The following is a 113724-nucleotide window of genomic DNA, read 5'->3' on the forward strand; positions in this document are numbered from 1 at the left end:
AAGCCGACATCGATACGGTCTTCCACCCAGTTGCCAATGCGGTCATCCAGTTGCACATCCAGCTGCACTTCCGGGTAGAGCCGGCAGTATTCGTCCATCACCGGCCCGATCACCGCCTGCAACATGGTACGCGGGCCGACGATGCGCAAAGGCCCGGCCAGCTCGTCCTTGGTCTGGCGCACCGCCGACAGCGCCTGCTGAAAACCGATCAGCGAGGGATGCACCGCCTCCAGAAAGCGCTGGCCCTCCTCGGTGAGTGACATGCTGCGGGTGGTGCGATGAAACAGCCTCACCCCCAGGTGTTGCTCCAGCTGCCCCAGCGCCTTGCTGGCCGCTTGCGGCGAGATCTGCTGGGCCGCGGCAGCCTTGCTCAGGCTGCCAAACTCGGCGGTACGCACAAAGGTGGTGATGGAGCGCAGCTCGTTCATGGACATGGTTCAATCCTGCCGCTGAATTAACATGGAAAAGTTGTAAATTATTCAAATAATAATGCGCTAGTTTAATGTATCGCAGGAAATTAAAGTGAGGCCCATCAATAGCAGCGGCCCCAGGGGCAGCGGAGCATACCCATGGACAACTTTACTTTCTTCAATCCCACCAGGATCGACTTCGGCACCGGCAAGGAACAGCTGATCGGCCAGCATCTGGCAGAGCACGGCATTAAAAAGGTGCTGCTCTGTTTTGGTAGCGAGCGCATCAAGCGCGACGGCCTGTTCCAGACCGTGAGCCAAAGCCTGGCCGGGCAAGGCATCGAATTCATCGAATTTGGCGGCATTGTCAGCAATCCGCTGCTGTCAAAAGTGCGCGAAGGCATTGCCCTGGCACGCCGGCATCAGGTGGATGCGCTACTGAGCGTAGGCGGCGGCTCGGTGCTGGACAGCAGCAAGGCCATTGCCGCCGGCCAGCCTTATGCCGGTGATGTATGGGATCTGTTTATCGGCAAGGCCACCATCGACTCGGCATTGCCGGTGTTTTCCATCCTCACCCTGGCCGCCACCGGCAGCGAGATGAATGACGGTGCGGTGGTGACCAACGAGGACAGCAAGGAAAAGTTTGCCATCCAGTCGCTACATCTGTTTCCGCGGCTATCCATCGTCAATCCGGCCCTGATGCAGACCGTGTCACGCGACTATCTGGTCTACTCGGCCGCCGACATCATTGCCCATTGCATCGAAGGCTATTTCACCGCCACGCTGCAGCCCACCCTGCACTCGCGCCTGGTGGAAGCCCTCGTCAACACCGTGATCGACACCACGGAAACCCTGCTGGACAATCCGGCCGACTACGCCGCGCGCGCCGAGTTTGCCTGGGCCGCCTCCCAGGCGCTGAATGGCGTGCTCTATGCCGGCAGCGCCGGATTCAGCTACCCGAACCACATGATCGAACACGCCTTGTCGGCACTGTTCAATGTGCCGCATGGCGCGGGCCTGTCGGTGATCATGCCGGCCTGGATGAAGTGGTACCACGGCCGCAATCCGGCACAGTTCCAGCGCTTCGCCCAGCAGGTATTCGCGGTTGATACTCCGCTGCAGGGCATTGCCGCACTGGAAGCCTGGTTCGACAAGATCGGCACCCCGACGCGCCTGTCGCAACTGGGCATTAGCGAGGCCGATTTGCCCGCCATTACCGATGTGGTGCTGGGCAATGCCCAGTGGTTCGGCATTGCCGGGCTCTACACCCGCGATGCGGTGGCCGAAATCCTGCAACTGGCACGATAAGAAAATCATGCCTGCTGCGGATCGAGCGCAACCCTACCCACATCGGGCCAAGCCCGGGAACAAGCCGCAAATGACCACTTCTCGCCCGCTCAATCGCGGCATGGTGCTCACCATCATCATGGCGAGCTACCTGATGCTGGTGATCGACATCTCCATCGTGCTCACCGGCCTGCCACGCATCCAGGCTGCGCTTGGCTTCACGCCGGCCGGCCTGTCCTGGATACAGAATGCCTACACGCTGACCTTTGGCGGCTTTCTGCTGCTGGGAGCACGCGCTGGCGACATCCTCGGCCGGCGGCGCATGTTCATTGCCGGCCTGGCCATTTTCACCCTTGCTTCGCTGGCCATTGGCGCAGCCAGCACACCAGCCTGGATGATCAGCTTCCGGGCGCTGCAGGGCCTTGGCGCTGCCGTGCTGGCCCCTTCCACCCTGGCGCTGATTTCCACCCATTTCGAGGAAGGCCAGGCACGTACCCGGGCGCTGTCGCTATATGCAGCGGCGGCTGGCATCGGTGCCACGCTGGGGCTGGTACTGGGCGGCTTGCTGGCCGATCTCATCTCCTGGCGTGCCGGTTTCTTCATCAATCTGCCGATTGGTGCGGTACTGATCGCCGGCAGCTTGCGTCATATCCATGAAACGCCGCGGCAGAGCGGACGCTTCGACCTTGCTGGCGCGCTGAGCTCCACCCTGGGCATGTGTGCGCTGGTATTCGGCATCGTCGAAGCCGCGGAATCGGGCTGGGCCGCGCCGCTGAGCGTGGCCGGCATCGCCATCGGCGTGCTGCTGCTGGGGATATTCCTGTGGATTGAGTCACATGCCGAACAAGCGCTGCTGCCGCTGGCATTGCTGAACAATCCGCAACGCAATGCGGCCTATGTTGCACGCCTGCTTTTCCTGTGCGGCATGGTGGGTTTCTGGTTCTTTACCGCGCAATACCTGCAAGCTGTGCTGGGCTTCCCTCCCATGCTGGCCGGACTGGCCTTCGTGCCGGTCACCCTGCCGCAACTGGCCAGTTCGCTGTCGGTGCCTGCGGTGGTGCGCCATCTTGGCCATCGTCGCGTATTGCTGACCGGAGTCACGCTGTGTGTGGCCGGTGTGCTGTGGCAGGGGCTGGCGGCCACCCTGGCGTCTTACCCGCGCGGAGTGCTGGTGCCGATGTTGCTCATCGGTTTCGGACAGGGCTGGGTACTGGCACCGCTGACCGTGGCGGGAGTGGCCGGAGTGGAACAGCACAATGCGGGGGCGGCGTCCGGCCTGCTCAACGTAGCCCACCAGATAGGCGCGACCCTCGGCCTGGCCATCCTGGTCGTGGTGTATGCCGCAGGCCAGACCACCGGCACGGGCGCTGCCGGCATGGCATGGCATACCGGCCAAGTCCTGTATGCGGCGGCACTGTTCCTGGGCGCGGCCTGGCTGGTATCACTGCGCTACATCCGTTTTGATGCAGGACAGCCGGCAGCGGGCAAGGAGATGCCGGGCAGCGCCGCGGCGCCCAGCGCCTGAACAGCGCACTGCTGCGTATATGACATCAACAAAAGAGTCGCCAGATGCAGACCACAACACTGAACAAGGGCATCCGGAACGCATGGCGGAAAACTTCGCCATCACCGACCTTGCACTGGGCGCGGGCGACATGGCTGGCATCGCGGCGCTGGACACCGGCTGCCCTGCATTTTCCGACCACAGCGACCCGGCCAGGGTGAAGTGGCTGTAGCCAGCCCATCGCCCCAGCTGATACACACATCCTGAAAGGACATCACATGACTGAGCAAACACCATCCGGCAACGAGGCCATCACGCTAAGCCGCGCCGGCTCGCAAGACTCCTACCGCGGCCCGGCAGAGTGGTTCAGCGGCAGCGTGCGCGTCGACCCGCTGTTTGCCGCACGGCCTCCGGCGGCCGGCTCCGGCGCCCTGGTCACCTTTGAACCTGGGGCACGCACCGACTGGCACACCCATCCGCTGGGGCAGACACTGATCGTCACCGCCGGCTGTGGCCGCGTGCAACAGTGGGGTGGCCCCATACAGGAAATCCGCCCCGGCGATGTGGTGAGCATCCCGGCGCACACCAAGCACTGGCACGGCGCCGCCCCCACCACGGCCATGAGCCATATCGCCATCCAGGAACAGCAGCAAGGCAGTGTGGCGAACTGGCTGGAGAAGGTCAGCGACGAGCAGTACGCCGGCTAGCGCCTGCCCAGCCAGGTGCGCCGGCTGAGCGGCCGCACCCGCTGGCGGGGTGCGGCTGTTTTCATGGCGCGCGGGCCAGATCGCCGGATTGTGCGGCAGCCTGGTCGCTTTCCTCCGCCAGTTCTGCCAGCTTGCGCGCTGCGATGCTTGCCACACGCCGCACATGCGCCACCGAGGCATCGTGTGCGGCTTGTGCATCGCGTTTTTGCAGTGCATCCACCAGCAAGCGCATTTCCTCGGCCGCTTCGGCAGCCCGCCCGCTCGAGCTGATGGTCATGGCCCGCAGGCGGTTGATTCTGGCATTGAGCGACTGCACGATTTCCCAGGCCATGCTCTGGCCACTGCCGTGGAACATCAATTCGTAAAACGCCGAGGTCTGCTGCAGTACGCCGTGGAAATCTCCCGCCCGGAATGCCGCCTGGATCTGGCTATTGATCAGCGCCAGTTGCTCAAGCAATGCCGTATCCGCCCGTTCGGCGCACAGCCGCGCCGCATGCCCTTCCAGCAAGGCGCGGATTTCATAGATTTGCGCCGCCTTGTCGGCATCCAGCGTGGCCACCACCGGGCCCTGATGCGGAATGGACTCCACCAGGCCCTCGGTTTCCAGGTGGCGCAGCACCTCGCGCACAATGGAGCGGCTCACCCCCAGTTCGTCGCACAAGGTGCGCTCCACCAGCCGTTCTCCTGGCTTGAAATAGGCACTGAGGATGGCGTCACGCATTTTTTCCAGCGTCAGCTCACGCAGGGTCTTGACGCTACGATCTATCTTCAGCGAGCTACCTTCTTTGGATGACATCGGTCATCTCCTTTATTCAATTCCACCCATACACAGGTATTTTATTTCAAGGTAGTCGTCGATCCCATGGCGGGAACCTTCCCGACCACTGCCCGATTGCTTGATGCCGCCGAAGGGGGCCGCCTCGCTTGCAATCAGCCCGGTATTGATCCCGACCATGCCGACTTCAAGCGCCTCCGCCACCCGCCAGATACGCGCATGGTCGCGACTGAAAAAGTAGGCGGCCAGGCCAAATTCGCTGGCATTGGCCTGGGCCACGACATCCTGTTCATCGCGAAAACGGAACACCGGCGCCAAGGGGCCAAAGGTTTCTTCCCGCGCCACGCGCATGGCAGATGTCACATCGCGCAAGATGGTCGGCTCGAAAAAGCTGCCGCCCAGCGGATGGCGCTGCCCGCCCAGCACGACCCTGGCCCCCTGCGCCAGGGCATCGGCAATGTGCGCCTCCACCTTGGCCAGGGCTTTATGGTCTATCAGCGGACCCATTGTCACCCCGGCCGCCATGCCATTGCCCACTTGCAAGGTCGCCACCCGCTCCCGCAAGCGGGACACAAAGGCTTCGTAAATGCCATCCTGCACATACAGCCGGTTGGCACAGACGCAGGTCTGCCCGGCATTGCGGTATTTGGACAGCATGGCGCCTTCGACCGCGGCATCCAGATCGGCATCGTCAAACACGATGAACGGCGCATTGCCGCCCAGCTCCATGCTGACTTTCTTGACCGTATCCGCACACTGGCGCAGCAGCAGCCGCCCGACTTCCGTTGAACCGGTAAAGGTCAGCTTGCGTACCAGCGGATTGCCGGTCAGCTCAGCGCCAATGGCCAGCGGATCACCAGTCAGCACATTGATCACGCCCGCCGGCATACCGGCCAGCTCGGCCAGCCGGGCCAGTGCCAGCGCCGACAAGGGCGTCAGCTCCGCCGGCTTGGCCACCACCGTGCAACCGGCAGCCAGCGCCGGGGCGATCTTACGTGCCAGCATGGCATTTGGGAAGTTCCAGGGGGTAATTGCCGCCACCACCCCCACCGGCTGCTTGAGGGTAAGCAAGCGGCGGTCGGGACCCGGCGCAGGAATCACCTCGCCATGCATCCGCTTGGCTTCTTCGGCAAACCACTCGATATAACTGGCGCCGTAAGCAATCTCGCCCCGTGCCTCGGCCAGTGGCTTGCCCATTTCGGCAGTCAATATCCGGGCCAGGGCGTCCTCATGCTGCAGCACCAGATCAAACCAGCGCCGCAGATACTGCGCCCGCTGCTTGCCGCTCAAGGCCCGCCAGCCGGGGCCAGCATTCGCGGCAGCCGCAATCGCCTGCCGGGTTTCCGCCGCGCCCATGCGCGGAACGCTGGCGATCTGCTCGCCCGTGGCCGGATTGCACACCGGCAGGCGTTCTGCCGCGTCCACCCACAGGCCATTGATATAGCAGCGCTGCACTAACAGCCCGGTTTCCTGCAATTGATCCATGCTTCACCCTTCAGCGACGGAGCACGTCCGTCGCCCTGATTGCTACGGTCTGCATTCAGGCAAACACATGCCCGTGCTGCGCGTCCCACTCCAGCACAGCCGATGAGCCGATGCACAGCCCCTGGCCATCCCCCACCGCCATGCGTACCGCCAGCTCCTGTTCCCAGGGGGTTTGCACGGCAAAATGCATGCTGTCGCCCAGATAGGTCATGTCGCGCACGGTGACGGCCAGGCCGCGGGCCGAGGCGGCATGCGGACGAATCCGCATTTTCTCCGGCCGCACCATCAGCGTGCCCTCGCTACCGGCGGCAAAGGCCCGGGCATCCCCCTCCACTGCCTGACCATTGGGGAAGATGGCACGGGCGCGGCCACCGCCCATTTGCTCCACCTTGACCGGCAGGAAGTTGGAATTACCAATGAAACCCGCCACAAAGCGCGACGAGGGATGCTCGTACAGCTCCTCACCCGTGCCCACCTGTTCGATACGCCCCTGGCTGAACACCGCAATGCGGTCGGACAGGCGCAGCGCTTCTTCCTGATCGTGCGTCACATACAGAATGGTCACCCCGGTTTCCTGATGGATGCGGCGCAGCTCGAACTGGATTTCCTCGCGCAGCTTTTTGTCCAGCGCCGACAGCGGCTCATCCATCAGCAATAGCGGCGGGTCATAGGCCAGGGCGCGGGCAATGGCCACCCGCTGTTGCTGGCCACCGGACAACTGGCCGGGCAGGCGGTCGCGATACTCCGCCAGATGCACCAGTTCCAGCATCTTGGCCACCTTGGCCTTGACCTCCGACTCCGGACGGCGGCGCACGCGCAAGGGAAAGGCCACGTTTTCGCCCACGGTCAGGTGCGGAAACAGGGTATAGCGCTGAAACACCATGCCGATGTTGCGCTTGTTGGGTGCCACATCCAGCAAGGACTTGCCGTTCAACAGCACCTGCCCTTCGGTCGGCTCCTGAAAGCCGGCCACGATATACAGCGTGGTGCTCTTGCCCGAACCGGACGGTCCGAGAAAGGTCATGAACTCACCCTGTTTGATGTCCAGGGAGACCTGATCGATGGCCACCACCTGATCGTAGGTTTTGCGCAGGCCACGAATCTGCAGGAATGGAGTCGTCATTGGCGTGAGCCTTTCTTCAAAAAGGAAGCCAGCAGCATCAGCAGCACCGTAAAGGCGACCAGCAAGGTGGATGCGGAGGCAATGACCGGGGTCAGATCCTGGCGCAGCGTGCTCCAGATCAGGACCGGCAGGGTTTGCAAGGTGGGACTGGCCATGAAGATGGACAGCACCACTTCATCCCAGGAAATCAGGAAGGAAAAGATGGCCGCGGCAAACAGTCCCAGCCGGATGGCGGGCAAGGTCACCCGCCATTTCACTTCCAGTGGCCCGGCACCACAGATCATGGCGGCGTCTTCCAGTGCGGAGTCGAAGCTCTGCAGCGAATTGCCGATGGTGATGATGGAAAACGGCAAGGCGATGATCAGGTGACCAATCACAAAGCCGGTCAGCGTTCCGGTCAGGCCCAGCTTGAGGAAAAAGGCATACAGGGCCACCGCCAGCACCACCACCGGCAATACCATGGGGGTCAGGAAAAACGCCTGCAATGCACTCTTGCCAAAGAAACGGCTACGCGCCAGGCCCAAGGCCGCCAGCAGTCCCAGCACCACCGACAGCAGCGTGACCATGACAGCCACCTTGGCACTGGTCAGCAGCGCATTGACCCAGACCGGGTCGGTCAGCAGCTGCTGATACCACTGCGTGGTCCAGCCCGGCGGTGGAAAGACCAGCCATTGCGAATCGCCGAAGGACAATGCCGCAATGAATACGATGGGCAGCAACAGAAACAGCATGACGGCGCTGCCAATCGCCACCAGGCCCCAACGCCAGCCGCCCAGACGGTCATAATCCAGCAACATGTCAGCGCCCTCCCATTTCACTGCGGCCCGCACCCAGATAGCGCAGCTGCACGGCATACAAGCCCAGGGTCACCACCAGCAGGACAAAGGCAGCCGCACCGGCCAGACCCCAGTTGAGCAAGGACTGCACCAGTTGGGCGATCAGCTCGGCCAGCATCATGTAGCTGGTACCGCCCAGCAAAGCGGGCGTCACGTAATAGCCCAGCGACATCACAAACACCATCAAGGCCCCGGAGGCAATACCGGGCAAGGCCAGTGGCAACAGCACCAGACGCAAGGACTGCCAGCGGCTGGCACCACATACCGCGGCGGCGCGCAGCGTGGAAGGGTCGATGGCGCGCAGGGTGGCATGCAGGGGCAACACAAGGAAGGGCAGCATGATATAGGTCATGCCGATGGTGACGCCGACCAGGTTATTCACCAGCGCCAAGGGCTGATCAATCACGCCCAGCGCCATCAGCACCCGGTTGATCAAGCCCGTCTGCTGCAACAGCACCATCCAGGCATAGGTGCGCGCCAGCAGATTGGTCCACATCGACAGCAGCAGCACGGCAAACATCAGCCGCGACCAGCGCTGCGGCAGGATGGCCAGCAACCAGGCGGTGGGAAAACCCACCAGCAAGGTAATCAGCGTAACCACGCCGGCTACCATGAAGGTATTGAAAAACACCCGCACATAGGTTTGCGAACCAAGCAATTCAGCATAGTTTTGCCAGCCAGGCGTCGGTTCCATGACGCTGCGCAGCAGCAAGGTGATCACCGGCACCAGAAAACACAACACCAACAACAGCAATACCGGCAGCATCAATTTGATGCCGCGCGTCTCGGCGCTCAGCCGGAATCGACGGCGCGCCGGCACAGCAACCGAACTCAAAGCAGTGGGCATGACAGCTCCTCGGGACAATCGCGACACAGGCCGTGGCCCTGCGCTGCGGCAAGGCCACGGCATTCCTGCCTTACTGGGTCTGCCAGGCATACCAGCGCTTGGCAATCTCGTCGCGGTGCTCGGCCCAGTAGCGCATGTCCAGATTGATCTGGCTGGCGCTGAACTGGTCGGGCAGCGTCTTGACCGCAGCGGGGGTCATCTTGGTTTTAGATTGCAGGTTGACCGGGGCATAACCGGTTTCCGTGGCAAATTTCGCTTGCGCCTCGGCACTGGTGGCATAGGCGAGGAACTGCATGGCCGCGGCCTTGTTCTTGCTGCCCTTTGGAATCACCAGCATGTCGGCGGCAGTCAGGTTCTGCTTCCACGACATGCCTACCGGTGCTCCGCTGTGCTGCAAGGCATTGATGCGGCCATTCCAGAACATGCCGATGCTGGCTTCACCAGAGGCCAGCAATTGCTGTGACTGGGCGCCACCGGTCCACCAGACAATCTGGCTCTTGATGGTGTCCAGCTTCTTGAAGGCGCGGTCGATATCCAGCGGATACAGCTTGCTGGCCGGCACGCCATCGGCCAGCAAGGCCAGTTCCAGCACGCCCGGCGCCGACCACTTGTACAGCGTGCGTTTGCCCGGATAGCGTTTCAGGTCGAACAGATCACTCCACGCTGCCGGGGCCGTTCCCTTTACCGCTTGCTTGTTGTAGCCCAGCACAAAGGAGTAATAAAAACTGCCCACTGCGTTGGCAGAGATAAAGCGCGGGTCTATGCCCTTCAGTTTGGACTGGTCCAGCGGCTCCAGCAGGCCATCCTTGGCGGCGCGATAGGCAAAGTCGCCCTCCACGTCCACCACATCCCAGGTGACATTGCCGCTTTCCACCATGGCCTTGAACTTGCCGTAATCGGTGGGGCCATCCATGGCAACGGCGATGCCGCTGGCGGCGCTGAAAGGCTGGGCCCAGTTTTTCTGTTGCGCTTGCTGGGTCGTACCGCCCCAGCTGGTGAACACCAGGCTTTCCGCCATGGCGGGAGCGGCGGCCAACAGGCTGATGCCGGCCAGCAAGGCCAGACGGGTGCGGATCGGTTTTGCTGCATTCATGATGTCATCTCCTGTGTAGAAGTCTGTGCTTCTGTTTCTCTTGCGTGGTATTGCTGTTTGGACGATCTACTGCAACGGGGAAAAGGCGGCCGCTTTCATGATCTTGCTTTCCATTTCTTCCAGCAGCGCCTGGATTTTCGGGGCAAAGGCGACCCACGCCGGGTCTGCGGCCAGTGCGGCACGTCGCGTTTCGCGCTCATCCAGACCGGGGTAAGCCCAAATGTGCACAATCTGGTTCAAGGGGCCGATTTCCGAGTAGAAATAGCCCACCAGCTCTCCCAGATACTGCTTTTGCAAGGCAATGCCCTCTTCCTCCACCAGCTTGAGATAGGCCGGCAGTGCCCCGGTCTTGATGCGGTAGGTGCGGATTTCGTAATACATGGCATGCTCCTCAGCGCATCACGAAGGGGTCGGCAATCGGCTCATCCGAGGTACGAATCCACACCGACTTGGTCCGGGTGTAATCCAGCACCGACTCCATGCCGCCCTCCCGGCCCAGGCCACTCTGGCCATAGCCGCCAAACGGCACGATGGGTGACACCGCCCGGTAGGTATTCACCCAGACAATGCCGGCACGCAGGGCGCGGGTCAGCCGGTGGCCGCGGCTCAGGTCGCGGGTGAATACTCCGGCAGCCAGGCCATACACACTGTCATTGGCCAGGGCCACGGCTTCGGCCTCGCTATCGAAGGTCAGCACGCTGAGCACCGGACCAAACAGCTCCGTAGTGACACTGGGAATCTGCGCGTCCGGGCAACTCAGAATGGTGGGCAGGTAGTAATAGCCATCCTGCCGCCCGGCCGGAACCCCACCGCCGGTCAGCAGCTCGGCGCCGGCCTGCACGCTGGCGGCAACCACTTTTTCGATATGCTCGCGCTGGCGGCGGGTGGCCAGCGGGCCCATTTCGGTGGCGCTGTCCTGCGGATCGCCAATATGGATGGCCTCGGCCTTGGCCTGCAGCCTGGCCAGCAGACGGTCTTTGACCCCGCGCTGCACCAGCAGGCGCGAGCCGGCCACACAGCTTTGGCCGCTGGCGGCAAAAATACCGGCCACAATGGCATTGCTGACGCTGTCCACATCGACATCATCAAACACCAGCACCGGGGATTTGCCGCCCAGCTCCAGCGTGGTATAGGCAAGGTTCTCTGCCGAATTACGCACGATGTGGCGGGCGGTTTCCGGTCCGCCGGTAAAGGCAATGCGCGCCACCAGCGGGTGGCTGGTCAGCACCTGGCCACAGTCCTGGCCATAGCCGGTCAGCACATTCACCACACCGGGCGGGAAGCCTGCCTGATGAACCAGCCGGGCGAACTCCAGCAAGGGGGCCGGGCCCTCTTCCGAGGCTTTCAGCACCACGGTGCAGCCCGCGGCCAGTGCCGGGCCCAGCTTGACGGCAGACAGAAACAGCTGGGAATTCCACGGCACGATGGCGGCAACCACGCCAATGGGTTCGCGGCGCAAGAAGGCTTCCATATCCGGCTTATCCACCGGCAGGCAGGCACCCTGGATCTTGTCGGCCAGACCGGCGTAATAGCGGTAATACTCGGCCACATAGCCAATCTGGCTGCGTGTTTCGCGGATGATCTTGCCGGTATCCGCCGTTTCCAGCGCGGCCAGCTGGTCGGCATGCTGGGCCACCAGTTCGGCCAGCTTGTACAGCAGCTTGCCGCGCTGGCTGGCGGTGAGGCCGGCCCAGGCCGGGTCGAGAAAAGCCCGATGTGCGGCCTTGACTGCACGGTCTACATCGTCGGCACTGGCGGCCGGCATGCTGGCCCACGCCCTGCCATTGGCAGGATTGATGCTGTCAAAACGGGTGTCGCCATCTTCAAACACCCCGTCGATATACTGCTGAAAGCTGCGCAACATGGTGACGGCTCCTTGCAATCGTCCAATCAGGCAAATGCCGGCATGACCTGCTTGATGAACAGCTCCAGCGACTTGAGCTTGCGCTCGAAATCCATATGACTGTCTATCCAGAAGCTGTACTGGTCGTAGCCCAGCGCCTCGTAGCCCTTCAGGCGGGCGATCACCTCGTCTGGCGTACCGATCACCAGATTGTTGCGAATCAACTCCGGCGCATAGTTGGGGAACATCGCCAGGTCTTCCTCGTTCAGCGGCTCGATAAAGCCCTGCCTGATCGGCTTTTCGTTCTTGAACCACTTGCTGAAATAGCAGTAGAAACGGCGCATGTCATCAACACCTGCGTCCACCTCGGCAGCGTTTTCGCCAACAAAGGTATGCATCAGCATCATGATTTGCGGCCGCGGCACATCCGGGTGATTGGCGCAGGCGGCATTGAAGCGCGCCATCAGGCTGGCCACTTCCCCGTCGCCGGCCGCCAGCGAGGTCACCTGCACATTGCAGCCTTGCGACACGGCAAAGTCATGGGAATTGGGGTCACGCGCAGCCACCCACAGCGGCGGATGCGGCTGTTGCAAGGGACGGGGAACCGGCGTGGTCTGGGGGAAGCTCCAGTATTCGCCCTGGTGGGCATAATCACCGGCGAATAATTGTTGCAGGCAGGGAATCATCTCGCGCAAACGGCCACCGGCCCCCCAGGCATCCAGCCCCGGGAACATGCGTTCGTATTCAAAAGAATAAGCCCCCCGTGCAATGCCCACATCCAGCCGACCATTGCTGGCCAGGTCCGTCATGCCGATTTCGCCAGCCAGCTTGATGGGATGCCAGAACGGTGCCACCACCGTGCCGGTGCCCAGGCGGATCTTGCTGGTTTTGGCGGCCAGGTAAGCCAGATTGACAAAGGGATTGGGGGCGATGGTGAATTCCATGCCGTGGTGCTCGCCAATCCAGGCGGTCTCGAAACCACCCTTTTCGGCCACCTGCACCAGTGCGGTCATCTCATCAAACAACTCTTTGTGCGGCTTGGCAGCGTCGTAGCGCTCCATGTGCAGAAACAGCGAAAACTTCATGATGTCACTCTCCTCATTGCTTTCGAATTGAAGCTGTTTTTCTATTGCGACGTTTCATGCCCGTGCCAGCGACTGCACCGAACCACGCTGGGCATCACCCATGTAAATCCCGAAGGCGTCTTCGGTACGCTCGCGCACAAAGCGCTGCAGCATGGCGCGCTCTGCCTCATCAGCGACCTGCTCCCATGGAATGCTGTCCAGCGCCAGCCACTGCAAACTGCTGGTGGCCGGCCATGCCCCGGACACCCGGCCCCGGTAGAACACATTGACGCCAGTGGCGTCGGCAGCACCGTCCTCGTATACCGCAAACAGGAAGTCCAGCTGCGCATCCAGCCCCAGCCCGGCCAGCACGCCACGCAGGCTGTGGGCATCGGATGCCGGTTCCAGCCGTGTGCCAGTGGGCAACGTGTAACCCCTGTCCGTTTTCAGCAGCACCACCCCACCCTGATACTCCAGAATGGCCCCCACCCTGGCACGCGGCCCGGCAGCGGCCAGCGCGTCTTGCGACAGGCTGAAGGTAAGGTAGGCCCCACGCCCGTAACCGAGCGGGCTGACACTGGTATTGGCAAAATCCACCACGCGGCCGATCAGGATGATATGGTCGCCCGCCTCCACCACTTGATGGGTTTCACAATCAAACCAGGCGGCGGCGCCAGCAATGATCGGACTACCGGTCTGGCCTTGCTGCCATGCCACTTGCTCGAATTTGTCCGCCGCCTTGGAAGCGAACAGACTGGACACCTGCTTCTGATCCTCGGCCAGAATGCTGATGGAAAAATGCCCCGCGGCAGAAAATACCGGGTAACTGGCGGCAGACTTGCCAATGCAGATCAGCACCAGCGCCGGGTCCAGCGATACCGAGGTAAACGAATTGGCGGTAAAACCGCGTGGCGTGCCATCTTCCTGCCGGGTGCTGACCACTGTCACCCCGGTGACAAAAGCACCCAGGGTCTTGCGAAACTCCATTGCATCAATCGTTTTCGACATGATTCCTCACTCCTGCGAATGACAGCCAGTCACCCCGCCACGGGTGGTTTCCAGGAAAATGCGCAGCCGCCGGTTCACCCTGTCCGGGGCAGTGACATTCATCATGTGGCGTTCTGCCGCCACGATATCCAGCTGCCCCTGCGGTGCCAGTGCCGCCATGGCGCGCGACATGTCCGGGCTGGAGTTGGGATCACACTCGCCGGTCATGAACAGTGCCGGCATGGCCAGCGATGGCAGCCCCTCCGCATGCACCGCATCCGAGCAGGCAAACAGCTGGTAGGTCCGGGCATAACCTAGCGGATTCACACTGTGCAAAAAGTGGCGCACCATGCTGGCCGACTGCTCCAGCGCTAAGGGCACCGGCTTGCCAAACCAGCGATCCAGTGTCGAATCCACGGTCGCCGTCACACCGCCGTGCGCCAGGGCTGCCGCACGCTCCAGCACCGCCGCACGCTGTGCGGCCGTGCGCATGAACACCGCATTCAAGGCCGCCACGCGCAGTACCCGTTGCGGATAAGCCAGGGCAAACTCCAGCGCCACCAGCGCCCCCATCGAGTGCCCCACCACATTGGCGGCGGCAATGCCCAGGTGGTCTAGCAAACCCGCCAGCTGCTCTGCGTAATCACGCAATGTGGCATCCGCCGCGGGCAATGCACTGCCACCATGGCCCAGCATGTCGTAGACAATCACCTGGTAGTCCCGGCTGAAGGCGGCAATCTGCGGCGTCCAGATTTCCTTGCCCATGCCCACGCCATGCACCAGGACCAGCGGCTCTCCGCTGCCATGGACAGTGAACGCCGTACCGTCTGCCGTGCCTGCCATCGGTACTGGCAGAGGAGCATGTTCAGGCTTCATTGCTGCCAAGCTCCTGCAGGTCCTGATAGCGGTTGCCGATGCGATGGTGCGGCCGGCCACCGATGGATGCACCCAGCGCCACCACGATTTCATCGGCGGCCGGCGCATCATTGATGGAAAACTGGAGGGTCAGATAATGCGAACGCATGCCCTCATCATCCTTGTGCATCATCGGGATGGAGATGGCGCAATTGGGCCCGCCCCGCACATTGGTAAAGCTCAGGTAGCTCTTGGCACCCACCGCCTTGCGATAGAAATTGCCAAAACGCAGGGTGTGGATCAGCGCCGAGGCATGCTCGATCTCCCCCGCCACCCCCACCACCGCAGCCTTGCCATAGCCCTCGATCACGGCACCGGAACCGGCCATGCGCAGGATTTCCGCAGTCAGCAGCTCCCCCAGCACCGGTGCGATGGCATGAATCTCCGGCTTCAGGTCCTCGACAAAGCCGCGCCCATGCCACGGATTTTTCAGCACCACCGCCGCCGCAAACATCTTCAGCGGCACGGGCGCGGCCTTCCCTCCCTCGATCAGCGTTTCCTCAACATAGCTCACCACCTTGCGAATACCGGCATCCATCTTTCTGTCTCCTGTTGTCTGGCTGCGATGGCCATCACTAAATATGATGGTATTACGGTATACCAAGAAAAAATCGATTACAAGGTATTTGTATGATGGTATACCATCGGACAAACAAAAATGACACACCCACAACAACGCAGCGCTTTCACTTTCATCGACCACAACAAGGAGCAAGTAATGAGCACGGAAACATTTCAGCAGGGCCTGGACATCCGCAAGGCGGTACTGGGAGAGGACTATGTCAATCAGGCACTGAACAATGCCGACGCCCTGAGCATGCCGCTGCAGCAGCTGGTGACTGAATACTGCTGGGGCACGGTGTGGGCACGCGAAGGACTACCACGCAAGACGCGCAGCCTGATCAACCTGGGCATGATTGCCGCTCTGAATCGCCCACACGAGCTGAAACTGCACATGCGTGGCGCATTGAACAATGGGTGCAGCAAGGAGGAAATCGTGGAAGCAATCCTGCAGATCGCCATCTACTGCGGCGTCCCCGCAGCAGTAGACGCCATGCGGATTGCCCGGGAAGTCTTTGCCGAGCCTGCTAGCGCTTAGCCCCAGCCAGCACGCATCGCCATGCCGTGGACTGAGCGGCCCGCAGTCCCGGCATGGCACTGGCTCGCAAGCAACAGCACACCCGGCCGGATACTGCGTGCCGCCGTACCGCCAGCAAAGAGCCAGGGTCGGCAGCACCACCCGCAGCGGCAATGGCCAACAGCCCAGCCGTCCTGGAGCCGATCAGCTCATTGACTACAGGCAACTTGACTACACGCATCATGAGTTCGAAAACGTGCTGCATGACTATAAGCCGGTGTCGGGACCAGCAAGGGGGTGCATTGGCAAAATCCGTAGGCATTCTCAAGCCGGGCGGCAAGATCGTGTCACTCTTGGCCCACGGGAAGGCGCACTTGCCGCAGCAGAGGAACACCCTGCCATCAGGCGGAGGACTTTCCGGTTCCAGCCTCTGCCAGCTTGCAGAAAATCGCACGGCAGCCAAACCCTGCCCGGCAAAAACCAAACCGCCAGTCAGCCCTTGCGAGCACGCACGACAATCCATGCGACCAATTTGCGACAGCGGGTATCGGGTAATACGGCGTTTTACAGTGGAATACAGAGCTGCTGACACCGTAGAAAAAGGCTAAAACCTCTTTATCCACGGTCTTTTCGGAGAAATACGGACTATCAGGAGAAAAATCTGTGGTGCGAGCGGAGAGACTCGAACTCTCACGCCTTGCGGCGCTGGAACCTAAATCCAGTGCGTCTACCAATTCCGCCACGCTCGCCCATCAGCAGCGCCGGAAAGCACTGCGAAAGAGGCGGCAAATATACCTCAGGATTCCACGCTGTTCAAGCACCATGTCGAATGAACCATTGGCATGTTTTCATGTCACAATGCAGGCACACTGTTTTGTGACAGCGCAACAAACCCAACAATAGAGAGGGCAGCATGCAACCGGACCTGCACAATACCTACCAGACCAGCACGACCAGCGGCCTACGCAACAAGGTGCTGCGCAATACCTATGCGCTGCTGGGCCTGTCGATGATCCCCACGGTAATGGGTGCCCTGATTGGCACACATCTCAATTTCGCCTTCATGGCAGCCAGCCCCATCATGGGCATGCTGGCCATCATGGCGGTATTTTATGGCCTGGTCTTTGCCATCGAGAAAAACCGCAATAATTCGCTGGGCGTGTTCCTGATGCTGGGCTTTACCTTCATGATGGGCCTGCTGCTGGGACCCTTGCTGCAGTTTGCACTGCGTTTGAGCAATGGCGGCCAGCTGATCATGACCGCCGGCGCAGCCACCTCGCTGGTCTTTGTGGTCATGGCCGGCATTGCCAGCACAACCAAGCGTGATCTGTCTGCACTGGGCAGCTTCCTCACCATCGGCGCCATTGTACTGATGGTGGCTGTGGTGGCGAATATCTTCCTGCAAATGCCGGGCATGCAACTGGCGATTGCCGCCGCCTTTGCCCTGTTCAGCTCGCTGATGATTCTGTGGCAGGTCAAGGTTGTGGTAGACGGGGGTGAAACCAGCTATGTATCGGCAGCACTGTCGATTTACATCAGCATTTACAATCTGTTCACCAGCCTGCTGCAATTGCTGATGGCTTTCAGCGGCGAACGTGACTGATCCTGCGTCGTGCTTCTGTAAAAAAAGCGCCCCTTTGCCGGGGCGCTTTTTTATTTTCCCTGTTTAATGGTCCAAGCCCGGCAGCCATTCCGGCCAATATCCCTCCGCGCTGAAACAATCACTGGCTACCGCCACACCGGGCAGGGCCAGCAAGCGACCATCGGCGGCATACAGCAAGGGCCATTGCCGGCGCAATAATGGCGGAATACCCGCTTCCTGCAACAGCTTCTTCACCGGCTTGCGCCCTACGGGCTGCTGCAACACCTCACCACCCTGCCGCGGGCGCAATTGCAGATCGCCAGCAAGTGAGGGCAAGGACAAACCACCGCCGCGCACCCAGCGCAAACGCCCGCCCCAGCCGGGCTGGCGGCTGACTGGCTGCGACGCATCAAACCGCAACACAGTCGCTGATTGGGTTGGGCGTACCGGCACGGCATGCAGCTGCTGGCGATAGCGCACCACAACCAGCTCGGGCAATTGCAAACAGGGCTGGCTGGCGGCCGCCGCCACATGCAATTGGCGCAAAAATTCCTGCAATTGCTCCGGCGCGACTTGTGATTGCCCCAGATGCCGCAGCCAGGCCATCAGCAAAAAGCCCTGCCGCACTGGCGACAAGGACAGTAATCGTTCGACATCCAGCGCAGCGCCAGTGGTGCAACTGGCCAAATCAGCGGCGGCCACCTCATCCACCAACTGCGATGCCTGCGCCATATGCCAGGCGCTGCGTTCAAGCTGTTGCCGATAGGACGGAACATGCTGCTGCAGCAGCGGCATGATGCGGTGTCGCAGTAAATTGCGGCGGTAGGCAATGTCCGCATTACTGTCATCTTCGACCCAAACCAGCCCCTGCACTGCAGCGTACTGTTCGAGTTGCTGGCGGGTAAAGCCAAGCAATGGCCGCCACAATTGCAGCGCCCCTAGTCTGCGCACAACGGGCATGCCCGACAGCGCACGTACGCCGCCACCGCGTAACAGCTGCAACAGCACGGTTTCGGATTGATCATCCAGGTGATGTGCCAGTACCAGCACCTCGGCCGTGGACTGGGCATACACCGCGTAGCGCTGCTGCCTGGCCTGGGCCTCCAGGCTCTCTCCGGCTGAACGACTGACAGCAACCCGGACCACCCGCAAGGGGACTTCCAGCTGTTGACACACCTGCTGACAATGCAGCACCCAGTCATCCGCTGCGGCATTCAGGCCGTGATGCACATGCACGGCCGACAGCCGCAGCTGTGGCCGCTGCTGGCGCGCCCGAGCCAGCAGCGACAACAGCACCATGGAATCGAGCCCACCACTCAGTCCAAGCTCAAAAGCACAAAGGCCGGACAAATTGTCCGGCCAGTGGGCTAACAGGGCTTCCAGCAGATCAGGCTGCATCTTCCTTGTAACGTCCATAACTCATCAAGCGCTCGAAGCGCTCTTTCAGCAGCACTTCAATGGGACGATTGGCAAAGTCCTTCAATTGCTCCTGCAGCACACGCTTCATGGCATTCATCATTTGCGCATGATCACGATGTGCACCACCAACCGGCTCGGTCACCACGCGATCAATCAGGCCGAGGGTCTTCAGACGATTGGCGGTAATGCCCAGCGCCTCGGCCGCTTCGGATGCACGCTCGGCAGTTTTCCACAGAATGGAAGCACAGCCTTCGGGCGAAATCACCGAATAGGTGGAGTACTGCAGCATATTGACCTGGTCGCCCACGGCAATGGCCAGCGCACCACCGGAACCACCCTCACCGATGATGGTGCAGATGATGGGCACACGCAGTCTTGCCATTTCGTAGAGATTGCGCCCAATCGCTTCGGATTGGCCGCGCTCTTCCGCACCAATGCCGGGATAGGCACCCGGGGTGTCCACGAAGGTGATGATCGGGATGCCAAACTTTTCGGCCAGCTTCATCAGGCGCAATGCCTTGCGATAGCCTTCCGGGCGCGGCATGCCGAAATTGCGGTAGATCTTTTCCTTGGTATCACGGCCTTTCTGATGGCCAATCACCATCACAGACTGGCCATTGAAACGGGCCAAGCCACCCACGATTGCCGGGTCGTCGGCAAAGGATCGATCACCATGCAGCTCTTCGAAATCCGTGAAGATGCTGCGCAGGTAGTCCAGTGTATAGGGACGCTGCGGGTGGCGGGCCACCTGGGAGATCTGCGAGGGGGACAGTTTGGCATATAGAGTCTTGGTCAGTTCCAGACTCTTCTTTTGCAGGCGTGCGATTTCTTCGGAGATATCCAGTACGGAATCATCCTGCACGAAACGCAGCTCTTCTATCTTGTTCTCGAGCTCGGCAATCGGCTGCTCAAAATCGAGAAAGGTCGGCTTCATTATTCACATCATCCGATTAAGCGAATCGGGCAATCATACATGAGTGCAAAAGAATCCGTCACGCCCCTGTCTGACAAAATTCAATCAGCATGGCGCGTCGATTTGGGATTTGCCCGTTTTATGCAAAAAAATGAAACCACCCCCTTGCGCTGAAAATATGGCTGTGCTTTAATTCGCCTCCTCGCTGAGACGCAAACGCAGACAGCGAAAAGGTTTCAGGGCGTTTAGCTCAGTTGGTAGAGCGTCTGCCTTACAAGCAGAATGTCGGCGGTTCGACTCCGTCAACGCCCACCAAGGTTTGGAGTGGTAGTTCAGTTGGTTAGAATACCGGCCTGTCACGCCGGGGGTCGCGGGTTCGAGTCCCGTCCACTCCGCCAACAGATTAGTAGCAGTAACCCTTTCGGGCGTTTAGCTCAGTTGGTAGAGCGTCTGCCTTACAAGCAGAATGTCGGCGGTTCGACTCCGTCAACGCCCACCAAGGTTGGAGTGGTAGTTCAGTTGGTTAGAATACCGGCCTGTCACGCCGGGGGTCGCGGGTTCGAGTCCCGTCCACTCCGCCAACAGATTATGCAGCAGTAACCCTTTCGGGCGTTTAGCTCAGTTGGTAGAGCGTCTGCCTTACAAGCAGAATGTCGGCGGTTCGACTCCGTCAACGCCCACCAAGGTTGGAGTGGTAGTTCAGTTGGTTAGAATACCGGCCTGTCACGCCGGGGGTCGCGGGTTCGAGTCCCGTCCACTCCGCCAATATCAGNNGTCAACGCCCACCAAGGTTGGAGTGGTAGTTCAGTTGGTTAGAATACCGGCCTGTCACGCCGGGGGTCGCGGGTTCGAGTCCCGTCCACTCCGCCAATATCAGAAAAAGCAGCCTATGGCTGCTTTTTTGCATTTCTAGCCACCCTCAACCACACCAGTCTTCCTGCCACACTCCGTACCAGCCATCAATGCAAAAAACCCGGCATTGCCGGGTTTCGCCAGGCGATTGTGCGCTACACCACCAGCCACCACAGGCATCGGGCGGCTGGTAATGGCGCAGCTCAATCCTTACGCATGGCCAGCCAAAGCTGCATGGCAATCACGCCGACAAAAAATACCGCCACCCAAAATGGCATGGCCTGCCCGAGGAAAGTCCAATCCACCTTGGCACACTCGCCACTGCCTTTGAACACCTTGGACAGCACATCCCACAAGGGAGAGGTTTCCATCAGGTAGTCCAGCCCAGGGCCGCAGGCGGGCACCTGATCTTCCGGCAGACTCTGCAACCACAGCTGTCGCACGGAAACCGCCCCGCCCGCCAGCGCAGCCAGCACGCCCAGCCCGGCCCACAGGCGATAGCCGCCACGACCGGGGTTATGCAAGGCCGCCAAGAGGGCAATCAGGCCGACGGCAATAACGCCAACGCGCTGAAAAATGCACAGCGGGCAAGGCTCCAGCTGCAAGACATACTGCGAATACAGGGCAAAGCCCATGGCGGCGGCACAGCCAGCCGCCACCAGAAAGAACCCTTGGCGGCGCGATAAACGAATACTCACAACATCCCCTTGTTTATGTTTTGGGCTGAAATAGGAAAGCTCTGAGATTTTGCTACAGACTCAAAGTTCCAGAAATTGTTTGATGGCCTCACGCTGATTCAGCGCATCCTTGTAACCAAGCGCAATCAGGGCACGGCAATATCCCGGCTCAAACAGCAAATAGGTCGCCAGCGTCATGCCACGCTGGCGCGTGCCACCCGTCCCCTTCATCAGAAAGCGCAATACCGGCGGAAACTCATGGGCATACTGGTAAGCAATGCTTTCCAGCGATTTGCTGGGATTCAACATGAAAATGTCCACCTGCTTGAGGCTGGTTTGCGTGCACAGTTCCTGATGCCCCTCCAGCAAAGACACCGTGTGATTCACCCGCAACAAGCGCTCCATATCCATCGACATGCTGTCGATGAACACACTATTTAGCAGATGGCCGAATATCTGTGCCGGGCTGGGCGCCACCCCGGTGGTGCGGCGCTCGGCCCCTGCTGGCCGCTGACTGCTCAAGCCGACGATAAACAGCTTTTCCGCCCCCAGATGCAGGGCCGGCGACAAGGGGGCCATCTGCCGAATGGCGCCATCGCAATAATGCAGCTTGCCGATCTGGGTCGAGGGAAAGATCAGCGGAATGGCCGATGTGGCCATCAAATGATCCAGCGAGATTTTCTCGCGCACGCCAATACGCTGATGACGGGACCATTCGTTGATACCGGACTGCCCCTCAAAAAAGGTCACCGACATACCGGTACTGAAACAGGAGGCGGTCAGGGCCAATGCCTGCAGGGCATGCTGCTGCAATGAATCCTGAATGCCATCCAGCGGCATGGTGCGTGCCAGAAAATCGCGCAATGGCGCATTATCCAGAAAGCTGCGCGGATTACGCCAGCCGCGGCCGCCAGTGGCGATGGAAATGCCAAAATGGAAAAAGGTCTTGAGAAAATAGGCCAGGCTGGCATCGTAAACATTATTGATGTGCAATTGCTTCCACATCTGGGCCAGATAGCGCACCGCCTGACGATAATTGCCCGCCCCGGCAGCCACTGCCACGGCATTGATGGCGCCAGCCGAAGTACCGCAGATGATGGGAAAGGGATTGCGTTCCGGCTCCGGCAGCAATCGCGAAATGGCCAGCAATACGCCCGCCTGATAGGCGGCACGGGCGCCGCCTCCCGACAGCACCAGACCGATCTTGCTCTTCCCCGCCATCTTGCACCTCGCTGTGGATGCATTAGTTGTTGTTATAGGCATAGCCGGAAAACGGCTGCTCTGACAAGCAGCCGCATCACATCAGCCTCAGTCTTCACCCGCCACGGTCATCGATTCGATCAACACCGAACCCATGACTTTGCCACCTCGTGCCAAGGTATCGGTGCCAACTGCCACCATGCGCTGGAACATTTCACGCAGATTGCCCGCGATGGTGATTTCCTCCACCGGATAGGCGATCACACCCTTTTCCACCCAGAAGCCGGCCGCGCCGCGCGAATAATCGCCGGTCACGGTATTGATGCCATGGCCCAGCAGCTCGGTGACCAGCAGCCCAGTTCCCACCTGCTGCAACAACTCGTCAAAGCTCTCCCCCGTGCTGTGCACCAGCAGATTATGCGGGCCGCCGGCATTGCCGGTTGTCTGCAAACCGAGCTTGCGTGCCGAGTAGCTGGCCAGCATATAGCCCTGTAATACCCCCTGATCCACCAGCCGCCGCGCCGAGGTTTCCACCCCCTCGCTATCAAAGGCACCGCTCGACATGCCACGCAATACAAAGGGATCTTCATCCACCGTGATATTGGGATGGAAAATCTGCTGCCCCTGGCAATCCAGCAAGAAAGAAGACTTGCGGTACAAATTGCCCCCGCTGATGGCCGACACCAGGTGACCCAGCAAGGATGCCGCCACCGGCGCCTCGAACAGCACCGGGTACTGGCCGGTCTTTACCCGGCGTGCCGACAGGCGACGCACCGCCCGTTCACCGGCGATACGGCCGATCTTGCGCGGGTCCTCCAGATCATCCGGATGCCGCGCGGCCGAATACCAGTAATCGCGCTGCATCGAGCCGCCCTCTTCCGCCACCACCGCAGCAGAAATGCTGTGACGGCTGCCGGGATAACCCGCCAGGAATCCATTACTGTTGGCATAGATGAAATGACTGGCCTGCGCCGATACCGAAGCTCCTTCGGAATTGCGGATGCGCGCATCCACCGCCCTGGCAGCATCTTCACACTGCCGCGCCAGCTCGATGGCCTGCTCCACCGGCAGATTCCACGGGTGGAACAGATCCAGATCGGGAAAATCGGTGGCCAGCAACTGCCGGTCGGCCAGGCCGGAACACTCGTCCTCGGCAGTAAAGCGCGCAATATCCAGCGCGGCCTTCACCGTATCGCGCAGGGCTGTTTCGGAAAAGTCAGAGGTACTGGCATGGCCTTTTTTCTGCCCCAGGTACACGGTGACCGACACCCCCTTGTCCTGGTTGTACTCGATGGTTTCCACCTCGCCCAGCCGTACGCTGACCGTCTGGCCCAGACCTTCGGAAACATCGGTTTCGGCGGCAGAAGCCCCATGCTGTTGCGCCAGCTCCAGTACACGACTGGCGATGCCTGCTAATACGTCTTTGCTGAAACTGAATGTGTTGTCTGCCAATGTCTTATCTACCATGATGTATTTTGCCTTGCCGATGCGGCGGCGCAGCCCGCCACCACCGCCGCCGACGTGTTTGCACGGGAAGCGACACGTCTTTTCCGGTATCATACCAGCCTTGAAAACCGTAGAGACTTTTGAACGATGACTGATTACCAGGACGACAGCCTGCCTGACGGCATGATCAGCAAGTCCCAGCGCAAGCGCAACATGGACGCGCTGCAGGATCTGGGCAAGGAGCTGGTCGAACTCTCCAAGGATACGCTGAAGAAAATGCAGCTGCCGGAGGATTTGCTGACTGCCATTCTGGACTACAAACGCTTTACCGCCCATGGTGCACTGCGCCGCCAGCTGCAATACATCGGCAAGCTGATGCGCGACATCGACGCAGAGCCGATCCGCCAGTATCTGCTGGTGATCAAGGGCGAATCGTCCGAGCACATTGCCTGGCAACATTTGCTGGAACGCTGGCGCGAACGCCTGATGAGCGACGATAAAATGTCCGCCACCTTCATTAACGAATTTCCCGGCGTGGACCCACAACAACTGCGCACGCTGATTCGCAATGCCCGCAAGGAACAGGCCGAGAACAAGCCGCCCAAATCCTTCCGCCTGCTGTTCCAGCTGATCAAGCAAGCCATCCCCGAGCCGGGCAAGCCCCGGGTACAGCAGGATGAACAAGCACACGAATACGGAGAAGACGAGTAATGCTGAAGATAGGCCTGGTTTCAGTTTCGGATCGCGCCAGTAGCGGCGTTTACCAGGACCAGGGCATTCCGGCCCTGCAAGACTGGCTGACCCAGGCGCTGGCTAGCCCGTTCACCACTGTCACCCGGCTGATTCCGGACGAGCAGGCCGAGATCGAATCCACGCTGCGACAGCTGGTGGACGAGGAAGGCTGTCACCTGGTGCTGACAACCGGCGGCACCGGTCCGGCACCGCGCGATGTCACACCGGATGCCACCCTGGCAGTGGCCGACCGCGAAATGCCGGGCTTCGGCGAGCAAATGCGCCAGATCAGCCTGCGTTTTGTGCCGACGGCCATTCTGTCGCGCCAGGTCGGCGTCATTCGCAAAAGTACGCTGATCCTCAATCTGCCCGGCCAGCCCAAGGCGATCAAGGAAACTCTGGAAGGGCTGAAAGACCAACAGGGAGAAACACAGGTGCCCGGCATTTTTGCTGCCGTCCCCTACTGCCTCGACCTGATCGGCGGCCCCTATGTCGAAACCGTGCCGCAGATCGTCAAGGCATTCCGCCCCAAGTCGGCACAAAAACCCGCTTCGGCCTGATGTCCTACCGTGCCCCGGCCTGGCTGCCAGACGGCCATAGCCAAACCATCTGGCCAGCCCTGTTGCTGCGCACGCCACGACCACCCTATCGTCGTGAACGATGGCCCACCCCGGACGGGGCCAGCATTGCACTGGACTTTGTCGATGGCCAGCCCGACAGCCCGCTGGTCGTGCTGTTTCACGGTCTGGAAGGCAGCAGCGACAGTCACTACGCCCGTGCCTTGATGCAGGCAGTCGCCGCACGCGGCTGGCATGGCGTAGTGCCGCACTTTCGTGGCTGCGGCGGCATGGACAATCCCTTGCCACGCGCCTACCACGCAGGGGATGCGGCGGAAATTCGCTGGATACTGCAGCGCCTGGCGCGGCGCCATCCGCTGATGGCGGTCGCGGCGGTATCACTGGGCGGCAGCATGCTGCTGAACTATCTGGCCGAAGAAGGCCCGTCTGCCCTGCCTCGCGCCGCAGCCGCCATCTCGGCCCCGCTGGATCTGGTCGCGGCCAGCACCCGGCTCGACCGGGGCCTGGGCAGGTTGCTGTATACCCGCATGTTCATGAACACCCTCAAGCCCAAGGCACTGGCCACCCTGCGCCAGCATCCGGGCCTGTTCGACGCCGGCCGGGTACGCCGCGCCCGCACCTTTGTCGAATTCGATGATGCCGTCACCGCCCCGCTGCATGGCTATGGTACGGCGCTCAATTACTGGCAACGTGCCAGCAGCAAGCCACGTCTGCGCCAGATCAGCTGCCCCACCTTGATCCTGAATGCCCGCAACGACCCTTTCCTGCCGGCATCAGCCCTGCCAGCGGCGAGCGAAGTCAGCCCGGCGGTGGTACTGGACTTTCCGCAGCATGGCGGGCATGTCGGCTTTGTCAGCGGCCGCTTTCCCGGTCATATTCACTGGCTGCCACAGCGCCTGCTCGACTTCTTCCTGCCCCATCTGCAAAACAACCCCGGCCAGGCAGACGCGGCCCCCCGCCCTTAGCAGCCACCCGGCCCATCAGCCCTGCTCCGGCAGCCAGGGCCGCTGCGGCATGATTGCCAAAGCCGGCACAGTTCTGCATGATGTCCGCTTTGGCTGAACGCATTACCACAGGCTTACAGAATGTCCGACATCCTCAATACCATCGTCGCCACCAAGCATCAGGAAGTGTCCGCTGCCCGGCAAACCTGCCCGCTGGCTGAAGTCCGCCATGCCGCCGAACTACGCGCCACCGACAAGCGCGACTTTGTCGCCGCCATCCGCGCCAAGCATGCCTTGGGTCAGCCGGCAGTGATTGCTGAAATCAAGAAAGCCAGCCCGAGCAAGGGCGTGATTCGTGCCGACTTCGACCCGGCAGCCATTGCCGCCAGCTATGCCGCTGCCGGCGCAGCCTGCCTGTCGGTACTGACCGACAAGCAATATTTCCAGGGCGATGCCGCCTATCTGCAAGCCGCCCGTGCCGCCTGCCATTTGCCGGTGCTGCGCAAGGATTTCATGGTTGACGAATATCAGCTGTATGAGGCCCGCGCCATGGGTGCCGACTGCATCCTGCTGATTGCCGCCGCCCTGCCGCTGGCCCAGATGCGCGACTTCGAAGCCCTGTCACGCGAACTGGGCATGGCCGTGCTGGTGGAAGTCCACAATGAACAAGAACTGGAACAGGCGCTACAGCTGGATACCGAACTGATCGGCGTCAACAATCGCAATCTGCGCACCTTTGAAGTCAGCCTGACCACCACGCTGAAACTGCTGCCCGGCATCAGCAATGGCCGCATTGCGGTGACGGAAAGTGGCATTCTCACTGCCGATGACGTGCGCCTGATGCGCAGCCATCAGGTACACAGCTTTCTGGTGGGCGAAGCCTTCATGCGTCAGGACGACCCCGGCGCCGCCCTTGCCGGACTATTCTTTCCGCAGGACTGAAGCTTGCCATCCGTGCCGATGGCAATAGCAAAACGGCCACCCAAGCGGTGGCCGTTTTGTATTCCAGGGCAGCGTTTCAATAATCAGCACCCAGGTAGATATAGCCGCTGAGCTTGCCATTCTTGGCATTGCCCACCCCCAGAAAGAAGGGGCCAAAAATGGTATCCGCCGCCAGAAACACCGAACCGGCAGGAATCCATTGCGTCGTGCTGCCATCGAAGGGGTTGCCCCACACCCGGCCCACCTCGCCCGACATCCCGGCATACAGACCGCTGCCCAGGGCGGATGGCAGCGAGGCCGCACGCCAGTACACCATCAGCCGTGACAGGGCCACCTTCTCACCCAGCAACTCACCCGCCTGATAGCCGGTCAGGTTGAGGAAGCCGCCCAGCGACTCCAGCCGGTAGTCATCCGGCTTGCGATTGACAATGCCACGCGCCTTGCCGGTCAGCCGGAAGGTCAGATCGCCAAAGGTTTTCACCCCTTCCACCACCGCGTCATAGTCGCGGCTGGCGGTATAGCTGCCCATGGCCGGCAGGGACGAGGTCAGCACGACATTCATGAAATAGCCTGAGCGCGGCCAGCGCGGATTGTCAAACTGATCGAATACCAGTTTGCCACGCACCCCGGCGTAGCTGTGGTTGATCGTGCCGCTCAACAGGGCGGAGTCGCCCAGTGACAGATAGCTTTCCACCCGAGAATCAAACAGCCCCAGTCGCAATTCACCATAACGGCCCAGCACCGTACCGACATCCGCATTGAACATGGTGATATCGTTGCTCACTTCGGCATATTTGATGTGATTGTCATCATAGAACGACAGCGGCTGCTGGTGATAACTGAGCGATGCCGCCGCAAACAAGGGGCTGTCATACGACCATGGCTGGTACAACTCGGTCTTGAACAGCTTGTCCTTGCCGATGACCATCTCGTTCCGCCATGAGCCACCGGCCGGATTCAGCCAGTTACGCTGGTGGGAAGCCAGGAAGCTGAAGTTGGAATCGCCCGGCGTCGAGCTATTGAGGCTCAGGCCGAAATGAACCGTATTGGGGCCAATATTCTTTTCCAGTGGCATCACGGTCATGATGTTGCGACCATTGCGCGCATCGATGGCGTAGCTGAGCTGGTCGTAATCACCCGCAGCAAACAGCGCACGCAGCTTTTCGCGCACAGCATCAACCGTCTCCCCTCCCTTCATGTTCGCCACGCTGCTGGCCAGACCATCCGCATTGACAAAGCGACTATCTGATTTGACCTGGATATCATCCACCACAGGATAGGCCGGCAGCTTCAAGCGCTCGCGCCATGCGGCATAGCGCTCGGCGCTCACCGAAAAGCGGCGCAGTGCCTGCTCCTGAGCCATCGCCGCCGCATTGCCACGCTGGATGATGGCCTGATTTTCCACGAAATCGGCCGCACCATAGCCATTCAGGTCCGGCCGGATCAGCACATCCTCCGGTTGCAGCAAGGCCATCTGCTCCCTGACATTACGGCTGACCATCAGGTTGGTGGTCTGCGCCACCACATCAAACAGGCTGTTGATCTGGTCCTTGCTTAAAGGCGGCGTGCCGACATCCACCACAATCAGGTGCTGTGCACATTGCCGGGCATCCTGAATCGGCAGATTACGTGCCAGACCACCATCCACCAGCAACCGGCCATCGGTTTCCACCAGATCGAACAAACCGGGCACGGCCATGCTGGCCCGCAAGGCCTGGGCCAGCGGCCCCTTGTCGAACACCACCGCCTCACCATTGGCCAGATCTGTGGCCACGGCACGGAAAGGAATCGGCAGTTTCTCGAAGCTATCCAGCTGGCGGTCACGGGTCAGCTTGCGGATGAACATCTCGATTTCCTGCGAGTTGATGGCACTGCGCGGCACACGCAGCTGCCCGTTCTGCAGGCCGAAGGTCACATCGAGATAGTTTTTGTAATCATCACGCTTCTTGTCATAGGGAATGTCAGTCCGCGGCAGGCGCCCGGACAGCATCTGATCCCAGTTGGCATCACGAAAATCCGCTGCCATCTGATCCAGATCCAGGCCATTGGCATACATGCCACCTACCAGGGCCCCTGCGCTGGTGCCGGCAATGCAGCGGATGGGGATGTGCAGGCGCTGCAACTCCCGCAGCACCCCCAGGTGGGCAAATCCACGCGCCCCGCCACCGCCCAGCACCACGCCCACGCCTTCATCCGCAGCCAGTTCGAATGCACCGGCCTGCGGCGCAGCAAACAAGATGGGCAGCGCCAGAATCAGCAGTTTCAGCGAAATTTTCAAAATTCTTTTTGTAGCAGGATGCATATTCAGTAAAAAACGGAAATTTACTATTTCACCTAAGCTGCACGGTGACGTAAGATATAGTGTCATACATTCGACAAAACATAGAGCCCAATAAAGCTTAAGGCACAATGTTCGATTTTAAATCTCTGGTCAGTTCCCTGCTCACTAAAAACTCCCTGGCAACCGGTATCGCCCAATCGGCGACCATGCTGGTGAGGGATTTGCCGCAGGCGGAATACTTTACTGCCCTGGTTGAAATCATCAAGGCCGTCTCCAAGATAAACGCGGATACCGATATCCCGTTGAAGGAGCGCATCAAGACCCTGGTCTATGTCGATGACAAGGCCCACAACATTCATCACCAGCTGTGCCAGGACTTTCTGGCCGCCGTGCCCGGCAGTAAAAACTATCTCCCGACCATTCTGGCCTTCTGGCACGAACTGGCCAATGCCTACCAGATTTGCCTGCGCCTGTATCAGGCCGCACCCAACAATGCCATGGAAGCCGATATCCGGCTGATCACCGCTCGCGGCCTGCATCACCAGATGCGGCTGATCGCCTGGAATTCGCTGCGCTATCTCAAACCGGAAGGCTCGGTCTGGCAACAAGGCTTCCGCTTCTACATGCAGGCGGAAGATGCCGGCGTTGCCCGCACCCCGCTGATGCTGTACCCCGATTCCACGGTGGAAGTCAGCTGTGAACAGCTGTTGTTACAGGGCTGCATGCTGTACCTGGCGCAGACCGACAATATGTTGCACCGCGAAATCATTGCCGTCGACCAGATGATGATGCCGCTCAGCCAGGGCATCCGCCTGGAAAAACAGCCGCCAGCGCAAGAACCGGTCTTCGTCATCAACCTGAGCATGCCGGAGCACCCGCAGCCACTGCTGCGCGGCATGGCCGGCAAATGGATGCGCTATTGGTCCACCAGCGACCTTACCAGCCGTCTGGCCGACCTGATGTTCGACCTGGAGCGCGCCATTCCCGCCTCGCTCAGGGCACTGGAGGCCAAACTGGAGCGCGAAGAATGGCTGGCCTTGTGCGAAAAGCTTGCCATCCGCTGGTCGGATGATGGCGGCAAGTCACTGCGCAAATCCGAGCGCTCGCTGCACAGCTCCAACGCCCAGGTGACCATCGGCTTCGAACGGGTGGCCTTTACCGTCAAGATTCAGGACATCGAAAACAACCAGGACACGCCTTCCCAGGAATGGAAAGTCAACGACATCAGCAGCAGCGGCATGGGGCTGACTTTCGTTGGCAAGAGTCTGGAACAGCTGGCCATCGGCCGTCTGATACTGGTAAAAACCGAGAGCCATCCCTTGTTGCTGGGTGCCATTCGGCGCATCCTGCGCCAGCAGAATGGTACCAAGGTCGGCATCGAAATCCTGGGACAGAGTCCGGTCGGGGTATCCTTGAGCGACCCCGCCGGCAATCGTGACCAGCCGGTCACCGCCATTTACATTACCCAACCGAACTCGCGCAAGAGCCAGCGCTGGTTCCTGATGCCCAAGCATCTGGCCGAGCCTGGGCGTGAGCAGGTCCTCACGGCACAGGGCAAGTCCTATCTGATTCGCCTGAAAAATCCGCAGCAGGAATTCGAGGATTGCAGCAATAGCGATTTCGACACCCTGTCCAAGGTAGACTGACAGCCAAGCCATGCAGCCCGCCCCGGCTGCCAGCGCCGCGCTTCTCGGCACACCACAGACAAAAACGCCCGCAATCGCGGGCGTTTTGGCGTGCAGCAGGCAGAGCCTTACAGTACTTCGATAATACCCGCCGCACCCATGCCGGTACCGATACACATGGTGACCATGCCATAGCCTTGCTGACCGGCATTGCGCATGCCATGCACCAGCGTGGCAGTACGGATGGCACCCGTCGCCCCCAGCGGGTGACCCAGCGCAATGGCCCCGCCATGCGGGTTGATCTTGCTGGTATCCAGCTCCAGATCACGGGTCACTGCCAGCGCCTGTGCGGCAAAGGCTTCGTTGAGCTCAATCCACTTCAGCTCATCCTGGGTGATGCCGGCTTGCTGGCAAGCGGCCGGAATGGCTTCCTTGGGGCCAATACCCATGATTTCCGGCGGCACACCCTTCACGGCAAAGGTCACGTAGCGCGCCAGCGGCACCAGGTTGAACTCCTTGAGCACGCGCTGGGATACCAGAATCACGGCACCGGCACCGTCGGACATTTGCGAAGAGTTACCGGCAGTCACCGAACCCTTGGCATCGAACACGGTTTTCAGCTTGGCCAGGCCTTCCAGCGTGGTCTCGCGACGCGGACCTTCGTCGGTATCCAGCAGCTTGGTCTTGCTGATGACTTCACCGGTTTCCAGGTTCGGCGTGCGATAGGTGACCTCCAGCGGGGTGATTTCGCTCTTGAAGGCACCGGAATCGATGGCGGCAATGGCACGGCGATGCGACTCGACGGCAAAAGCGTCCTGGTCTTCACGCGATACGCCCCACTGCTGGGCCACTTTTTCCGCCGTCAGACCCATGCCATAGGCGATGGCAAAGTTTTCATCCTTGGCGAAGATTTCCGGGTTCAGCGACACCTTGTTACCCATCATCGGCACCAGCGACATCGACTCGGCACCGGCCGCAATCACCACGTCAGCCTCACCCAGACGGATGCGGTCAGCCGCCATCTGCACGGCGTTGATACCGGACGAGCAGTAACGGTTGATGGTGATGCCACCCACGGTATTGGGCAGACCTGCCAGCAATACGCCGATACGCGCCATGTTCAGGCCCTGCTCCGCTTCCGGGAAAGCGCAACCCACCACGCAGTCGGAAATCAGCTTGGGATCCAGTGTCGGCACCTGGGCCAGCGCGCCGGTAATCACATGCGCCAGCATGTCATCCGGGCGCACATGGCGCATCATGCCACGCGGTGCTTTGCCCACCGGGGTACGGGTGGCAGCGACGATATAGGCTTCCTGTACTTGCTTAACCATTTTTTCAATCTCCTGGCAGCCGACGGCTCCGCCCCTCGCGGCCGTCGGACTGATGCATTGTTTCGTATTAGTTGCGCAGCGGTTTGCCGGTGGTGAGCATATTGGCAATGCGGTCCTGGGTTTTGGAATTTTGCAGCAGGGTCATGAAGGCCTTGCGTTCCAGATCCAGAATCCACTGCTCGTTCACCAGCGTACCGGCCTCAACATCACCACCGGTCATGACGTCGGCGATTTGCGAAGCAATGAAGAAGTCATGCTGGGAGATGAAGTGCCCTTCCAGCATATTGATCAGCGAGCCCTTGATCGAGGCGGCACCAGAACGGCCAGCCACCGGGAAGCCCTTCACTTTCAGCGGCGGACGATAGCCGGATTCGGCCATGGCCAGCGCTTGTTGCTTGGCGACATACAGCAGCTCGTAGGCATTGAATACCACCGGGTCACCCTTGCGGAAGAAACCGATTTCCTGCGCTTCCTGACCGCTGGTGGCGACCTTGGCGGTGGCAACGGCCATGAAGTAATCCTTCAGCGCGGCCAGCACATCGCCCTTGGCTTCCTGTGCGGCACGCAGGGCAAACTCCTTGCAACCACCACCGCCCGGCAGCAGGCCAACACCCACTTCCACCAGACCGACATAGGATTCCAGTGCGGCCACGGTCTTGTCGCAGTGCATGGCAAACTCGCAGCCACCGCCGAAGACATAGCCCTGGGTTGCCGCCACGGTAGGCACCTGGCTGTAACGCAGGCGCATCGAGGTGTCCTGGAAGCGGCGCACGGTCGCGTCAATGGCCGCCCAGTCGCCGGTCATGAAGGCCGGCAACATGGATTGCAGGTCGGCACCAACCGAGAACGGCTCTTCGGTCTGCCAGATCACCAGACCCTTGAAACGGTCTTCGGCAATATCCAGCGACTTGTTCAGGCCATCAATCACCTCCGGACCAATGGCATGTGCCTTGGACTTGAAGGACACCACCAGAATGTCGTCGCCGGTAGTGAAGGCACGCACGCCATCGTTTTCGAAGACGGTTTCGCCCAGCGGGGCAACAGCCTCGCCCAATACGCGGGCCGGAGCCAGTTGACGCTGATACACGTCCAGCGTGGAGCGACCGATCAGAGTCTGCCCGGCAGCATTGTAGGAGCCATTGGCAAAATGCACGCCGGCACGGTCAGCCTGCAAGGCCCAGTCCGGCAAAGCAGCCGCGGACAAGGTCTTGCCCGCCTTGATGTCTTCATCAATCCACTGTGCCAGCTGTTGCCAGCCGGCAGCCTGCCAGGTTTCAAACGGGCCGACCGACCAGCCAAAACCCCAGCGAATGGCAAAGTCCACATCACGGGCGCAATTGGCAATATCAGCCAGGTGGTAGGAAATGTAATGGAACACATCGCGGAAGCAGGCCCACAGGAACTGCGCCTGCGGATGTTCGCTGGCACGCAGCTGACGGAATTTTTCCGCCGGATCGGCAATCTTCAGGATGTCCTTGACCGCGTCATCACCCTTCTGCCCGGCACCAACGTATTCTCCGCTAGCCGCGTCGAAGACGAACATTTTCTTGCCGTCTTTCTTGTAGATGCCCACCTTGCTCTTGGCACCCAATGCACCGGCGGCAATCAGCTTCTGCAGCCATTCCGGCGACTTGAACAGGCCATGCCACGGATCGCCCGGCAGGGTGTCATCCATGGTTTTCACCACATGCGAGAAGGTATCCAGACCCACCACGTCCGCCGTGCGGAAGGTGGCGGATTTGGGACGACCGAGGCGCGGGCCGGTCAGGTCGTCGACAATATCAAAGCGGATGCCGAATTTTTCGGCATTGGCAATGGTCGCCAGCATGGAGAACACACCGATGCGGTTGGCGACAAAGTTGGGGGTATCCTTGGCACGGACCACACCCTTGCCCAGGGTGGTGACCAGGAAACGCTCCAGATTATCCAGAATGCCCGCATCCGACGTTACGCACGGGATGATCTCGACCAGATGCATGTAACGCGGCGGGTTGAAGAAGTGCACGCCGCAGAAGCGCGGACGCACCGAATCAGGACAGCTCTCGGCCAGCTTGTTGATCGACAGACCGGAGGTGTTGGTAGCGAAAATGGTGTGCTCGCCCAGGTGCGGCGCCACTTTGTGATACAGGTCTGCCTTCCAGTCCATGCGCTCGGCAATGGCTTCGATGACGATATCGCAGTCTTTCAGCAGATGCAGATGGTCTTCGTAATTGGCCGGCTCGATATAGCCCACGGCATCCTTGTTGGACAACGGCGACGGCTTGAGCTTTTTCAGGCCATCCAGCGCCTTGAGCACGATGCCGTTTTTATTACCTTCTTTGGCCGGCAGGTCGAACAGAATGGTCGGCACCTTGGCATTGACCAGATGCGCGGCAATCTGCGCACCCATCACGCCAGCACCCAGTACCGCCACCTTGCGTACGTTGAACTTGGTTTGAGACATGGTTTCCTCGTTATGTTGAAACTCATCAATCATGGGGCAGGCCCCTCATGCCTGCCTTGCTGTCGGGTCATGGCAAAACAAACCGCCATGACCCTGCCACGCCTCTAAACCTTGATTATCCGTTTAGAAGCTGTAGTTGTACTGCAGACCAATAAACTGCAGATTGGTCTTGTAAGAACCCTTAGTGGTTTCGCCATTACCGGTACATGTGGTCGACGTGGTCGTGCAGTTGTCGGTGTAGTTGATATTGGCATTCTTGAAGAACACATAAGAATAGGCAAAATCAATCGATGATTGCTTGCTGAGCTTGTAGTTGGCACCGAAAGACAACCAGTAGCGGTCGCTATCCGGCAAGGCCGGATGGGTTTCGTCTGCATTCTTGACTGGAGACTGATCCCAGGCGACGCCGCTACGCAGCAACAGATTGTCGCTGTAATGGTAATTGGCGCCCAGCGACAGCTTGTAGGTATCACGCCAGCCTTGCTTGATCACCAGATCACCCTCACCCGGCTGACTGAACTTGATATCAATCTGGTCGAGGCGAGAATGGCGGGTCCAGGTCAGGTCGGCCATCAAGTCAACCTTGTCATTCAGCTTGTGAAAGCCATTGACCGAAATGGACTCCGGGGTATCCACGGTTACCGTGCCATCAGAATTTACGTGATGGAAGTTGTTTTGAATGATGGACGCAAACGAACCGGCCGCGCTCAAATCCCAGAACGCCTGCCCATCAAGCTTTTGACGGATATTGGAACGATAGGCCACACCGAAGCGGGTAGCATCATTCAGCTGGTACATATAGCCCAAGTTGAAACCATAACCCCAGCCATCGGCACTCAAGGCAGCATGGCCATCACCACTGTGAGGCACACCTGTCAGATCAACCGCCTTGGACAAATATGCCTTCATATACTGAGCCGACACACCAAAGCCAAAGGCATGGTGGTCATCCAGCTTGTAGGACACCGAAGGATTGAAGTTCAGCGTTTCCAGCTTGATGCTTTCCAGCGAATAGCGGCCCGCCCAGGTTTCGCCATAATTCAGTTCTGCACCAAATGGGACGAACACCCCCAGACCAACCGTCCATTTATCGTTGATCTGATGCGTTGCATAGAAGGACGGAGCAAGCACATAGTCCGGCGCATAGCCACTAGCACTGCCACCGCCAGTGGAGGTTCCGGAATGTGTCTTGGAACCATTGTCAGTGTAGCTGGAATCCGGCACCACCAGAGTCAGACCACCGGAGAAATTGGTGCCAGTCAAACGCGACATGCCAGCCGGGTTGTAAAAAATGGTTGATGCATCAGCAGCTTCTGCGCTGTTGGCAAATGCTGTGCCTTGAGCGGAAACGCTTTGCGAGCCGAAGTGGTAACCGGAAGCCAGTGCTGTGGAAGAGAACGCCCCGACGGCAACTCCCATGAGCATCACGGATTGGCTGAGGTGCTTGAGTTTCATGTTATCCCTCTCTGCGAATATATCTGTATGTAGTCCTAGTCGCTTTTTATGTCCGTATTGCTACGGATCATTTTGGATACTACCAGAGAATTAGAGCATGTCCACCAAAATAAGAGCGTTTGTTCCAAACGATCGTTTCACACAACAAACAAGCAACAAAAAGCATTAAACTCAAGCAACTTCTGCCAAATTACGCGATTTACCATCCATATCCACAGCAACAAATGTTGCAATCACCTCTGTCACGAACACCAGTTCGCCATCCAGCCTTTCCGCCTCCACGGCAATCTTCAGCGTGACCGACTTTTGCCCCACACGCAGCCTTTCCACATAAAGATTGACCACATCCCCCAATAAAATGGGGTGGGTAAACTGGAATGCATTTACCGCCACTGTCGCCACCGGACCACGCGCCAGGCGCTCGGCATCCAGGCTGCCGGCCAGATCGATCTGTCCCATCAACCAGCCGGCCTGCACCTTGCCATAGGCATTGGTGGCCGTCGGCAGGGCACGCACCCGCAAAGTGGGAAAACGCTGTGTATTGCTATCCATGTGGCGCTCCTGGTGATCGCTCAGCAAAGAAGCCGCCTGGCAGCTTCTTGACTGAACGGCCGGACGCAAGCATCCGGCACTTCATTCAGTGTAGAGAATGGATTCAGAAAATGTGACGCTGCAACAGCGCATCGTCATGACGCTCCAGGGCCATGTCGAAATCATCCACCATGATGACATCACGCTTGAGCTTGCGGGCCCTGGCCACGGCATCGAATTCGGCCTGGGTGACCAGACCGGCCTGCAAAGCTTCTTGCAAACGCTCCCTGGCGGTAATCGTGCGGAACTTGCCTTCACGCGCCAGCTTGCGCAGCTTCTGCTCCACCGGCTCAGTAGCCAGAATCGCCGTCAGCGCATGCTGCAGCACACCCACCGCATCTTCCTCGGAAGGCGGCACATACATGCCACGCGTCAGCCGCTCGCGCATACCGCCCGGCTCCATCATGGCGCGGGCCACCTTGGTGCCAATACGGTCGGAAGCAGGCTTGAGCGTGAGGCCCCACGGGAAGATGATCTTGCGCAGCACCCAGGCCAGACCACGGCTCGGCAGGTTGGCCAGAAAACCATCCATGGCCGTCTGCAAATCGAACAGCGCGTTTTCCACTGCCCAGCGCAGCACGGCCAGATCTTGCTTCTGCGCACCTTCGCGCTCGAAACGCTTGAGGCAGGCAGTGGCGATATACAGATTGGACAACATGTCACCCAGACGGGCCGACAACTTTTCGCGGAATTTCAGCGAACCACCCAGGCTGAACATGGCCATGTCAGACAGCAAGGCAAAGGCACTGGAGAAACGGGTGATCTGCTTGTAATAGCGCGCCGTCTCGCCGCCACGCGGCGCGCCGGCAAAGCGTGCGCCGGTCAGGCCCAGCCACAGCGAACGGAACACATTGCTGATCACGAAGTTGATGTGACCGGTAATGGCACGATCAAACTCGGCGCCATCATTGGCCATGGCGGCCTTCATTTCACGCAGCACAAAGGGATGGCAGCGAATGGCGCCCTGGCCATAAATAATCATGGAGCGCGTCAGGATATTGGCGCCTTCCACGGTAATACCGATGGGAATGGACTGATAGGCACGCGCCAGGTAATTGCGCGGACCCAGTACCACCGCCTTGCCGCCATGGATGTCCATTGCGTCATTGATGGTTTTGCGCATGCGCTCGGTGTTGTGATACTTCAGCACAGCGGACAGCACGGACGGCTTTTCACCCATGTCCAGACCGGTCAGCGCCAGGTCCTGCGAGGCTTCCATCTGATAGGTGTAGCCACCGATGCGTGCCATGGCTTCGTCCACCCCTTCGAACTTGCCGATGGGCAGGCCAAACTGGTCACGAATGCGGGCATAGGCACCCGTGGTGAAGGTGGTCACCTTGCCGCAGGCCACCGACATTGCCGGCAGGGAAATGCAGCGACCCACCGACAGGCACTCCACCAGCATGCGCCAGCCCTGACCGGCGAATTCACGACCACCGATGATCCATTCCAGCGGGATGAACACATCCTTGCCCCAGGTCGGGCCATTCATGAACGCGGCACCGCCCGGGAAGTGACGACGGCCAATGCACACCCCTTCATGCTCGGTGGGCACCAGCGCGCAGGTGATGCCGATTTCTTCCTTGTCACCCAGCAGGTGATCAGGGTCGTACATCTTGAATGCCAGACCCAGAATGGTGGCCACCGGCGCCAGGGTGATCCAGCGCTTTTCCCAGCTGACGCGCAGGCCCAGCACGTTTTCATGGCGCTCGCCACTACGCGGGTCGGTATAGCTACCCCGGCAGACAATGCCATAGTCAGGAATGCTGCCCGCATCGGAACCGGCATACGGGCTGGTCAGGGCAAAGCATGGTACCTCGACACCCTTGGCCAGTCGCGGCAGGTAGTAGTCTTTTTGTGCTTCGGTGCCATAGTGCTGCAGCAATTCGCCCGGTCCGAGCGAGTTGGGCACCATCACCGACACGGCAGCAGAACCACCGCGGGTGGCGATTTTGGTGACCACCTTGGCGTGGGCATAGTTGGAGAATTCCAGACCGCCATATTTCTTTTTGACAATCATGCCCAGGAAGCCATTGTCCTTGATGAACTGCCATACTTCAGGCGGCAAGTCCTTCAATTCGTGGGTGATCTTCCAGTCATCGATCATCGAGCACAGTTGCTCGGTGGGGCCATCCAGAAAGGCTTGTTCTTCCGCACTCAGCTTGGCATCCGGAAAGGACAGCAGGCGCTGGTAATCCGGCTTGCCGGAAAACAGGTCACGGTCCCACCATACGGTGCCGGCATTGATCGCCTCTTGCTCGGTTTGCGACATCGCCGGGGTGATTTTCTTGAACACCCCGAATACCGGTCCGGTAAACAGTGCGCGACGCAGCGGCACGATATTCAGCACCGCCGCCAGCACGGCGAAAACGCCCCAGGCGGCAGCCGACACCGGGCAGCCAAAAGCGAATTGCAGAGCAGCCAGCCAGGCCGCCAGCACCACGGTCCACGCCAGAACCGGCGCGCGATAATACGCCAACGCACCAATCAGTGCGATGAGAAGAACAGCAGCTAACATTGTGATTTACCCTCGTGTTGACCCTGCTTAACCTTCGACAGGCGAGACCAACCCGGCAACCACAAACGGCACAAGATACTTCACAATCATGTCGGGATCCCGCGCGGTAACGATCTGGCTGCGAGTGAAAATCTTCAGCACATCATTACCGGCAAAGGCATTGAACATGACACTGAATGCGAAGTGCATCCGCCAGGCCAACTCTTCAACCCCAAGCTGCGGCAGCGCATGATGAAAGGCGCGCGAATAGCGTTGCACGAACACACTGTATTGCTGCGAGATGGTTTCGCGCAGCAGGCGGTGGTTTTCCACCAGCGTGCGCGACAGAAGTCTGACAAACAGGGCCCCGCCCCTCGCAGGGTCCTTGGACAGCGCCAGACACGGACGGATGAATGTCGTGACCAGGCTTTCCACTGACAGCTTCTCTTCTCTTGTCTCCAGCTCATCCAGCTCTGCCAGGCAGGACGCAATCAAGGGCGCCAGCCTGCGCATGAACACGGCTTCAAACAGTGCATCCTTTGAGCCGAAGTGATAATTCACTGCGGCCAGGTTGACTTCGGCCTGCTGAGTAATCATGCGAAGCGAGGTAGCCTCGAAACCGTGCTCCACGAACAGCCGCTCGGAAACGTCCAGAATTCGCGTTGCCGTATCCGGGCGGCTGGCTTCCATGTTCTCTTGTGCCTTTTTTGTACTTGCAGGGTATTTGGTCTTGTCCATCTCAGCTTTCGAACAAGCGTTTCAAACTTACGTTTTAATTTGATCAGTGTCAAGAAAATCATCCGCTCCGTCACTGTGGATTTTCTCGCCACCATCGCGAAAACGGCAGTCTAAGTCTAGACTGCCGTTCGTTTGAATGAAACGCAGGGTTTATTGTTTAGTCAAGCCCACGTGCCAGATCGGCCTGCAGGTCGGCAATATTTTCCAGACCTACCGCGACACGAATCAAACCCTCTTCGATGCCGGCTTTCAGCCTGACCTCAGGGGCGACACGCGCATGGGTGGTCGATGCCGGGTGGGTAATTGTACTCTTTACATCGCCCAGATTGGCAGTACGCGAGATCAGTTGCACGCCATCCACCAACTTCCAGGCAGCAGCACGCCCTCCCTTAACCACGAAGGACACCACGGCCCCGCCGCCACGCTGCTGACGGGTAGCCAGCGCATGCTGGGGATGGCTGGCCAGACCGGGGTAATACACACGCTCGACCGCCGGGTGCGCTTCCAGCCACTGCGCCAGTTGCAGGGCATTGGCGCTGTGTTTTTCCATGCGCAGCGACAGCGTCTCCAGGCCGGACAGCAGCACCCAGGCATTGAACGGCGCCAGGGTCGGACCGGCAGTGCGCACATGCAGATAAACCTGCTCCACCAGGGCATGACTGCCCACTACCGCTCCCCCCATCACCCGGCCATGACCGTCCAGATACTTGGTGGCCGAGTGCATCACCAGATCAGCACCCAGCTTGAGCGGCTGCTGCAGCGCCGGCGAACAGAAACTGTTATCCACCACCAGCAAGGCATCATGCTGGTGAGCAATGGCCGCCACTGCGGCGATATCGGCGATTTCGGTCAGCGGATTGGAGGGGGTTTCCAAAAAGAACAGCTTGCTGTTCGGCTTGACCGCAGCCTCCCAGGCCGCCAGATCGGTCGCATTGACAAAGGTGGTTTCCACGCCGAACTTTGCCAGCAAGCCGGCAAACAGATTGGTGGTGGAGCCAAACAGGCTTTGCGAGGAAACGATATGATCGCCCGCCTTGAGCAGGCTCATCATGATGGCCTGGATGGCCGCCATGCCGGTGGCGGTGGCGATGGCGCGTTCGCCGCCCTCCATCAGCGCCAGCCGCTGCTGGAAGGCAGTGACCGTGGGATTGGTGAAACGGGAATAGGTATAGCCTTCGATTTCGCCCATGAACATGGCGGCAGCCTGCGCGGCCGATTCATAGCAAAAGCTGGAAGTAAGGTGCAGCGCCTGGCTGTGCTCGCGATAGTCGCTGCTTTCACGACCGCCACGGATCGCCAGCGTCTCGGCGTGGTATTGTTCCGGGGTATTTTCAACTGACATGATGATTCTCGGGTCTTGTTATCGGCTGCGGGTCACCATGACCGGCCACCGCCTTGTGCTGACTATATTGCCTGATCGCCCGCCATTATTTAAATGAAATTGCGGCATATGGATGTCTGCTGCCGACGCTATGCGCGGCAGGCACAAAGCAAAAAACCGGCCGCAGCCGGTTTTTTGCCTGGCCTGACTTACATCAGGTTCTGTTCTGCCACATTCAGGTTCAAATCGATCATCTGCGTGCTGACCGGATTTTCATCCTTCTTGCCGCCATCGCCACGCGCACATTCAATCGCATCCAGGTAGGCTGCGGTAATGTCGCCAGTGATGTACCGACCATCGAAGCAGGAAGTTTCAAACTCGTGCAGCTTGGGATTGACCGAGTGCACTGCTTCTTGCAGGGCAGCCAGATCCTGGTAGATCACGGCGTCGGCACCAATCTCTTCGGCGATTTCCTGCTCGGTACGGCCGGTGGCCAGCAATTCGGCACGGGTCGGCATGTCGATGCCGTAGACATTGGGAAAGCGTACCGCCGGCGCAGCCGAAGCAAAGTAGACCTTGCGCGCACCGGCATCCCGCGCCATTTGCACGATTTCCTTGGAAGTAGTGCCGCGCACGATGGAGTCATCCACCAGCAAGACATTACGGTCCTTGAATTCGCAGGCCACCGGGTTGAGCTTCTGCCGTACCGATTTCTTGCGCACGGCCTGGCCCGGCATGATGAAAGTGCGGCCGATGTAGCGGTTCTTGATAAAGCCTTCGCGATACGGCAGACCCAGACTATTGGCCAGGGCCAGTGCACTGGGGCGGCTGGTATCCGGGATCGGCATCACCACATCGATATCCAGCGCAGGCAGCACGCGACGGATTTTCTCACCCAGCTTCTCACCCATCACAATGCGCGACTGGTAAACCGAGGCGCCGTCGATCACCGAATCCGGGCGGGCAAAGTAAACATATTCGAACAGGCAGGGCGCATGACGCACTTCCTTGGCGCAGGGACGGGCGTGGAAATCGCCATCAAAGCTGACGAACACTCCTTCACCCGGCTCGACATCGCGCAGGATGCTGAAACCGGAGCAATCCAGTGCCACCGATTCGGACGCAAACATGTATTCGGTCTTGCCACTTCCCTGGGTACTGCCGATCACCAGCGGGCGGATGCCATTGGGATCGCGGAAGGCCACCAGGCCGTAACCGGCGATCAGCGCCACCACGGCGTAGGCGCCGCGCACGCGGCGATGCACAGCCTCGATGGCACCAAAGATGGCTTCCACGCTCAACTCGAAACCTTCCACCCGCGCCGCCAGCTCATGGGCAAACACATTGAGCAGCACTTCCGAGTCGGAGTTGGTGTTGATATGACGCAGGTCGTGACGGAACATGTCCGCCTTCAGCTCTTCGGTATTGGTCAGGTTGCCGTTATGCGCCAGCACGATGCCAAACGGCGAGTTGACATAGAAAGGCTGGGCTTCCGCCAGACTGGAAGCAGAGCCTGCCGTGGGATAACGCACATGGGCGATACCGGCATTGCCCATCAGCGAACGCATATTGCGGGTGCGGAACACATCGCGCACCATGCCGCTGCCCTTGTGCATGTGAAAGGTCTTGCCACTGGAAGTGACAATACCCGCCGCATCCTGTCCACGGTGCTGCAGCACTTGCAGTCCGTCATACAACAACTGGTTGACGGGAGACTGCCCTACCACGCCTAGGATTCCACACATTGCTCTACTCTCTCTTCCCAACTACCTGGATTTTCAGACAAAACATACAGCCAAAGAAAAAGGCGGAAATCTTGAAGTGAAGATATCAAGATATTCCGCCTGTTTCATCACACTATCCCGTGTAATGCAGGTTGTCTGCCAGCATCGCCGGCAGCCAGGGCCTTAATGACAAGGCCAATGATTCAAATGGAGCGGCCAATACCGCATTCCTCCACATAGGCTGGCGCGGCAGATCACTCAGACCGCCCACCAGCACCAGCACCGTGACCAGTACCAGCCCGCGAGCCAGACCAAACACGGCACCCATCAATCGGTTCAGACCACCCAGCCCGGTCGAGTCCAGCAAACTGGTCAGGGTGATGCGCAATAAAGCCGTGGCCAGCCACGACAGGAAAAACAGCAACACAAACGAGGCCACCAGGCGCAAACCCTGGCTGGGCAACTCGTTTGGCATGAAGGTGGCCAGCAGTGGCGACAATTCCTTGGCACACCAGAAGGCCAGCAACCAGGACCCCAGCGACAACACCTCGGCCACCAGGCCGCGCACCAGGGCCACCAGCACCGAACCCAGCACGATGGCTATCACAATGTAGTCAAAGACGGTCATCGGCGCTTACTTGTTGACAATGATGCCGGATACGCCGGCCTGCGACAGCTTGTGCAAGGCTGCTTCGGCTTCGGCACGCGAGGCAAACGGCCCCACCCGCACCCGGGTCACTTCACCCTTGCTGGTCTGTACCTTGCTGAAATGAGCGGACACGCCCAAGCCGGACAATTTGCTCTTGAGCGCGTCGGCCTTGGCCGGGTCAGACAAGGCCGCCAGCTGGATCACCGCCTTGCCACCGGCGCCATTATCCACTTTTTCCGGCTTGGACTCACTTTTCTTTGTGGCCGCACTGCCGGGAGCCGGCTCTTCGTCGAAGTGTCCCGCCAGAATGGCGGCAGGATCAGCCTGCTTGCGCTTGGGCTGCTCCGGCTTGCCAAGCGGTTTGCTGTCGGCCTTGGGCGGTTTTTCCACATGCGCCACCAGCGGCTTGGCTTCCGCCGGCTTGCTGGCGGTCTTTTTCTTTACCGGCTCATGCGCGGCAGGCTGACTGGCCGTTTCTGCCGGCTTGGGTTTGCTCGCTTGTACTGCGGCCACGGCGCCGACGGCAGCAACCGCGGCAACGGCCGGCGCGGCATGGCTGGCAGCGGCGGCCGGCCGGTCGGGCTCGACCGAAGCCAGATCGGCCGGCAACTGGGTCCCGGCCGGCTTGGCAGCCGGGGCAGAGGCGGCGGCCAGATGTGCTGCCGAGGCCTGCACCTTGCTGGCCAGCGGCGCGGAGCTGGCACCCGCTACGGTTTCTGCCGGCGGCAGGGCTGCATCAGCTGGCGTGCCGGAAGCCTCGCTGGCGATCTCCACCGACTCGGGGCGCATTTGCTGCTCGGGCAGGTGGCCAACGACATTCCACAGTACGCCGGTGGACACCGTGACCAGCACAATCGCCCCCACCAGGCGACGCCTGGCGCGCTTGCGCAACAGAATCAGTTCATCGTGAGCAGACAGAGCCATGCAATCCTCAAATTCGTTGCTGACGGGCTTCCATCACCTCGGCCACGGTGTGGAAAGAGCCGAAAACGGTAATTCTATCATTCTCACCCGCTGCCGATAAGGCAGCTTGCCAGGCCGAGGCCACATCCACAAAAGCCTGCACCTTGCCAATGCCCAATGCCTGCAGCCGTGCGGCAATGTCCGCCCCGCTCTGCCCGCGCGGCATGTCCAGCCCGGCGACGAACCAGCCGTCAAATTCGCCACGCGCCAGCTCGGCCACCGCCGGCAGATCCTTGTCCGCCAGCATGGAAAACACCGCGTAACGGTTTTCGGCAAACGGCAGCTGGCGCAGACTGGCCACCATGGCCTTGACCGCGTGCGGATTGTGGCCGACATCCAGCACCACCAGCGGACGGCCCGGCAAGACCTGGAAACGGCCAGGCCAGTCCACCTCGACCAAACCTTGCTTCAGCGCACCGATGCCGACCGGCAGGCGCTCATGCAGGCAGTCGAGCACCGCCAATGCCGCAGCGGCATTGCCCAGCTGATAGCCGCCGCGCAGGGCCGGCATCGGCAAGGCATGACGCCGTGAAGTTCCCATCTGGAAAGACCACTGGTTTTCCATGCGCTGGTAACTGTAATCCCGCCCGACCAGCTTGAGCTCGGCACCGATGGCAGCGGCATGATCCAGCAGACGCTGCGGCGGCTGCGGGTCTGCGCAGATGGCAGGCTTGCCAGGGCGATAGATGCCCGCCTTTTCAAAGCCGATGTCTTCGCGGTTATCTCCCAGAATGGCCGCGTGATCGATATCCACACTGACCACCACCGAGACGTCCGGTTCAAAGATATTGACTGCATCCAGCCGCCCGCCCAGACCGACCTCCATGATGGCCACATCGACCTGCTCTTCGACGAAGCTGTGCATGGCGCCCAGCGTGCCGAATTCGAAATAGGTCAGCGAGGTGTCACCACGCGCCGCATCGATGGCAGCAAAGCTCTGCATGATGCGCGCATCACTGACCGGCTGCAGATTGATGGCCACGCGCTCGTTGTAACGGAGGATGTGCGGCGAGGTATAACAGCCCACCTTGAAACCGGCACGCTGATACATGGTGGAGAGCATGGCACAGACCGAACCCTTGCCATTGGTACCTGCCACCATGATGACGGGGAAAGCCGGCTTCAGCCGCATGGCGTCCCAGACCTGGCGTACCCGGTCCAGCCCCATGTCGATGGCGCTGGCATGCAGGCCCTCGAGCCAGCCCAGCCATTCGTTCAGAGTTGTTTTTTGCGTCATGGATGCTCTACGACAGCAGACGGCTCAGTCGCCACGTCTGCATGAAACCACAGCAGATAAACCCGCAACTGCCGCAATGCTTGGGCTTCAGCACTATCCGGCAGCAACAGGCAGCTGTGACGACGGCCTGCAGCCGTCACATTGACAATAAGGAGAAACGGCGAGATGAAACAGTCGTCTCCGGGCACTACTTCAAGCGCGCAGCCGGCATAGTGCCAGTACATCCGGCCCAGCCCGTCCACCGCTATCGCTTGCAAGGGGCGGCGCCGCCACCAGCCATTGGCACGCAACGCCTGCCAGCCAAGCAGGCACTGCAAGGGCAGCAGCCACCATAAGTCCGCGACATAAACCAACACCAGCACGGCGGACAGCAACAACAGGCCGGACAACAAGCCCAGCCAGTAACGCGACGGGCGGATGCGCAGGGCAAATGGCGGTAGCAACTGGCGCGCGCGCATGACCGACGCGCTTACAGCTCGCTGGCCGGTGTATTGCTGATGTCGGCGTCGACGGTATCCAGCACGGTGGAGTGGATCTCCACGTCAAACCACTCCCAGAAGGCCTTCAGCGACATGTCCTTGGGCCACAGGTCTTCATCGTCATACCAGGAAGCCACTTCAATCTTGAACAATTGTTCGTACTGCTCGTCGATATGGGCAACCGCCTCTTCCGGCTCGTTGAATTCCGGCAGCAGGATCACCGTACAGTCGCTGCGCAGGCTATCCAGGGTCAAATCCACCATATCGTTGCCGGGCACGGCATTCAGCCAGTCCAGAAACGCTTGCTTGGGCTTGATCACAGCCACCGAGCGGTCAACAAAATACATGGCAATCCTTTCCATTCCGAGTTGGCGCGCATTGTAACCCAAGTCGGCAAGGGCCAGCACGCCGCATGCTACAATTGCGGCCATTGTCACCCGATTACAAGATGCCTCAATGTCATTGATTTCTGTTGAAAAGGCCTGCCTGGCGTTTGGCCACCACGCCCTGCTGGATAATGTGGATTTCTCACTGGAGCCGGGCGAAGTGGTCGGCCTGATCGGTCGCAACGGCGCAGGCAAGTCATCCCTGCTCAAGGGCATTGCCGGTGCCATCACCCTGGACGACGGACGTATCAACATCAAGGGCGATGTGCGCGTGGCCTACGTGGCGCAGGAACCGGAATTCAACCCGGAACAAACGGTATTTGAAGCGGTGGCCGAAGGATTGGGCGATCTGCAGGCACTGCTGAGCGAATACCATCACATCACCCAGCAGCTGACCCAGGCCGATGCCGACCACACCGCCGCACTGGCGCGCATGGAAACCCTGCAACATGAGCTGGAAGCCCGCGATGGCTGGCAGTTTGACGCGCTGATTGCCACCACGCTGTCCCATCTGGAACTCAAGCCCGACACGCTGATTCGCGAGCTGTCCGGCGGCTGGAAAAAACGGGTGGCGCTGGCCCGCGCACTGACCGCCAAACCGGAAGTGCTGCTGCTGGATGAACCGACCAACCATCTGGACGTTGCCGCCATCGAATGGCTGGAAGGGCTGCTCAAGAACTTTGCCGGCAGCGTATTGCTGATCACCCACGACCGGCGTTTTCTGGATAATGTGGCCACCCGCATCATCGAGCTGGACCGCGGCATCCTGCGCAGCTATCCGGGCAGTTTCTCTGCTTACCAGGTACGCAAGGCTGAAGAAATCGCCATCGAGGAAGAACAGAACCGCATTTTCGACAAGTTTCATGCCCAGGAAGAGGTATGGATACGCAAGGGCATCGAGGCGCGCCGTACCCGTAACGAAGGCCGCGTGCGCCGGCTGGAAGCCATCCGCCGCGAGCGCAGTGCCCGGCGCGAACGCGTGGGCCAGGTGAATTTCCAGCTGGACCCGGGCGAACGCTCCGGCAAGCTGGTGGCCGAACTGGAAGGCGTGAGCAAGGGCTTCGAAGGCCGCACGCTGATCAGGAATTTCACCACCCGCATCCTGCGGGGCGACAAGATCGGCCTGATCGGCCCCAACGGTGCCGGCAAGACCACCCTGCTCAAGCTGATCCTGGGCCAGCTGGAGGCCGACAGCGGCAGCATCAAGCAAGGCAGCAAGCTGGATATCGCCTACTTCGACCAGTTCCGCGAGCAGCTGGATGAGGACACCAGCGTGGCCGACATCATCAGCCAGGGCAATGACTTCGTCGAAATCGGCGGCGTCAAGAAGCATGTGATGAGCTATCTGGAAGACTTCCTGTTCTCGCCGCAGCGCGCGCGCAGCCCGGTGCGTTCGCTATCGGGTGGCGAGCGCAACCGTCTGCTGCTGGCGCGGCTGTTCACCCGACCGGCCAATGTGCTGGTGCTGGATGAACCCACCAACGATCTGGATATCGACACGCTGGAACTGCTGGAAGATGTCATCGCCCAATACTCCGGCACCGTATTCCTGGTCAGCCACGACCGCGCCTTCCTCGACAATGTGGTCACCCAGGTGATTGCCTTTGAAGGCGAGGGCCAGCTGGAAGAATATCCGGGCGGCTATCAGGACTGGATCGACACCCGTGCCCGCATGGCGGCGCTGAAACCGGCAGAAAGCAGCAAGCCGGCCGCAGCCCCCAGCGCTGCACCCGCGCGCCAGGACAAGCCCAAGGCCGGCCGCAGCAAGCTTTCCTACAATGAAGGTCGTGAGCTGGCGGCCTTGCCCGACGAGATCGCCGCGCTGGAAACCGAGCAAGCCACGCTCAACCAGCAATTGCTCGACCCGAATTGCTATCGTGACCACCCCAAGGACGCCATTGCCTGGCAGCAACGTATCGAAGCCATCGATGAACTGCTGCTGGAAAAACTGGCGCGCTGGGAAGAACTGGAGGCAAAACAGAAATGAGTATCCACCGGCCCACCCCGCCTTCGCCCGAACGTCGACATTTCCTCGGCGGTGCCCTGCTCGTTTCGCTGGCACTGTGGCTGAGTGCCTGCGGCACACCACCCCGCAAAACCAGCCAGCTGCGTCCCCATCCTTCACAGGACAAGACGCTGTCCGCGCTGAAAGCAGACGGAGCGGGCCGGGAAATTCTCATGTACACCCTGGGCCTGCTTGATCTGGACTACAAATTCGGCGGCGCCAACCCGGAAGCCGGGCTGGATTGCAGCGGCATGGTCAGCTACATCTACCAGAATGCTGTCGGGGTAAAACTGCCGCACAATGCCGCCCAGATCGCCAGCCTGGCCCGTCCCGTCAGCAATAGCCAGATGCAGGTGGGCGACCTGGTGTTCTTCAACACCATGAACCGCTCCTTCTCGCACATGGGCATTTACATCGGCGACAACAAGTTCGTGCATGCTCCGCGTACCAATAGCGCCATCCGCGTCGACCGGCTGGACAACAGCTACTTCGCGGCGCGCTACGAGGGCGCGCGTACGCTGTTTGCCTGAACATGCAAGCATCCTGGAGCAGCCGGCTGCAACGCAGCTGGCAGCAGCGCCCCATTCTGCATCGCGATGGCGTATCCCTGCAGGAAGCCTGGCTGCTGCGCAAGCTGCAGCAAGCACTGAATGGTGAGCGCCTGCAAATTGACGGCCTGTCACTGCTCAGCCGCGACAGCACCCTGCACCTGACCGCCCATCACCCCCTGGCCGCCCGACTGACCCTGCATTTCGATTTTTTGCCGGTGGACTGGAACAGCCGCCAGATCTGCTTGCGCTACCAGGTGCAGGGCGAGGCCATCTCCCCCTCCACCACCCGCCGCGTACTGGGCGGGCTGTTGCTGGGCGTGCTGGAAGGCGCATTCGGCCACAAGGCATTGCAGCAACTGGCCAAGCCGCTGGACTGGCTGACGCTGGAGCAGGATGTTGCCATGATCGACCTCTCCCGGCTGCCAGCGCTGCAACCATGGCTGGACTACCCCTTGCTGGGCAAGCCGCTGGCTGCACGCCTGACCATCAAGGCCATAGAGACCAGCCCCGGCCTGCTGCGCATCCGCCTTGGCCGTTCGCCAGCACCCGCAGACTGAAAACGCATGCTGATGCACAAGCACAACAAAAAACCCCGCCGCAGCGGGGTTTTTTCATATCAAGGCTAAAAAATCAGCCCTTGACGACCTTGGCAATGGCTTCGGCCACATACGGCAGGTTCTTGCTGTTCAGCGCGGCCAGGCAGATGCGGCCGGTGGATACCGCGTAGATGCCGAATTCGCTCTTCAGCACTTCCACTTGAGCTGCAGTCAGACCGGTGTAGGAGAACATGCCGCGTTGCTGGGCCACGAAGGAGAAGTCCTGCTCCACGCCCTGCGCCTTGATGGCTTCGACCAGACCGGTACGCATGGCGCGGATGCGGTCGCGCATGCCGGCCAGTTCGTCTTCCCACTGCTGGCGCAGCACAGGGCTGGACAGCACGGCAGCCACCATGGCGGCACCGTGGATCGGCGGGTTGGAGTAGTTGGTGCGGATCACGCGCTTCAGCTGCGACAGTACGCGGCCGGTTTCTTCCTTGCTGGCAGTCACGATGGACAGGGCGCCAACACGCTCGCCATACAGCGAGAAGCTCTTGGAGAAGGAGCTGGACACGAAGAATTGCAGACCGGAAGCGGAGAACAGACGCACGGCCACGGCGTCGGCATCGATGCCATCGGCAAAGCCCTGATACGCCATGTCGAGGAAGGGAACCAGACCCTGGGCGCGGCACACTTCCACCACTTCGGCCCACTGGGCGTCGGACAGATCGGCACCGGTCGGGTTGTGGCAGCAGGCGTGCAGCACGATGACCGAACCGGCAGCCAGGCTTTGCAGGAAGGACTTCATGCCGGCAAAGTCGACACCACGGGTGGCGGCGTCGTAGTACGGATAGTTTTCCACTTCGAAACCGGCAGACTCGAACAGCGCACGGTGGTTTTCCCACGACGGGTTGCTGATGTAAACCTTGGATTCCGGGTTCAGACGCTTGAGGAAGTCGGCACCGATCTTCAGTGCACCGGTACCACCCAGTGCCTGGGCGGTCACTACCTGGCCATTGCTGATCAGCGCGCTATCCGCACCGAACAGCAGGTTTTGCACGGCGCTGTCGTAAGCGGCCGGGCCTTCGATCGGCTGATAACCACGCGGCAGCATGGCATCAACACGGGCCTTTTCCGCGGCCTTGACGGCTGCCAGCAGCGGAATCTTGCCATTATCGTCGCTGTACACACCCACACCCAGGTTCACCTTGAAGGGACGGGTATCGGCGTTGAAAGCTTCGTTCAGGCCAAGAATCGGGTCGCGCGGGGCCAGTTCTACCGCGGCGAAGATCGAAGAGGTCATGCAGGGGCTCCATTTGCTTTGCAGAACAGCCGCAACCGGGGCGCTGACACAGGCAGCGGGCCGCGGCTGATTGATGAAAATCTTTGTCCGGGACAAAGTTTACCATCATCTGGCCGCTTGCTGCCGCCCCAGGCCGACAAAACAACAAGCTGCCAGCTGCTTACACACTGGCGGGACAAATGGCATATTCTGCAAGAGCAGGCAGACATCCGTGCCAAGGGCTGAACCATGCAGCAGCCTGCCCGGTCCTACCCCAGGCACAAACGCATATACCGGAGAGCGCTCATGAAAAAAGGCATTTTGCTGTTCTGGCCGTCCTTTATCATCGCCGTACTGGCCACCAGCGTGTTTTTCTCGATTTTCGATCCTGCCGAACTCACACTGCATGGCAATGCCCTGTTTGCCGACAAGCTGTCGGCCTATTCGGTATTTTTCCTGATCAGCTGGGCTTTCGGCGCACTGAACACCGCCATCGTGCTGGTACTGGAAAAATCCTCGCGCGACATCAATGGTTTCACCCCGCCACCGGTTCAACCGATGGATGAGGCAGAAGACCCGCTGCGCAACTGATAGTCACGCAGGCAAAAGGGCGACCCTGGTCGCCCTTGTTCATTGCCACACCGCGAAACATCATGCTGTCTGCGAGGCAGATGTCTGACACACCACAAAGTATTTGCGCACCGCCTGCACCACCTCGAACACGCCGATAAAGCCGGCAGGAATCACGGCCGCCTCGCCGGGCTTCACGTCCACCACCTTCCCGGCTTCATCATGCAGGCGCACCAGCCCCTCGATTACGCAGAAAAATTCATGCTTGTCAGCGGCAAAGTGAATGCGCCAGGCCCCTGGCTCACAAGCCCAGATGCCACAACTCAGCACCTCATCGGCGGTTTCGTAATGGGTCCAGGTATGGCGTTGCGGGTTCCCGGACAGCAAACGCTCCGGACGGGGCCGGTCTGTGACGGGATGGACTGATTTGCCAGAAAAATGGGTAATGTGGCTCATGCGCTTATGGGCGATAAAATCAACAAGACCGCTATTATGCGGGCCTGGTTTAGCGCATTCCAAGCCCGTCGACAAAACGGGATAGACATTCAAAGCCCGTCTTGCCACTTGATGGACGCATGCGTGCCATCACAGAAAGGCTTGTTGCTGGAGGCACCGCAGCGGCACAAGGTCATGCGTTCACGTACCGGGTAAGGCTTTCCCTGCTCCACCTCCAGCACGTCTGCCGCCTTGACCCATATGGCTGCAGAACAGCCCAACTGGGGATCTTCCAGCAAGTACAAGGACGGGGTATCCGGCTCCTTGCTGATTGGCTGCTGCGATTGCATATCCCACACTTTCAAGCGCCCTGCCGGACAATGTTCGGCCTCGCGTACCGCCAAGGCAATCGATTCTGCATCGGCTTGCTCCACCAAGTGCCAAATCTGGCCGCCGGCATCGCAAAAGCGGGCAAATGCACACAGCTTTTCGGCATCCGACAAGGCGACCACCGGCCCTTCTTGCAGCTCCGCCTGCTGCGCATATTCAGCCCGTGTTGCTGCCACGCGACCATCGAAACCAATACGCTGGTGGCTGCCATCACAGTAGGGTTTGTTGGCTGAGTGACCACAACGACACAGCGCGCTTCCCTCTTCCTTCAGCGGAAAGCTTTTCCCTTTGCGGTAGCTCCAGGATACACCTTGGGCGTCAGGCTGGATAAACAGTTGCGTGATTTGGCTTGCGCCGCTCACACGATAGGGTCCATCGACCATAACAGTAATTTTCAATGCTTTCATTGCCTGCTCCTGTGCGCTGATGAGCTAACCTTGCCGCATTATGTGACTGTCTGTTCGTTCAGTAATTGGGCCTTGTCGCAGGCAGAACAACGACTCTTCTGATGCATCCGCAGAAAAGCAGCCGGCGTAAAAAAAGCCGACCACCAGGGTCGGCTTTGTTGAAGTTGGTGTTGCAGCCTCAGGCAAATACCAGCTGCCCGTTGCGCGCCTCCACCATAATGGTGGCCTTGGGCGGATACTTGCCGGCCAGAATGCTCTTGGCCAGCGGGTTTTCCAGCTCGTTCTGGATGGCGCGCTTGAGCGGACGTGCGCCATATACCGGATCGAAGCCGGCCTCGGACAGCAGGGACAGGGCCTCTTCGCTGATTTGCAGGTTCAGCTCCAGCTTGGCCAGGCGGCTTTCCAGGCCCTTGAGCTGGATACGGGCAATCGCCTTGATATTCTTCTCGTCCAGACCGTGGAACACCACCACCTCATCAATACGGTTGATGAACTCGGGGCGGAAATGCGTTTTCACCTCGGCCATCACCGCCAGTTTGATCACCTGGTAGTCATCCGTCGCCATGGCCTGAATCTGCTGGCTACCCATATTGGAAGTCATCACCACCACCGTGTTCTTGAAGTCCACGGTACGGCCCTGGCCATCGGTCAGGCGGCCATCATCCAGCACTTGCAGCAGGATGTTGAACACATCCGGATGCGCTTTTTCCACCTCGTCCAGCAGAATCACGCTATACGGTTTGCGGCGCACCTGCTCGGTCAGATAACCACCCTCCTCATAGCCGACGTAGCCCGGAGGCGCACCGATCAGCCGCGCCACCGAGTGCTTCTCCATATACTCGGACATGTCGATGCGGATCAGATGCTCCTCGCTGTCGAACATGAAACCAGCCAGGGTCTTGCACAGCTCGGTCTTGCCCACCCCGGTCGGCCCCAGGAACAGGAAGGAACCATAAGGCTTGTTGGGGTCGGCCAGACCGGAGCGGGAGCGACGGATGGCATCGGCCACTGCACGTACCGCTTCGTCCTGCCCCACCACACGCTGGTGCAATACTTCTTCCATGCGCAGCAGTTTTTCCCGCTCACCGGTCAGCATTTTCGACACCGGAATACCGGTGGCGCGGCTGATGACTTCGGCAATTTCCTCGGCCCCTACCTGGGTGCGCAACAGGCGGTTGGGCTTGTTGTCGGCACCGGCATCGGCGGCTTCGGCCTCACGCAACTGGGCTTCCAGCTGTGGCAGCTTGCCGTATTGCAGCTCGGCCAGTTTCTGCCAGTCGCCCTTGCGCTTGAGGTCTTCCATCTCCACCTTGAGGCGGTCGATTTCTTCCTTGATGGTCTGGCTGCCTTGCGCTGCAGCTTTTTCGGCCTTCCAGATTTCTTCCATGTCGGCATATTCACGCTGCAGACGCTGGATTTCTTCCTCGATCAGTTGCAGACGCTTCTGGCTGGCTTCGTCGGTTTCCTTGTTGACCGCTTCGCGCTCGATCTTCAGCTGGATCAGGCGGCGATCCAGCTTGTCCATGGCTTCCGGCTTGGAATCCAGCTCCATCTTGATGCGGCTGGCTGCTTCATCGATCAGGTCGATGGCCTTGTCAGGCAGGAAACGGTCGGTGATATAGCGATGGGACAGCTCGGCCGCGGCCACGATGGCCGGGTCGGTGATGTCCACGCCATGGTGGATTTCGTACTTTTCCTGCAGACCGCGCAAGATGGCAATGGTGTCTTCCACCGTCGGCTCATTAACCAGCACCTTCTGGAAGCGGCGTTCCAGTGCGGCGTCCTTTTCGATGTACTTGCGGTATTCGTCCAGCGTGGTGGCGCCAATGCAATGCAGCTCGCCACGCGCCAGTGCCGGCTTGAGCATATTGCCGGCATCCATGGCACCTTCAGCCTTGCCCGCCCCGACCAGGGTATGGATTTCATCGATAAAGATCAGCGTCTGGCCGTCGTCCTTGGACAGGTCATTCAGCACGGCTTTCAGCCGTTCTTCGAATTCACCGCGGAACTTGGCACCAGCGATCAGCGCCGCCAGGTCCAGCACCAGCAGGCGCTTGTTCTTCAGGCTTTCCGGCACTTCGCCATTGACGATGCGCTGGGCCAGACCTTCCACGATGGCGGTCTTGCCCACGCCCGGCTCGCCGATCAGCACCGGGTTGTTCTTGGTACGGCGCAACAATACCTGGATGGCGCGGCGGATTTCATCATCACGGCCGATCACCGGATCCAGCTTGCCACTGCGCGCACGCTCGGTCAGGTCGGTGGTGTACTTTTTCAGCGCCTCACGCTGGCTTTCCGCGTCCTGGCTGCCCACGGTCTGGCCGCCACGCACCGCCTGAATGGCGGCCTGGATGGCATTGTGGTTGCCGCCATGCTCCTTGAGCAGACGGCCGGTTTCCCCCTTGTCCTGCGACAGGGCGGACAGGAAGGACTCGCTGGAGATGTATTCATCGCCCTGCTTGGTGGCGATCTTGTCGGTGACATTGAGCAGATTGCCCAGGTCGCGCGACACGGTGATTTCGCCATTGCCGCCCTGCACTTTCGGCAGGCGCTGGATGGCACTTTTCAATGCCAGCTTGAGGCCCGGCACATTGACGCCAGCACGGGCCAGCAGGCCGCCGATGCCGCTGTCGTTGTCGTCCATCATGGCCAGCAGCAGGTGCTGGGCTTCGATATAAGCGTTGTCTTCGGCCAGTGCCATGCTTTGTGCATCGCCCAGTGCCTGCTGGAATTTTGTGGTCAGTTTTTCGAATCTCATCAAAAAGCTCCTTCAAAACAAGATTGTGATCTGTTTGCAATTGCTGCCATTGCTACACATCCTGCCCGACCAGAAAATGCAGCGATTCGCTCAAGATATGTGGGCGCTTTTGGGCAGCACAAGGCTGGCCATGCGGTTTTGTAATGACAATCCGCGCCCAATGCGCAAATAGAAAAAGCCGGATCATGAATCCGGCTTTTTCTATTTGCGCATGGACAGAAATCAGGTACGGAAGGCGCGCACTTCTTCTTTCAGAGAGTCGGCGAGACCTGCCATGTGGCGGGCTGTTTCGGCCGAGCGCTCGGCAGCCTCATTGCTGCGTTCGGCCTGGCTGGCCACCGAATTCACCCGCTCGGCCATTTGCTGCACGATATCGCGCTGCTGCGACAGCTCGCGGTTGATACGCTGTACCACTTCCATGGCACGGCGCGAGTCCTCCACGATGGAGGCAATGGCCTCGCGGGCGCCAGAGGTGATGGCAGCACCTTCCGACGCCTGGACGACTGACTGGCGCATCGACTTGACCGCATCATCGGTGGCGGACTGGATCTTGCCTATCATGCCGCTGATTTCCTGGGTGGAGACGCTGGTGCGCTCGGCCAGCTTGCGCACTTCATCGGCCACCACGGCAAAGCCGCGGCCCATTTCGCCGGCACGGGCAGCCTCGATGGCAGCATTGAGCGCCAGCAGATTGGTCTGATCGGCAATATCGTGAATCACGTTGACGATGGCGGTAATCTGCTGTGCGCTGCTTTCCAGCGCCTTCAGGCTGTCGGCAGCCTGGCTGAGGGTCGCCGAGATATGACTGACCCCATCCACCGCCGCCACCAGGCTTTCACTGCCGGCCTGGGCCGCTTCGCTGGAGGCGCGGGCGGCATCGCTGGCTTCACTGGCGACTTTTTCAATCTGCTGCACCCCGGCAATCAGCATGCCGGTGTGTTCCGACATGGCCTGGGCACTGGTACGCTGCTCACCCGAACTGGCGGCGGCAGAGCTGGCCTTGTCCGACAGTTCCTGCGCGGCATGGTCCAGGTCGATGGCATGCGAGCTGGTGCGATTGAGCGCCTGCTGAAAGCTGTCCAGCAGGCTGTTCATGGCATCGGCCACCTGCCCTACTTCATCCTTGCGGTTGATGGCGAGGCGCCGTGTCAGATCGCGACTGTCACGAATCCCACCCACCTCCTCAACCAGCTGGCGCACCGGCCGCGCCACCAGGCGATTGGTAAACAAGAGCAGGGCCAGCGCCAGGATCAGCAATAACAAACCGGCACCGCCAGCCAGCCACAGCAGCAGCTGGTGATTTTCCTTTTCCAGCTCGCTGCGGTTCTCGTTGCTGATGATCATCCAGCCCCAAGGTTTGTAGGTGGCATAGGACAACATGTGTTCGGCCGCACCGTTTTCACCCGGCAGCTTGACGGTCAGCGCCCCCTGCCCGCTGGCCATCAAGTCGTTGACATAGGCTTGGCCGGCTGCGTCCACATCCTTGCTGACCGGTCTGCCGGATAGTTTGGGATGCTGCACGTATTGGCCAAAGGATTTGGAATTCTTGTTGATATCGACAATGTCGATATGTCCGCTCTCGCCCAGTTTCACCTTGGACAGGCGCACCAGCAGGCCGGCGATGCCTTCGGTGGCACCGACGCCGACAAAGGTGGCGCCGATCACATTCTGGCTGGCGTCCTTGATCGGGCTGTAACTGGTGATGTAATCGCGGCCGTACAGGTCGACCCGGCCCGAGTAGTTTTCGCCATTCATCAGCTGGGCATAGGCCGGGCTGGCATGGTCGAGCTTGGTGCCCAGGGCCCGCCCGCCGTCTTCCTTCAGCACCGAAGTGGCGATGCGGACGAAATCGTCACCATCCTTGACGAACAGCGTGGCGACATTACCGGTTTTCGAGGAGAAGCGGTCGACAATATCGTTATTGCCATTGATGGGCGTGCTGCCCAGCAGCAGTGCCGGCGTCGGTGTGCCGGACACCTCGATCTTGCTGGCCGGGTTGATGGCAAATGCACCGCCGATTTCACCCAGCAGTACCTTTTCAAACTGGCGGGTGGTGATTTTCAGTGACTCGTTGAAGGCGTCGATCATGTTGATGGACTGGGTCAGCAACTGCGACTGCACTTTCTCGGTACGCTCCTGCATCACGCGACCGGTAAACACATACAGCGGCAGCGCCAGGGCCATGGCCACCACCATCATCAACACTACCTGGGTCGATACCAGCCGCGACCCGATGCTCATGCCTCGCTTCATTCGCCTCACCCTCTCCACTGCCGCACCCGTTGTACAGGATTGTTTATTTATAATTCAGCGTCTTTTTGAAATGCTGGCTTTATATTTGCAAACCAGCAAAATGCGCGAGAAACATGCACTTGTCAATGCAATCGCTCAAGCGCAGCTTGAGCCTAATCAAAGCAAGAACAAGGCCAGACCAGCCCTACTTTATACCCGGCAATTGACTGGCCGCATTCACAGCATAGACTGCTTTTGCAGCAAGAGCCTGCGCTCTGCCGCAGGCTGCCACCAGCCAGCCCTGGCCATGAAAAAACCCGGCTGAAGCCGGGTTGCAGAGTGTTGCTTTCATGGCATGGCAGGACGTCAGCTGACGACAATCTGCGGCGCACCTTCCTGTAACTGGCCAATGATCGCGGCATGGTCGAAACCGGCAGCCCGGAAAGCGGCCAGTACGGCAGGAGCCTGCTCGGCCGCCACCGCGACCAACAGGCCGCCACTGGTTTGCGGGTCGGCCAGTACGCGCTGCTGCCAGTCGGGCAGGCCCGCGGCAAAGCGGACATGCTGGCCAAAACTGGCCTGATTGCGTTCGATGGCACCGGGGCCGTAACCTTGCTCGGCAAACGGGCGCGCAGCCGGGATCAGCGGCACCGCCGCCATCTCCACCTGTGCTTGCAGCCCGGAGCCCTTGCAGATTTCCAGCAGATGACCCAGCAAGCCAAAGCCGGTGACATCGGTCAGCGCATGGACGCCCGCCATGCCGGCCAGCGTGGCGCCCACCTTGTTCAGCTGGGTGGTGGTGGCGATCAGCGCCTGATAGCCCGCCTCATCCAGCACGCCCTTTTTCATGGCCTGCGCCAGAATGCCCACCCCCAGCGCCTTGCCCATGATCAGCACATCGCCGGCGCGGGCATCGCAATTGCGCTTGAGCTGGTCGGGATGGACCACCCCCAGCGCCACCAGGCCGTAAATCGGCTCGGGGGAATCAATGGAATGACCACCGGCAATGGGAATGCCGGCATCGGCGCAGACGGCCTGCCCGCCATCGAGAATGGCGCGGATGGTGGCGACGGGCAGTACATTGACCGGCATGCCGACAATGGCCAGCGCCATGATGGGCGTGGCACCCATGGCATAGATATCGGACAGCGCATTGGTGGCGGCGATGCGGCCAAAATCAAAGGCGTCATCGACAATGGGCATGAAGAAATCGGTGGTGGCAACAATCGCCTGCTGATCGTTGAGGCGGTACACTGCGGCATCGTCGCTGGTTTCCGTACCGACCAGCAGTTGCGGGAACACCATTTTCTCCCGTGCCGTGGAGAGGATGGATTCCAGTACCGCAGGGGCAATTTTGCAGCCACAGCCACCGCCGTGGGATAATTGCGTCAGTTTGATTTCAGCCATTTCAGGGCAACTCCCACCATGCTTTTCAAGGTCGCGAAACTATCACAGCTGGCCGAGTTTGACGAGATCATCGACGTGCGCTCGCCAGCCGAATTCGCCGAAGATCACCTGCCGGGCGCCATCAATTGCCCGGTGCTGGATGACGAAGAACGTATCCGCGTGGGCACCCTCTACAAGCAGGTCAGCCCTTTCGAAGCACGCAAGCTGGGCGCCGCGCTGGTGGCGCAGAATATCGCCCGGCACTTGCAGCAGCATTTCCATGCCAGGCCAAAATCCTGGAAGCCGCTGATCTACTGCTGGCGCGGTGGCCAGCGTTCGGCATCGATGGCCATCATCTTCAGCCAGATCGGCTGGAACACCCACCAGCTGGAAGGCGGCTACAAAAGCTATCGCCATCAGGTGCTGGCCGATCTGGCCAGCCTGCCGGCCACGCTGCGGCTCAAGGTTATCTGCGGCCCCACCGGCTCGGGCAAGAGCCGCTTGCTGCATGCCCTGCAGCGTAACGGCAAGCAGGTGCTGGACCTGGAAGCCCTGGCCGTGCATCGCGGCTCGGTACTGGGACGGCTGCCCGACCAGGCACAGCCCTCGCAGAAATGGTTCGACAGCATGTTGCGGCTGGCCATGTTGCAGCTGGACCCGGCCCGCCCGGTATTCATCGAATCCGAAAGCCGCAAGATCGGCACGCTGTGCCTGCCGGACAGCCTGTTTTCCCGCATGCATGCCAGCGAATGCCTGAGCATGGAAGTGGCACTGGCCGAACGCGTGCACTTCTTGCTGGAAGACTATGATTTCTATCTGCAGCAACCAGACAGACTCGTTACTCAGCTAGGCTTTCTCAAGGCGGTCCATTCACGCGAGCAGCTGCAGCAATGGCAGGACATGATTGCACAGGGCCAGTTTGCCAGCCTGGTGGAGCAATTGCTGGTGCAGCATTACGACCCCTTGTATGTCCGCTCGATGAACCGCCACTACACCCATTTGCAGCAATCGCAGTTGCTGACGGTGCCCGGCCTCAGTCCGGCCCTGCTGGATGCGGTCGCCAGTGCGATCCGCGAATAAGAACATTCCTTACAAGTTTTATCAGCAACAGCTGCAATCTTTTCCATATAATCTGGCGCAAGCCCTGCCACAGACAGAGTAGAATGGCCGCTTTCGCTATCGCATTCATCACGCAGCCGGCATGAGCTCATACGCACAACTCGATTGGCTGGATGGCCAGCCCGTCTCGGTCGCCTTTGGCGATGTCTATTTCTCCCGTAACAGCGGGCTGGAAGAAACCCGCCATGTTTTCCTCCGGCACAATCAGCTGGCCGAGCGTTTTGCCGCCCTGCCGCCCGATGGCCAGTTCAGCATCGGCGAAACCGGCTTTGGCACCGGACTCAACTTTCTCTGTGCCTGGCAACACTTCCTGCAACATGCCCCTGCCACGGCCCGGCTGCACTTCATCAGCGCGGAAAAATACCCGCTCACCGCACAAGACCTCAGCCAGGCGCTGGCCTTGTGGCCAGAGCTGGCCAGCCAGGCGCAACAGCTGCTGCGCCAATACGATGTGCTGAGCCATGGCTGGCACCGCTTTGTGCTGGAGGGCGGCCGCATCCTCCTCACCCTGCTGGTGGGCGATGTGCTCGAGGTACTGCCTCAGCTGGATGCCCGCATCGATGCCTGGTTTCTGGATGGTTTCGCCCCGTCGAAAAACCCGGACATGTGGCAGGCCGAGCTGTTTCAGACCATGGCCCGGCTGTCCGCCCCAGGCGCCACCTTCGCCACCTTCACCTGTGCCGGCCTTGTCCGCCGCGGTCTGAAAGAAGCGGGTTTCAGCGTCAAAAAAGTACCAGGCCACGGCCAGAAGCGCGAGATGAGCTGCGGCCAGCTGGTCACGCCCCCCGCGCCGGCATGGACGCCCCCCTGGTATGCCCGCCCGGCAGCGCAGGCCGGGCAGGAGCGCTCGGCCATCGTGGTGGGGGGCGGCATTGCCGGTGCCTCCACCGCCTACAGCCTGGCCCAGCGCGGCTGGCAGGTGACACTGGTGGAACGGCTGCCCCAACTGGCGCAGGCTGCATCGGGCAATCCGCAGGGCGTGCTGTATGCCAAGCTGTCGCCACACTTCACCCCGCTGACCCGACTGGTATTGTCTGGCTATGCCTACTCCTTGCGCCTGCTCCATCAATTGCTGGAACAAGGCGAGGAGTGCTGGCGCGCCTGTGGCGTGCTGCAACTGGCGCAAGACGACAAGGAAGCCGCACGACAGGCACAGCTGGCCGCCACCGGCCTGCCCGATGGCCTGCTGCGCCTGGTCAGCCAGCAGGAAGCCAGCGCCATCGCCGGCTTGCCGCTACCCGCTGGTGGACTGTTTTTCCCGCAGGGCGGCTGGCTGAATCCGCCCAGCCTGGTACATGCGCTGTGCAGCCATCCCAATATCCAGCTGCGTACTTCCAGCACGGTGCTGGAGCTGGACTGGAACCCGCTGGAACAATGCTGGCTGGCCAGCAATGAAGATGGCCCGCTGGCCATGGGCAGTGCCGTCATTCTGGCGGCGGCGGCAGACACGGCACGCTTTGACAGCACCAGCCACCTGCCGCTGAAAGCGATTCGCGGCCAGGTCAGCACGGTAGCGGCCACGGCGGCCAGCAGCCAGTTACAAACCGTCCTGTGTGGCGAAGGCTATATTTCGCCGGCACGGCAGCAGCAGCACTGTCTGGGGGCCACCTTCAAGTTCGAGGCAGACAATCTGCTGCCCAACGAAGCGGAACACCAGGAAAACCTGGACATGCTGGCAGGGCTGGCTCCGGCCATGCATCAGGCCGTGGGTGCGGCGGAGCTCAAGCTGCAAGCCATCGGCGGGCGCGCCGCCTACCGCTGCACCAGCCCGGATTACCTGCCGCTGATCGGCCCGGTGGCCAATCGTCGCCAGTTTGCCGAGTGCTATCGCGAACTGGCCAACGACGCCACACTCAAGCTGGATAGCACCTCGCCCTGGATCAGCGGCCTGTACGTCAACACCGCCCATGGTTCACGCGGCATGATTACCGCACCGCTGTCTGGCGAAATCCTGGCCGCCTATCTGGACAATGAAGCGGCGCCGCTGCCGCAGGCGCTGATGCAGGCGGTGCACCCCAGCCGTTTCCTGCTGCGCAAGCTGATACGCAAGCAGGACTGATCAGCCCCGTAACAAGCCATGCTCAAGCCGCAATGGCCTGCTCGATGGCCTGACGGATATCATCCGGAATGGCCACCGGCACACCCGCCTGATAATCCACCCACACCAGCGTCACGTCGGCATAGGCATACACGGTGTCCGGATCACCCTGGCGATAGAAATGATGGCGTAGCTGCAGGCTGCTGCGGCCCAGCTTTTCCAGCTCGATGGTGATTTCCACCACTGCGGGATAAGTCAGCTGCTTGCGAAAGGTGCAGGAAGTACTGGCCAGCACCGGGCCGGTGCTCTGCGGATTGATGCCATGCCCCAGCGCCTCCAGCCAGTTCAGGCGGATCTGCTCCAGATAGCGGAAGTAGTAGGTATTGTTGAGATGACCGACCGCATCCATATCGCCCCAGCGCATGGTGATGGTCTGGCGATCGATGATGGGATAGGATTTTTCCAAGACAGCGCTCCTTACGTTAACGTCATGTTGTGTTGCATCATAACGCTGCCGTCAAAGTCCGTCACAAAAAAACCATGCAATTACACCAGAACACCCAGCCGGAACCCGACATACTGCCGCTGCTGCCGACGCATTGTCCTGATACGACGGCAGCATGACTGTCAGCCAACGGTGGAGGAACTGATCCCCGCGCCTGCTGGCTGCCAGTCACCTGAGCGAAGGTGCAAGCTGGAGCCCCGCCCCCCCAAGGCCGGGGCTCGTTTTTTAGATGGCAACCCTCCGCGGCCACCGGGCCAGCCGCTGCGATTTTGTTGGGCACTTGCCGCTTGTGCTACTGTAGCGCCAGACGGGAGCCACAACATGCCAGCCAGAAAAACCGAATCCCCCCAGCAAACCCTCACCGCCACCGCCACCGACACCCTGCGCCAGCGCATTCTGTCCGGCGAATGGCCGGATGGCACCCAGTTGCGGCAGGAAGCGCTGTCACGCGAACTGGGTGTCAGCCGGGTACCGGTACGTGAAGCCTTGCGCCAGCTGGAAGCCGAAGGACTGGTACGCATCATTGAACGGCGTGGTGCCGTGGTCAGCCAGCTGTCGCTGCCGGAAATCGTCGAACTGCTGCGGGTACGGGTGCTGCTGGAATGCGACATGCTGCTGGAAGCCATACCCCGCCAGACCGCAGCGGACATCGCGGCCGCCGAAGCGCTGCTGGCGCGCTTTGAGGTCGCGCTGAACAATCAGGATGTCGCCACCTGGGGCCTGCTCAATGCCAGCTTCCACCTGGCGCTGTATCAGGCGGCAGGCCGGCCGCAAACCCTGGCCCTGATCGAGCAATTGCATAACCGCACCGACCGCTACACCCGCATGCAGATTCTGCTGACCGGCTTTAACGACCGCGCACATCTGGAACACAACCACCTGCTGGAATTATGCCGCCAGAAAGACGCCATCAGCGCTGCCGCCTTTCTCAAGCAACACATCATGCATGCCGAAGAAGCGCTGGAAGCCTGGTATCTGGCCCACCACAGCCCCCCCGGCAAGCAAGGCAGGCGCAAGCCACGCCCGGCGGCAAACGCGGACTGAACCTGTCGGACAGACAATGCAAAAGAGCCGCGGGCAGCGGCTCTTTTCATTGCAGCAGGCAGTACGCGAATCCCTGCACTACATGACCAGCTTGGCACCCACCACGGCCAGCATCACCGCCAGCGCCGGTCGCAGCCAGGCATCGGTCAGGCGGCGGGTCAGCTTGCTGCCCAGCCAGATGCCCGGCAAGGAGCCCATCAGCAGATTCAGCAGCAGCATGTAGTTGAGATTGCCCATGCTGGCATGGCCCAGGCCGGCAACCAGGGTCAGCGGCACCGCATGGGCGATTTCCGTACCGACCAGGCGGGTGGTGGGCAAGGCCGGATAGAGCAGGAACAAGGCCAGCGTACCCAGCGCACCGGCGCCGATGGAACTGAGGGTGACCAGCACCCCCAGACCCATGCCTATCAGTACGGTTGGCAACGGTTTCAACACGAACTCGGCCGGCGGGTGGCCCTGCGGATTGATCAGCTTGATCAGGCGGGGCTTGAGCAGGATGGAGGCGGCAGTCAGCAGCAAGGCCACGCCCAGCACCAGCTTGAATACCGAATCCAGCGCATGGCTGGACAGGTGCAGCCAGGACAGCAGGCCCAGCGTCAGCAGCGATGCCGGCACACTGCCGGCAGCCAGCCAGGCCGTCAGCTTCCAGTCGACATGCTTCTGCTTGTGATGGACGAACACGCCACCGGCCTTGGTCAGCGCGGCATACAGCAGGTCGGTGCCGACCGCGGTGGCTGGCGAAATGCCAAACCACAGCAAGATTGGGGTCATCAGGGAACCACCCCCTACCCCGGTCAGTCCGACGATAAAGCCCACCACCAGACCAGCCACTGCGTATCCCAACTCCATGACAGCTCCAAACTAAGTTCTGGCGCTATCCTACTGCACACAACATATAACAAACTAGATTGTTTGATTTAATCAATATTCGATATAAGTCTATACGGCACCATAGCCAGCACTGGCCGGCAATTCAGCAGCAAATCTGCTAAAAATAACCATAGCTAGTGAAGACTGTCGCGGCAAACACACAACATTTTGCGTATTGCGCGACGTTTCAGACTTTACAAATGTTTGAAATACAGTCAAGTTTTAATGGTTGGCACAACCGACCGCATGTGATGTACCCAATCTGGAGGTGCAAGGATGATTTCCCGTATTCCTCTCAGTGTCCGCCGCAAGCAGGCACGCGACCAGCATGAAAGTTTTCTGTACGCGGTGGCAAAACCGCAATTGAGCGATACCGAACGCTGCCGGCAGCAGAAAGTACGCCAGCGCGCCCATGACCGTGATGACGCCCGCTTCATGGCGGAGCGCAGCGAAGACGATCTGTTCTAGCGCTGCCGCGCAGCCTCATCACCCGCCCCTGCCAAAGCGCCACTCTCTTGGCGCTTGCTGCCTTTTTTGTCGTCAAATCCCCCGTTTTCTGCCGGCTGCTGCCCTGGTGCAGCAGCATTTGCAGCGTCTTTATAGTTTCTTTACCCCCCCTCCTGGCTTTTTATCAGGTTTTTGACATCCGATTGCGTACCTTTCACTGGCACATATCGCCTCGTAAAGGAAATGCAAAATGGATTTGGTCTATCTTGGCCTGACTCTGGGATTCACTGCGCTGACGCTCGCTTTCGTGCGGCTCTGCCAGCACGCGGAGGGCAAATAGCCATGAACCTGTTCTATTTCATCAGCGCCCTGCTGGCCCTGGGCTTGCTGGCCTATCTGCTATACGCACTGTTCAAACCGGAGAATTTCTGACATGAGCACACCTGCCATTCTCCAACTGGGTTTGTTCCTGCTGGTCTTGCTGGTGCTGGCCTGGCCCTTGTCCAGCTGGATCACCCGCATCATGCAGGGTGAAAACCCCGGTCCGCTGCGCCTGCTCGCACCGCTGGAAAAACTGCTCTATCGCCTGGCAGGCATTCGCCAGGACGAGGAAATGGGCTGGAAGTCCTACGCGGTTTCCCTGCTGGTATTCAATTTGCTGGGGGTTCTGGCCGTGTACGGGCTGCAGCGCCTGCAAGGCGTGCTGCCCTTCAACCCGCAAGCCATGGCGGCAGTGACGCCTGATTCGTCCTTCAACACCGCCATTTCCTTTGTCACCAATACCAACTGGCAAGGCTATGGCGGCGAAACCACCATGAGCTACCTGACCCAGATGCTGGGGCTGACGGTACAGAACTTCCTGTCCGCCGCAACCGGTGCCGCCGTGGTGATTGCGCTGATTCGCGGCTTTGCCCGTCACAGCTCGGCCCGGATAGGCAATTTCTGGGTCGATGTGACCCGCTTTACCGCATATATCCTGCTGCCGCTGTCGCTGGTATTCGCGCTGGCACTAACCCAACAGGGCGTCATCCAGAACCTGCTGCCCTACCAGACAGCGCATACCGTGGAAGTCACCCATTTCCAGCAGCCCAAGCTGGATGCCAAGGGCAACCCGGTCAACGGCAAGGATGGCAAGCCGGTCATGCTGGATAGCCAGACCCAGCAGCAGACCCTGCCGATGGGCCCGGTCGCCTCGCAGGAAGCCATCAAGATGCTGGGCACCAATGGCGGCGGTTTCTTCAATGCCAACTCGGCCCATCCTTATGAAAACCCGACACCGCTGTCCAACTTCCTGCAAGACCTAGCCATCTTCCTGATCCCGGCAGCCTTGTGCTTTGTCTTTGGCCGCATGGTGGGTGATCGCCGTCAGGGCTGGGCCATTCTGGCCGCGATGCTGGTGATGTTTGCCACCGCGGTGGTGGTGGAAACCAGCGCCGAGCAGGCCGGGGTGCCGCAACTGAGTGCGATGGGCGTGGACCAGCAGGCCAGCAGCCTGCAGGCCGGTGGCAATATGGAAGGCAAGGAAAGCCGCTTCGGCATCATCGATACCGCGCTGTTCACCGTGATCACCACCTCGGCCTCCTGCGGTGCGGTGACTGCCATGCATGACTCGCTCACCCCTATCGGCGGCCTGGTGCCGACCTTCCTGATGCAGCTGGGTGAAGTGGTCTTCGGCGGTGTGGGTTCCGGCCTGTACGGCATGCTGGTCTTTGCCATCCTGGCGGTGTTCATTGCCGGCCTGATGGTGGGGCGCACGCCGGAGTATCTGGGCAAGAAGATTGAAACCTATGAGATGAAGATGACGGCCATCACCATTCTGGTGACGCCGATCCTGGTGCTGGTGCTGACCGCCATTGCCGTCAGCGTGGATGCCGGCAAGGCAGGCATTGCCAACCCCGGCGCCCATGGTTTCAGCGAAATCCTCTATGCCTTTACCTCGGCTGCCAACAATAACGGCAGCGCCTTTGCCGGCCTGTCTGCCAATACGCCGTTCTACAACATCATGACCGGCATCGCCATGTTCTTTGGCCGCTTCCTGATGATTGTGCCCATCCTGGCCATTGCCGGCTCGCTGTCTGCCAAGAAACGCCTGGCGGTCAACAGCGGCACCCTGCCCACCCACGGCCCGCTGTTCGTGGTGCTGCTGATCGGCACGGTGTTGCTGGTGGGGGCGCTCAACTACGTCCCGGCGCTGGCGCTGGGTCCGGTGGTGGAGCAGCTGCAAATGGTGAGCGGACATTAATCCTGGGCGTGGATACGCAACAGGATCAAGGAAAACAATATGAACGATCGCAATCATTCCAATGTGTCGGCTGCTGCCAACAGCGCAGCCAGCCAGCACGGCAAACCGGGCAAGGGCATGTTTGACCCGGCCCTGCTGCAACCGGCCATCATCGATTCTTTCAGGAAACTGTCGCCACGTACCCAGTGGCGCAATCCGGTGATGTTTGTCGTCTATGTAGGCAGCATCCTCACCACCGCCCTGTGGCTTCAGGCGCTGGCGGGCAAGGGCGAGGCCGCACCCGGCTTCATCCTGGCCATCGCACTGTGGCTGTGGTTTACCGTGCTGTTTGCCAACTTTGCCGAAGCACTGGCCGAGGGCCGCAGCAAGGCCCAGGCCGCCAGCCTGCGCTCGGCCAAGAAAAACGTGGTGGCGAAAAAGCTGTCCGGCCCGCGCCGCGACGCTGGCGTCACCATTGTCGATGGCCACAGCCTGAAAAAGGGTGACATCGTGCTGGTGGAGGCCGGCGATGTCATCCCGGTGGATGGTGAAGTCATCGACGGCGTGGCCTCGGTGGACGAATCCGCCATTACCGGCGAATCGGCACCGGTGATCCGCGAATCCGGCGGTGACTTTTCCTCGGTCACCGGCGGCACCCGCGTGCTGTCGGACTGGATCGTGGTGAAAATCACGGCCAATCCGGGGGAAACCTTCCTCGACCGCATGATCGCCATGGTGGAAGGCGCCAAGCGCCAGAAAACACCCAATGAAATCGCCCTGACCATCCTGCTGGTGGCACTGACCATTGTCTTCCTGATCGTCACCGTCACCCTGCTGCCCTACTCGCTGTTCAGCGTGGAGGCGGCCAAGGCCGGTTCGCCCATCAGTATCACCACCTTGGTGGCGCTGCTGGTCTGCCTGATTCCCACCACCATCGGCGGCCTGCTGTCGGCCATTGGCGTGGCGGGCATGAGCCGCATGATGGGGGCCAATGTGATTGCCACCTCCGGCCGTGCCGTGGAAGCGGCAGGCGACGTGGACGTGCTGCTGCTGGACAAGACCGGCACCATCACCCTGGGCAACCGTCAGGCTTCGCAATTCGTGCCGGCGCCGGGCGTGAGCGAACAACAGCTGGCCGATGCGGCCCAGCTGGCCTCGCTGGCGGACGAAACCCCGGAAGGGCGCAGCATCGTGGTACTGGCCAAGCAGAAATTCGCCCTGCGCGAACGTGAACTGGCCAGTCACGAAGCCACCTTCATCCCGTTTACCGCGCAAACCCGCATGAGCGGCATCGACTACGATGGCCGGCAGATCCGCAAGGGGGCCATCGATGCGATTCGCCGTCATATCGCCGAGCAAGGCGGGGTCTTCCCCGATGCGCTGAGCAAGAGCGCCGATGAAGTGGCGCGGCGTGGTTCCACCCCGCTGCTGGTGGCCGAAGGCAACCGCGCGCTGGGGGTGATCGAGCTCAAGGACATCGTCAAGGGCGGCATCAAGGAGCGCTTTGCCGAGCTGCGCCAGATGGGCATCAAGACCATCATGATCACCGGCGACAACCCGCTGACCGCCGCCGCCATTGCCGCCGAGGCCGGCGTGGACGATTTCCTGGCCGAAGCCACCCCGGAAGCCAAGCTCAAGCTGATCCGCAGCCATCAGGCCGAAGGCAAGCTGGTGGCCATGACCGGCGATGGCACCAACGACGCGCCGGCGCTGGCCCAGGCCGATGTGGCGGTGGCCATGAATACCGGCACCCAGGCAGCGAAAGAGGCCGGCAATATGGTGGATCTGGATTCCAACCCCACCAAGCTGATCGAAATCGTGGAAATCGGCAAACAGATGCTGATGACCCGCGGCTCGCTCACCACCTTCTCCATCGCCAACGACGTGGCCAAGTACTTCGCCATCATCCCGGCGGCCTTTGCCAGCACCTATCCGCAGCTGAATGCGCTGAACGTGATGGGCCTGAACAGCCCGGCCTCGGCCATCATGTCGGCGGTGGTGTTCAATGCGCTGATCATCGTGGTGCTGATTCCGCTGGCCCTCAAAGGGGTGAAATACCACGCCAGAAGCGCGGCCGAACTGCTGCGCGGCAATTTGCTGATCTACGGCCTGGGCGGCCTGCTGCTGCCTTTTGCCGGCATCAAGCTGATCGACATGCTGCTGGGCAGCCTGGGCCTGGTGTAAACCGGCCCGCCCACACAAGGAACTCATCATGCTCAAGACTCTGCGACCCGCACTGCTGCTGTTTGCCATCCTGTCCCTGCTGACCGGCCTGGCCTACCCGCTGCTGACCACGGCCCTGGCCCAGGCGCTGTTTCCACAGCAGGCCAATGGCAGCCTGATCGAAAAAGATGGCCGGATCATCGGCTCCCGCCTGATCGGTCAGAACTTTAGTGCTGACAAGTATTTCTGGGGCCGGCCATCCGCCACCAGCCCCATGGCCTACAATGCCGGCAATTCTGGCGGCTCCAACCTCGGCCCCACCAACAAGGCCCAGCTGGATGCGGTCAAGGCCAATCTCGACCACCTGCGCCAGGCTCATCCCACGCAGACCGCCACCGTGCCGGTTGATCTGGTCACCGCATCGGCCAGCGGCCTGGACCCGGAAATATCGCTGGCTGCCGCCTATTACCAGCTGGAGCGTGTCGCCCACGCCCGCGGCATGCCGCTGGCACGGCTGCACCAACTGGTGGATGATCACATCATTGGCGAAACCTTCGGCCTGCTGGGAGAACCCAGGGTCAACGTGCTGGAACTGAACCTGGCCCTGGATGCGGTGAAGTAAAGCCGCGGCCGGTTTGATCCGCGCATCCGCTCCCGGCCGGATGCGCTGCGCCATCGCCCTGCCCCTTCCGGGCAGGGCATTATGCTGTACCGCCCTAAGCGACGACGGACTGAACATGACGGATACCCGCCCCGACCCCGATGCCCTGCTGGATGAGCTGAAGCAGGAGGAGCTGGCTGCCCAGCGCGGCCGCCTGAAAATTTTCTTTGGTGCCTGCGCCGGCGTGGGCAAGACCTATGCCATGCTCAGTGCCGCCCGCGTGCGCCAGCAGGAAGGCTGCAAGGTGCTGGTGGGCGTGGTGGAAACCCATGGCCGCAAGGAAACCGAAGCCCAGCTGCAAGACCTGGAAGTGCTGCCGCCCACCCGCATCGAATACAAGGGCCACAGCCTGGCCGAGTTTGACCTGGACAGCGCGCTGGCCCGCCAGCCGGAACTGATCCTGATGGACGAATTCGCCCACTCCAATGTCCCCGGCTCGCGCCACAGCAAACGCTGGCAAGACGTGGAAGAGCTGCTGGCGGCCGGCATCGATGTCTATACCACGCTCAATGTGCAGCACCTGGAAAGCCTGAATGATGTGGTGGGACAGATCACCGGCATCGTGGTGCGCGAAACCCTGCCCGATCACGTGTTTGATCAGGCGGCCGAGGTGTCGCTGGTCGACCTGCCGCCGGACGAACTGCTGGCCCGCCTGGCTGCCGGCAAGGTGTATATCGCCCATCAGGCCGAGCGCGCGGTGAAAAACTTCTTCCGCAAGGGCAATCTGCTGGCCCTGCGCGAACTGGCCTTGCGCCGCACCGCCGACCGGGTGGACGCGCAAATGCGCGCCTACCGTGCCGACCAGTCGATCAAGCCGGTATGGCATGCCCGCGAACGCTTGCTGATCTGCGTCGGCCATGGCCCCGGCACCGAAAAGCTGGTGCGCAGCGGCAAACGGCTGGCCGCCAGCCTGGATGCCGACTGGATTGCCGTGTTTGTCGAAACGCCGGAACTGCAAGGCCTGTCGGAAACCAAGCGCAGCCGCATCATGAAGGGCCTGAAACTGGCCCAGGAGCTGGGCGCGGAAACCACGGTGCTGGGCGGCAGCGATCTGGCCTCCACCCTGCTGGCCTATGCCCGCACCCGCAATGTTTCCAAGCTGGTGGTGGGCAAATCCGCCGGCAACAAGCTGCAGCGGCTGTGGCGACGGCCATTGCTGGAACAACTGTCGCTGCAGGCCAATGATGTCGATGTCTACGTGGTGGCCCACGAACTGGAAGATGAGCAGCCGCAAACGCGCGACGGCTTCAACAGCCTGCTGTTTGGCGAGGCCAGCCGCCAGCAGCAGCGCCATGGTTATCTGGCAGCGCTGCTGGCCTGCTTGCTGACCACCGGCCTGGCCAGCCTGCTGACGCCCTTTTTCGAACTGTCCAATGTGGTGATGGTTTACCTGCTGGGCGTGGTACTGGTGGCGGTGCGCTTTGGTCGTGGCCCCGGCGTGCTGGCGTCCCTGCTGGCGGTGGCCACCTTCGATTTCTTTTTCGTGCCACCGCGCATGTCGTTTTCGGTATCGGATACCCAATACCTGCTCACCTTTGCCGTGATGTTTGCCGTGGCCCTCATCATCAGCCAGCTGGCCGCACGGCTGCGCTTCGAAGCCACCATTGCCACCTATCGCGAGCGCCGCACCCGCGCCCTGTATGATCTGGGCCGCGAGCTGGCCGGCGCCCTCACCGCCAACCAGATCATCGATACCGCAGTCAGCCGCCTGCAGCCGCTCTTCAATGCCAGCATCGTGCTGTTCACCCCCAACAGCAATGAAGAACTGCGCGCGGAAAACGACAGCCATGCCCAGGCCGATCTGGGCGTGGCGCAGTGGGTGTATGACAAGCAGCAGCCTGCGGGCCTGGGCACCCAGACCTTGCCGGCCAATGCCATGCTCTATCTGCCGCTGAAAGCGCCCATGCGCAATCGCGGCGTGCTGGCCGTGCTGCCCGAACAACTCGACCAGGTCTTCCTGCCCGAACAGCAACGCCTGCTGGAAACCTGCGCCGCCCAGATCGCGCTGGCGCTGGAGCGGGTGCACTATGTCGAAGTGGCGCAGGATGCCATTGTCGCCATGGAATCGGAACGCCTGCGCAACAGCGTGCTGGCGGTGATCTCGCACGACCTGCGCACCCCGCTCACCACCCTGGTCGGGCTGTCCAGCATCCTGGCCGCCGGCCAGGTCGATGCCGCCAAGCAGGCGGATATCGCCCAGTCTATCCAGGAAGAATCACTGCGCATGAACCATCTGGTCACCAATCTGCTGGACATGGCCAAGCTGCAGTCCGGCGTGCAGCTGAACCGGGAATGGCAGCTGCTGGATGATGTGGTGGGCAGCGCGGTGCGTGCCTGCCAGCGCAGCCTGCAGCAGCACCAGCTGCAAATCGACCTGCCTGCCGGACTGCCCGTGCTGGAGTACGACGCGGTGCTGATCGAACGGGTATTGGTGAACTTGCTGGAAAATGCCGCCAAATACACCCCGCCCGGCAGTCATATCACGCTCAGTGCCAGCTGCGAGGGCGCTACAATGCGTGTTTGCGTGCAGGACGACGGGCCCGGCCTGCCGGCAGGCCAGGAACAAAAGCTGTTCGACAAGTTCAGCCGTGGCAACAGCGAATCCACCACACCGGGCGTGGGACTGGGGCTGGCCATCTGCCGCAGCATCGTCGAAGCCCACGGCGGCGTCATCCAGGCGGCCAATATCCGCCCCCATGGCGCCGCCTTCAGCTTCACCCTGCCGGTACGCGCCATGCCGGCCCTGCCCGGCGAAGAGGAGATCAAAGCATGAGTGACAACCCGATCAAGCTGGTGGTCGTCGAAGACGAAAAACCGATACGCCGCTTTCTCGCCTCGGCACTGGACGGCGACAACTGGGTGGTACACCAGGCGGAAAACGGCAAGCAGGGCCTGATCGAAGTGGCCACCCGCAAACCGGACATGGTGATACTGGACCTGGGCCTGCCCGACATGAACGGCATCGATGTCATCCGCCAGCTGCGCGAATGGACCGACCTGCCCATCCTGGTGCTGTCCGCCCGCACCCAGGAAGCGGAAAAAGTGCAGGCGCTGGATGCCGGCGCCGACGACTACCTGACCAAGCCCTTCGGCGTGGCCGAATGCATGGCGCGCATCCGTGTGCTGCTGCGGCGGCGTGGCAATGGCAGCGCCGCCCCGGCCCAGACCTTTGCCTTTGGCGAGATCAAGGTCGACCTGGTGGCACGCACCGTGTACAAGGGCGAGGCCATGGTGCACCTGACACCCATCGAATACCGCCTGCTGACCACGCTGATCCGCAATGCCGGCAAGGTCATCACCCACCGCGAGCTGCTGCTGGCGGTATGGGGGCCATCCTTCTCCGAACACAACCAGTACCTGCGCGTCTACATGGGCCACCTGCGGCAAAAACTGGAAGACAACCCGGCCATGCCGCAGCACATCCTGACCGAAACCGGCGTCGGCTACCGCCTGCTGGAAAGCTGAGCCCGCAGGCCCGGCCTCCACCCTGCGCACAGCGTACCTGGCAGGCGCGCCACGTCGCAAAACGCATTTTGCGACAGCCCTGCCCTCCCATCCGGCATGACTCGGAAAATTCCAAGCAAATGGATAGTCCGTTTCCTGCGCACTGAATCAGAAATCGGCTATTTCTGGCCGCCTTCCCTCATTTGTAGACTGCTCTCCCACCAACCTCGTCTCGCGCTGCATCGCACGCCTGGCCTGTGCCTCACGCCGGCCACACTGCAGCGCGTGCATCCACACGGGAGAGACCTTGAAACGCTTCGCCATTGCCGGCATCCAGATGTCGGTTTCCGCCTTCGAAGAAAACATCACGCGCATGGGGCATTACGTCGCCCATGTCAAACACCGCTTTCCCTGGGTCGACATGGTGCTGTTTTCCGAGCTGGCCGCTTACGGCCCCAGCCCGCTGAAAGCGGAAACCATGCCGGGCGAGGCCGAGCAGCGGCTGTGCCAGATTGCCGCCCAGCACGGCATCTGGCTGATTCCCGGCTCCCTGTTCGAGCTGCGTGATGGCCATGTTTTCAACACCAGCCCGGTCATCAATCCGCAAGGCGAGGTCATCGCCCGCTTCAGCAAGCTGTTTCCCTTCCTGCCCTACGAAAAAGGCATCACTGCCGGCGACCAGTTCGTGGTGTTCGACGTGCCCGATGCCGGGCGCATCGGCATCTCCATCTGCTACGACATGTGGTTCCCGGAAACCACCCGCACGCTGGCGGCCATGGGGGCAGAGGTCATCCTGCATCCCACCATGACCGACACCATAGACCGCGAAGTGGAACTGGCCATTGCCCGCGCCTCCGCCGTCACCAACCAGGTGTACTTCCTCGACATCAACGGCGTGGGTGATGGCGGCACCGGGCGCTCCATCGTGGTGGATCCTGCCGGCTACGTGCTGCATCAGGCAGGCAATGGCCCGGAAATCATCCCGGTGGAAATCGACTTCGACAAGGTCAGGCGCGAGCGTGAACGCGGCCTGCGCGGGCTGGGCCAGCCGCTCAAGAGCTTCCGCGACCGTCGCTGCGATTTCCCGGTGTACCAGCGCGACAGCGGCCTGGATGCCTATCTGTACCGGCTGGGCCCGCTGACCAAACCGGAGGACCACCATCAGGGCGAGCTGTCCGGCCCCGGCGGCCCGATGGCGGAGATCAAGGCCGACAGCGATGCCCTGGCCGCCAGCCAGGTCCAGGAATGAAAGGCAACACCCTGCTATCAGGCTGGCTGCATTACTGCCGCCAATGCTGGCAAGCCTGGCGGGCAGCCATCCAGCCGCCGACACCGACAACCCCACCGCGAGCCGTTCAGGGAGAACCAACCATGCAAAAAGTCAGCAATATTTCCGATCTGCGCCTGCTGTTTCACCGCAATGAACGGCCGATCTACTTCATCAGCGCCACCAACTTCAACCTGCTGGGCATAGACCAGTGGGTCAACCGCTTCAAATACATCAACTACATCGACTGCTTCGATGGCCGCCACCCCAATGTCTTTGTGCCGCCGCAACTGCCGCATGAAGAATTCCAGTCCATCGAGGACATCAACAACTATCTGCTGCAACACAAGGATGTGGTGGATTATGTCGAACGCGCTGGTGGCCGCCCGGTGGCGGTGTTCCTGATGTTCGATGCTGAAACCGAACGGCTGTGCCAGGAGCTGGGCATCGAAGTATGGTTCCCCAGTGCCGCCTTGCGCGAACGCTGCGACAACAAGATGGAAACCGTACGCATCGGCAACAAGGCCGGCGTACCTTCCGTCCCCAATGCCCTGAGCAAGGTGGACAGCTACGCCCATCTGCGCGAAATTGCCGACGCGCATGGCCTGGGCGAACAGCTGGTGGTGCAGACCGCTTTTGGCGACTCCGGCCACACCACCTTTTTCATTTCCAGCGAGGCCGATTTCGACCGGCATGCCCAGGAAATCATCCAGGACCCGGAAGTCAAGATCATGAAGCGCATCAACTGCCGCGGTGCCACGCTGGAGGCCTGTGCCACCCGCAGCGGCACCCTGGTCGGACCACTGCTGACCGAGGTGGTGGGCGAACCGGAGCTGACCCCCTATCGCGGCGGCTGGTGCGGCAATGAAATCTTCCCCGGCGCCTTCAGCGAGGAAGTGCGCGCCAAGGCGCGCGACATGGCTTACCGCTTTGGCAACCAGCTGATGGCCGAAGGCTATCGCGGCTATTTCGATCTGGATTTCCTCATCGACAAGGACACGGACGAGGTCTATCTGGGCGAACTGAACCCGCGCATCTGCGGTGCCAGCCCGATGACCAACCACGCGGCCTTTGCCTATGCCGATGTGCCGCTCTTCCTGTTCCACCTGCTGGAATTCTCCGGCATCGAGTTCGAACTGGACGTGGAAGAACTCAACGCGCGCTGGGCCAACCCGGCCTTCATCGACAGCTGGAGCCAGCTGGTGATCAAGCACACCGCCAACAATGTCGACATCATCACCCATGCCCCGGCCACCGGCATCTACCGCATGGCGGATGACGGCTCGGTGTCCTACCATCGCTTCGATTACAAGCGCCAGGACATCGAATCGGAAAACGAAGCCTTCTTCCTGCGCATCAGCGGTCCGGGCGACTATCGCTACGAAGGCGCCGACCTGGGCATACTGATCACCCGTGGCCGCTCCATGACCGATGACTTCGCCCTCAACGAGCGCGCACGCCACTGGATAGCCGGCATCAAGAAATACTATGCCGCCAAACCCATCATGGCCGTGCACGACGAGCAAGTGCCCGCACCCGGCGCCTTCAAGATCCTATAATCCGCTCAGCGCCACCCTGGTCGTTGCCCTGGCATGGCAGCGGTCATCAACCTAGTGAGACACATGCGCTGTACATTCGAAGCGATCCGCGAATACACACCGGGAGCGCGCTGGCAGGCACTGTTCCAGCTGCGCTGGCCGGCCTATCAGCAGTGGTTTCTGCGCGATGGCTATCGTGCCCGCCCCTCTTATCTGGCCGGGCGCCGCGCACTGCGCCAGCACATGCCGGAGCTGGCGCAGCTGTATCAGCAGCTATGCGAGCTGGCCGGCGGCGGCGATCTGGAAGCACGCTTTCTGTCGCAATGGTGTCCGCCATCGTATATTTCCGGTTGCTCGCAAGCGGTATGGCTGGATCCCTATGGTGTGGAAGGTCCGCTGCTGGCACGCAATTACGACTACGCGCCATCACTGCTGGAAGGCAGCTGGCTGTCCACCCGCTGGCTGGGCCGCCAGGTGCTGGCCATGAGTGACTGCCTGTGGGGTGCGCTGGACGGTATCAACGAGGACGGTCTGGCCGTTTCACTCTCCTTTGGCGGCCGCACCGCCGTTGGCGAGGGTTTCGGCATTCCGCTGGTCATGCGCTACCTGCTGGAAACCGCCAGCAATACCGCCGAAGCGGTAGCCATCCTGCAGCGCCTGCCGGTGCACATGACCTATAACATCAGCCTGCTGGACAAGTGCAGTCATTGGGCAACGGTGTTCGTGGCGCCGGACCGGCCCACCGAAGTGGTCAGCCGCAGCGCGGTAGCCAACCACCAGCACGGGCTGGAATGGCAGGCGCATGCCCGTGCCACCCTGTCGGAAGAGCGCGAATGGATGCTGGGCCAGGGGGTGCGCAAGGCGGAACGCGCCGATGACGTGCTGCGCACCCTGCTGCGCCCCCCCTTGTTCCAGACTGCCTATGGCCGTGGCTATGGCACGCTGTATACGGCGGCCTACCATCCGCACACGCTGATGGCCGAACTGCTGTGGCCCGACATGCGCTGGCCGCAGTACTGCCTGGATGTGCAGGAAGGCGTGCTGAATGTGCGCTTCGACGCCAATCACGCGGGCTAAGAGCGGCGAACAAAACCTCCTACTTTTTGCGCCGCCGCCGGCCCGCGCCAGCGGGCCACTGCCATTCCCTCACCGCCAGCCAACACGCGGGCCACAGCGCAGCGGGACGGATAACGGAATATTCAAAAAAGATAATGAAAACAGTAAAATAATGACAAAATGGCTATATGTCATAAATCGGTAATATTTTTTACGCAAAGCATGTGGCAGACTGTGGCAGGTTTTTAAACACTTTAGTCCAGTTGAAATTACTCAAACCGATAGAGTAAGTCACTGTACGCGCGAGGAATGCCAGCATGAATGCCGCCAAGAAAATCCGCCGTTTTATTGAAGAAAACAAGGATCATGAGCAAGTCCAGGTATTGAAAGACCTGGCTGCGGCACTGGAAATGGGACGGCCTTTTGATTTGGGCAGCCTGTATCAGATCGATATGCGCTATTTCGAAGTCGCACTGGATTTGTTGAAAGACTGGCGCTTCGACCACCATATTGCCGCCCGCAGCAAGCTGCTGGAACAGCTGCTTACCGAAATTGCCCCGGATCTGCGTGTGGAAGAAAGCACCAGCCCAGCCGCAGTCCGTGACGACAGCGAGCCGGCAACTCCGCCGGTCCAGTCTTCGGCAGCGGCAGACTGCGCGGCAGCCGAAGCCGCTCCGGCGGAGGCCGAAGCCGTCGCCGCCAAACCGGCACGCAGCCGCCGCAAGAGCAGCCCCGCCGCCTGAGCGCTGCTGGCTGACACCAGACAGCAGCTTGCGCAGCCGACCCCGGCAATGGCCCGGCCAGCGGCTGTCGGGAGCCGGACTTAGCCGCAGACTTCAGCCAGCCGCGCCGGCTGGCTGACCAGGAAGTTCCCCTCCCCCTGCAGGCTGACAATGCGCGCATTGCGCCGCGTCTCCCAGCTATCCACCGGATATTGCCTGGCCCAGGCACACATCAGCTGCCGGTCCTGCCGGCTCATGTTCAATGCATAGCGCTGATGCATGTACAAGGTGATGCGGGCGGCACGGCCGCGCACTTCCTCACGCGGCTGCACGCGCTTGCCGGCAAAATCGACTACCGTGCCGCACTGGCCGTAGATGCGGGTCGGTTGTCTGGCCCAGGCACTGTAGGACAGATTGCTGCGATCGGCATTCACCTCGCCCACTGCCGGCACCAGATTGTTCAGATCACCTTCAGCCAGCCGGTAGACCTCGTCATTGCCCGAGCAATTCTTGCGTCCGCCCTGCTGCCAGCACTGGCGCTGATGGCCCAGCACCCAGGCCGGCACCACATGTTCCCATTCGATACGCCGGGCCCGTTCCGGATTCTTGCGCGGCACATAACCGCAGGACAACCAGTCCACCGCCTTGCCCTGATAAGCACAACCGCAATAAAAATCCTCCTGCATGCCGGCAAATACCTTGGGCAACACGCGCTTGGCCCCGTTGAAATCGCGGTGACCCACCGCCTTGTCACCGCGCACCAGCGCAGACAGCACCACCTTGTCCGCTGGTCCACCCGCCGGCGCTGTCGTCTGCCCACCGGCTGCCTGCAGCTGGCGCACCATGGTTTCACCCAGCTGGGCCAGCGCCTTCACCTCTCGCGGCAGCTTGACGCCACCGTCCCTGTCACAGCCGCACAAGGCCAGCAGCAACAAGCCATAAAACCGTTTTTGCATTTCTACCGTGCCACCACCGCGGGTCCGCGCGTCTGGTCGACTCCTGTACTTTGGGGAGGGGCACTATAACCGTCGCCGCCACATTTTCAAACAGGGCACCGCAAGCGGCAGGCAGCGTGGGCAGGCCGGTCTGCGTTACAATTCCGCCTCCGGGCAGTGTCGCCCGGCTTTCACAGCAGGTAGAGCATGTCGAGAAAACCGCGCCTTCGTTCCGGCTCCGGCGTCACCATGCATGATGTCGGCCAGGCGGCCGGCGTCAGTGCCATCACCGTGTCCCGCGCCTTGCACTCGCCAGAGCGGGTCACGCCGGCCCTGCGTGAAAAAATCCTGCAGTTGGTCGAACAACTGGGCTATGTGCCCAACCGCTCGGCACGCCAGCTGGCCTCGGCCCGTTCGCACACGGTACTGGTGCTGATCCCCTCGCTCAGCAATACCGTGTTCATCGACGCGCTGGCCGGTATCGAATCCGTGCTGCAGCCAGCCGGCTACCAGATGCTGATCGGCAATACCCATTACAGCGACAGCGAGGAACTGGCCCTGCTGCGCGCCTATCTGCAACACAGCCCGGATGGTTTGCTGGTGACCGGACTGCAGCAGGCCGAGGCATTCAGCCGCATCCTGGCGGAGCGCCAGTTGCCGGCGGTGTACATGATGGATCTGAGCGATGATGGCCGACCCTGTGTGGGGCTGTCGCAGGAAGCCGCCGGCGCGGCCATGACCCGCCATCTGCTGCAGCGGGGCCGGCGGCGCATCGCCTATCTGGCCGCCCAGCTGGACGAGCGGGTGCTCAAGCGGCTGCAAGGCTACCGCCAGGAACTGACCGCCGCCGGCTGCCACGATCCGGCGCTGGAATGGCTGAACCCGGCCCCGTCCAGCATGCAGCTGGGGGCGGACATGCTCGATGCACTGCTGGCCGCCCACCCCGATTGCGACGCCGTATTCTGCTGCAATGACGACCTGGCCATCGGTGCCATTGCCCGTTGCCAGCAGCGCGGCATTGCCGTGCCGGCGCAACTGGCCATTGGCGGTTTCAATGACTTGCAGGCTGCCGCCTGGACCACGCCGCCACTGAGCACGATCGCCACGCCACGCTTTGCCATTGGTGCTGCCGCGGCCCGCCTGCTGCTGCAACAGCTGCACGGACAGCAGGACAGCGGTGGCAGCCGCTGCCTTGATCTGGGCTTCCAGCTCCAGCAACGCGGCAGTACCTGAGACCGCGGGCGGGGTGGTGTGCGCTACCGTTGCACGCCGCCCACAGCCAAGCCTGCCCAGCCGCCACGGCAGGGCAAGCCATTGATTTCAAACAACTCGTACCAGTCAAGCGCCTGAGCAGCCGCCAGCCATCAGCTTCGGCACGCTCACGCGCCGCATGCGGCGACCATCGTCTGCTGCCCTGCAGCATGGAAAGACATTGCCGCCGCCGAATTGTTAGCGCTAACATTGCGCACGCACCGCCCAGGGCGGTTTTCTTTCACCACCATATGTTAGCGCTAACATGAAGCAACCCAATATCGTGGTCATGGGGGTCACCGGCTGCGGCAAGAGCAGCCTGGGCCTGGCCCTGGCCAATGCACTCGGCGCCAGTTACATCGAAGGCGACAGCTATCACCCGCCGCAGAATATTGCGCGCATGGCAGCCGGCATCCCCCTGACCGATGCCGACCGGGCAGGCTGGCTGGCCTTGCTGGCGCAACGGCTGGCCAGCGGTGTGGCCCAGGGCGAAGCCATGGTGCTGGCCTGTTCGGCGCTCAAGCGTCGCTACCGCGATACGCTGCGCCAGGGCGACCCTAAGCTGCTGTTCGTCCATCTGGCTGGCAACAAAGCGCTGATTGCCGAGCGCATGGCCGCCCGTGACGCCCATTTCATGCCCGGCAGCCTGCTGGACAGCCAGTTCCACGATCTGGAAGAACCGGCTGGCGATGAACGCTGCATCCGCTGCGACATCAGCCAGCCGCTGGACCGCCTGTTGCAGCAGCTGCTGCAGCAACTGGCGCAACACCAATAACAACACATCCCTGCCAAGGAGAATTCAGGTGACAACACGACACAGCATGACCACGCCACAACGGCGTTGGCGCATAGGCGGCCTGCTGGGCATTGGCGTACTGGTCAATTATTTCGACCGCATCAGCCTGTCGGTGGCCGCCCCGCAATTGCAACAGGAATTTCACCTGTCCAGCAGCGATCTGGGCCTGCTGTTCAGTGCCTTTTTCTGGACCTATGCGCTGCTGCAGATTCCCACCGGGCTGATCCTGGACCGCTTCGGCGTCACTCGCGTCGGCCGTTGGGGGGCATTGCTGTGGGGGCTGGCCTCCACCCTCACCGCCTGTGCCGGCGGCTTTGCTGGCATTTTCGTGGCGCGCGCCCTGCTGGGCGTGGCCGAAGCGCCAGGGTTTCCGGTCAGCGCCAAGGCTACCGGCTACTGGTTCCCGCGGCGTGAACGCGCCATGGCCACGGCGATTTTCGATGCGGCCGCCAAGTTTTCCAATGTGATCGGCGTGCCGCTGGTGGCGCTGACCGTGGTCCACCTGGGCTGGCGCTGGGGTTTTGGCCTCACCGCCCTGCTCAGCCTGGCCTACTTCATTGCCTTTACCCTGATCTATCGTGATCCAAGCCAGGACAGCAAGCTGTCGGCAGAGGAATACCGCCATATCGTGGAGGGTGGGGCCACTGCGGAAGGGGTGAGCCAGGGCGGATCGCTGGCCATGCTGGGCTATCTGCTGCGGCAGCGCAAGGTGTGGGGACTGTCCATCGGTTTTGCCGCCTATGGCTATGTGTTTTACCTGTTTCTTACCTGGTTGCCCGGCTATCTGGTGCAGACCATGCAGATGAGCATCCTGAAATCGGCCAGCTATGCCGCCATTCCGTGGATATTCGCCACCCTGTCCGACCTGCTGGTGGGCGGCTGGCTGATCGACCACCTGATTGCCCGTGGCCACGATGAAACCCGCGTACGCAAAGGCGTGCTGCTGGGCGGCATGCTGCTGGGACTGGCGGTATTCGGCGCCACCACCACCAGCGACCCGGTCATCGCCATCATCTGGATCACCATCGCGCTCAGCGGGCTGGCGGCGGCGGCACCGGTGGGATGGTCGCTGCCCTCGCTGATTGCACCGCATGGCGGCACCGGCACCGTGGGCGGCATCATGAACTTTGCCAACAACATGATGGGAGCGGTGGCCCCCATCGTTACCGGCTATATCGTGGGCAGCACCCACTCCTTCAGCAATGCCTTTCTGGTGGCCGGAGTGATGCTGATCATCGGCATGCTGGCCTTTGTCTTCCTGCTGGGGCGCATCGAGACCATCGCGCCCCCGGCCGCAGTGGGCCAGGCCCTGCCCGACTCCACAGGCTAGGGGCGCTGCAGCGTCTTGCCAGGCGGTGGGCGGCCAGACAAAAGCGGCCAGGAAAACCCCTGCCCTGGCCTTGCGACGCCTTGTTCCAGCCACGCAAGGCCAGTTTGTCGGCCGCTCCAGTCACTGCGCCAGTCATGCCGATGCCCCGCCTGCCGGGGCGTTTTGCTGTCAATGTCACAGTGCCTGCTTCAACAGCCAGTTTCATCCTGATCGCTTGGCTGCAATTATCGCCGGGTCACTGACAGACCTGTCTCCCCATACAGGGCCTTGTCATCTGCTCCGTGACGTCTTCGCAGTCCACCCCGCGTATCAAAGAGGATCAAACATGGAACAACATCAGCCCAGCGTTTTCATCTACCCCACCCATGCCGAAGCCGAGCAGGCCATCCGCATCCTGGATCGCGCCGGCTTCGATATCAAGCAACTGTCTATCATCGGCAAGGGCTACCATAGCGAGGAACATCCGGTCGGCTTTTATACCACCGGTGAAAAAATCAAGACCTGGGGCGGCGTAGGCGCCTTCTGGGGCGGGCTATGGGGCCTGCTGTTTGCGCCGGCGGTCTTCCTGCTGCCCGGCGTCGGCCTGGTAGCCATGGCCGGGCCTGTGGTCACCACCCTGGTCAGCGCCCTGGAAGGTGCGGTCGTGGTGGGCGGGGTATCTGCCATTGCCGCCGCGCTGAGCAAGCTGGGAGTCAAGAAGGCCGATGCAGTGGAATATGAATCGGCACTGAAGGCTGACAAATATGTGCTGCTGGTGCATGGCTCGGCCGAGCAGCAGGAAAAGGCCAGCAGCATTCTGAGCAATGCCGAGGCCTGGAAATCCGCCTGATCATCCGCCCGGACCGCAAGCTGGCTGCATGCCGGCTTGCGGCCTCATCCTCATTCCAGCGGCTGCAGCAGCTTCACCCCGACCGGCGCCGCCAGCTTGTCCGCCACCCACTCCCGGTAAGCCAGATAGTGCGCTGCCGCCCGATGAGCTTCTACCGCCGCCATGTCCTGGTAGGCTTCGAATACATGCAGCACATGGGGCTGATCGTCCGGCTGCAATACCTGGTATTGCAAGCAGCCGGCTTCCTGCCGGCTGGCTTGCTGCATGTCACGCATGGCGGCACAGACCGCGGCGGTGCTTTCGGGTTTGCATTGCAGGGTGGCAAAGATGTACACACTCATGACGATTCCTTGTGCTGTCTGGCGGCCGTCGGCCGCAACAGGCTTATATTACGCCGGCACGGCGCTGGCCGCGCAATCACGGCCAGTCATGTGTGCGCAATGCCTCCAGCAATAATTCGGCCACCCGCTCGGTGGACGCCGGATTCTGACCGCTGATGACACGCTGGTCGACCAGCGCGAACGGGTCCCACGGCTCCGGTGCCTTGTGATAGTGGGCACCGCGCTTGACCACTTCGCTTTCCGGCAGGAAGGGCAGCTGCCCGGCCAGCCCGCTAAGCCGTTCCTCGGTATTGGAAAAGCAGCTGATCTGCTTGCCTTCGACCAGCAGGCTGCCATTGTCCAGCCGGATATTCAGCAAACCGGCGATACCATGACAAACCGCGCTGACCACGCCGCCTTGCTGGTAGATCGTGCGGCCTAGGTCTTGCAGCGCGGTATTGTCCGGAAAATCCCACACCGCGCCATGGCCGCCGGCGTAATAGATGGCGGCATAGTCCTGCGGATTGACCGCGGTGGGCGGCAGCGTGGCGCCCAGCCGGTTCATGAAGCGCTTGTTCTGATACCACTCCCAATCCAGTTCGTCGGCCAGGGTCAGGCTGAGCGGGTCAATCGGCGTATATCCGCCGCGCGGACTGACAATGTCCACGGCATGGCGTGCCGCCTCAAGCCGGCTAACAAAATGGACGGCCTCTCCCAGCCAGAGTCCACAGGCCCTGGCTGTTTGCGGATATTTTTCAAAGCTGGTCACCACCATCAGTATTTTTTTCATGCCCGGATCCTTTGCCGCTTGCCGCCGGCCCTGCGCACCGCTATTGACTTGGTAATCAATTTAAACTGTAGTAAACAAAAACCAGAATGCCGCTAATTGTAGAGATCGCACCAGGCGGGACAAGTGCGCAAACTCCGCCCCTCTTGCCCATTCCTACGCATTTTGCCGCTTAGCCACACTACAGGCCGGATACGGTCAGCCGCCGGCGCCGGACTGCGCCGCCAGCGTGCTGGCCGTGAAACAAGGGGAAAGATGATGACTGCGAACACGGCAATCGATCTGGCCAGCCAAATGCTGCAGCTGGCCACACAGCCGGGCTGGCATCCCAGCCGGCTGGATGGCGTCAGCCTGCTGCGCCAGGACCGGGACAGCCCCCCCACTCCGGTATTGCACGAGGCCAGCGTGGTGATCGTCGGCCAGGGCTGCCAGCGTGGCTACCTGGGCGGGCAGGTACTGCGCATCGACCCCGGACATTGCCTGGTGGTGGCCACTCCCATGCAGTTCGAATGCGCGACCAGCCTGCGGCATGGCGAGCACTTGCTGGCCCTGGTGATCCGCATCGACCCCAGCCTGCTAGACCAGCTGCTGCGGCTGATGGATGACACACCCCAGCACAAATCCGCCGGCAAACCACAGGGCATGCTGCTCTGCCCCATGACGCCAGCACTGCAGGACGCGGCGCAGCGCTTGCTGCACAGCCTGCGGCAGGAGCAGGAAAGCCGGGTGCTGGGGCCGGCCATCGTGCGGGAAATCCTCTACCGCATCCTGCTGGCGGATGCCGGACAAACCCTGCGGGCACTGTTTGCCCGCCATGGGCGGCTGCGCCAGATCCAGCGCAGCATCGAACACATCCACCGCCATTACGCCTTGCCGCTCAGCGTGGCCTTGCTGGCCGAACTGGCCGGCATGAGCAGCAGCGCCTTTCATGAAAGCTTCAAGGCTGTCACCGGCTATGCCCCCATCCAGTATCTGAAAAACACCCGCCTGCATCAGGCACGCCATTTGTTGCTGCAGGATACTCACAACATCAGCCAGGCTGCCTATGCCGTGGGCTATGCCAGCCCTTCGCAGTTCAGCCGCGAGTTCAAGCGCCTGTTCGGCCTGCCGCCACGCGCGGCAATCCAGCATCTGGCCATGCCAGCCGATGACTAGGCCTGCCGGCGCCGGCCATGCACTCCGGCTGGCAAAGCCCCGGTGACGCTGGTATCGTTGGCAAGCACATTTGATGCACTGCACAAGCAGCACAAAACGGGAGAAACAGAAAATGAAGCAACGCGAAATCGTGGTATTGAGCGCGGTGCGCTCTGCCATTGGCACTTTTGGCGGCGCACTCAGCCACCTGGAACCGGCCGAACTGGGCGGCCTGGTGATGAAGGAAGCCATTGCCCGCTCCGGCGTGGCAGCCGAACGGATCCACCATGTCACCGTGGGCAACTGCATTCCCACCGAAGCCCGTTATGCCTATGTGGCACGTCTGGCCTCCATTGCCGCCGGCCTGCCGATGGAGTCGGTCGCCATGGCGGTAAACCGCCTGTGCGGCTCCGGCCTGCAAGCCGTGGTGTCCAGCGCCCAGGCCATCATGCTGGGCGACTGTGATTACGCCATCGGCGGCGGAGTGGAAGTCATGTCGCGTGCCGGCTATCTGCTGCCGCAGCTGCGCAGCGGGGCACGCATGGGCAATGCCACGGCAATCGACATGATGACTGCCGCGCTGACCGACCCCTTCGGCGTCGGCCACATGGGCATTACCGCCGAGAACCTGGTGGACAAATGGCAGATCAGCCGCGAAGAACAGGACCAGTTTGCGCTGAATTCGCAGCAACGCGCAGCAGCAGCCATTGCCGATGGCCGCTTTGCCAGCCAGATCGTCCCTATCGTGACCCAGACCCGCAAGGGCGAAGTGGTGTTCGATACCGATGAACACCCGCGCGCCACCACGCTGGACGCCCTGGCCAAGATGAAGCCGGCCTTCAAGAAAGACGGCTCGGTCACCGCCGGCAATGCCTCGGGCATCAATGATGGCGCCGCCTTCCTGGTGCTGGCCGCCGCCGATGCCGCGGCAGCTGCCGGCCAGCAGCCACTGGCACGCATCGTGTCTTATGCGGTGTGCGGCGTACCCAACCACATCATGGGCGAAGGCCCGATTCCGGCCACCCAGGCCGCACTGCAGCGCGCCGGCCTGAGCCTGGAGCAGATGGACGTGATCGAATCCAACGAAGCCTTCGCGGCGCAATCGCTGGCCGTCTGCAAGGGGCTGGGGCTGGACCCGGCCCGCGCCAACCCCAATGGCGGCGCCATTGCCCTGGGCCATCCGGTGGGGGCCAGCGGCGGCGTGATCGCCACCAAGGCGCTGTACGAACTGCAACGCATCCAGGGCCGCTATGCCCTGGCCACCATGTGCATCGGTGGCGGCCAGGGTATTTCGGTGATTTTCGAACGGCTGTAACAAGCTGCGCTGCACCCTGCCCCTTCCCAGCCTTAAACCGCCCGCCTGCCGGGCGGTTTTGCCTTGCCGGCCCATCCCGGCACACAATGCAAAAAGCATAGAGAGCCGCGGCCATTCGTGGTTAAAATGATGGCAGATCAGCACTAGCTGACCGGGCAGCCAAGGCCGCCCACCTTCCCTGTTCCGACCCACAACGCTGGCTTTGAAGCCGGAAAGTTGCCATGGCGATGAAAATACCTGGCTTGCTGTTGCTGTTTGCGCTGGGATTGGCTGCGCCGCTGCATGCGGCGAGCTGGGATGGCCCGCGCGACGGTCCGGCCCGTCAGCCCGGCAGGCACAAGATCACCTTCATCGCCCAGGATCTGCGCAATGGCGGCATAGGTGGCAGTTATCGCGGCTTTGCCAGTGCCGCCCGCCTGCTGGGCTGGCAGGTAGAGGTGCAGGATGCACAGGGCAGCAGCGTTTTGTTGCGCAAGAGCTTTGCCGATGCCGTGGCCACGCACAGTGACGGCATCATTCTGGGTGGATTTCAGGCCAGCGATCTGGCCGACGAGATCGCCGCAGCGCAGCGTGCCCACATCGTGCTGGTAGGCTGGCATGCCGCCGCCCATCCCGGCGTGGTGTCGGGACTGTTTTTCAATGTCAGCAGCGAACCGCTGGAAGTGGCGCGCCGCGCCGCGGAACATGTCATCGCGGACAGCCATGGCAAGGCTGGCGTGGTGATTTTCAATGACGAGCGTTTTGACATTGCCAATGCCAAAACCCGCTTCATGCAAGAGCTGATCCAGCGCTGCAGCGGCTGCCGCATGCTGGAAGTGCAAAACCTGCCGCTCAACCATGCCGACCAGCGCATGGAGGCCGTGGTGCAGGAGCTGAACCGGCGTCATGGCCGGCGCTGGACCCACACCCTGGCCATCAACGATGTCTATTTCGACGAAATGAACTACCCCTTGCTGCATGCAGGGCGGGCAGACATCCGCAATGTGTCGGCCGGCGACGGCTCCAGCAAGGCCATCCACCGCATCCGCGCCGGGCTGTCACAGCAGCTGGCGACCGTGGCCGAACCGCTGGGCGCACAGGGCTGGCAGCTGGCCGATGAAATGAACCGCGCCTTTGCCGGAGCCAAACCCAGCGGCTATGTCAGCAAGCCGATACTGCTGACCCGCACCGTGCTGCAGCAGCTGGGCGAGCAGGACATCGACGCGGACCTGCCCTATCAGCAGGCTTACCGCGCCATCTGGTTCGCCCGCTGAGCAGGCCGCCGCCTGCAGTGGCTCAGGCCAGCAGCTTGCGTTCGCTCTTGCCGTATTTCAGCGATTTTTCATCCGGCAACATCAGGCCCGTGCTTTCGTCCCGTCCCTGCAGGATGAAGCGCGCCTGCGGCTGCCCCAGCTGCTCGGCTGCCAGTTTGCTGTCGGCGCCGATCTCGCCTTTCTTCATGCGGTTGACGATCAGCCCGACCGAGGTATCGGCAAAATCGCGCAGCATCCAGGCATCGCCGTCGCTGTCACCGGCCACCAGGATGGGGCCATAGCCCTTTTTCGCCTGCAGCTGCTGGCGGATGCCCACGGTCTTGCCAGGCCCCCAGTTGAAATGCCAGCCATTCAGGTAGCGATCGCTATAGCGCCCCTTGTCCATCTCCAGCCGCAAGCCGATGACATTTTCCGGCGGCACGCCGTAGCCGAAATCTTCATGACCGGCAAACACCCGTACCACATCGTCGATGGAGGCGGTGCTGACATACACATCGATGCCATTGGCGCGCAGGGTATGCATCAGGCCGCGGATTTCCTCATGCACGCGGATGCCGTGAAAATGGCTGTCGGCCACCACGCCGGCACGGCCCGGCAGGCTGCGCGGGCTTTCATAGCGCACCTTGCGCAGGGCATCACCCAGCGCGGCCTTGTGGGAGGCCAGCGCCATGGCCTGCAGTTCGGCCGTGCTCATGTTCTTGTAGAAATAGATGATCCACTTGTAGCCGATTTCCAGCGGGAAGCTATCGCAGATGGCGTCATACATGAAGTACAGCTTGGCGCGGAAATCCTTGAACTGGTCGCTGGCCTGCACGTCCTCCAGGCTGCGGCTGCCGGCCAGCCCCTGGTAATTGGCATATAGCCAGCGGTAATCCGACTCCACGTCGGCCGCGATATCCGCCATCCGCACCAGCTTGCCATCCACTGTCTTGTAGTCGGCCATGAACGTTTCATCCGGCACGTCACGCCATAGCACCTGGCGGAACTCATCGGGCGTCAGCTTGTATTGCAGATGGTTGATCTGGTACATCAGCAGCGCTTCTTCGCAATCGTTCATGATGCAGGTGTTGTCCCAGTCGAACACCGCATACGGCTTGCGCTCGGCACGGTAGCCGGCGCTGGCACTGCCATGCTGGCTCAGCAGCAATTGCAGGCGCTGCACATTCAGTGGCGACCAGCGCGCGCTATCCAGCGGCACGGCAACTTTGCCGCTGGCGGCACGGGCGGTGGCAGAAGCCAGCAACAAGGGGCTGCTGGCGGATACGGCGGCAAGGGCATGAATGAACTGGCGACGCTGCATGGTCTCTCCCGGAGTAAGGTAGGGGTGGACGGGCAGGCAGCCTGCCCGTCAGCATGACCAGCATAATAAACACCCAATATTACAACTTTGCCACAAAAGTACACAAAACGCCGCCATGCGACCTTGCCTGCCAGCACGGCAAACGGCTTGACAGCGCCCGCCACTCTCTCGCAATGTGCAAGGCCATTCTTCCACCGTCTTCCCGCAGGAGAACCCCATGTGGCAACAGGAGCGTTACCAGCGCATACGTGCCTTGCTGTCCGCGCAGCAACGCCTGAGCACCGAGCAGCTGGTCACTGCCTTGCAGGTCTCGCGGGAAACGGTACGGCGCGATGTGGCGGCACTGGAAGCCATGGGCGAACTGCGCCGCATCCACGGCGGCGTGATCGCCCGAAGCGGCGAGGAAGCGCCGATTGCCGAACGCGCACAGCAACAAGTGCCTTACAAGCAGGCCATCGCCCGTGCCGCCTGCAGCCGGCTGCGCCAGGGGCAGACACTGTTCATCGACGCCGGCACCACCACTGCCCTGCTGGCGCGTGAGCTGGCCTCGCTCAGCGGGCTGACCATCATCACCAATGCCTTCGACGTGGCGCTGGCGCTGCGCCGGCCGGCCCAGGGCGGTGGCCACCAGCTCATCATGCTGGGCGGCGAACTGGGCGAACGCGCTCCGGCCACGGTGGGAGGCAGCACGGTGGCGGAAATCGGCCGTTACCGCGCCGACATCGCCCTGCTGTCGCCAGTCGGGGTCAGCGTCGCCATGGGGGCCAGCAATTACGACCCGCGCGAGGCGGAAGTAGCCCGCGCCATGTGCGCCCAGGCCGATCAGGTCTACATGCTGGCCGATTTCAGCAAGCTGGGCGTCAGCAGCCGTATCAGCACCTGTGCGGCCGGCGATATCGATTTGCTGATCAGCAACCGCCAGGCCGCCGCCATGCCGGCCTGCCAGCAGCTGGCGGCACGGATAGGAGAACTGTGGCTGGTGTGAGCATGCCCTGCCGGTTGAGATCAAGATGGCATATACAAACAAGTAAACATTATTTTTGTTATATCAAAAACAGAAATATCCTGCTTTGAGTTATATAAATTCAAGGCATGGTCATGAACTTCCAGCAACTGCGCATCATCCGCGAAACCGTGCGCCAGAACTTCAACCTCACCGAGGTGGCCAACGCGCTGTACACCTCGCAATCCGGCGTCAGCAAGCACATCAAGGACCTGGAAGACGAACTGGGTGTCGAATTGTTCGTGCGCAAGGGCAAGCGTTTCCTGGGGCTGACCGATCCGGGCAAGGAATTGCTGATCATCGTGGAGCGCATGCTGCTGGATGCCGGCAACATCAAGCGTCTGGCCGAGCAGTTCAGCCTGCGCGACGAAGGCCAGCTGACCATTGCCACCACCCACACCCAGGCCCGCTATGCGCTGCCCAAGGTGGTGACCGCCTTCAAGAAAGCCTTTCCCAAAGTGCATCTGGTCTTGCATCAGGCCAGCCCGGAAGAGCTGGTGCGCCTGTTGCAGTCCGGTGATGCCGATATCGGCATTGCCACCGAGGCGGTGGCCGAAGTGCCCGAGCTGGTGTCCTTTCCCTACTATGGCTGGTACCACAGCGTGATTGCCCCGCCGGAGCATCCGCTGCATCAGCAAGCCCTGTCGCTGGAAACCCTGGCCGAATACCCGATTGTCACCTATCACCAGGGCTTTACCGGCCGCGCCCAGATTGACCGTGCCTTTGCCCGCGCCGGGCTGGTGCCGGACATCGTGATGTCGGCACTGGATGCCGATGTGATCAAGACCTATGTGGAACTGGAGCTGGCAGTCGGCATTGTGGCGTCGATGGCGGTGGACCCGCAGCGTGACCAGGCGGTGAAAGTGGTGGCTGGCGAGCCACTGTTCGGCCAGCAAACCACCCGCATTGCCATTCGCCGTGGCCATTACCTGCGCAGCTATGCCTACCGTTTCATCGAGCTGTGCTCGGCCGCACTGGATGAAAGCACGGTGCGCAGCGCGCTCAGCCCGGCCATGCAGGACTAGGACGAGATGCAAGCGGCAGACCGTGCGGCGCGGGAACTTCCCGCCTGATCCGGCGGTCTGCCGTCCTGACTTGACCCCTACCCGGCAACGGGTAACATCTCTCCTTCATCAAACCGCAATGCCGCCCCGTGCGCCTTGCCGCTAACCCGATCACATGCTTTCACATCAACGCCACACCACCCCGCTTGCCCTGCTCGCCCTGCTGTCCTGCAGCCTTGCCACCCCCGGCCACGCCGCCTCGCTGTGGGACGCTGCCCGCGATGAAGTCCAGCACGTCTGGAACGATGGCACGCTGGATGCCTATCTGCCCTTGAACACCTATCACATGCGCTGGGCCTATACCAAAGAGAAGATCGCCGAGTTCAACGAAAACCCCTGGGGTTTTGGCCTGGGCCGCAGTCTGCGTGACGACAATGACAACTGGCATGCGCTGTATGCCATGGCCTTTCTCGACTCGCACAAAAAAGTAGAGCCGATTGCCGGCTATGCCTACACCCACCCCTTTATCCATGCCGGGGAGTGGCGTGCCGAAATCGGCTATACCGCCTTTATCACTTCGCGCACCGATACCCTGCACTCCTTCCCCTTCCCCGGCGTATTGCCGCTGGTGGGCATCAGCTATGGCAATTTCACCATCAACAGCACCTATATTCCCGGCGGCAAGGGCAATGGCAATGTGCTGTTCACCTTTGCCCATTACCACTTCTGAGTGCGGCTAACAAAAAACCTGCTGCTGCGCTGCGCCTTCTTGCCCTACCCTTGTACTGTCTGCGTCGGCGCGCCTTGCCCCAGGGGCGCTACGCTATTTTGTTAGCCGTTCTAAGCCCGGACACTTGCCCCGGCAGCGCATGTAAAACATGTTAAACGGGGCTAATTGGCTTCACTTCGCTCAAAGCGGTGTAAAGCTGGCAGCGGCCGGCTTGTAGCGCTGCCAGCGCCTGACTAAGGTGGGCGCATTGTTCACCATGAAGGCAGGATGCTCATGCGCCCCACTCACTTTATTGTTGTCAGCGCCACGCTGGGCCTGCTGTTGTGCAGCACCAGCCATGCGGCAGACAGCAGCAGGCCGCCGGATACCGCAGTACAGCGTTGCCAGCCCGAACCCCAGGATGCCGCGCTGCCGGAGCACAAACCTTGCGACCCACACGGCCTGCACCCGGCCGATGAGCCTGGACACATGCCGCCACCACCACACGAGCCGCCACTGGCAGCCGTCAAAGCCTGCATGGGCAGGAAGATTGGCAGCAAGACCACCATTTACCTGCATGGCGACAGCATTCCCGCCATATGCCAGCCCTACGACGGCATGGTACTGGCCAGGCCGCTGCATCCGCTGCTCCCGCCGCCGCCACCAGATGAAGGGTCGCACGCTCCGCAGTAAGAACACGGACGCAATGACAAGGCCGGGCAAAGCCCGGCCTTGTCACATCAACTCGCCATCCGCTTGCCCAGACCAGCTGGCTTACAGCTTGAGCATGCCCTTCTCCTCGATGATGGCGATGATGTCGGCCAGGCCCTGCCCGCTCTTGAGATTGGAGAACACAAAGGGCCGCTCGCCACGCATCTTGCGTGCATCGCGCTCCATGACCTCCAGCGAAGCACCCACCAGCGGTGCCAGGTCGATCTTGTTGATCACCAGCAAGTCGGATTTGCATATACCCGGCCCGCCCTTGCGCGGAATCTTGTCACCGGCAGATACATCGATCACATAGATGGTGAGGTCGGACAGCTCCGGGCTGAAAGTGGCCGCCAGATTGTCGCCACCGCTTTCGATGAAGATGACATCCAGCCCCGGATGACGGGCATTGAGCTGTGCCACTGCTTCCAGATTGATGGACGCATCCTCGCGGATGGCCGTGTGCGGGCAGCCGCCGGTTTCCACGCCGATGATGCGCTCCGGCGCCAGCGCCTCGTTCCTCACCAGAAACTGGGCATCTTCCTGGGTGTAAATATCGTTGGTGACCACGGCAACGTTGTAGATGTCGCGCAGTGCACTGCACAGCGCCCAGGTGAGGTGGGTCTTGCCCGAGCCGACCGGGCCGCCGATTCCAACGCGCAAGGCGGTTTTCTGCATGGTGTATCTCCTCTGGCCTGTTTCGCGTCAGGAACGGAACAGGCGGCTGTATTGGGTTTCGTGTTTCATCGCCGCCCACATCAGGCCGGGGGCGAAATTGCTGTGTTGTTCCGCAGGCAGGCTGATGGCCTGCTCCACCGCCTCTGCCAGCGCCGGCAGCAAGGCCGACAGCAGTTGCTGGCCGGCGCTCTGCCCCATGGGCATGGCCTTGAGCAGCACCATCACCTGGTTTTCCAGCCAGCTCCACAGCAGCGCCGTCAGCGCTTCGCGCCGGGCAATGCCCAGCGCATGGGCTGCCAGCGCCCAGGCGGCCGGCAGGCAGATTTCGCCATTGGCCAAGCCATCCGGCCAGGACATGGACTGACCTTCCGGCAAACCCGCCAGCAGCTGGCGCAGCGAGTAGCCCATTTGTATGGTTTCCTGTCTTTGCTCGCGGCAATCGCGGCTGGCCAGATAGCGCTGGTTGAGCCGGTACAAACTGGCGTGGTCATCATCAGCCACCGCTTGCAGCATCTGCGCCAGCATGGCGGCATCAAACAGGCAGACCGGGCCTTGCAGGACAGCATGCAACCACTGCCGCGCGCTGGCGGCATCGTGGACCAGGCCCAGCTCCAGCGCGCTCTCCAGCCCTTGCGAATAGCTGAAACCGCCAATCGGCAGGCCGGGGCTGGCCAGGCGCAGCAATTGCAGCAAGGGCAGCATGGCGTTCATGTCGGCTGGCCAAACAGATGCAGCCTGGGCGCGTACTGGAAGGCAGCTTCCTTGCCGTGCGAGTGATGGTGACCACCACCGTAGGCACCGCTTTCCGGATTGAACGGCGCAAACAGCCGGCTCACCTCCGCCCCCATTTGCTGCAGCATCTGCGCCAGCACATAGTCATCCAGCAGCCGTAACCAGCCCTCGCCCACCTGCAAGTGCACGTGGCGATTACCCAGGTGGTAGGCCGCACGGCACAGTGCTTCCGGGCTGACGCAAACCACATGCAGCAAAGGCTCGTCGGCCGCCAGCACCCGCACCACGCGGCCATCTTCCGCCCGCAGGCACTGACCATGCGTCAGTGGTGCACCGGCGGATAAAAACAGGCCGGCTTCCTCGCCATCCACGGTACGGGTACGCAGCCGGGTTTTGCTGCGTAATTCAAAGCTGAGCAGCAAGTCGGCATCGCTGCGGCAGGGCTGCGGCAGTCGCTCAGTAATCAGCAGCATGTTCTTTCCTCGTTTTTCTGTTTTCCGGGCCGGGACGACATCATTTCCAGGCCATGAGTTTTCCTGTGCCAGCTGCGTCTGTTCAGAACAGGAAATAACGCTGGGCCATGGGCAGCACGGCAGCCGGTTCGCACCACAACAGCTGACCATCGGCTTTGACCTGATAGTTTTGCGGGTCCACTTCGATCTGCGGCAGGTAGTCGTTGTGGATCAGGTCGGTCTTTTGCACGCTGCGACAGCCGCGCACCGCCACCAGTCGCTTGCTCAGGCCCAGCGCCTCGCCTATCCCTGCGTCCAGCGCCGCCTGGGAGACAAAGGTGACGCTGCCATCGGCAATGGCCTTGCCGAAACTGCCGAACATCGGCCTGCTATGCACCGGCTGCGGCGTGGGGATGCTGGCATTGGCGTCGCCCATGGCGGCCATGGCGATGATGCCGCCCTTGAGAATGAGCGAGGGTTTGACGCCAAAGAACATTGGCTTCCACAGTACCAGGTCGGCCAGTTTGCCCACCTCGATGCTGCCCACTTCGTGGCTGATGCCGTGGGTGATGGCCGGGTTGATGGTGTATTTGGCGATATAGCGCTTGATGCGGGCGTTGTCGCAGCCTTCGCAGTCCCCCGCCAGCGGGCCGCGCTGTTGCTTCATCTTGTCAGCCGTCTGCCAGCAGCGCAGGATGGTTTCCCCCACCCGCCCCATGGCCTGGCTGTCGGAGGACATCATGGCAAAGGCACCCAGATCATGCAGGATGTCTTCGGCGGCAATGGTTTCGCGCCGGATGCGGCTTTCGGCAAAGGCCACGTCTTCGGCAATGGAAGCATGCAGGTGATGGCACACCATCAGCATGTCCAGATGCTCGTCTATGGTGTTGACGGTAAACGGCCGTGTGGGGTTGGTGGAGCTGGGCAGCACATTGGCAAAGCCACAGGCCTTGATGATGTCGGGTGCGTGGCCGCCACCGGCCCCTTCGGTGTGATAGGTATGAATGGTGCGGCCCTTGAATGCTGCCAGCGTGGTTTCGACAAAACCGGCTTCGTTCAGCGTGTCAGTGTGAATGGCCACCTGCACGTCCATTTCATCCGCCACGCTCAGGCAGTTGTCGATGGCCGCCGGGGTGCTGCCCCAGTCCTCGTGCAGCTTCAGGCCGATGGCCCCAGCGCGCACCTGCTCACGCAGTGCTTCGGGCAGGCTGGCATTGCCCTTGCCGGTAAAGCCCAGGTTCATGGCAAAGCCTTCCGCCGCCTTGAGCATGCTGGCCATATGCCACGGTCCCGGCGTGCAGGTGGTGGCATTGGTGCCGGTGGCCGGGCCGGTACCGCCGCCAATCATGGTGGTGATACCAGCGGCCTGCGCCTCTTCTATTTGCTGTGGGCAGATGAAATGGATGTGGCTGTCGATGCCACCTGCGGTGACAATCATGCCTTCGCCGGCAATGATTTCGGTGGCCGCGCCGATCAGGATGTCCACACCGGGCTGGATGTCCGGGTTGCCCGCCTTGCCGATGGCGGCAATGCGGCCACCCTTCAGGCCGATGTCAGCCTTGACCACGCCCCAGTGGTCGATGATGAGCGCATTGGTAATCACGGTATCCGCTACCTCGGCGGCCACGCACTGGCCCTGGCCCATGCCGTCGCGGATTACCTTGCCGCCGCCAAACTTCACTTCTTCGCCATACACGGTGAAGTCGCGCTCTACTTGTGCCCACAGGCCGGTATCGGCCAGCCGTACCGCGTCGCCCGTGGTGGGGCCGAACATTTCGGCATAAGCCTGTCTGCTGATTTTCATAAGTCCCCCATCACCCGGCCCTGAAAGCCGAATACGCGGCGTGCGCCATCCAGCGCCACCAGTTCTACCGTCCGGGTCTGGCCCGGCTCGAAGCGCACGGCCGTGCCGGGGGCAATATTCAGCCGGAAACCACGTGCGGCAGCACGGTCGAAGCGCAGGGCGTCGTTGGCTTCGGCAAAGTGGTAATGCGAGCCGACCTGTATCGGCCGGTCACCGCTATTGGCCACCTCCATACTGATGGTGGCGCGGCCGACATTCATTTCGATGTCGCCGCTGGCAAAGCGGATTTCTCCTGGAATCATCGCAATCTCCTGTTGGCGGGCTGCGTCAGACAATGGGCTGGTGCACGGTAACGAGCTTGGTGCCATCCGGAAAAGTGGCCTCCACCTGGATGTCCGGAATCATCTCCGGCACACCGTCCATCACCTGCTCACGGCTGAGCAGGGTGGTGCCGTAGTGCATCAGCCCGGCCACGCTCTGCCCGTCACGTGCGCCTTCCAGAATGGCGGCACTGATATAGGCCACGGCTTCGGGATAATTCAGCCGCAGGCCACGGGCCAGGCGGCGCTCTGCCACCAGCCCGGCAGTGAAAATCAGCAGCTTGTCTTTTTCGCGGGGGGTCAGTTCCATGGGGTGCTTTCTTGTCAGCTTGCCCAGATGCGCGGCTGGCTGGCTGCGCGTCCGTGGCTGAAGGGGTAGATCAGGTTGCGACAGCCACGCAGCCAGTGATGAGCGGCTTCGGCACTGTCACCAATAAAGCGGGCCAGCCAGATGCCGGGCAGCTGACTGACAGCGGCACGCCCGGCACAGGGCAGTTCCAGACAGGCCTGATGTATGTCTGGCGGCAGTGCCGGCCCGGCCCACAGCAGGGTAGCCAGCACGGTGTGGCCACCCATGCCCACCGGGGATGCCAGCAAGGGGCTGTCACCGGGCACATGGTTGTGCTCGCACCACAGCAGGGTGTCGTCACGCCATACTTCGCTGGCTTGCTGCCACAGGCCGCGATTGAAAGCTGCACCACTGGCCGGGCGTCCCAGGCACATCACCTCGCCCGCCAGCAGGCGGGCATCGCCATGCAAACGGAAGACGTTGTCCAGCCGCACGCTACTGCCGGCAAACAATATGGTTTCCTGCGGCAGCCATTCCAGCAGGCTGCCGGGCAGCTGGCGCACTTGCAGCTGCTGCCCGGCCTGCCGACCAAAACTGTCATACCATTTGGCCGCACCGGGGCTGGTGAGCAGTACCTGGCTGCCTGCGGCCAGGTCAATGTCCAGTGTCAGCGTATCCCCACCCGCCATGCCACCGGGCGGATGCACCACAATGTGCTGGCACTGGCCATGTGCGTCGATGAAGTGCTTTTGCACCCGCAACGGCCCCTGATGACGACGATGCACCGGCACTGTGCGGCCCTGCACTACGGCATAGCCCAATTCCAGTGCAGCATGCCAGCCGGCTTGCAAACCGGCGGGCAAGGGAATGGCCATGCTCAGCGCATTCGGATTCATCAGTAGTCAATCAGCAAGGAGAATGGGGAAAGACACAGCAATTAACATGCCGGTTCAGATGGCCAGCAGTGCGCGCACACCGTCCTGCGCCATGTCGGCACCAGCTCCGCAACGTATCACCTCGCCGCGTGACATCACCATATAGCGATCGGCCAGTGCCTCGGCAAAGTCGTAGTATTGCTCCACCAGCAGGATGGCCATGTCGCGCCGCGCCGCCAGATTGCGGATGACTTCGCCAATCTGCTTGATGATGGAGGGCTGGATGCCTTCAGTAGGTTCATCCAGCACCAAGAGCGAGGGCTGGCTGACCAGTGCCCGGCCAATGGCCAGTTGCTGCTGCTGGCCACCGGACAGGTCGCCACCACGGCGCTGGCGCATGTCGTACAGCACCGGGAACATGTCGTACACCGAGGCTGGAATGTCACGCCCGGCCTTGCCGCCAAAGCGCGCCAGCCCCATGCGCAGGTTTTCTTCCACGGTCAGCCGGCCAAAGATTTCCCTGCCCTGCGGCACATAGGCAATGCCACGCGCCACGCGCTGGTGCGGCGCACAGCGGCTGATGTCCTGCCCCTGCCAGCGTATGCTGCCGTTTTTGGCCGGCAGCTGCCCCATCAGGCAGCGCAACAAGGTGGATTTGCCCACGCCATTGCGGCCAAGCAGACAGGTGACCTGGCCGATTTCGGCTTGCAGGCTGACGCGGCGCAGAATGTGGCTGCCGCCGTAGTATTGCTCCAGTTCTTGTATCTCCAGCATGTCAGCGCCCCAGATAGACTTCGATTACCCGTTCGTCGGCCTGTACCTGCGCCAACGTCCCCTCGGCCAGCACCGCGCCCTCGGCCAGCACCGTCACCTTGCCGGCAATGCTGGCGATGAAATCCATATCGTGTTCCACCACCATCAGCGAATGCCTGCCCTTGAGGGTGAGCAGCAACTCGGCGGTTTTTTCAGTTTCGGCATCGGTCATGCCGGCCACCGGCTCGTCCAGCAGCAAGAGCTGCGGCTGCTGCGCCAGCAACATGCCGATTTCCAGCCACTGCTTCTGGCCGTGCGACAGCAGCCCGGCCTGCCGCGCCCGCTGCTCGCCAAGGCGAATCAGCGTCAGCAATTCGTCGATACGGTCACGCTGCTGCCCGGTCAGGCGAGCGCGCAGGCTGGCCCATACCGAACGCGGCCCGGCCAGTGCCAGTTCCAGGTTTTCCTGTACCGTCATCGCCTCGAATACCGTGGGTTTCTGGAACTTGCGTCCTATGCCCAGCTGGGCGATTTCCGCCTCGGAATGCTGGGCCAGATTGATGGTCTGGCCGAAGAAGGCCGAGCCGCTGTCGGCGCGGGTTTTGCCGGTAATCACATCCATCATGGTGGTCTTGCCCGCGCCATTGGGGCCGATGATGCAGCGCAGCTCGCCCACGCCAATGGACAAGGACAGACGGTTGAGCGCACGGAAACCGTCAAAGCTGACGCTGATGTCGTCCAGATACAGGATCTGCCCATGGGTCACATCCAGCCCCGGTTGCAACAGGCGGCCACTGGCCGGGGTATCGCCATCCCAGCTTTCACGCTGTACCGCTTGCGAAGTAGTGACGGACATCATGCCTTCTCCTTGTGGCGGCGCAGCAGGCCCAGCAGGCCGCGCGGCAAAAACAGCGTGGTGGCAATGAACAGCCCACCCAAAAAGAACAGCCAGTACTCGGGAAAGGCCACGGTGAACCAGCTTTTGGCTGCATTGATGAAACCAGCGCCCAGCACCGGGCCGATCAGGCTGCCACGCCCGCCCACTGCCACCCAGATGGCAATTTCGATGGAGTTGGCTGGCGACATTTCCCCCGGATTGATAATGCCCACCTGCGGCACGTACAGCGCCCCGGCCAGGCCGCACAACATGGCGGACGCCACCCAGATGAACAGCTTGTAATACAGCGGGTTGTAGCCGCAGAACATCAGCCGTGACTCGGCATCGCGAATGGCGGTGAGGATGCGGCCGAACTTGCTGTTCACCAGCCAGAAGCCGGCCGCCAGCGCAGCCACCAGCAACAGCACGGTCAGCAGGAACAGCGTGGCGCGGGTGCCGGGCGCGGCAATGCCATAGCCGAGGATGCGCTTGAAGTCGGTAAAGCCGTTATTGCCGCCAAAGCCGGTTTCATTACGGAAAAACAGCAACATGGCGGCATAGGTGAGCGCCTGGGTCATGATGGAAAAGTACACGCCCTTGATGCGCGACCGGAAAGCCAGCCAGCCAAACACCAGCGCCAGCAGGCCGGGCACGCCCACCGCCAGACACAGCGCCCAGGCCAGGTGCTCGCTGCCTTGCCAGAACCAGGGCAGGGTTTTCCAGTCGAGAAACACCATGAAGTCCGGCAGCTCGCTCTGATAATTGCCGTCATGGCCGATGGCACGCATCAGGTACATGCCCATGCCGTAGCCACCCAGGGCAAAGAACAGGCCGTGGCCCAGGCTGAGCAGGCCGGTATAGCCCCACACCAGGTCCATGGCCAGCGCCACGATGGCATAGCACAGGATCTTGCCCACCAGCGTCAGGGTATAGGCCGACACATGCAGGCTGCTGGCCGGGTCGGTCCACACATGCAGGGCGGGCATGGCCAGTAGCAGCGCCAGGATGGCTGCGCCTGCCAGTTTCAGCGGCAGTGGCCCGATACGGTGGGCCAGCCGCAGGGAAAGTGCGGTTTGCATGATGATCTCTCCTAGTCCAGTACCCGGCCCTTGAGGGCAAACAGGCCTTGCGGACGCTTCTGGATGAACAGGATGATGAAGCCGAGGATGAGGATCTTGCCCAGCACCGCCCCCAGCGACGGTTCCAGAATCTTGTTGACGATGCCCAGGCCCATGGCCCCGGTGACGGTCCCGGCCAGCTGGCCCACCCCGCCCAGTACCACCACCATGAAACTGTCCACGATATAGCCCTGCCCCAGCTCCGGGCCGACGTTGCCGATCTGGCTCAATGCCACCCCGCCCAGCCCGGCAATGCCGGAACCCAGACCGAAAGCCAGCATGTCCACCTTGCCGGTGGGCACCCCCACGCTATCGGCCATACGGCGGTTTTGCGTGACGGCACGCACGAACAGGCCCAGCCGGGTTTTGTTGAGCAGCAGCCAGGTGAGCACCAGCACGCCGGCAACAAAGGCGATGATGGCCAGCCGGTTATACGGCAGAGTGAGCGCCGGGGTGATTTCCCAGCCGCCGGACAGCCAGGACGGGTTGGCCACTTCCACGTTCTGCGCCCCAAACAGCATGCGCACCGCCTGGATCAGCATCAGGCTGATGCCCCAGGTGGCCAGCAGGGTTTCCAGCGGACGGCCATACAGATGGCGGATGATCAGCCGCTCCAGCGCCATGCCGATGACAAAGGTGACGGCAAAGGCCACCGGCAGCGCCGCCAGCAGATAGGCATCGAAAGCGCCCGGCCACCAGCTGCGGAACAGGTTCTGCACCACATAACTGGCGTAGGCGCCGATCATCAGCATTTCGCCATGCGCCATATTGATGACGCCCAACAGGCCATAGGTGATGGCCAGGCCCAGAGCGGCCAGCAGCAGTACCGAGCCCAGGCTGATGCCGCTGAAGGCATAGCCCAGCATGTTGTAACGCCACTGGCTGGACTTGATGTCAGCCATGGCCTGACTGGCGGCGGCGCGCACGCTGGCTTCCGGCTCGCTGGCGGCTACCGTCAACGGCGCCAGCAGGCTGAGGGTGGCCGGGTCGGCACTGTCGGCCAGGGTGTGGATGGCGCTCAGCCGCTGTGCCGCATCCGGGCTGGCCAGTTGCAGGCGGGCGCTGGCCATGTGCAGGGCCTGTCTGACCTGGCTGTCCTGTTCCTGCTGTTGCCGGCTCAGCAGCAAGGGCAGCAGGCCGGGGTTGGCACTGTCCTGCAAGGCCTGGATGGCGCTCAGGCGCTTGCTGCGGTCCGGGTCGGCCAGATCACCGGCCGCATGAAACGCCTCCAGCGCGCTGCGCACGCTGTTGTTGACCGGCAAGGCATCCAGACTGGCGGCATCGCCAGCTACCGGCTGGCCGTTGTCCACATCGCTCAGCTTGCCGTCCGTCCCTTGCAACAGCACATGGTTGCCATCGGCACTGGTAAACAGCCTGCCCTCTTCCAGTGCGGCAACTGCCTGACGGCGCGGGCCATCGGCCTGCACCGTCCACTGGGTGATCAGCCCGGCACGGTCGGCCGGGTCGGCATGGGCCAGCTCGGTCAGCGGGCTGGCCGCCACCAGGCCGCTGTACAGCAACAGCAGCAGGAGCAAGGGTTTGAACAATTGCATGGTGCTTTCCTTACAGAATGTGCCCGCCACTACCCGGTCAGGGCAGCAGCGGGCAAGGGCGTGCGTCGTCCCGTGCTGTGCCTGAAACAATCAACAAGAGCGGCTGATAAACAGGCACAGCAGGGATGTTGTCAGCCGCTGTTACTTGCTCTTCACCGGGGTGTCGGGCTTCTTGTCATTCCCCGGAATGAAGGGGCTCCACGGTTGCGCGCGGATCGGGGTCTTGGTTTTCCACACCACCGAGAACTGGCCGTTGGGCTGGATTTCGCCAATCATCACCGGCTTGTGCAGGTGATGGTTTTTCGGGTCAATTTCCAGAGTGAAACCGGACGGGGCAGCAAACTTGATGCCGGCCATGGCCTTGGTGACGGCGGCGACATCGGTGGTGCCGGCTTTCTTCACCGCCTCGGCCCACATATTGATGCCCACATAAGTGGCTTCCATCGGGTCGTTGGTCACCAGCTTGTCGGCATTCGCGAGGCCCTTCTTCTTGGCCCAGGCGCGGTAGTCGGCAATCCACTTGCTGTTCACCGGGTTCTTCACGCTCATGAAGTAGTTCCAGGCGGCCAGATGGCCCACCAGCGGCTTGGTGTCGATGCCCTTGAGTTCTTCCTCACCCACAGAGAAAGCCACCACCGGCACGTCGGTAGCTTTCAGGCCCTGATTGCCCAGTTCCTTGTAGAAGGGCACGTTGGAGTCGCCATTGATGGTGGAGATGACCGCCGTCTTGCCACCGGCAGCGAATTTCTTGATGTTGCCGACGATGGTCTGGTAATCGCTATGCCCGAAGGGGGTGTACATCTCCTGGATGTCTTCGTCCTTCACGCCCTTGCTGTGCAGGAAGGCCCGCAGGATCTTGTTGGTGGTGCGCGGGTAGACATAGTCGGTCCCCAGCAGGAAGAAGCGCTTGGCACCGCCGCCCTCCTTGCTCATCAGGTATTCCACCGCCGGAATGGCCTGCTGGTTGGGTGCCGCCCCGGTGTAGAACACATTGGGCGACATTTCCTCACCCTCGTACTGCACCGGGTAGAACAGCAGGCCGTTCAGCTCCTCGTACACCGGCAGTACCGATTTGCGTGAGACCGAGGTCCAACAGCCAAAGGTCACGGCTACCTTGTCCTTGCTCAGCAGTTGACGCGCCTTTTCGGCAAACAGCGGCCAGTTGGAGGCCGGGTCTACCACCACCGGTTCCAGCTTCTTGCCCAGTACGCCGCCCTTGGCATTGATCTGGTCGATGGCAAACAGCGCCATGTCCTTGAGCGAGGTTTCCGAAATGGCCATGGTGCCGGACAGGGAGTGCAACACCCCTACCTTGATGGTGTCGGCGGCAAAGGCCGGCATGGACATGAGGCCGGCGGCGGCCAGAACCAGCGGAGCGGACTTCAGAAAAGTGCGACGAGTGCTTGCCATGTGATTCCCCTGATGATTGGTATGGATGTTGCGCTGCGTCATCAGAGTACGATCCACGCCCGGCCAGCAAAATACGTTACATGACGTAGCAGCCTGCGCAGGGCGGTACAGCCGCAGGCTTGCCGTACCGCCATGCCCTTGTGCTAGGCTGTCTCTCCCCCTTGCTACCGGAGCTGTTCATGCTGCCACGCAGCGCCTGGCGTGATTTCACCGCCGTCATCTTTAGCGTGGCCCTGCTGGGCCTGGGTCTGGGCAGCACCATGCCGCTGACCGCCCTCACCCTCACTGCCCGTGGTTTTAGCCCGGAAGTGATCGGCTGGACCGTGGCGGCCAGTGCCGTGGGCGGCGTGCTGGCCACAGTGGCTGCCCCGGCGCTGGCGCTGCGGCTGGGGCGGCGCAATGTGATGCTGGGCTGCCTGCTGCTGGCGACACTATCCGTCATGCCGCTGCAATACCTGGACAGCATTGCCGGCTGGCTGCTGGCGCGCTTTTTGTTTGGCGCGGCCATGGCCCCGCTGTTCGTGCTGGGGGAAAGCTGGATCAACACCCTGGCAGCCGACCATACACGTGGCCGCATCGTCGCCATCTACGCCACCTGCTTCACCGCCTGCCAGGTGCTGGGCCCCTTGCTGACCGACCTGCTGGCCCGCTGGCCACAGCAGGCTTTTCTCTGGTGTGGCGCGCTGTTCCTGCTGGGCGTTCCAGGCATCATGCTGGCCCGGCCGGAGCAGCGCACCGACATGCATGCGGACCACCCGCAGTCCGCAAGGGCCGACAAGGCCAGCAGTAGCGGCTGGCTGGAGATTGTGCGGCGTGCACCCGCCATTTTGCTGGGCACGGCGTTTTTTGCCTCATTCGACACGGTGATGCTCAGCTTTCTGCCACTGGTGGCCATGGAAGGCGGCATGAGCCAGAGCCGCGCACTGGCCTCCGCCTCCATCCTGCTGGCGGGCGACGCCACCTTGCAGTTTGGCATTGGCTGGCTGGCCGACCACCTTGGCCGCCGCCGGGTACATCTGCTGTGCGGAGTGCTGGTGTGCCTGCTGCTGCCCTTGCTGCCGTGGATGATGCAGCTACCGCTGCTGTGGGAGGCCTATCTGTTTGTGCTGGGTGGCTGCGCCGGTGCCATCTATACCTTGTCCATGGCAGCCAGCGGCGAATTGTTCAGCGGCGCGGCGCTGTTACGCATTTCCGGGCTGATTTCACTGTGCTGGAATGCCTCCAGCAGCCTGGGCCCGGCCGCCACCGGCCTCTTGATGCAGCATGCCGGTTCGGCCTGGATGGTGGCCGTGCTATGGGCCATCGCCCTGCTGTTTGTTGTCAGCGGCTGGCGGCAAGCGGCTGCCACAATAGCAAGCGCCCGACACTGAGCGCTTGCCAATGCACTGACTTTTTCGCAGGCTGGACGCCTTGACGGTTTTCAACGGAATTCACCATGCAGCCAGCCAGACAACCATTGCGGCTACGCGCCCTGATTGCCCGTGAATGGCAGCAATTACGCAGTTTTCAAGCCAGCGACCGCCCCTGGCAGATGCCGCTGACCGCCGCGCTGGCCACCGGCCTGCCGCTCTTGATTGCCGCCTGGACCGGCCACCTGGCCTTTGGCCTGCTGTCGTCGCTGGGTGGCATGGCTTTTCTCTACCTGCCCGCCACCCCCATGCACCATCGCATGGTCACCATCATGGCCTGCAGCTTTGGCCTGATCGCCAGTTTCACCCTGGGCCTGTTAAGCCAACTACTACCGCTGGCCACGGCGCCGGTGCTGACGGTGATCACCATTCTGGTGACGATGATCTGCCGCTTCTACCGCCTGCCACCGCCCGGCAGTTATTTCTTCGTGATGGTGGCCGCGCTGGCCGCCTACACCCCGGTGCCCCTGCTGGAGATACCGCTGCGGGTTGGCCTGCTGGCCATGGGCAGCCTGCTGGCCTGCGTACTGGCCTTCGGCTATAGCCTGCATGTGTTGCGCTGGCGTACACCCAGACCGGTGCAGCCTTTGCCGGCGCCGGATTTCGACTTCGTGGTGATGGATGCACTGATCATCGGCCTCACCGTCGGCCTGTCGCTGCTGCTGGCCGAGTGGCTGCAGCTGCAACGCCCCTACTGGGTGCCGGTGAGTTGCCTGGCCGTGCTACAGGGTGCCAGCCTGCGCGCGGTGTGGAACCGCCAGTTGCAGCGGCTGCTGGGCACGGCACTCGGGCTGTTGCTGACCTGGGGGGTATTCAGCCTGCCGCTGAACGCCTGGTCGGTTGCCTTGCTGGTGATGCTGTTCACGGTGGTGGTGGAAACACTGGTGGTGCGCCACTACGGCATGGCCGCGGTGTTCATCACACCCATGGCAATCTTGCTGGCCGAGGCGGCTCATCTGGGCCAGGGCTCGGCCTTTCCCCTGATCGAGGCCCGCTTCTACGACACGCTGGCGGGCGGCCTGGTGGGCCTGCTGGGTGGCCTGGCCCTGCACCTGCCACCGTTGCGACAGGGCATCAGCCGGCTGATTCTGCGTGTGCTGCCGGTGAAGGACGCCAGCTGAGTCAGTCCCGGTGGTCCTGGTGTTCCAGCGCGTCGGCATCGGCCTGCAGCCGGCTGCGCACAAAGTCGATATGGCCGCGCAGCTCGTACAGCAAATCGCCAAAAGCCGCCGGCACCGTAATCTTGCTGACCGTGGCATCCACATGGGCCAGCCGGCGTAGCAATTCTTGCTGTTTGCCCGGCACAGTACGCTGCGCTACTGCCTCGCGCTCGATATCAAACAACACCCGGTACCAGCGATTGATGCCGGACTGGATGCGCCAGCGGTAAATGGCGGGGGCCACTTTCAGTGCCGGTATCAGCAACAGCACCAAGGGCAGCATCACTGCCAGCGCCCGCGCCACCAGCCCGGCCAGCCAGAAGGGGAAGGTACGGTACAGCAGACTTTTGCCAGAGGCGTAATAACGCTGGGCATCCGGGCTGAGGCGGATTTCATGCTCCACCAGCACCGGAAACTCGCCCGCTTTCTTGAACAGGCCGGGCTTGCCATGTACCTCCCGCGCGGCATCCAGCAGCAGGTCGGACAAGGCCGGGTGCAGGCCGTCACGGGCAATCAGCTCCACGGTGGGGCCAATCAGCTGGGTATCGCTTTCGGGAATATCCTTGCCCAGATCCAGCCCGCCGCGCGGCAGGGTCAGTTTGTTCAGATAGCTGACCCGGCGGGCATAGGCATCTGCCTGGACAAAGTTGAACAGATGAATGTCCGGCGTGTGCAAGAGCTGACGCAACAGGTCGGTGGAGGTGGAATCGCCCATCACGAACAGCGCATCCACCTGCTTGTCCAGCAAGGACTTGACGGCATTGCCCGGCAGCGCGTCGAGCAAGATGGTCTTCCCGCCCGGTTCGATGCCATTGAGCTTGAGCAGCGCCAGCGCCAGGGTGTGAGTGCCGCTGCCCGGTTCGCCGATATCCAGCCGCATGCCCTGAAAGTCCGACAGCAAGGTCTTGGGCGCGCCACGGTAGAACACCATCAGCGGCTGATAGGAAATGCTGCCCAGCGACATCAGCCGGCTGCCATCCACCCCGCCGGCCTCGCCGCCCAGCACAAAACCCACATCCACCGCCTGACGCTTGTCCAGCAGGCGATGCAGATTATCCAGCGAGCCACCGGAAGGCAGTATCTTTACCTTCACCCCCTCACGCGCCAGGATGGCCTGATAACGCAAGGCGGTTTTCTCGAATACGCTGCCCGGTGGTCCGCTGGCGATGGTGAGGCTGGTCGGTGCCGCGGCATTGGTCAGCAGCAGCCCCAGCAGCATGATGGCCACGCCAGCCAGCACGATCATGAGCATGGACAGCACCAGACCGCGCCCGAACAGGGCATTCAGCCGGGCGGTCAGACGGGAAAACAGGCTGCGGGGAGAGAACAAGGCAAGACTCCTGACTGGGAACGGCCTGCGCAACAGGCAGCATGGCCGGACCGCCGCAATCTACCACGGCTGCCCCGCCGCCGCGACCCTGGCCGGCGCGAGGCCGGGTATGATGGCGCTTGACTTCGAGTGCACTCCAACTTGCAGACTGCCCCCATGACCACACTCAGCATCCGCCAGATGGCCCGCCTCAGCGGACTGTCAGCCCATACCCTGCGCTATTACGAGGACATCGGGCTGATCGATCCGGTAGCGCGCAGCAGCAGCGGCCACCGCTGCTACGGCGAGCACGACCAGCGCTGGATTGCCTTCCTGCTGCGTCTGCGTGCCACCGGCATGCCGATACAGGACATGCTGGCCTATGCCACGCTGCGCCGGGACGGGCAGCAACTGGACAGTGTGGTCCGGCGTCAGCAGATGCTGCAACAGCATGTGCTGGCATTGGAAAACCGGCTGGCGACATTGCAAGACAATCTCAGCGTGATGCGCGACAAGGTGGCCTTCTACACCGGACTTGCCAGCGCCTTGCAAGCGGACGCTCAGCCGGACAGCACAGGAGCAGACCATGACCAACCCTCTTTACCAACAAGGCTGGAACCGCCTGCGTGAAGTCGACGCAGAGGCGGGCGAACGCGTGATTGCCAGCTTGCAGGACATCAGCCCGGACCTGGGGCGTTACATCATCGAATTCGGCTTTGGCGAGGTGTACAACCGCCCCGGCCTGAGCCTGCAACAGCGCGAGCTGGCCACCATTGCCGCACTGACGGCACTGGGCAATACCACACCGCAGCTGAAGGTGCATATTGCCGCCGGGCTCAATGTCGGGCTGAGCCAGCAGGAAATCCACGAAACCATCTTGCAGATGGCGCTGTATGCCGGTTTTCCGGCCGCACTCAACGGCATGTTTGCGGCAAAAGAGGTATTTGCCGAACATGACGGGGCGTGAAGTAACCGTTTCGGGCCATGTGCGGCTAACAAAAACCCTGCTGCTGCGTTGCGCCTCCTTGCCGTACTCAGTGTACTGTCTGCGTCGGCACGCCTTGCCCCAGGGACGCTACGCTATTTTGTTAGCCGCATTAACAAACGAACGCTGCGCAAACCGCGTAGCGCAGCCTGCCGCGGGGGTGGTTAGCGGACCTTAAGCATGCCCGCGCCCCAGCGCCATGGCGGCGGCAGCGGTGCGGGTTTCCACCCCCAGCTTGGCAAACACATGCTCCAGATGCTTGTTGACCGTGCGCGGGCTCATGCCCAGGATGTCGGCAATGTCACGGTTGGTCTTGCCCAGGCTGAGCCAGTGCAGCACTTCGGCTTCGCGCTGGGTCAGGCGGAAGGCCGCAATCAGTGCCGCCAGCGTGGCTTGCAGCCCTTCTTCGCGCAGCACCACCAGCCATTCCGGCTCGCCGGGAGTCAGATGAAAGCTGGCAAGCAGCTTCTGCCCGGCCTCGCCCGGCCATTGACCGGGCAGATCCTCGCCTTGCAGCCTGGCCTGCTGCGCCAGCGCGGCCCAGCGCCACAGTGCTTCCGGGGCCTGTTGATCCTCGACACCGAAATAGCGTTGCAATAGCTGCCGGGCCAGCGCGGTTTGCCACACCAGCCGTCCGCTGTCCGGGTTCAGAGCCAGGGTGGCCTGACCAAAAGCATCCAGCGCGCTGCTGGCCTGTTGCAGCTGACGGGCATTGGCGGTGTGGGCGGCAATGCGTGCCAGCACTTCCGGCGGGCGCAGCGGTTTGGTGACATAGTCGGCCCCGCCGGCGGCAAAGGCCGCCACCACGTGTTCGCTGTCGGTAAGGCCGGTCATGAACACGATGGGAATGGGCCGGGTAACGTAGTCCTGTTTCAGGCGACGCGCCACCTCGAAGCCGTCCATGCCCGGCATCACCGCATCCAGCAGGATCACATCCGGCAGGCTGAGCCTGGCCCGCTGCAAGGCGGCTTCGCCATGGGTGGCCACCAACACGGTATGGCCTGCTGCATCCAGCGCATCGTGCAGCATTTGCAGGTTGTCCGGCATGTCATCCACGATGAGCACCAGCGCGCTGCGGTTGGCCGCCTGTTCCATCAATCTTGCTCCATCAATCTGTTTCTTCCTGGTACTGCAACAAGCTGCGCAGTGCATCAAAGCGGAAGGCGTCCACCAGGCTCTGGGCACGGCGCAGGAATTCGCCATGCTCGGCCGCCTGTTCGGACAAGGTCTGCAATGCCGCTTTCACCCCCTTGGGGTAACCCAGCTCCAGCGCCTCGCGCAGCGGGCGCAGCAAGGCAGCATCCGGCAGGGTGAGGCTGGCGGCACTGGCATGCAGGCTTTGCAGCGTGGTGCCAATTTCAGCCACGGGCTGGCTGTCAGTCTGCCATTCCAGCTGCAAGCGCCTGCCCAGCCAGTCCAGAATGTCGTCGAGGCGGATGGGTTTGACGAAGAAATCGGCCGGCAGAATGCCCACATCGTTGTCCTGCCCCTTTTCAAAGGCATTGGCCGAGATGATGGCCAGGGCGGCGGCATCCGCCATGCCGCCCTGGGCCTGACGGATGGCGCGCAAGGTCTGCCAGCCGTCCATGCCGGGCATGGCCAGATCCATGAACACTGCATGCGGGCGGAAGGCCGGCAGCAGTGCCAGACAGTCCTCCCCGCTGCTGGCCTCGGCCAGCTCAAAGCCCAGCGCTTGCAGCATGTGGCGCAGCATGGCGCGGTCCACCGCCTCGTTGTCCACCAGCAGTATGCGGCGGCGCGGCCCCAGATAGCCGGTACGTTGCTGGCGTGGCAGGGCCTGTTCGGCTTGCTGGCCGTGCAGGGCCGGCAGGAACAGTCGCACGGTAAACAGCGCGCCCTGCCCCGGCGTGCTGTCCAGGCGGATTTCCCCGCCCATCAGGTCGGTCAGCATCTTGCTGATGGTCAGGCCCAGCCCGCTACCGCCCTGCTGCGACTGCTTGCCGCGCTCGAACGGCTCAAACAGTCGTGGCTGATCGGCCGGGGCAATGCCCGGGCCGGTATCGCGAATGGTAAAGGTGGCCATTTCGCGCTGATAGCGCAAGCCCAGGCTGACCTCGCCACGCTCGGTGAACTTGACGGCATTGCCCAGCAGGTTGATCAGGATTTGCCGCAGCCGCTTTTCATCCGCCCGCACCACCGTTGGCAGCTCGCCTTGCGGAACAAAACTGAAATCCAGCCCCTTTTGCTGCGCCTGCAGGCTGAACATGGCCACCAGCTGCTGCATGAAGGCGGTGAAGTCCAGCGGGCGCATGTCCAGCGTCAGTTTGCCGCTTTCGATACGGGCGATATCCATGGTGCCTTCAATCACCGACAGCAAGTGGTCACCACTCCTGCGTACCACCTCCACCGACTGGCGCGCCGCCGGTGGCAGGCTGGCATCAGCATGCAGGATTTGCGCATAGCCCAGAATGCTGTTGAGCGGAGTGCGCAACTCGTGACTGATGGTGGTGACATAGCGGCTCTTGGCCTGATTGGCTTGCTCTGCCACCTCACGCGCTTGTTGCAATAGCTGGTCGGTCTGGCGGTGCAGGTCGATCTCACGCTGCAGCAGGCCGGTCTGGCGGCGCGATTCCTCCTGCGCCACTTGCCTGCTGTTATGGGTCAGCACCATCCACCAGGCCAGTACACTGCTGGCCAGCAACAACACGGCAAACAGGCGGAACAACAAGCCGCCCAGCCCGGCCACCGCGCCTTCCTGCACGGCGATGAAGTACAACAGGCCCAGCAAGAGCAGCCAGAAGGTGCTGATACCGGCCATCAGCAATAAATAATGCCCCAGCCCGCGTTGCAGATAAGGCTGCAAGCCGCGTGGCAGCAGCCGCTGCAACAAGCCCTGCCATTGCGCCGCCAGCGTGGCCTGCGGCTTGCACAAATCGCCGCAACGCACGTCCAGCGTGCAGCACAGCGAGCAGATATGCCCCTGATACGCCGGGCAAACCACGATGTCCTCGGCCTCGTACTCGCGCTGGCACAGCACGCAGCGGTGATGGGCGTGCGTACTGGCCGAAGGTCGGCGCGCCAGGTAGTAACGCCCGCCACTGAGCCAGGCAAACAAGGGCGAGAGCAGCAACGCCGCACACATGGCCACCAGCGGTGATAGCGCCTGTGCCACCTCGCCTAAAGCCCCCAGATGGGCGGCCACCGCCAGCAAGGAGGCCAGCGTCATTGCCCCCAGCCCCACCGGATTGATGTCGTACAGATAGGCCCGGCGAAACTCGATGCCGCGCGGGCTCAGGCCCAGCGGCTTGTTGATCAGCAAATCCGCCACCACGGTCATGATCCAGGAAATGGCGATATTGCTGTACAAGGCCAGCACCTGACCCAGTGCCTGGAAGACTTCCAGCTCCATCAGCAACAGGGCAATCAGGGTGTTGAACACCACCCATACCACCCGTCCCGGATGGCTGTGGGTGAGGCGGGAAAAGAAATTGGACCACGCCAGGCTGCCGGCATAGGCATTGGTGACGTTGATTTTCAGCTGGGACACGATGACAAACAGCGTGGTGGCGGCAATGGCCAGCTTGCCGTCGCTGAACACGTGGGAATAGGCAATCAGATACATCTGGTTCGGGTCCACCGCCTTGGCCAGCGGCACCGCATTGCGCAGGGCCAGCCAGGCCAGCAGTGCGCCACCCAGCATCTTGGCCACGCCCGGCAATACCCAGCCCGGCCCGCCCAGCAGGCAGGCCAGCCACCAGCTGCGGGCATTGCCGGCAGTGCGCGGCGGCATGAAACGCAGATAGTCGGCCTGCTCGCCCATCTGGGTGATCAGCGCAATGCCCACGGCAAAGGCCGCACCAAAACGGCGCAAATCAAACTGCATGCCTGCACCCTGCCCACCAGGGTAATGCCACAGCCCTTGCAGGACTGCGGGTTCCTGCCACAGCAAAAACGCATAAGGCAGCACCAGCAACAACAGCCACAAGGGTTGGGTCCAGCTTTGCAGACGGCTGATGGCGGTGACGCCATGGGTGACCAGCGGCAGCACCAGCAAGGCGCACAGCAGGTAGCCGGCCACCGGCGGAATGCCAAAACCCAGTTCCAGCGCGTAGGCCATGATGGCCGCTTCCAGCGCAAAAAAGATGAAAGTGAAAGAGGCGTAGATCAGCGAGGTGACGGTGGAGCCGATATAGCCGAAACCCGCGCCACGGGTGAGCAGATCCATATCCACTCCGTAGCGGGCGGCATATACCGAGATGGGCAGCCCGGCCAGCAGGATCACCAGCCCGGTCAGCAGGATAGCCAGCAAGGCATTGAAAAAACCGGCTTGCACCAGCATGGTGGCACCCACGGCTTCCAGCACCAGAAAAGACGCAGCACCGCCCAAGGCGGTATTGGCCACCCGCCACAGCGACCACTGGCGAAAGCGGCGCGGGGTAAAGCGCAGGGCGTAGTCTTCCAGCGATTCACGCGCCACCCAGCTGTTGTAGTCACGACGCAGCTGGATGACTTGCTGGGGTGGCGATGGCGGCTCTGCGGACACGGGGCAATCCTGTTGGCGATGACCTGCAGGGCAGATGCAAGAAACCTGCCAGCCCCGCTTGGCTAGCCTCCAGCAGGCCGATGGCGCAGGCTGGCCAGCATCATGCTGAAGCCTGGTCCGGCACCAGCTGCAGATAGCCATCCACCAGCGCCAGCAAGGCCGCCGCCGCAGGGGTGGGGCTGTCGTGACTGGCCAGATACACCCGGCGGCGCGGGC

General features: G+C 61.5%; 105 protein-coding genes and 8 tRNA genes (2 of these 113 cut by a window edge). 52 read left to right on the forward strand and 61 right to left on the reverse strand.

What is annotated here, in order from left to right; all coding sequences use genetic code 11:
• Window positions 1-434: the start of a LysR family transcriptional regulator gene (locus DFR38_RS02560; protein WP_193394313.1), read on the reverse strand. The gene continues 529 nt to the left of window position 1, outside the view; the window shows 434 of its 963 coding nt (coding positions 1-434); the start codon lies at window positions 432-434; its stop codon lies beyond the left edge, outside the window.
• 135 nt (window positions 435-569) lie between these two features.
• On the opposite strand from DFR38_RS02560, the gene DFR38_RS02565 reads away from it, so the two are divergent.
• From DFR38_RS02565 to DFR38_RS02580, 4 genes are all read left to right on the forward strand, one after another.
• Window positions 570-1718: an iron-containing alcohol dehydrogenase gene (locus tag DFR38_RS02565; protein WP_059287238.1), complete on the forward strand. Its 1149-nt coding sequence runs from the start codon at window positions 570-572 to the stop codon at window positions 1716-1718.
• Between the two features lie 70 nt (window positions 1719-1788).
• Window positions 1789-3222, forward strand: a complete 1434-nt coding sequence (locus DFR38_RS02570) for an MFS transporter (protein ID WP_082693683.1) — start codon at window positions 1789-1791, stop codon at window positions 3220-3222.
• 82 nt (window positions 3223-3304) lie between these two features.
• Window positions 3305-3433 carry a hypothetical protein gene (locus DFR38_RS21660; RefSeq protein ID WP_275576192.1) on the forward strand — a complete coding sequence of 43 codons (129 nt, stop codon included), beginning with the start codon at window positions 3305-3307 and terminating at the stop codon, window positions 3431-3433.
• A gap of 46 nt (window positions 3434-3479) precedes the next feature.
• Complete coding sequence (locus tag DFR38_RS02580; RefSeq protein ID WP_204377561.1) at window positions 3480-3908, forward strand: (R)-mandelonitrile lyase; 429 nt, start codon at window positions 3480-3482, stop codon at window positions 3906-3908.
• A gap of 61 nt (window positions 3909-3969) precedes the next feature.
• Here the strand turns inward: DFR38_RS02580 and DFR38_RS02585 are convergent, their stop codons facing one another.
• The 12 genes from DFR38_RS02585 to DFR38_RS02635 form a co-directional block, all read right to left on the reverse strand.
• Window positions 3970-4704 (reverse strand): GntR family transcriptional regulator, encoded by a 735-nt coding sequence (locus DFR38_RS02585; protein WP_059287237.1) that lies wholly within the window; start codon window positions 4702-4704, stop codon window positions 3970-3972.
• Between the two features lie 12 nt (window positions 4705-4716).
• Window positions 4717-6168, reverse strand: coding sequence for an NAD-dependent succinate-semialdehyde dehydrogenase (locus DFR38_RS02590; protein ID WP_110312950.1), 1452 nt, complete (start codon window positions 6166-6168; stop codon window positions 4717-4719).
• A 55-nt stretch (window positions 6169-6223) separates the two neighbouring features.
• Window positions 6224-7291 carry an ABC transporter ATP-binding protein gene (locus tag DFR38_RS02595; protein ID WP_110312951.1) on the reverse strand — a complete coding sequence of 356 codons (1068 nt, stop codon included), beginning with the start codon at window positions 7289-7291 and terminating at the stop codon, window positions 6224-6226.
• Complete coding sequence (locus DFR38_RS02600) at window positions 7288-8088, reverse strand: ABC transporter permease (RefSeq protein WP_059286648.1); 801 nt, start codon at window positions 8086-8088, stop codon at window positions 7288-7290. The genes DFR38_RS02595 and DFR38_RS02600 overlap by 4 nt, the downstream gene beginning before the upstream one ends.
• Window position 8089: 1 nt before the next feature.
• Window positions 8090-8974, reverse strand: a complete 885-nt coding sequence (locus DFR38_RS02605; protein WP_059286647.1) for an ABC transporter permease — start codon at window positions 8972-8974, stop codon at window positions 8090-8092.
• A 70-nt stretch (window positions 8975-9044) separates the two neighbouring features.
• Entirely contained in the window at window positions 9045-10067 is a 1023-nt protein-coding gene (locus DFR38_RS02610) for an ABC transporter substrate-binding protein (protein WP_059286646.1), read from the reverse strand.
• A 66-nt stretch (window positions 10068-10133) separates the two neighbouring features.
• The gene (locus tag DFR38_RS02615) at window positions 10134-10448 is read right to left on the reverse strand and encodes an NIPSNAP family protein (protein WP_059286645.1); all 315 of its coding nucleotides are present in this window, start codon (window positions 10446-10448) and stop codon (window positions 10134-10136) included.
• Window positions 10449-10458: 10 nt separating this feature from the next.
• Window positions 10459-11931, reverse strand: coding sequence for an aldehyde dehydrogenase (locus DFR38_RS02620; RefSeq protein ID WP_059286644.1), 1473 nt, complete (start codon window positions 11929-11931; stop codon window positions 10459-10461).
• Between the two features lie 26 nt (window positions 11932-11957).
• Window positions 11958-12995, reverse strand: coding sequence for an LLM class flavin-dependent oxidoreductase (locus DFR38_RS02625; RefSeq protein WP_059286643.1), 1038 nt, complete (start codon window positions 12993-12995; stop codon window positions 11958-11960).
• Window positions 12996-13049: 54 nt separating this feature from the next.
• The gene (locus DFR38_RS21400; protein ID WP_211310704.1) at window positions 13050-13982 is read right to left on the reverse strand and encodes a flavin reductase; all 933 of its coding nucleotides are present in this window, start codon (window positions 13980-13982) and stop codon (window positions 13050-13052) included.
• Window positions 13983-13988: 6 nt separating this feature from the next.
• The gene (locus DFR38_RS21405) at window positions 13989-14837 is read right to left on the reverse strand and encodes an alpha/beta fold hydrolase (RefSeq protein WP_059286642.1); all 849 of its coding nucleotides are present in this window, start codon (window positions 14835-14837) and stop codon (window positions 13989-13991) included.
• Entirely contained in the window at window positions 14827-15414 is a 588-nt protein-coding gene (locus tag DFR38_RS02635) for an amino acid synthesis family protein (protein WP_059286641.1), read from the reverse strand. Before DFR38_RS02635 ends, DFR38_RS21405 begins: the two co-directional genes overlap by 11 nt.
• Window positions 15415-15594: 180 nt before the next feature.
• Here DFR38_RS02635 and DFR38_RS02640 point away from each other — a divergent pair, with 180 nt between their 5' ends.
• Window positions 15595-15975 carry a carboxymuconolactone decarboxylase family protein gene (locus tag DFR38_RS02640; protein ID WP_059286640.1) on the forward strand — a complete coding sequence of 127 codons (381 nt, stop codon included), beginning with the start codon at window positions 15595-15597 and terminating at the stop codon, window positions 15973-15975.
• A gap of 643 nt (window positions 15976-16618) precedes the next feature.
• Here the strand turns inward: DFR38_RS02640 and DFR38_RS02645 are convergent.
• Window positions 16619-16703, reverse strand: a tRNA-Leu gene (locus tag DFR38_RS02645).
• A 164-nt stretch (window positions 16704-16867) separates the two neighbouring features.
• On the opposite strand from DFR38_RS02645, the gene DFR38_RS02650 reads away from it, so the two are divergent.
• The gene (locus tag DFR38_RS02650) at window positions 16868-17557 is read left to right on the forward strand and encodes a Bax inhibitor-1 family protein (protein WP_059286638.1); all 690 of its coding nucleotides are present in this window, start codon (window positions 16868-16870) and stop codon (window positions 17555-17557) included.
• A 63-nt stretch (window positions 17558-17620) separates the two neighbouring features.
• Here the strand turns inward: DFR38_RS02650 and tilS are convergent, their stop codons facing one another.
• Complete coding sequence (tilS, locus tag DFR38_RS02655; protein WP_211310706.1) at window positions 17621-18934, reverse strand: tRNA lysidine(34) synthetase TilS; 1314 nt, start codon at window positions 18932-18934, stop codon at window positions 17621-17623.
• Window positions 18924-19889, reverse strand: a complete 966-nt coding sequence (locus tag DFR38_RS02660; RefSeq protein WP_059286636.1) for an acetyl-CoA carboxylase carboxyltransferase subunit alpha — start codon at window positions 19887-19889, stop codon at window positions 18924-18926. Before DFR38_RS02660 ends, tilS begins: the two co-directional genes overlap by 11 nt.
• 218 nt (window positions 19890-20107) lie before the next feature.
• On the opposite strand from DFR38_RS02660, the gene DFR38_RS02665 reads away from it, so the two are divergent.
• The 7 genes from DFR38_RS02665 to DFR38_RS02695 all read left to right on the forward strand — a co-directional run bounded on the left by DFR38_RS02665 (window position 20108) and on the right by DFR38_RS02695 (window position 20738).
• A tRNA-Val gene (locus DFR38_RS02665) sits at window positions 20108-20183 on the forward strand.
• Window positions 20184-20189: 6 nt separating this feature from the next.
• Window positions 20190-20266: transfer RNA gene (locus tag DFR38_RS02670), tRNA-Asp, on the forward strand.
• A gap of 25 nt (window positions 20267-20291) precedes the next feature.
• Window positions 20292-20367, forward strand: a tRNA-Val gene (locus DFR38_RS02675).
• Between the two features lie 5 nt (window positions 20368-20372).
• Window positions 20373-20449, forward strand: a tRNA-Asp gene (locus DFR38_RS02680).
• A gap of 26 nt (window positions 20450-20475) precedes the next feature.
• A tRNA-Val gene (locus DFR38_RS02685) sits at window positions 20476-20551 on the forward strand.
• 5 nt (window positions 20552-20556) lie between these two features.
• Window positions 20557-20633: transfer RNA gene (locus DFR38_RS02690), tRNA-Asp, on the forward strand.
• Window positions 20634-20661: 28 nt separating this feature from the next.
• A tRNA-Asp gene (locus tag DFR38_RS02695) sits at window positions 20662-20738 on the forward strand.
• Between the two features lie 185 nt (window positions 20739-20923).
• Here DFR38_RS02695 and DFR38_RS02700 read toward each other — a convergent pair.
• From DFR38_RS02700 to pmbA, 3 genes are all read right to left on the reverse strand, one after another.
• Entirely contained in the window at window positions 20924-21418 is a 495-nt protein-coding gene (locus DFR38_RS02700; protein ID WP_239688858.1) for a disulfide bond formation protein B, read from the reverse strand.
• A 60-nt stretch (window positions 21419-21478) separates the two neighbouring features.
• The gene (locus DFR38_RS02705; protein ID WP_059287510.1) at window positions 21479-22618 is read right to left on the reverse strand and encodes a patatin-like phospholipase family protein; all 1140 of its coding nucleotides are present in this window, start codon (window positions 22616-22618) and stop codon (window positions 21479-21481) included.
• A gap of 87 nt (window positions 22619-22705) precedes the next feature.
• Entirely contained in the window at window positions 22706-24064 is a 1359-nt protein-coding gene (gene pmbA / locus DFR38_RS02710; protein WP_170124150.1) for a metalloprotease PmbA, read from the reverse strand.
• 126 nt (window positions 24065-24190) lie between these two features.
• Between pmbA and yjgA the strand changes: the two genes are divergently transcribed.
• The 4 genes from yjgA (at window position 24191) to trpC (ending at window position 27239) form a co-directional block, all read left to right on the forward strand.
• On the forward strand, window positions 24191-24754 hold the full coding sequence (gene yjgA / locus DFR38_RS02715; protein WP_059287362.1) for a ribosome biogenesis factor YjgA: 564 nt from the start codon (window positions 24191-24193) through the stop codon (window positions 24752-24754).
• Window positions 24754-25335: a molybdopterin adenylyltransferase gene (gene mog / locus DFR38_RS02720; RefSeq protein WP_110312952.1), complete on the forward strand. Its 582-nt coding sequence runs from the start codon at window positions 24754-24756 to the stop codon at window positions 25333-25335. The genes yjgA and mog overlap by 1 nt, the downstream gene beginning before the upstream one ends.
• The gene (locus tag DFR38_RS02725; protein ID WP_110312953.1) at window positions 25335-26318 is read left to right on the forward strand and encodes a YheT family hydrolase; all 984 of its coding nucleotides are present in this window, start codon (window positions 25335-25337) and stop codon (window positions 26316-26318) included. Before mog ends, DFR38_RS02725 begins: the two co-directional genes overlap by 1 nt.
• Window positions 26319-26438: 120 nt before the next feature.
• Window positions 26439-27239, forward strand: coding sequence for an indole-3-glycerol phosphate synthase TrpC (trpC, locus tag DFR38_RS02730; protein ID WP_059286090.1), 801 nt, complete (start codon window positions 26439-26441; stop codon window positions 27237-27239).
• 76 nt (window positions 27240-27315) lie between these two features.
• Here trpC and DFR38_RS02735 read toward each other — a convergent pair whose 3' ends face one another.
• The gene (locus DFR38_RS02735) at window positions 27316-29517 is read right to left on the reverse strand and encodes a patatin-like phospholipase family protein (protein WP_059286091.1); all 2202 of its coding nucleotides are present in this window, start codon (window positions 29515-29517) and stop codon (window positions 27316-27318) included.
• A 209-nt stretch (window positions 29518-29726) separates the two neighbouring features.
• Here DFR38_RS02735 and DFR38_RS02740 point away from each other — a divergent pair, with 209 nt between their 5' ends.
• Window positions 29727-31166 (forward strand): PilZ domain-containing protein, encoded by a 1440-nt coding sequence (locus DFR38_RS02740; protein ID WP_233170477.1) that lies wholly within the window; start codon window positions 29727-29729, stop codon window positions 31164-31166.
• 107 nt (window positions 31167-31273) lie between these two features.
• Here the strand turns inward: DFR38_RS02740 and DFR38_RS02745 are convergent, their stop codons facing one another.
• The 13 genes from DFR38_RS02745 to DFR38_RS02805 all read right to left on the reverse strand — a co-directional run bounded on the left by DFR38_RS02745 (window position 31274) and on the right by DFR38_RS02805 (window position 46920).
• Entirely contained in the window at window positions 31274-32476 is a 1203-nt protein-coding gene (locus DFR38_RS02745; RefSeq protein ID WP_059286093.1) for an acetyl-CoA C-acyltransferase, read from the reverse strand.
• 67 nt (window positions 32477-32543) lie between these two features.
• On the reverse strand, window positions 32544-34919 hold the full coding sequence (locus DFR38_RS02750; protein WP_059286103.1) for a 3-hydroxyacyl-CoA dehydrogenase/enoyl-CoA hydratase family protein: 2376 nt from the start codon (window positions 34917-34919) through the stop codon (window positions 32544-32546).
• Between the two features lie 123 nt (window positions 34920-35042).
• Entirely contained in the window at window positions 35043-36374 is a 1332-nt protein-coding gene (locus tag DFR38_RS02755; protein WP_059286094.1) for an OmpP1/FadL family transporter, read from the reverse strand.
• A gap of 171 nt (window positions 36375-36545) precedes the next feature.
• The gene (locus tag DFR38_RS02760; protein ID WP_059286104.1) at window positions 36546-36926 is read right to left on the reverse strand and encodes an acyl-CoA thioesterase; all 381 of its coding nucleotides are present in this window, start codon (window positions 36924-36926) and stop codon (window positions 36546-36548) included.
• Between the two features lie 103 nt (window positions 36927-37029).
• Window positions 37030-39483: an acyl-CoA dehydrogenase gene (locus DFR38_RS02765; RefSeq protein WP_110312954.1), complete on the reverse strand. Its 2454-nt coding sequence runs from the start codon at window positions 39481-39483 to the stop codon at window positions 37030-37032.
• A gap of 27 nt (window positions 39484-39510) precedes the next feature.
• Window positions 39511-40152 carry a TetR/AcrR family transcriptional regulator gene (locus DFR38_RS02770; RefSeq protein WP_059286095.1) on the reverse strand — a complete coding sequence of 214 codons (642 nt, stop codon included), beginning with the start codon at window positions 40150-40152 and terminating at the stop codon, window positions 39511-39513.
• 205 nt (window positions 40153-40357) lie between these two features.
• Entirely contained in the window at window positions 40358-41542 is a 1185-nt protein-coding gene (locus DFR38_RS02775; protein ID WP_059286096.1) for an O-succinylhomoserine sulfhydrylase, read from the reverse strand.
• A 188-nt stretch (window positions 41543-41730) separates the two neighbouring features.
• Window positions 41731-43266 (reverse strand): amidophosphoribosyltransferase, encoded by a 1536-nt coding sequence (gene purF / locus DFR38_RS02780; protein WP_059286097.1) that lies wholly within the window; start codon window positions 43264-43266, stop codon window positions 41731-41733.
• A gap of 112 nt (window positions 43267-43378) precedes the next feature.
• Entirely contained in the window at window positions 43379-43873 is a 495-nt protein-coding gene (locus DFR38_RS02785) for a CvpA family protein (protein ID WP_059286098.1), read from the reverse strand.
• 6 nt (window positions 43874-43879) lie between these two features.
• Window positions 43880-44818, reverse strand: a complete 939-nt coding sequence (locus DFR38_RS02790) for an SPOR domain-containing protein (RefSeq protein WP_110312955.1) — start codon at window positions 44816-44818, stop codon at window positions 43880-43882.
• Window positions 44819-44825: 7 nt separating this feature from the next.
• On the reverse strand, window positions 44826-46094 hold the full coding sequence (folC, locus tag DFR38_RS02795) for a bifunctional tetrahydrofolate synthase/dihydrofolate synthase (RefSeq protein WP_110312956.1): 1269 nt from the start codon (window positions 46092-46094) through the stop codon (window positions 44826-44828).
• Complete coding sequence (locus DFR38_RS02800) at window positions 46091-46552, reverse strand: protein YgfX (RefSeq protein WP_059285191.1); 462 nt, start codon at window positions 46550-46552, stop codon at window positions 46091-46093. Before DFR38_RS02800 ends, folC begins: the two co-directional genes overlap by 4 nt.
• 11 nt (window positions 46553-46563) lie before the next feature.
• On the reverse strand, window positions 46564-46920 hold the full coding sequence (locus DFR38_RS02805; RefSeq protein WP_059285194.1) for a hypothetical protein: 357 nt from the start codon (window positions 46918-46920) through the stop codon (window positions 46564-46566).
• A 109-nt stretch (window positions 46921-47029) separates the two neighbouring features.
• Here DFR38_RS02805 and DFR38_RS02810 point away from each other — a divergent pair, with 109 nt between their 5' ends.
• From DFR38_RS02810 to DFR38_RS02820, 3 genes are read left to right on the forward strand one after another with little or no spacing between them, the layout of a single operon-like run.
• Window positions 47030-48946 (forward strand): ATP-binding cassette domain-containing protein, encoded by a 1917-nt coding sequence (locus tag DFR38_RS02810; RefSeq protein WP_059285190.1) that lies wholly within the window; start codon window positions 47030-47032, stop codon window positions 48944-48946.
• Window positions 48943-49494, forward strand: a complete 552-nt coding sequence (locus DFR38_RS02815) for a C40 family peptidase (RefSeq protein WP_110312957.1) — start codon at window positions 48943-48945, stop codon at window positions 49492-49494. Before DFR38_RS02810 ends, DFR38_RS02815 begins: the two co-directional genes overlap by 4 nt.
• 2 nt (window positions 49495-49496) lie before the next feature.
• The gene (locus tag DFR38_RS02820) at window positions 49497-50072 is read left to right on the forward strand and encodes a hypothetical protein (RefSeq protein ID WP_110312958.1); all 576 of its coding nucleotides are present in this window, start codon (window positions 49497-49499) and stop codon (window positions 50070-50072) included.
• A gap of 73 nt (window positions 50073-50145) precedes the next feature.
• On the opposite strand, the gene DFR38_RS02825 is transcribed toward DFR38_RS02820, so the two are convergent.
• Window positions 50146-51354 (reverse strand): amino acid aminotransferase, encoded by a 1209-nt coding sequence (locus DFR38_RS02825; RefSeq protein WP_059285188.1) that lies wholly within the window; start codon window positions 51352-51354, stop codon window positions 50146-50148.
• A gap of 285 nt (window positions 51355-51639) precedes the next feature.
• Between DFR38_RS02825 and DFR38_RS02830 the strand changes: the two genes are divergently transcribed.
• Entirely contained in the window at window positions 51640-51924 is a 285-nt protein-coding gene (locus tag DFR38_RS02830) for a hypothetical protein (RefSeq protein ID WP_059285187.1), read from the forward strand.
• Window positions 51925-51984: 60 nt separating this feature from the next.
• Here the strand turns inward: DFR38_RS02830 and DFR38_RS02835 are convergent, their stop codons facing one another.
• The 4 genes from DFR38_RS02835 to DFR38_RS02850 all read right to left on the reverse strand — a co-directional run bounded on the left by DFR38_RS02835 (window position 51985) and on the right by DFR38_RS02850 (window position 58092).
• Complete coding sequence (locus DFR38_RS02835) at window positions 51985-52452, reverse strand: cupin domain-containing protein (RefSeq protein WP_239688557.1); 468 nt, start codon at window positions 52450-52452, stop codon at window positions 51985-51987.
• The gene (locus DFR38_RS02840; RefSeq protein WP_059285185.1) at window positions 52449-53135 is read right to left on the reverse strand and encodes a CDGSH iron-sulfur domain-containing protein; all 687 of its coding nucleotides are present in this window, start codon (window positions 53133-53135) and stop codon (window positions 52449-52451) included. The genes DFR38_RS02835 and DFR38_RS02840 overlap by 4 nt, the downstream gene beginning before the upstream one ends.
• Before the next feature lie 178 nt (window positions 53136-53313).
• A complete protein-coding gene (clpB, locus tag DFR38_RS02845; RefSeq protein WP_059285184.1) occupies window positions 53314-55893 on the reverse strand; it encodes an ATP-dependent chaperone ClpB in 2580 nt (859 codons plus the stop codon).
• Window positions 55894-56115: 222 nt separating this feature from the next.
• The gene (locus DFR38_RS02850) at window positions 56116-58092 is read right to left on the reverse strand and encodes a methyl-accepting chemotaxis protein (RefSeq protein ID WP_158527678.1); all 1977 of its coding nucleotides are present in this window, start codon (window positions 58090-58092) and stop codon (window positions 56116-56118) included.
• Here DFR38_RS02850 and DFR38_RS20880 point away from each other — a divergent pair.
• Window positions 58076-58450, forward strand: a complete 375-nt coding sequence (locus tag DFR38_RS20880) for a hypothetical protein (protein WP_158527679.1) — start codon at window positions 58076-58078, stop codon at window positions 58448-58450. The genes DFR38_RS02850 and DFR38_RS20880 overlap by 17 nt on opposite strands.
• A gap of 41 nt (window positions 58451-58491) precedes the next feature.
• Here the strand turns inward: DFR38_RS20880 and selD are convergent, their stop codons facing one another.
• Complete coding sequence (gene selD / locus DFR38_RS02855; protein WP_059285181.1) at window positions 58492-59532, reverse strand: selenide, water dikinase SelD; 1041 nt, start codon at window positions 59530-59532, stop codon at window positions 58492-58494.
• Between the two features lie 18 nt (window positions 59533-59550).
• Here selD and mnmH point away from each other — a divergent pair, with 18 nt between their 5' ends.
• Together mnmH and mnmC are read left to right on the forward strand one after the other, a co-directional pair.
• Window positions 59551-60591, forward strand: a complete 1041-nt coding sequence (gene mnmH, locus DFR38_RS02860; RefSeq protein WP_110312959.1) for a tRNA 2-selenouridine(34) synthase MnmH — start codon at window positions 59551-59553, stop codon at window positions 60589-60591.
• A 121-nt stretch (window positions 60592-60712) separates the two neighbouring features.
• The gene (mnmC, locus tag DFR38_RS02865; protein ID WP_110312960.1) at window positions 60713-62689 is read left to right on the forward strand and encodes a bifunctional tRNA (5-methylaminomethyl-2-thiouridine)(34)-methyltransferase MnmC2/FAD-dependent 5-carboxymethylaminomethyl-2-thiouridine(34) oxidoreductase MnmC1; all 1977 of its coding nucleotides are present in this window, start codon (window positions 60713-60715) and stop codon (window positions 62687-62689) included.
• 22 nt (window positions 62690-62711) lie between these two features.
• On the opposite strand, the gene DFR38_RS02870 is transcribed toward mnmC, so the two are convergent.
• The gene (locus tag DFR38_RS02870; protein ID WP_059285180.1) at window positions 62712-63134 is read right to left on the reverse strand and encodes an acyl-CoA thioesterase; all 423 of its coding nucleotides are present in this window, start codon (window positions 63132-63134) and stop codon (window positions 62712-62714) included.
• Between the two features lie 360 nt (window positions 63135-63494).
• On the opposite strand from DFR38_RS02870, the gene DFR38_RS02875 reads away from it, so the two are divergent.
• Window positions 63495-64217, forward strand: a complete 723-nt coding sequence (locus tag DFR38_RS02875; RefSeq protein ID WP_059285179.1) for a GntR family transcriptional regulator — start codon at window positions 63495-63497, stop codon at window positions 64215-64217.
• 78 nt (window positions 64218-64295) lie between these two features.
• Here DFR38_RS02875 and DFR38_RS02880 read toward each other — a convergent pair whose 3' ends face one another.
• The gene (locus tag DFR38_RS02880) at window positions 64296-65066 is read right to left on the reverse strand and encodes a sulfite exporter TauE/SafE family protein (RefSeq protein WP_059285178.1); all 771 of its coding nucleotides are present in this window, start codon (window positions 65064-65066) and stop codon (window positions 64296-64298) included.
• A 297-nt stretch (window positions 65067-65363) separates the two neighbouring features.
• Here DFR38_RS02880 and DFR38_RS02885 point away from each other — a divergent pair, with 297 nt between their 5' ends.
• The 11 genes from DFR38_RS02885 to DFR38_RS02935 all read left to right on the forward strand — a co-directional run bounded on the left by DFR38_RS02885 (window position 65364) and on the right by DFR38_RS02935 (window position 78627).
• Window positions 65364-65555: a hypothetical protein gene (locus tag DFR38_RS02885; protein WP_059285177.1), complete on the forward strand. Its 192-nt coding sequence runs from the start codon at window positions 65364-65366 to the stop codon at window positions 65553-65555.
• A 321-nt stretch (window positions 65556-65876) separates the two neighbouring features.
• Window positions 65877-65966 carry a K(+)-transporting ATPase subunit F gene (kdpF, locus tag DFR38_RS02890; protein ID WP_110312961.1) on the forward strand — a complete coding sequence of 30 codons (90 nt, stop codon included), beginning with the start codon at window positions 65877-65879 and terminating at the stop codon, window positions 65964-65966.
• 1 nt (window position 65967) lies between these two features.
• Window positions 65968-67776: a potassium-transporting ATPase subunit KdpA gene (gene kdpA, locus DFR38_RS02895; protein ID WP_059285176.1), complete on the forward strand. Its 1809-nt coding sequence runs from the start codon at window positions 65968-65970 to the stop codon at window positions 67774-67776.
• A 39-nt stretch (window positions 67777-67815) separates the two neighbouring features.
• Window positions 67816-69939, forward strand: coding sequence for a potassium-transporting ATPase subunit KdpB (gene kdpB, locus DFR38_RS02900; RefSeq protein WP_425320042.1), 2124 nt, complete (start codon window positions 67816-67818; stop codon window positions 69937-69939).
• Between the two features lie 28 nt (window positions 69940-69967).
• The gene (gene kdpC / locus DFR38_RS02905) at window positions 69968-70540 is read left to right on the forward strand and encodes a potassium-transporting ATPase subunit KdpC (protein ID WP_059285175.1); all 573 of its coding nucleotides are present in this window, start codon (window positions 69968-69970) and stop codon (window positions 70538-70540) included.
• Between the two features lie 115 nt (window positions 70541-70655).
• A complete protein-coding gene (locus DFR38_RS02910; RefSeq protein ID WP_059285174.1) occupies window positions 70656-73352 on the forward strand; it encodes a DUF4118 domain-containing protein in 2697 nt (898 codons plus the stop codon).
• Window positions 73349-74044 carry a response regulator gene (locus DFR38_RS02915; protein ID WP_059285173.1) on the forward strand — a complete coding sequence of 232 codons (696 nt, stop codon included), beginning with the start codon at window positions 73349-73351 and terminating at the stop codon, window positions 74042-74044. Before DFR38_RS02910 ends, DFR38_RS02915 begins: the two co-directional genes overlap by 4 nt.
• 286 nt (window positions 74045-74330) lie before the next feature.
• Window positions 74331-75272 carry a carbon-nitrogen hydrolase family protein gene (locus tag DFR38_RS02920; protein ID WP_199053448.1) on the forward strand — a complete coding sequence of 314 codons (942 nt, stop codon included), beginning with the start codon at window positions 74331-74333 and terminating at the stop codon, window positions 75270-75272.
• Window positions 75273-75394: 122 nt separating this feature from the next.
• Window positions 75395-76849 (forward strand): biotin carboxylase, encoded by a 1455-nt coding sequence (locus tag DFR38_RS02925; protein WP_082693317.1) that lies wholly within the window; start codon window positions 75395-75397, stop codon window positions 76847-76849.
• Between the two features lie 63 nt (window positions 76850-76912).
• Window positions 76913-77905, forward strand: coding sequence for a C45 family autoproteolytic acyltransferase/hydrolase (locus DFR38_RS02930; RefSeq protein WP_059285172.1), 993 nt, complete (start codon window positions 76913-76915; stop codon window positions 77903-77905).
• A gap of 296 nt (window positions 77906-78201) precedes the next feature.
• Window positions 78202-78627 carry a hypothetical protein gene (locus tag DFR38_RS02935; RefSeq protein ID WP_110312962.1) on the forward strand — a complete coding sequence of 142 codons (426 nt, stop codon included), beginning with the start codon at window positions 78202-78204 and terminating at the stop codon, window positions 78625-78627.
• Window positions 78628-78707: 80 nt separating this feature from the next.
• On the opposite strand, the gene DFR38_RS02940 is transcribed toward DFR38_RS02935, so the two are convergent.
• A complete protein-coding gene (locus tag DFR38_RS02940; RefSeq protein ID WP_244909882.1) occupies window positions 78708-79562 on the reverse strand; it encodes an endonuclease in 855 nt (284 codons plus the stop codon).
• Between the two features lie 186 nt (window positions 79563-79748).
• Between DFR38_RS02940 and gntR the strand changes: the two genes are divergently transcribed.
• From gntR to DFR38_RS02960, 4 genes are all read left to right on the forward strand, one after another.
• A complete protein-coding gene (gene gntR / locus DFR38_RS02945) occupies window positions 79749-80774 on the forward strand; it encodes an HTH-type transcriptional regulator GntR (RefSeq protein WP_211310707.1) in 1026 nt (341 codons plus the stop codon).
• Between the two features lie 283 nt (window positions 80775-81057).
• Window positions 81058-81567, forward strand: a complete 510-nt coding sequence (locus DFR38_RS02950; protein WP_110312964.1) for a gluconokinase — start codon at window positions 81058-81060, stop codon at window positions 81565-81567.
• Between the two features lie 28 nt (window positions 81568-81595).
• Window positions 81596-82918: an MFS transporter gene (locus DFR38_RS02955; RefSeq protein ID WP_239688770.1), complete on the forward strand. Its 1323-nt coding sequence runs from the start codon at window positions 81596-81598 to the stop codon at window positions 82916-82918.
• 325 nt (window positions 82919-83243) lie between these two features.
• Window positions 83244-83747, forward strand: coding sequence for a hypothetical protein (locus DFR38_RS02960; RefSeq protein WP_059286983.1), 504 nt, complete (start codon window positions 83244-83246; stop codon window positions 83745-83747).
• A gap of 50 nt (window positions 83748-83797) precedes the next feature.
• Here the strand turns inward: DFR38_RS02960 and DFR38_RS02965 are convergent, their stop codons facing one another.
• Both DFR38_RS02965 and DFR38_RS02970 read right to left on the reverse strand, forming a co-directional pair.
• The gene (locus DFR38_RS02965) at window positions 83798-84088 is read right to left on the reverse strand and encodes a putative quinol monooxygenase (RefSeq protein WP_059286982.1); all 291 of its coding nucleotides are present in this window, start codon (window positions 84086-84088) and stop codon (window positions 83798-83800) included.
• A gap of 76 nt (window positions 84089-84164) precedes the next feature.
• Window positions 84165-84857, reverse strand: a complete 693-nt coding sequence (locus DFR38_RS02970) for a type 1 glutamine amidotransferase domain-containing protein (RefSeq protein ID WP_110312965.1) — start codon at window positions 84855-84857, stop codon at window positions 84165-84167.
• Between the two features lie 252 nt (window positions 84858-85109).
• Between DFR38_RS02970 and DFR38_RS02975 the strand changes: the two genes are divergently transcribed.
• The 3 genes from DFR38_RS02975 (at window position 85110) to DFR38_RS02985 (ending at window position 88556) form a co-directional block, all read left to right on the forward strand.
• On the forward strand, window positions 85110-86009 hold the full coding sequence (locus DFR38_RS02975; protein ID WP_110312966.1) for an AraC family transcriptional regulator: 900 nt from the start codon (window positions 85110-85112) through the stop codon (window positions 86007-86009).
• Window positions 86010-86121: 112 nt separating this feature from the next.
• A complete protein-coding gene (locus DFR38_RS02980; RefSeq protein WP_059286979.1) occupies window positions 86122-87303 on the forward strand; it encodes an acetyl-CoA C-acyltransferase family protein in 1182 nt (393 codons plus the stop codon).
• A gap of 221 nt (window positions 87304-87524) precedes the next feature.
• A complete protein-coding gene (locus DFR38_RS02985; RefSeq protein WP_082693618.1) occupies window positions 87525-88556 on the forward strand; it encodes a substrate-binding domain-containing protein in 1032 nt (343 codons plus the stop codon).
• 22 nt (window positions 88557-88578) lie between these two features.
• On the opposite strand, the gene DFR38_RS02990 is transcribed toward DFR38_RS02985, so the two are convergent.
• Complete coding sequence (locus tag DFR38_RS02990; protein ID WP_110312967.1) at window positions 88579-89856, reverse strand: HAD family hydrolase; 1278 nt, start codon at window positions 89854-89856, stop codon at window positions 88579-88581.
• 217 nt (window positions 89857-90073) lie between these two features.
• Here DFR38_RS02990 and DFR38_RS02995 point away from each other — a divergent pair, with 217 nt between their 5' ends.
• From DFR38_RS02995 to DFR38_RS03010, 4 genes are all read left to right on the forward strand, one after another.
• Complete coding sequence (locus DFR38_RS02995; protein ID WP_110312968.1) at window positions 90074-90841, forward strand: DeoR/GlpR family DNA-binding transcription regulator; 768 nt, start codon at window positions 90074-90076, stop codon at window positions 90839-90841.
• Between the two features lie 113 nt (window positions 90842-90954).
• Window positions 90955-91884 (forward strand): CysB family HTH-type transcriptional regulator, encoded by a 930-nt coding sequence (locus tag DFR38_RS03000; RefSeq protein ID WP_059286831.1) that lies wholly within the window; start codon window positions 90955-90957, stop codon window positions 91882-91884.
• Between the two features lie 154 nt (window positions 91885-92038).
• On the forward strand, window positions 92039-92593 hold the full coding sequence (pagP, locus tag DFR38_RS03005) for a lipid IV(A) palmitoyltransferase PagP (protein WP_059286820.1): 555 nt from the start codon (window positions 92039-92041) through the stop codon (window positions 92591-92593).
• Between the two features lie 273 nt (window positions 92594-92866).
• Window positions 92867-93265: a hypothetical protein gene (locus DFR38_RS03010; RefSeq protein ID WP_059286821.1), complete on the forward strand. Its 399-nt coding sequence runs from the start codon at window positions 92867-92869 to the stop codon at window positions 93263-93265.
• Between the two features lie 81 nt (window positions 93266-93346).
• On the opposite strand, the gene ureG is transcribed toward DFR38_RS03010, so the two are convergent.
• From ureG to urtA, 12 genes are all read right to left on the reverse strand, one after another.
• Window positions 93347-93958, reverse strand: a complete 612-nt coding sequence (ureG, locus tag DFR38_RS03015; RefSeq protein WP_059286822.1) for an urease accessory protein UreG — start codon at window positions 93956-93958, stop codon at window positions 93347-93349.
• A gap of 27 nt (window positions 93959-93985) precedes the next feature.
• Complete coding sequence (locus DFR38_RS03020) at window positions 93986-94669, reverse strand: urease accessory protein UreF (RefSeq protein ID WP_059286823.1); 684 nt, start codon at window positions 94667-94669, stop codon at window positions 93986-93988.
• Complete coding sequence (ureE, locus tag DFR38_RS03025; protein WP_059286824.1) at window positions 94666-95163, reverse strand: urease accessory protein UreE; 498 nt, start codon at window positions 95161-95163, stop codon at window positions 94666-94668. The genes DFR38_RS03020 and ureE overlap by 4 nt, the downstream gene beginning before the upstream one ends.
• Window positions 95164-95245: 82 nt before the next feature.
• Window positions 95246-96946, reverse strand: coding sequence for an urease subunit alpha (gene ureC / locus DFR38_RS03030; protein WP_059286825.1), 1701 nt, complete (start codon window positions 96944-96946; stop codon window positions 95246-95248).
• Entirely contained in the window at window positions 96943-97248 is a 306-nt protein-coding gene (locus tag DFR38_RS03035) for an urease subunit beta (RefSeq protein ID WP_059286826.1), read from the reverse strand. Before DFR38_RS03035 ends, ureC begins: the two co-directional genes overlap by 4 nt.
• Window positions 97249-97273: 25 nt before the next feature.
• Complete coding sequence (locus tag DFR38_RS03040) at window positions 97274-97576, reverse strand: urease subunit gamma (protein WP_059286827.1); 303 nt, start codon at window positions 97574-97576, stop codon at window positions 97274-97276.
• Between the two features lie 14 nt (window positions 97577-97590).
• Window positions 97591-98451, reverse strand: coding sequence for an urease accessory protein UreD (locus tag DFR38_RS03045; protein WP_059286828.1), 861 nt, complete (start codon window positions 98449-98451; stop codon window positions 97591-97593).
• Between the two features lie 54 nt (window positions 98452-98505).
• Complete coding sequence (gene urtE, locus DFR38_RS03050; RefSeq protein WP_059286829.1) at window positions 98506-99204, reverse strand: urea ABC transporter ATP-binding subunit UrtE; 699 nt, start codon at window positions 99202-99204, stop codon at window positions 98506-98508.
• A gap of 1 nt (window position 99205) precedes the next feature.
• On the reverse strand, window positions 99206-100042 hold the full coding sequence (urtD, locus tag DFR38_RS03055; RefSeq protein ID WP_239688754.1) for an urea ABC transporter ATP-binding protein UrtD: 837 nt from the start codon (window positions 100040-100042) through the stop codon (window positions 99206-99208).
• On the reverse strand, window positions 100039-101139 hold the full coding sequence (urtC, locus tag DFR38_RS03060) for an urea ABC transporter permease subunit UrtC (RefSeq protein WP_082693560.1): 1101 nt from the start codon (window positions 101137-101139) through the stop codon (window positions 100039-100041). The genes urtD and urtC overlap by 4 nt, the downstream gene beginning before the upstream one ends.
• Window positions 101140-101150: 11 nt before the next feature.
• Window positions 101151-102731, reverse strand: coding sequence for an urea ABC transporter permease subunit UrtB (urtB, locus tag DFR38_RS03065; RefSeq protein WP_110312970.1), 1581 nt, complete (start codon window positions 102729-102731; stop codon window positions 101151-101153).
• Window positions 102732-102872: 141 nt separating this feature from the next.
• Window positions 102873-104141 (reverse strand): urea ABC transporter substrate-binding protein, encoded by a 1269-nt coding sequence (gene urtA / locus DFR38_RS03070; protein ID WP_211310716.1) that lies wholly within the window; start codon window positions 104139-104141, stop codon window positions 102873-102875.
• Between the two features lie 179 nt (window positions 104142-104320).
• Between urtA and DFR38_RS03075 the strand changes: the two genes are divergently transcribed.
• Together DFR38_RS03075 and DFR38_RS03080 are read left to right on the forward strand one after the other, a co-directional pair.
• The gene (locus DFR38_RS03075) at window positions 104321-105511 is read left to right on the forward strand and encodes an MFS transporter (protein ID WP_146215906.1); all 1191 of its coding nucleotides are present in this window, start codon (window positions 104321-104323) and stop codon (window positions 105509-105511) included.
• A 65-nt stretch (window positions 105512-105576) separates the two neighbouring features.
• The gene (locus DFR38_RS03080) at window positions 105577-106671 is read left to right on the forward strand and encodes an FUSC family protein (protein ID WP_059286987.1); all 1095 of its coding nucleotides are present in this window, start codon (window positions 105577-105579) and stop codon (window positions 106669-106671) included.
• Window position 106672: 1 nt separating this feature from the next.
• Here the strand turns inward: DFR38_RS03080 and DFR38_RS03085 are convergent, their stop codons facing one another.
• Complete coding sequence (locus tag DFR38_RS03085; protein WP_059286988.1) at window positions 106673-108040, reverse strand: TAXI family TRAP transporter solute-binding subunit; 1368 nt, start codon at window positions 108038-108040, stop codon at window positions 106673-106675.
• 156 nt (window positions 108041-108196) lie between these two features.
• On the opposite strand from DFR38_RS03085, the gene DFR38_RS03090 reads away from it, so the two are divergent.
• Entirely contained in the window at window positions 108197-108649 is a 453-nt protein-coding gene (locus tag DFR38_RS03090) for a MerR family transcriptional regulator (RefSeq protein WP_059286989.1), read from the forward strand.
• Entirely contained in the window at window positions 108606-108986 is a 381-nt protein-coding gene (locus DFR38_RS03095; RefSeq protein ID WP_059286990.1) for a carboxymuconolactone decarboxylase family protein, read from the forward strand. The genes DFR38_RS03090 and DFR38_RS03095 overlap by 44 nt, the downstream gene beginning before the upstream one ends.
• A 192-nt stretch (window positions 108987-109178) precedes the next feature.
• Here DFR38_RS03095 and DFR38_RS03100 read toward each other — a convergent pair whose 3' ends face one another.
• From DFR38_RS03100 to DFR38_RS03110, 3 genes are all read right to left on the reverse strand, one after another.
• The gene (locus DFR38_RS03100) at window positions 109179-110099 is read right to left on the reverse strand and encodes a response regulator transcription factor (protein WP_059286991.1); all 921 of its coding nucleotides are present in this window, start codon (window positions 110097-110099) and stop codon (window positions 109179-109181) included.
• 13 nt (window positions 110100-110112) lie between these two features.
• Entirely contained in the window at window positions 110113-113508 is a 3396-nt protein-coding gene (locus DFR38_RS03105; protein WP_211310718.1) for a hybrid sensor histidine kinase/response regulator, read from the reverse strand.
• 100 nt (window positions 113509-113608) lie between these two features.
• Window positions 113609-113724: the final stretch of a LysR family transcriptional regulator gene (locus tag DFR38_RS03110; RefSeq protein ID WP_110312973.1), read on the reverse strand. It continues 781 nt past the right edge of the window; only the last 116 of its 897 coding nucleotides appear in the window; the start codon falls outside the window, past its right edge; it ends in the stop codon at window positions 113609-113611.

Source organism: Aquitalea magnusonii (genome assembly GCF_003202035.1).
Lineage (GTDB): Bacteria > Pseudomonadota > Gammaproteobacteria > Burkholderiales > Chromobacteriaceae > Aquitalea > Aquitalea magnusonii.

What these genes read in the sequence shown, in the direction of transcription:
- DFR38_RS02640 (WP_059286640.1), top strand. Translation starts at nt 15,595, where the DNA reads ATGAGCACGGAAACATTTCAGCAGGGCCTGGACATCCGCAAGGCGGTA.
- DFR38_RS02635 (WP_059286641.1), bottom strand. Translation starts at nt 15,414, where the DNA reads ATGGATGCCGGTATTCGCAAGGTGGTGAGCTATGTTGAGGAAACGCTG.
- ureG (WP_059286822.1), bottom strand. Translation starts at nt 93,958, where the DNA reads ATGCAGAAAACCGCCTTGCGCGTTGGAATCGGCGGCCCGGTCGGCTCG.
- DFR38_RS02585 (WP_059287237.1), bottom strand. Translation starts at nt 4,704, where the DNA reads ATGTCATCCAAAGAAGGTAGCTCGCTGAAGATAGATCGTAGCGTCAAG.
- DFR38_RS02810 (WP_059285190.1), top strand. Translation starts at nt 47,030, where the DNA reads ATGTCATTGATTTCTGTTGAAAAGGCCTGCCTGGCGTTTGGCCACCAC.
- DFR38_RS02770 (WP_059286095.1), bottom strand. Translation starts at nt 40,152, where the DNA reads ATGGAAGCCAGCCGCCCGGATACGGCAACGCGAATTCTGGACGTTTCC.
- DFR38_RS02705 (WP_059287510.1), bottom strand. Translation starts at nt 22,618, where the DNA reads ATGGCGGGGAAGAGCAAGATCGGTCTGGTGCTGTCGGGAGGCGGCGCC.
- DFR38_RS02970 (WP_110312965.1), bottom strand. Translation starts at nt 84,857, where the DNA reads ATGAAAAAAATACTGATGGTGGTGACCAGCTTTGAAAAATATCCGCAA.
- gntR (WP_211310707.1), top strand. Translation starts at nt 79,749, where the DNA reads ATGTCGAGAAAACCGCGCCTTCGTTCCGGCTCCGGCGTCACCATGCAT.
- DFR38_RS02915 (WP_059285173.1), top strand. Translation starts at nt 73,349, where the DNA reads ATGAGTGACAACCCGATCAAGCTGGTGGTCGTCGAAGACGAAAAACCG.
- DFR38_RS02740 (WP_233170477.1), top strand. Translation starts at nt 29,727, where the DNA reads ATGCTGGTGAGGGATTTGCCGCAGGCGGAATACTTTACTGCCCTGGTT.
- DFR38_RS02825 (WP_059285188.1), bottom strand. Translation starts at nt 51,354, where the DNA reads ATGACCTCTTCGATCTTCGCCGCGGTAGAACTGGCCCCGCGCGACCCG.
- DFR38_RS02995 (WP_110312968.1), top strand. Translation starts at nt 90,074, where the DNA reads ATGTGGCAACAGGAGCGTTACCAGCGCATACGTGCCTTGCTGTCCGCG.
- DFR38_RS02620 (WP_059286644.1), bottom strand. Translation starts at nt 11,931, where the DNA reads ATGTTGCGCAGCTTTCAGCAGTATATCGACGGGGTGTTTGAAGATGGC.
- DFR38_RS02625 (WP_059286643.1), bottom strand. Translation starts at nt 12,995, where the DNA reads ATGAAGTTTTCGCTGTTTCTGCACATGGAGCGCTACGACGCTGCCAAG.
- DFR38_RS02990 (WP_110312967.1), bottom strand. Translation starts at nt 89,856, where the DNA reads ATGCAGCGTCGCCAGTTCATTCATGCCCTTGCCGCCGTATCCGCCAGC.
- kdpF (WP_110312961.1), top strand. Translation starts at nt 65,877, where the DNA reads ATGAACCTGTTCTATTTCATCAGCGCCCTGCTGGCCCTGGGCTTGCTG.
- DFR38_RS03090 (WP_059286989.1), top strand. Translation starts at nt 108,197, where the DNA reads ATGACCACACTCAGCATCCGCCAGATGGCCCGCCTCAGCGGACTGTCA.
- DFR38_RS02750 (WP_059286103.1), bottom strand. Translation starts at nt 34,919, where the DNA reads ATGTCTCAAACCAAGTTCAACGTACGCAAGGTGGCGGTACTGGGTGCT.
- DFR38_RS02820 (WP_110312958.1), top strand. Translation starts at nt 49,497, where the DNA reads ATGCAAGCATCCTGGAGCAGCCGGCTGCAACGCAGCTGGCAGCAGCGC.
- trpC (WP_059286090.1), top strand. Translation starts at nt 26,439, where the DNA reads ATGTCCGACATCCTCAATACCATCGTCGCCACCAAGCATCAGGAAGTG.
- mog (WP_110312952.1), top strand. Translation starts at nt 24,754, where the DNA reads ATGCTGAAGATAGGCCTGGTTTCAGTTTCGGATCGCGCCAGTAGCGGC.
- urtB (WP_110312970.1), bottom strand. Translation starts at nt 102,731, where the DNA reads ATGCAATTGTTCAAACCCTTGCTCCTGCTGCTGTTGCTGTACAGCGGC.
- DFR38_RS03035 (WP_059286826.1), bottom strand. Translation starts at nt 97,248, where the DNA reads ATGATTCCAGGAGAAATCCGCTTTGCCAGCGGCGACATCGAAATGAAT.
- DFR38_RS02595 (WP_110312951.1), bottom strand. Translation starts at nt 7,291, where the DNA reads ATGACGACTCCATTCCTGCAGATTCGTGGCCTGCGCAAAACCTACGAT.
- DFR38_RS02565 (WP_059287238.1), top strand. Translation starts at nt 570, where the DNA reads ATGGACAACTTTACTTTCTTCAATCCCACCAGGATCGACTTCGGCACC.
- folC (WP_110312956.1), bottom strand. Translation starts at nt 46,094, where the DNA reads ATGACGCAAAAAACAACTCTGAACGAATGGCTGGGCTGGCTCGAGGGC.
- pmbA (WP_170124150.1), bottom strand. Translation starts at nt 24,064, where the DNA reads ATGGTAGATAAGACATTGGCAGACAACACATTCAGTTTCAGCAAAGAC.
- DFR38_RS02570 (WP_082693683.1), top strand. Translation starts at nt 1,789, where the DNA reads ATGACCACTTCTCGCCCGCTCAATCGCGGCATGGTGCTCACCATCATC.
- DFR38_RS03095 (WP_059286990.1), top strand. Translation starts at nt 108,606, where the DNA reads ATGACCAACCCTCTTTACCAACAAGGCTGGAACCGCCTGCGTGAAGTC.
- DFR38_RS02840 (WP_059285185.1), bottom strand. Translation starts at nt 53,135, where the DNA reads ATGAAAGCATTGAAAATTACTGTTATGGTCGATGGACCCTATCGTGTG.
- DFR38_RS02760 (WP_059286104.1), bottom strand. Translation starts at nt 36,926, where the DNA reads ATGGATAGCAATACACAGCGTTTTCCCACTTTGCGGGTGCGTGCCCTG.
- DFR38_RS02960 (WP_059286983.1), top strand. Translation starts at nt 83,244, where the DNA reads ATGGAACAACATCAGCCCAGCGTTTTCATCTACCCCACCCATGCCGAA.
- DFR38_RS03010 (WP_059286821.1), top strand. Translation starts at nt 92,867, where the DNA reads ATGCGCCCCACTCACTTTATTGTTGTCAGCGCCACGCTGGGCCTGCTG.
- yjgA (WP_059287362.1), top strand. Translation starts at nt 24,191, where the DNA reads ATGACTGATTACCAGGACGACAGCCTGCCTGACGGCATGATCAGCAAG.
- DFR38_RS02965 (WP_059286982.1), bottom strand. Translation starts at nt 84,088, where the DNA reads ATGAGTGTGTACATCTTTGCCACCCTGCAATGCAAACCCGAAAGCACC.
- DFR38_RS02610 (WP_059286646.1), bottom strand. Translation starts at nt 10,067, where the DNA reads ATGAATGCAGCAAAACCGATCCGCACCCGTCTGGCCTTGCTGGCCGGC.
- DFR38_RS21400 (WP_211310704.1), bottom strand. Translation starts at nt 13,982, where the DNA reads ATGTCGAAAACGATTGATGCAATGGAGTTTCGCAAGACCCTGGGTGCT.
- DFR38_RS02930 (WP_059285172.1), top strand. Translation starts at nt 76,913, where the DNA reads ATGCGCTGTACATTCGAAGCGATCCGCGAATACACACCGGGAGCGCGC.
- DFR38_RS02950 (WP_110312964.1), top strand. Translation starts at nt 81,058, where the DNA reads ATGAAGCAACCCAATATCGTGGTCATGGGGGTCACCGGCTGCGGCAAG.
- DFR38_RS02815 (WP_110312957.1), top strand. Translation starts at nt 48,943, where the DNA reads ATGAGTATCCACCGGCCCACCCCGCCTTCGCCCGAACGTCGACATTTC.
- DFR38_RS03075 (WP_146215906.1), top strand. Translation starts at nt 104,321, where the DNA reads ATGCTGCCACGCAGCGCCTGGCGTGATTTCACCGCCGTCATCTTTAGC.
- urtD (WP_239688754.1), bottom strand. Translation starts at nt 100,042, where the DNA reads ATGATGTCCGTCACTACTTCGCAAGCGGTACAGCGTGAAAGCTGGGAT.
- DFR38_RS02880 (WP_059285178.1), bottom strand. Translation starts at nt 65,066, where the DNA reads ATGGAGTTGGGATACGCAGTGGCTGGTCTGGTGGTGGGCTTTATCGTC.
- DFR38_RS20880 (WP_158527679.1), top strand. Translation starts at nt 58,076, where the DNA reads ATGGCCACCACCATCATCAACACTACCTGGGTCGATACCAGCCGCGAC.
- purF (WP_059286097.1), bottom strand. Translation starts at nt 43,266, where the DNA reads ATGTGTGGAATCCTAGGCGTGGTAGGGCAGTCTCCCGTCAACCAGTTG.
- DFR38_RS02775 (WP_059286096.1), bottom strand. Translation starts at nt 41,542, where the DNA reads ATGTCAGTTGAAAATACCCCGGAACAATACCACGCCGAGACGCTGGCG.
- DFR38_RS02755 (WP_059286094.1), bottom strand. Translation starts at nt 36,374, where the DNA reads ATGAAACTCAAGCACCTCAGCCAATCCGTGATGCTCATGGGAGTTGCC.
- DFR38_RS02910 (WP_059285174.1), top strand. Translation starts at nt 70,656, where the DNA reads ATGACGGATACCCGCCCCGACCCCGATGCCCTGCTGGATGAGCTGAAG.
- DFR38_RS02600 (WP_059286648.1), bottom strand. Translation starts at nt 8,088, where the DNA reads ATGTTGCTGGATTATGACCGTCTGGGCGGCTGGCGTTGGGGCCTGGTG.
- DFR38_RS03045 (WP_059286828.1), bottom strand. Translation starts at nt 98,451, where the DNA reads ATGAATCCGAATGCGCTGAGCATGGCCATTCCCTTGCCCGCCGGTTTG.
- DFR38_RS02590 (WP_110312950.1), bottom strand. Translation starts at nt 6,168, where the DNA reads ATGGATCAATTGCAGGAAACCGGGCTGTTAGTGCAGCGCTGCTATATC.
- DFR38_RS02790 (WP_110312955.1), bottom strand. Translation starts at nt 44,818, where the DNA reads ATGGCTCTGTCTGCTCACGATGAACTGATTCTGTTGCGCAAGCGCGCC.
- DFR38_RS02580 (WP_204377561.1), top strand. Translation starts at nt 3,480, where the DNA reads ATGACTGAGCAAACACCATCCGGCAACGAGGCCATCACGCTAAGCCGC.
- ureE (WP_059286824.1), bottom strand. Translation starts at nt 95,163, where the DNA reads ATGCTGCTGATTACTGAGCGACTGCCGCAGCCCTGCCGCAGCGATGCC.
- DFR38_RS02940 (WP_244909882.1), bottom strand. Translation starts at nt 79,562, where the DNA reads ATGCAAAAACGGTTTTATGGCTTGTTGCTGCTGGCCTTGTGCGGCTGT.
- DFR38_RS02925 (WP_082693317.1), top strand. Translation starts at nt 75,395, where the DNA reads ATGCAAAAAGTCAGCAATATTTCCGATCTGCGCCTGCTGTTTCACCGC.
- urtA (WP_211310716.1), bottom strand. Translation starts at nt 104,141, where the DNA reads ATGGCAAGCACTCGTCGCACTTTTCTGAAGTCCGCTCCGCTGGTTCTG.
- DFR38_RS03080 (WP_059286987.1), top strand. Translation starts at nt 105,577, where the DNA reads ATGCAGCCAGCCAGACAACCATTGCGGCTACGCGCCCTGATTGCCCGT.
- clpB (WP_059285184.1), bottom strand. Translation starts at nt 55,893, where the DNA reads ATGAGATTCGAAAAACTGACCACAAAATTCCAGCAGGCACTGGGCGAT.
- DFR38_RS02805 (WP_059285194.1), bottom strand. Translation starts at nt 46,920, where the DNA reads ATGTATTTTGTTGACCGCTCGGTGGCTGTGATCAAGCCCAAGCAAGCG.
- DFR38_RS02885 (WP_059285177.1), top strand. Translation starts at nt 65,364, where the DNA reads ATGATTTCCCGTATTCCTCTCAGTGTCCGCCGCAAGCAGGCACGCGAC.
- tilS (WP_211310706.1), bottom strand. Translation starts at nt 18,934, where the DNA reads ATGCAGCCTGATCTGCTGGAAGCCCTGTTAGCCCACTGGCCGGACAAT.
- mnmH (WP_110312959.1), top strand. Translation starts at nt 59,551, where the DNA reads ATGCTTTTCAAGGTCGCGAAACTATCACAGCTGGCCGAGTTTGACGAG.
- DFR38_RS02660 (WP_059286636.1), bottom strand. Translation starts at nt 19,889, where the DNA reads ATGAAGCCGACCTTTCTCGATTTTGAGCAGCCGATTGCCGAGCTCGAG.
- DFR38_RS02650 (WP_059286638.1), top strand. Translation starts at nt 16,868, where the DNA reads ATGCAACCGGACCTGCACAATACCTACCAGACCAGCACGACCAGCGGC.
- urtC (WP_082693560.1), bottom strand. Translation starts at nt 101,139, where the DNA reads ATGCAAACCGCACTTTCCCTGCGGCTGGCCCACCGTATCGGGCCACTG.
- DFR38_RS02785 (WP_059286098.1), bottom strand. Translation starts at nt 43,873, where the DNA reads ATGACCGTCTTTGACTACATTGTGATAGCCATCGTGCTGGGTTCGGTG.
- DFR38_RS21405 (WP_059286642.1), bottom strand. Translation starts at nt 14,837, where the DNA reads ATGAAGCCTGAACATGCTCCTCTGCCAGTACCGATGGCAGGCACGGCA.
- DFR38_RS02765 (WP_110312954.1), bottom strand. Translation starts at nt 39,483, where the DNA reads ATGTTAGCTGCTGTTCTTCTCATCGCACTGATTGGTGCGTTGGCGTAT.
- DFR38_RS03000 (WP_059286831.1), top strand. Translation starts at nt 90,955, where the DNA reads ATGAACTTCCAGCAACTGCGCATCATCCGCGAAACCGTGCGCCAGAAC.
- kdpB (WP_425320042.1), top strand. Translation starts at nt 67,816, where the DNA reads ATGAACGATCGCAATCATTCCAATGTGTCGGCTGCTGCCAACAGCGCA.
- DFR38_RS02975 (WP_110312966.1), top strand. Translation starts at nt 85,110, where the DNA reads ATGATGACTGCGAACACGGCAATCGATCTGGCCAGCCAAATGCTGCAG.
- mnmC (WP_110312960.1), top strand. Translation starts at nt 60,713, where the DNA reads ATGAGCTCATACGCACAACTCGATTGGCTGGATGGCCAGCCCGTCTCG.
- kdpA (WP_059285176.1), top strand. Translation starts at nt 65,968, where the DNA reads ATGAGCACACCTGCCATTCTCCAACTGGGTTTGTTCCTGCTGGTCTTG.
- DFR38_RS03040 (WP_059286827.1), bottom strand. Translation starts at nt 97,576, where the DNA reads ATGGAACTGACCCCCCGCGAAAAAGACAAGCTGCTGATTTTCACTGCC.
- DFR38_RS03100 (WP_059286991.1), bottom strand. Translation starts at nt 110,099, where the DNA reads ATGGAACAGGCGGCCAACCGCAGCGCGCTGGTGCTCATCGTGGATGAC.
- DFR38_RS02875 (WP_059285179.1), top strand. Translation starts at nt 63,495, where the DNA reads ATGCCAGCCAGAAAAACCGAATCCCCCCAGCAAACCCTCACCGCCACC.
- urtE (WP_059286829.1), bottom strand. Translation starts at nt 99,204, where the DNA reads ATGCTGGAGATACAAGAACTGGAGCAATACTACGGCGGCAGCCACATT.
- selD (WP_059285181.1), bottom strand. Translation starts at nt 59,532, where the DNA reads ATGGCTGAAATCAAACTGACGCAATTATCCCACGGCGGTGGCTGTGGC.
- DFR38_RS02935 (WP_110312962.1), top strand. Translation starts at nt 78,202, where the DNA reads ATGAATGCCGCCAAGAAAATCCGCCGTTTTATTGAAGAAAACAAGGAT.
- DFR38_RS02800 (WP_059285191.1), bottom strand. Translation starts at nt 46,552, where the DNA reads ATGCGCGCGCGCCAGTTGCTACCGCCATTTGCCCTGCGCATCCGCCCG.
- DFR38_RS02745 (WP_059286093.1), bottom strand. Translation starts at nt 32,476, where the DNA reads ATGGTTAAGCAAGTACAGGAAGCCTATATCGTCGCTGCCACCCGTACC.
- DFR38_RS02615 (WP_059286645.1), bottom strand. Translation starts at nt 10,448, where the DNA reads ATGTATTACGAAATCCGCACCTACCGCATCAAGACCGGGGCACTGCCG.
- kdpC (WP_059285175.1), top strand. Translation starts at nt 69,968, where the DNA reads ATGCTCAAGACTCTGCGACCCGCACTGCTGCTGTTTGCCATCCTGTCC.
- pagP (WP_059286820.1), top strand. Translation starts at nt 92,039, where the DNA reads ATGCTTTCACATCAACGCCACACCACCCCGCTTGCCCTGCTCGCCCTG.
- DFR38_RS02985 (WP_082693618.1), top strand. Translation starts at nt 87,525, where the DNA reads ATGGCGATGAAAATACCTGGCTTGCTGTTGCTGTTTGCGCTGGGATTG.
- DFR38_RS02850 (WP_158527678.1), bottom strand. Translation starts at nt 58,092, where the DNA reads ATGATGGTGGTGGCCATGGCCCTGGCGCTGCCGCTGTATGTGTTTACC.
- DFR38_RS02980 (WP_059286979.1), top strand. Translation starts at nt 86,122, where the DNA reads ATGAAGCAACGCGAAATCGTGGTATTGAGCGCGGTGCGCTCTGCCATT.
- DFR38_RS02605 (WP_059286647.1), bottom strand. Translation starts at nt 8,974, where the DNA reads ATGCCCACTGCTTTGAGTTCGGTTGCTGTGCCGGCGCGCCGTCGATTC.
- DFR38_RS02725 (WP_110312953.1), top strand. Translation starts at nt 25,335, where the DNA reads ATGTCCTACCGTGCCCCGGCCTGGCTGCCAGACGGCCATAGCCAAACC.
- DFR38_RS21660 (WP_275576192.1), top strand. Translation starts at nt 3,305, where the DNA reads ATGGCGGAAAACTTCGCCATCACCGACCTTGCACTGGGCGCGGGCGAC.
- DFR38_RS03020 (WP_059286823.1), bottom strand. Translation starts at nt 94,669, where the DNA reads ATGAACGCCATGCTGCCCTTGCTGCAATTGCTGCGCCTGGCCAGCCCC.
- DFR38_RS02830 (WP_059285187.1), top strand. Translation starts at nt 51,640, where the DNA reads ATGAAAAAAGGCATTTTGCTGTTCTGGCCGTCCTTTATCATCGCCGTA.
- ureC (WP_059286825.1), bottom strand. Translation starts at nt 96,946, where the DNA reads ATGAAAATCAGCAGACAGGCTTATGCCGAAATGTTCGGCCCCACCACG.